Origin of the sequence: Mycobacterium sp. 852002-10029_SCH5224772 (genome assembly GCF_001667315.1) — a bacterium.
Taxonomy (GTDB): domain Bacteria; phylum Actinomycetota; class Actinomycetes; order Mycobacteriales; family Mycobacteriaceae; genus Mycobacterium.
The window spans coordinates 55044-169285 of the sequence record NZ_LZHT01000041.1; the positions used below are offsets into that span (position 1 = coordinate 55044).

Consider the following 114242-nt stretch of genomic DNA (forward strand, 5'->3'; position numbering starts at 1 on the left):
GCTGCCGGGCGGCCTGAATCAGCAGGCTGGCGAAGCCGTAGCGCCCGCCGGCGTCGTGGACCGACCGCGGTAACCGCACCACGGCGGATCGGACGCCACGCCCGGCCAGATCGACGACGGCCTGTCCGGTGCGGCCGCGCCCGGCCATCGGTCCCTCGGCGTTGAAGGGATCGTCTTCGGTGCTGGTGCGTCCGGCCACCGCGGGGGTGCCGCTCGCGAGCACCAGCGGCTTACCGGTGCCGGCCAGCGCTTCGCCGAGCGCGGCGACCGCGCGGGCTTCGTCGCCGATCGCGTCGACGATCACGCCTGCGTTACCGGTGAAGTCATGCGAGAACGCCAGGTAGACGACGCCGTCGGCGGCGCCGGCCGCCTCCCGCAGCACGTCGAGGTCGATGAGGCCGCCGCGCAACGGCTCGGCGCCGAGTGCGCTGATGGTGGCGGCCGCGGCCGCCGAGCGGGCCAGGCCCACGACGTGATGATCGGCGGCGAGCAGTTCGGCGACGACGGCCGAGCCGATTCCTCCACTGGCGCCGGTGACGAATACGCGCACGAGCAGCTCCTTCAGGTGATGCGACTATGGTCCCATCACCCTACGCCCGTGATGGGATAACGGTCGCATCACTAGGGTGGGGGCATGGCCCGGTGGGAACCCGACGCGCGCGAACGCTTGGTCGCCGCGGCTCTCGACCTGTTCAACGAACGGGGATACGACGAGACGACGGTCACGCAGATCGCCGAGCGCGCCGGGCTGACGAAGAGCACGTTCTTTCGGCACTTCCCGGACAAGCGTGACGTGCTGGCGGCCGGCCAGGACGCGATCGCGCAACTGCTGCGCGAGGGCATTGGCTCAGCGCCCGCCGACGCGACACCACTGGCCGCCGTGTGCGCGGGCCTGAAGTCGGCCGCGGCGGCGTTCACGTCGTTCAACCGGGACCTCGCCCCCAGGCTCAAAGCGGCGATCGCCGCCAGCACCGAACTCCAAGAGCGCAACGCGCTCAAACAGATTGGGCTGGCGCGCGCGATGGTCGAGGCGCTGGAGGCCCGCGGCGTGCCCGAGCCGACGGCAGTGTTGGCCGCCGAACTCGGTGCGCTGGCGTTCAAGACGGCCTATGCCCGCTGGGCCGAACCGGACGAAGACCGGGACCTGGGCTCCATGGCATGCGACGCGCTGCGCGAATTACATGCCGCCGCAGCCGATCTCGGCTAGCGGGGCAGACCGAGCAGGCGCTCGGCGGCGACGGTGAGCAGGATCTGCTCGGTGCCGCCGGCGATGGTGAGGCAGCGGGTGTTCAGGAAGTCGAAGACCGCCTGGTTGTGCACCAGGCCGCCGCCCTCGGCCACGTCCATCGTGTATTCGGCCAGCGCCTGCCGGTAGCGGACGCCGATCAGCTTGCGCACGCTGGACTGCGCCCCCGGGTCCTGACCGCCCACCGCGAGCTGGGCGATGCGCTGGTCCAGCAGCGCGCCGGTCTGCGCCAGGACGACCAGCCGCGCTAGCCGGTCCTGCTCGGCGACGTCGAGATCCCTTGCCGCCAAGAGCTTTAACAACTCCTCCATCGGGTTGCCCAGCGCCGTGCCGTTGGCCATCGCGACCCGCTCGTTGGCCAGGGTGGTGCGGGCCAGCCGCCAGCCGTCGTTCACCTCGCCGACGACCAGTTCGTCGGGAACGAACACGTTGTCCAGGAACACCTCGTTGAACAGCGAGTCGCCGGTGATCTCGCGCAGCGGGCGGATTTCGATGCCCGGTGAGCTCATTTCCACCAGAAAGTAGGCGATGCCTTTGTGTTTCGGCGCGTCCGGGTCGGTGCGGGCCAGGCATACGCCCCATTTCGCCTTGTGCGCCGCGGACGTCCACACCTTCTGCCCGGTCAGCAGCCAGCCGCCGTCGGTCCGCACCGCTTTGGTGCGCAGTGAGGCCAGGTCCGAGCCGGCGCCCGGCTCGGAAAACAGCTGGCACCACAGGAATTCGCCGCGCGTGGTGCCCGGCACGAAGCGTTCGACCTGCTCCGGGGTGCCGTGCTCGAGGATGGTCGGCGCCGCCCACCAACCGATCACCAGGTCGGGACGGGCCACGCCGGCCGCGGCCAGCTCCTGATCGATCAGCAGCTGCTCGGCCGGTCCCGCGCCGCGCCCGTAGGGCGCCGGCCAATGCGGCGCCTGCAGTCCCGCCTCGGCCAGCGCCGCCTGCCGCTTCTCCTCTGGCAGCTCCGCGATCTGCGCGGCGGCGGCGGCGATCTCGGGCCGCAGCGCCTCGACCTCGGTCAGGTCGATGCCCAGGCGGCGTCGCACACCGGCCTGAGTCAGCGCGGTGATGCGGCGCAACCAGGTCTCGGCCCCGCCGAGAAAGCGGCCGATGGCATGCGCCCGGCGCAGATACAGATGCGCGTCGTGCTCCCAGGTGCAGCCGATGCCGCCGAGCACCTGGATGCAGTCCTTGACGTTGGCCTTCACGGCGGTGATGCAGGTGCCCGCGGCCAGGGCCGCCGCGATGGAGAACTGGGATTCGTCGCCCTCGGCCGCGGCGCGCGCGGCGTCGGCGGCGGCCACCTCGGCCTGCTCGGCGCGGCAGAGCATCTCGGCGCAGATGTGCTTGATGGCCTGGAAGCTGCCGATCGGCTTGCCGAACTGCTCGCGGACCTTGGCGTAGTCGACGGCGGTCTCCAGCGCCCATCGGGTGATGCCGGCCGCCTCGGCCGCCAGCACGGTCGCGGCCAGTTCCTCGACGCGGTTTCGTGTTTCGGACACCACCGTCGCCGGGGCCGAAGCCAGCACCACCCGGGCCAACGGCCGGGAGAAGTCGGTCGCCTGCAGAGGTTCGATCTGCACGCCCTCACCGGCCGTGTCGATCAACAGCCACTTGCCGTCGGCCGCCGTCAACAGCACGCCACCGTCGGCGCCGCCCAGCGCGAACGGCAATGTGCCCGAGGCCGTCGAGGTCGCGCCGTCGTACCGGACGTCACCTTCGGTGGCCAGCCCGGCGAAGCGCTCGCCGGCGGCCAGGGCCTCCAGCAGTTCGGGGTCGGTGACGACGAGCGTCGCGAGCGCGGTGGTCGCGACCGGCCCGGGAATCAGGGCCTTGGCCGCTTCCTCGACCATCGCGCACAGGTCTTCGATGCTGCCGCCCGCCCCGCCCGATTCCTCCGGGATCGCGACGCCGAAAATCCCCAGTTCGGCCAGCCGGGAGAACACCGGTCGCCAGGCGTCGGGCTTGCCCTGCTCGACGTCGCGGATCGCCGCGGTGCCGCCCGGCCCGGACGTCGCATTGCGGGCCCAGTCGCGCACCAGGGTGCGCGCGGCAAACTGCTCGTCGGTGACGGTCGCTACCACCTGAGAGGACCTCCGCGTCCTTGAGTCGACGTGACAACGGGGCTGGCCGGCACCCGTGTCCTGATTGTCCGATCTTTCCGCAAGCGGGGACATCTCCACCATGAGTTGACGCGCAACCCGCTCGCCGGAGACTAGAACGTGTTCTAATAGTGCCAGTGATCGACCGTCAAGTCGAATGCCATTGCAGCAGCACATGCGCTTGTCCCCGGCGGTACGGAGGTGGGAAATTCACACGCAGAATGCGTATCGTTTGCAAACGAACCGCCCGGAACAGGAGCAAACCGTCACATGCCAGCCAGCGCCAACTCGAAGTCCAGTTCGAGCCGCGTTTCTGACTCCCAACCGCGCGAGGTCATAAACGTGGCGGTACTGGCGGAGTCCGAACTCGGCTCGGAGGCACAGCGGGAACGTCGCAAGCGCATCCTGGATGCGACCATGGCCATCGCGTCCAAGGGCGGCTACGAGGCGGTCCAGATGCGTGCGGTGGCGGATCGCGCCGATGTGGCGGTCGGGACGCTGTACCGGTACTTCCCGTCGAAGGTGCACCTGCTGGTGTCGGCGCTGGGCCGCGAGTTCGGCCGCATCGATGCCAAGACGGACCGCTCGGCGATGACCGGGGGCACACCCTTTCAGCGGCTGAACTTCATGGTGGGCAAGCTCAACCGCGCGATGCAACGCAATCCCCTGCTGACCGAGGCGATGACGCGCGCCTACGTGTTCGCCGACGCGTCGGCGGCCAGCGAGGTCGACCAGGTCGAGAAGCTCATCGACTCCATGTTCGCGCGCGCGATGGCCGACGGCGAACCGACCGAGGATCAGTACCACATCGCCCGGGTGATCTCCGATGTGTGGTTGTCGAACCTGCTCGCCTGGCTCACCCGCCGGGCCTCGGCCACCGACGTCAGCAAGCGGCTGGACCTGGCCGTGCGGTTGCTGATCGGCGACGCCGAAAAGACATAGCCCTCCCGGTAGCGACGCTCAGGCGGGCGGACCGGCGGTGCGGCCCCGAATCAGCTCGGTGTCCAGAAGTTCGACGACCGGCAGGCCCGGCGTGCCCGTCCGGGGTGGCTTCAACAAGAGCTCGCCCGCCCGGCGGCCCTTCTGCAGGCTCGGCTGCGACACCGTCGTCAGGCCGCGGTTGATGGCCTCGGGCACGCCGTCGAATCCGGTGACGGTCAGCTGACCGGGCACGTAAATGCCGTGTGCCCGTAGGTAATCCATGGCGGACAGCGCCAGGATGTCCGCGGTGCACATCAGCGCGGTGATCCGCGGATTGGTTTCCAGCGCCACCTTGGCGGCCGTGCCCCCCGATTCGGCCAAGTGCTCGTAGCTTTCCACCACGGTCAGCGAATCCGGATCGATGCCGGCGGCCGTCATCGCGTCCCACACGCCGATGATGCGCTCGCGTTGCACGTCGAAGGCGGGCGAGCGCAACCGGTCGGCGTCGACCAGCCCTTGGCGCCGGTCCCGCCCGAGCCGCATGGTCAACAGCCCGATCTCGCGATGCCCCAAGGCGAGCACGTAGTCGGCGAGTTCACGCATCGCCGCGCGGTCGTCGATCCCCACCCGCGAGACTCCGGTGAGCACCTTGGGCTGATCGACCACCACGACCGGCTGCCGCCGCTGCAACACCACCTGTAGATAGGGATCGTCATGGCACACCGAATACACCACGAAGCCGTCCACGCCGGCCGACAGCACCGCGTCCGTTCCCTCTTTGAGGGTGCGGATGGGCCCGACCGCCACCAGCAGCAGCCCCTGCCCCGCCTCCTCGCATGACTGCGCCACCCCGGTGACGAAATCCCGTGCGGCGGGGTCACTGAAGAAGTAGGTCAACGGTTCGGCCATCACCAGACCGACCGCGCCGGCCTTGCGGGTCCGCAACGATCGCGCCACCGGGTCAGGGCCGGCGTATCCCAGTCGCTTGGCCGTGGCGAGCACGCGTTCACGCAGGTCGGCGGAGAGCTGATCGGGGCGGTTGAACGCGTTCGAGATCGTCGTGCGCGAAACCTTGAGTTCGTCCGCCACCGACGCGAGGGTCGCACGCCGGCGCGGTGTGGGGCTCACGTTCGGAGACGCTACAGCGGATCGGCGAGGGCCAATGCGCTTCCGCCCGCGGCTTTGTAATGGAAACGATTTTCATTAGTATTGTGGATCGGCTTGCTTGCGGGCGGGAGGAACGGACGTGCGCACGGCACTGACGCATGGGCGAATGCTCGCCCGCGCGACGCGTTGGCTGGCGGCCGTCGTGGCGCTGGCCGGTTCGTCGGCGCTGTCCGGATGTGGCGTCAACCCGACACATCCGCACGCGTCCGCCGTCGTCGCGTCCACCGACGTGTGGGGCAGCGTGGCGCGTGCCGTCGCGGGAAGCCATGTGCCGGTCAAGTCGATCGTGAGCGGGTCGGAAACCGACCCGCACTCCTATGAGGCCAGCCCCTCGGACGCCGCCGCCATCGCCGACGCCGCCCTGGTCGTCTTCAACGGTGGCGGCTACGACGGTTGGGTGGACGCCGTGCTGGCCCGCCAGCCCGGCGCCAAGCCGGTCGATGCCTACTCGTTCCTCGAGAGCGACGGGCAACCACACAACGAGCACGTCTTCTACAACCTGGGCGTCGCCAAGGCGGTGGCCGCCACGATCGCCGACCGGCTCGCGACGATCGACCCGGGCAACGCCGCGGACTACCGGGCCAATGCCGCCGCGTTCGAACGCGACGCCGACGCGATCGCCGGCACCGAACACAGCGTCGCCGCCGGCTACCCGCACACCTCGGTCGTGGCGACCGAACCGGTCGCCTTCTACCTGCTGCAGGCGACGGGCCTGGTGAACCGGACCCCACCCGCCTTCGCCGCGGCCATCGAGAACGAGACCGACCCGGCGCCGGCCGATCTGGCGTCGGTCCTCGACCTGATCGACCGGCGTCAGGTGTCGGCCCTGATAATCAACCCGCAGACCTCCACCGTGGCGATCACCAGCCTGCGCGACGCCGCGCAGCGCGCGGGAGTTCCGGTCACCGAGGTGGCCGAGACCCTCCCCGACGGCACGGATTACCTGGGCTGGCAACGCACTACGGTCGACCACCTCTTGGCCGCGCTGCAGTCGAGCCGGCCCGTCCAGCCGTGAGGATCGAAACGGCACCGGCCCCCGACCGGCACGCGGACACCGTTTCGCTGCGCGGTGCCCGCCTGGCGTTCGGCGACCGGGTGTTGTGGGACCACCTGGACCTGTCGGTGTCGCGCGGCGAGTTCATCGCGGTGCTCGGCCCCAACGGCAGCGGCAAGACATCGCTGCTCAACGTGCTCCTCGGGCAGCTGTCTCTGAGCGCCGGGGTCGGGTTGGTCGAGGGAAAGCCGATCACCTCGGGCAGCGGGCGCATCGGCTATGTGCCGCAACACCGCCCGCTGGATCACGACGTGATGCTGCGCGGCCGGGACCTGGTTCGGCTGGGTATCGACGGGGCGCGCTGGGGCGCCGTCCCGCTGCGGTCCCGCGATCGGGCCCGACGCCGCGCGGCCGTCGCCCGCGCGCTGAACCAGGTCAACGCCGAACGCCTGGCGGATGTCCGGGTCGGCGTCATGTCGGGCGGCGAGCTGCAGCGGGTGCGCATCGCCCAGGCCCTGGTCAGCGACCCGGCGCTGCTGCTGTGCGACGAACCACTGCTGACGCTGGACCCGGCGAACGCCAAGCTGGTGTCGGCGCTGATCGAGCGGCGCCGCAGGGAGACGGGAACCACGGTCATCGTCGTCACCCACGAGATCAACCCGATCCTGCCGTACGTGGACCGGCTGCTGTATCTGGTCGACGGCCGATTCAGCATCGGCACCGTCGAGCAGGTGATGACCAGTCAGACGCTCTCGGCGCTGTACCGGTCCGACATCCAAGTGGTGAAGGTGAAGGACGGCTACGTGGTGGCCGGCGAGCGTGGCGGCGGGCACGGCTGATGGAGCATCGGCTCGCCGAGATGGGACACCACCTGTTCTCCTTCGACATCACCGCGCATCTGCTTGGCCACGACTTCGTGCAGCAGGCGCTGGTGGCGGCCGCGCTGCTCGGGCTGGTGGCCGGGCTGATCGGGCCGTTCATCGTGATGCGGCAGATGTCCTTCGCCGTGCACGGGTCCAGCGAATTGTCGTTGACCGGAGCCGCTTTCGCGCTGCTGGTCGGATTCGGGGTGGGCGTGGGCGCGCTGATCGGCAGCGCCCTGGCGGCGGCGCTGTTCGGCGTGCTCGGCCGGCGCTCCCGGGAACGCGATTCGGTGATCGGGGTGGTGCTGGCGTTCGGCTTGGGCCTGGCGGTGTTGTTCATCCACCTCTACCCGGGCCGGACGGCGACCAGTTTCGCCTTGCTGACCGGTCAGATCGTCGGCGTCGGCTACACGGGACTGACCATGCTTGCGCTGGTCTGCTTGCTCGTCATCGCCGTGCTGGCAATCTGTTATCGCCCACTGTTGTTCGCCTCCGTCGACCCCGACGTCGCCGCGGCCCGCGGCGTGCCCGTCCACGCGCTGGGCATCGTGTTCGCCGCGCTGGTGGGGGTGGTGGCCGCCCAGGCGGTGCAGATCGTGGGGGCTCTGCTGGTGATGTCGCTGCTGATCACGCCGGCGGCCGCGGCGGCTCGGGTGGTCACCTCGCCGGCGGCGGCCATGCTGACTTCGGTGGTCTTCGCCGAGGTGGCCGCGGTGGGCGGGATCGTGTTGTCGCTGGCGCCGGGCGTGCCGGTGTCGGTGTTCGTCGCGAGCATCTCGTTTCTGATCTACCTGGTCTGCTGGCTGGTGGGGCGCCGACGGGAGGCTTCCGCCTAGCCCGGTGACGATGCGCGCCGCGTCGCGGCGTGAGGAGGAAGCGGGCGATCCAACCTAGGCGGTCGGCGAGGCGCACCCATAAGCTGGGCGGGTGGCCGGTATCGACCTCAACGCCGACTTGGGCGAGGGCTTCGGTGTCTGGCGTCTCGGTGACGACGACGCCATGCTCGGAATCGTCACCAGCGCCAACGTGGCGTGCGGGTTCCATGCCGGAGACCCCGCCGGACTGTTGAGGGTGTGCAGGTCGGCCGCCCGGAGCGGGGTGCGCATCGGGGCGCAGGTGAGCTATCGCGATCTGGCCGGGTTCGGCAGGCGCTTCATCGACGTCGCCGCCGACGACCTGATCGCCGACGTGGTGTATCAGATCGGCGCGCTGCAGGCGATCGCGCACGCGGCCGGTTCTCTCGTGTCCTACGTCAAACCGCATGGGGCGCTGTACAACACGATCGTGACGAACGGCGAACAGGCCGCCGCGGTCGCCGAAGCGGTGCGGCTGGTCGACGCCGGCCTGCCGGTGCTGGGCATGGCCGGTTCGGCGTTTTTCGACGAGGCCGCCCGCCGCGGTCTACGCACGGTCCCCGAGGCTTTCGCCGATCGGGCCTACCGGCCGGACGGCCGGCTGGTCTCGCGCCGGGAGCCGGGTGCGGTGCTGCACGATCCGGCGGCGATCGCCGAGCGCGTCGCCACCATGGTGACCTCGGGGCAGGTCACCGCCATCGACGGCAGCCTGCTCGATGTGAGCGTGGAATCGGTTTGCGTGCATGGTGATTCGCCGGGTGCGGTGCAGATCGCCGCCAAGGTGCGCGACCGCCTCGCCGCGGCCGGCACCGACCTCCGGGCCTTTTGCTGATGCGCCTGAAACCCGGGCGCCCCGACATCGCCAGGTACGCGGACCGGTTCGACGTCCCCGCGGCCGGACCCGACGCGCTCTCGGTGACCTGGATGGGCGTGGCGACGCTGCTGATCGACGACGGCTCGTCGGCGTTGATGACCGACGGTTACTTCTCCCGGCCGAGCCTGGCCAGGATCGCGGCCGGCAAGGTGGCGCCGTCGCCGGCGCGCGTCGACGGATGCCTGGCCCGGGCCAAGGTGTCCCGGCTGGCGGCCGTCATCCCGGTGCACACCCACATCGACCACGTGCTGGACTCAGCACTGGTCGCCGACCGCACCGGCGCGCAGCTGGTCGGCGGGCAGTCCGCGGCCAACGTCGGGCGGGGCTACGGTCTGCCGCAGAATCGGATCGTCGTCGCGGTCGACGGTGATCCAATTCGGTTGGGCGCCTTCGAGATAACCTTGGTGGAGTCCCACCACTGCCCTCCTGACCGCTATCCCGGCGTGATCGGCGAGCCGCTGACCACCCCGGTGAAGGCGTCGGCGTACCGTTGCGGGGAGTCGTGGTCGACGCTGGTGCGCCACCAGCCCACCGGCCGGCGGCTGCTGATCCAGGGCAGCGCCGGTTTCGTCCAGGGCGCGCTGGCCGGCCACCGCGCCGATGCCGTCTACCTGTCCGTCGGGCAGCTGGGGTTGCAGCCACGGTCGTATCTGGTCGAGTATTGGAACGAGACCGTCCGCGCGGTGGGGGCTCGCCGGGTGATCCTGATTCACTGGGACGATTTCTTTCGTCCGCTGTCAAAGCCGTTGCGCGCCTTGCCTTATGCGGGAGACGATCTGGACTTTTCCATGCGCATCCTCGATGAGCTGGCCACCGGTGACGGTGTCGCGCTGCACCTGCCGACGGTGTGGCGGCGAGAAAATCCTTGGCAGTGAAGCGGTCCCGACTTTGGCACTGACCGTCGCGCTGTTGCTGCTCGCCGTCGTCCTGGGGTTCGCCGTTGCGCGCCCACGGGGCTGGCCGGAGGCGCTGGCGGCGGTTCCGGCCGGGCTCATCCTGATTGGGATCGGCGCGATCTCGTTTCATCAGGCGGCAAAGGAGATCGCCGATCTGTCCGTGGTGGTCGCCTTCCTGGGCGCGGTGCTGGTGCTGGCCAAGCTGTGCGACGACGAGGGCCTGTTCGAGGCCGCGGGGGCGGCGATCGCCCGGGGCCGCGTCGGGTCGGGTGCCCTGCTGCGGCGGGTGTTCGTCACCGCCTCGGTGATCACCGCCGTGCTGAGCCTGGACGCCGCGGTGGTGCTGCTGACGCCGGTGGTGCTCGCCGCCGTGCGGCGACAACGCACCCGGGTGCGGCCGTACGCCTACGCCACCGCCCATCTGGCCAACGGCGCCTCGCTGTTGCTGCCGGTGTCCAACCTGACCAACCTGCTTGCCTTCCACACGGCCCACATCTCGTTCACCAAGTTCACGCTGATGATGACGCTGCCATGGCTGGGCGCGGTGGCCACCCTGTACGCGATCTTTCGCTGGTTCTTCGCCAAGGACCTACGGGTGCAGCCGGACCCGGAGCAGCGTGGCGCGCCGCCGCGCCCGCCGGTGTTCGTGTTGGTGGTCGTCGCGCTGACGCTCGCCGGGTTCGCGGTCGCGCAGTCGGTGGGGGTGGCACCCGCCTGGGTGGCGTTGTGCGGTGCCGCGGTGCTGGCGGTGCGCAGCCTGCGCCGCGGGCACACCTCGGTGGCCGAGATCGCGCGCTCGGTCAACGTGGCGTTCCTGGTGTTCGTGCTGGCGCTGGGCGTCGTGGTGCAGGCGGTCATGCTCAACGGCATGGACCGGGCGATGTCGGCGGTGCTGCCGTCGGGCTCGGGCCTGCCCACCTTGCTGGCGATCGCCGCGATCGCGGCCGCGCTGGCCAACATCGTCAACAACCTGCCGGCCACGCTGGTGCTGCTGCCGCTGGTCGCGCCGGCCGGGCCGGTGGCGGTGCTGGCGGTGCTGATCGGGGTCAACATCGGCCCCAACCTGACCTACGTCGGGTCGCTGTCGAACCTGTTGTGGCGACGCGTGCTTCGACAGCACGACGTTGACGCCGGCGTCGGCGAATACACCCGCCTCGGGGTGTGCACCGTACCCACGTCGCTGGTGGTGGCGGTGCTCGCGCTGTGGGCGTCGGCGCGGCTGCTGGGCCTCTAGTAGGCGGAGCGTCGTTAGCCGACGGCCTCCCTGAACTCCACACCCCGCTGCAGCGCCTGCGCCGCTTGGGCGATGTCGACGACCGGATAGATCTGGTAGTCGAGGATGGTGGCGAATTGCCCTGTGGTTTCGACCAAGTCGGCCGGGTCATCGGTTTCCACGACCGCGAATCCGCCGCCGCCGTCGATGCGGCCAACGAACTGGTGATATGTGGTGCTCGGCGGCTGCGACCACTTGGTGAACGCGGCCAAACCACGTCGCAGCGATTCGTCGTTCTCCACCGCCGAACCGTTGAGACGATACGTCCAGGTCACTACATACTTCATCGCTACCTCCTGGTGACTTCGTTGGTGCCGATACGGGCGTGAATGGGCGCGGCGGCGACCACCGTGAACGGCGTTGCCAGCGGGAAGCTTTCGTCGAGGGACTCGATCTCGGCGGCGCGGACGACGGTGGCCAGCGCGAGTGTGGCCTCCAGCATCGCGAAGTGGTCGCCGACGCATGAGCGTGGCCCGCCGCCGAAGGGCAGGTACTGCCAACGACTTCGGCCCTTGGACCGCTCCGGAAGGAAGCGGTCCGGATCGAAACGCTCCGGTTCCTCCCACAGCGCGGGGTCGCGGTGCAGCGCATAAAAGCTCACCAGGGCCATGGTTTCGGCCTCGACCAGGTGGCCGTCCACCACGATGTCGCGGGTGGGCGCGCGCATCGTCCCCGCCGCGGGGGGACACAACCGCAGCGCCTCGTGCAACACCCGCACGGTCATGTCGAGCACGGGCACGTCGTCCGGGGTCAGCGCCCGCTCCCCCAGCGCGGCAATCTCCGCACGCGCCCGGTCCTGGATGTCGCGGTGGTGCCCCAGCGACCACAGCGCGTAGGTCAGCGTGGTCGAGGTGGTGTCGTGGCCCGCGAGCATGAACAGCACCAGCTCGTGACAGATCTCGTCGTCGGCCAGCGGATGACCCGTCTCCTCGTCGATCGCCTGGATGAGGGCGCGCACCAACGGGGCGTCGCGGTCGGGGTCGACGCGAACCGCGTCCAGGATTTCGGCCGCCAGCCGGTGCAGGGTGTCGTTGGCCCGGCGAGCGGCGCGCTGCCCGCCGGTGGGCAGCCAGCGCGGCGGATTGATCGGGCGCGCCGCGCGATCGGCGACCCATTCCAAGGAAGTCCGCAGGGCCCAGCCGATCTCGTCGGCACGCTCGTCGAGGTCCAGCCCGAGCACCGAGCGCCCCAGCGCGCGCAGGGTCAGCTTGCGGCACTCGGCGTCGAGGTCCACGACCGCGCCGTCACGCCAACCGTCGGCCACGGATTGCGCCGCCGCGGCCATGTGTCCCGCGTAGCGGGGCACATGGCGCTTTGTGAACATCGGCTGCAGTGTGCGCCGCCGCGGTAGCCAGCGCTCGTGCGGAAGGTCGAGCAGGTTGCCACCCATCAGCGCCCGCATCTCGACCATGGTGCGGGTGCGGCCCCGGTCGGCGACCTCGTCGGTGCGGCCCAACAGGTCACGAGCGCCTTGCGGGCTGGCGATCAGCACGAGGTTCGGTAACAGCCATTTGGGTCCGAGCACGATCCGGGTGACGGGTCCGCCGGCGTCCACCAGCGTCTGTAATCCGTCGATGTACGACCGGACCGCCCTGAGTTGCCGCCAATACGGCAGCGGATTCTTCGGCGCCAACGCGAGCGCGTCGGCTGAGGGTTGAACCAGCGTCTCGACCATGCCAACTCCTTGTGTCGTTGCAGGCACGGTATGACCGGTCGTCGTTGTCGCGCTTGCGTAGTCGGCTACTCGACTTGCGCGCGGGCGCAATGCGTCAGCTGGACGCGCCGGAGCCGGAACGGATGATCGAGGCCAATTCCTCGCGTGACTGGGCCCCCACCAGCTGGCAGGCCCGGTAGACGTGGCCCTCCACAGTGCGCACCGACATCACCAGCTTCTCGGCGATCTGGCGGTTGGACAGGCCGACGACGACGAGCTCGACGACATCGCGCTGGCGGCCGGAGAGCTTGAGACCTCCCCGGGTCCTCAGCGCAGGCGTGCACAAACCACCACATTTGTCGGCCAATTCCTTGGCCAGTGCCGCGGCATACAGTCCGCGCCGATGCTGCTGGCTCTCGTCGAACGCAACCGAGGCCTGCGCCGCAGCGTCGGCGGCCGCGGCCCGATCGCCGATCCGCCGATACGCTGACGACGCGGCCAGCAGGCCCTCGCCATCCCCGGCCAGCAGGCTCTCCGCATGCGACGCAACGGCGTCGGCCAGTGGCAGCGACAATGCCCGGGCGAGTTCTCGTGCCCGCGCCGCCCGCGACGCGTCGCCCCATTGGGCCGCGACCTGTATGCAGACCAGCTCGTGGGTGGGCTGGCTGCGGTCGTGGGCCAGTTGCGCGGCCTCATGCGCGCTCGTCACCGCCTCGCGCAAACGGCCGCTCGCCGCCATCGCCCACCCGCCGGCCAGCGAGAGGGCGGTGTGCATAAATAAGAAGTCGGGCGGCACACAGGACCGCGCCCCGGTGACAGCGTCGTTCGCCTCGGCGGGCTGTCCGAGCTTCGCGTGCGCCTCCGCCAGGGCGAAGTAGCTCGCTGCCCGCAAACCCGTTGTAACGGCATGCCTTTCCGCCCCGGCAAGCGCTTCGTGCACCAGCCGGGCCGCGTCGGCGACGGCCCCGCGAGCCAGGTCGGCATTCCCCAGCAGGAGGGCCAGGTTCGCATAGGCAAGGCCGGGAAGGTCGCGGGCCGAATCGGCCAATTGATTTGCCGTGTCGACGAATTCGTCGATACGACCAGTCAATTTGCAGGCGCGACCATATACCGCCCCGAACCAGAACCGCATGTGGGACGCCTGGAACGACGTCGTCGCGCGCCGCAGCGCCTGCTCGGCCACATCCGCAAGTTCGTCGACCTCCCCCAATGCCCCCATCGCCATGATCAAGGCAAGCGACGCCATCATCGCGTGAAAGCCGGGCAGGGCTTCGAACTCCAGTGCGGCCCTGGCCCTTTCGGCCGCAATTCCGCACCTCGCCGACACCGCGTCCAGGCAGGCCTGCACGGCCAGACGTTCCGCCGCCTGCGCCGGGGTCTCGCGAGTCTTGGAATTCGGATGAGCGAGGCCGTCCAGGATCACCGCCGCGGCTCGTGGCTTGCCGAGCATCCAGATCAGGTTGGCGGCCCGCACCGTCGCCCAGTGGTGGCCGTCGGGCAGGGCGGCATCCGCCATCTCGCACAGCGCCGTCTCGGCCTGCTCGCCGCGTCCGAGCAGCACGAGGTTCATTGCCCGCACCCCGGCCGCCCCGCGTGCACCGGCTTGCGTTGCCGCCGTGGCGAACCGGTCCGCAAGATCCAAGTCCAGCAGCGTCATGGCATGCCGCGCCGACTCCAGATACAGCTCGGGCTCGGGATCGAGGTCCGACTCGAGCCTCAGCAGCGCACGTCGCACGGTGGTCTGCATGTCGGCGTCGCCGTCTCTCTCCAGCCGTGTCGCCAACCTGCCCCGGATTCCCGACAAATACATCTCGCCCGCGTTCGCGCGGCGCAGCTCACCGAACAGTGGGTGCGCCAGCCTGGCCGTCAGGCCGCCACCGGTGCGTTCGACGCTCACCAGACCCATGCTCTCGGCGACCGACAGGTCACGGCGGCGCACCACATCGCACAGCACATCGACGGCCAACGGCTCACACTGCGACAGCGCGTCGACCACCAGTGCAACCCCCGGGCTGAGCCGGCCCATCTGGCGCACGACCGCGTCGGACAGGCTCGCCGAGACCGCGACGTCGCCGTCCAACATCCACACCCCGGCCGATTCCCGCACTCGCCCGGCCGCTCTCTGATCGCTCAGCAACTGCCGCAGGAACATGGTGTTTCCCCCGGTCAGCTTCCGGAACCGGGCCGCGCTGCGGGCATCGACCGGGCCGCCGAGCGTGCTTTCGATCAGTTCGCGCGTCGCCGCGGCTGAAAGCGGTTCAAGATCGAGCCGAGTAAGCAGCCCGTCCTTCCATAACGCCGTCACCGCGTCGGGCCCCTCGCCGCCGGTCCGCATCGTCACCACCAGCCGCACCCCGCCTGACTGCGCCAGCTGATGAACGACAAACGCGGACAACCCGTCCAGCAGATGAGCGTCATCAACGCCAAGCACTATGCGAGCCCGGCGCTGTTGCACGACGAACGACTCGATCACCCGCCGGACGTTGGCCAGCGGGTCCAACATGGCGCCACCCAACAGGCCGATGAAGGCCCCGAGGGGTAGCGCATGCGCCGACTCGGTGCCGACGATCCACTTCGTGTGCTCGCCCGACGCCTCGGCACGGCGCAGCACCTCGCGGGCGAGCCTCGTCTTGCCCACACCGGCGGCTCCGGCGATCACCACGCCGGAGTGGTTGCCAGAACCGCTCAGGGCGCGGCGAATGATTTCCAATTCGCTGTCACGCCCGGTCAGCGGGTCGCCGCTGATCACGCGGCGACTATAACGGCGTGAAGGCATCGCGCGGGCCGATTTATCGCCGTTTCGGTGCGTCGATGGACACCCGGCGCCTGCTTTGCTGAGGTCATTTGACGTTGATGCCGAGTACGCGCTGTTCAAACAGGTCCGCGCCGCGGGCCGTCCCGCCGGTGGCCCGGAAGCCGGCCACCACCCGCCGCGCACCATCGGTCATCGTCATCGCTTCTCGAACTTTGCTGCGCAACCGCGGCGGTGACAGTTTCTTTGCCGGCAGGCGGGTGCCGCACCGGGCCACCTCGACGCGGCGCGCGACCTCGAGTTGGTCGCGCCCGTAGGGCACCACGCAAACCGGAATGCCATGCGCGAGCGCCTTTTGAGTTGCCCCCATGCCGCCGTGCGTCACGGCACACACCGCCCGATCCAGCACCATGCCGTGCGGGATGAACTGCAGTACCGTCGCGTTGGGTGCTGCGGCGACCTCGTCCGGTCGCCCGGCCGGCAGCGTTGCAACGACGTGCACCGGCTCATCCTGCAGCGCGGTCACCGCCGTCCGGACGAGGTCGGTGTCGGCTTGTTTCTCGGATGAGGTTGTGACCAGCACGATCGGCTTGTCGATCGCTGCCAGCCAATCGGGGACGGTGTGCGGCCCCGGATCGACCACGCAGGGCCCGATCAGCTGTACCGCGTCACCCCAATCCGTTTGCGGGTACTGGAACGGCTTGCCGCTGGCGACCAGCACCAGCGGCGCGCCACGCAAAAACTGGTCCATCGACGCGACCGACCGCAAATCGAGGTCCGCACGAATCGTGTTGATCGGTGGCAGCATCACCTTCTCCAGCGCGCGCACCACTACGACGCGCACGGCGGCATCGCGCAACCGGCCCAACACGCCCGACAACGGTCTGAGACCCGGACCAAACGGTGGCACGCCGGGCGACCGCAGCGGCGGCGTGTACGGCACAAAGGTCGCCCAGGGGATCGCACCGGCCTCCGCCGCCGACAGCGCTCCCCAGCAGTTCACGTCGACGAGCAGTGCGTCCGGACGGATCCGCGTTATCGCGTCCCCGAGATCGGCCACCTCGTGCGCGGCGCGCCGGCTAAACGTCGCAACGCCGCTCTTGAGCGCGGCCCGGGGAGTGGCTTCCTTCCCGTCCTCGAGTTGGATCGCTTCGATGCGCGGATCGATCGCGTCGGTGCCGAATCCGAACTGCCGACCAATCTCCACACCGGCGGAAAGCGTCCGCACGTGAACGCTGTGCCCGCGGCTGGTCAGCTCCGACAGCAGCGCGCTCATCGGCAACAGGTGCCCCAGCGCGGGCGAGGTGTACGCCAGGATCGCGGCCATCGTCAGCCCCGCCGCGGCGCAAGGGATTCGTCGACCATTCGGTGCGCCTCGGGCAGCCGACCGCGGGCATCGAGCTTCGTGCAGAACGCGAGGTATGACTTTGCCAGTTCGGCGTAGACGTCCGAGTTGCCGTCCGCCCCGGCCAGCAGCGCGCGCGATTTCAGCCACCAGAGATCCGTAGCCGCGATGCCGGGTGGCCGCACCTGCCACCGCTCGACGATTCGGTGCGCTTCGGTGAGGTCGTCGATCGATCCCCGCTCGGTCAGCAACTCGACGAGCGCCTCGGCCGTACAGCCCACGAAGACTCGGCTGCCACCGTCGAAGTGTTGCCAGAAGGTGGGACGAAGCCTGTCGATCGCTTCGTCGATTCGCCCCTGGCGCGCGGCATCGATCGCCAGATCCGCGGCAATGCTCGTCATACCGATGTGATGGAGATTGTGCTCCTCGATCAGGACGCGGGCGCGGTCAAGCAGAGCGATCGCCTCGTCGCGCGACGTGTTCTCGGTGCGCAGCAGGACCGATCCATGGGCCCACAGCGTGGCGATGATACCGTTGACGTCGCCCAGAGATTCCGCGCACCGCAACGCATCCCGCGTCCCGTCGGCCAAGTCGGCCGCCCTGCACAGGCCCAACATCGCGACCGTTCCCGAGTAATGCGACATCGTCGCATAGTTGAGGGGGCCGAGCGTATGTGCTTGTTCAAGCCCCTCCCGGAAATCCCGCCGACCCGCATCGGAGCCGCCGAGGCACATGCCGATGATTCCGCGAAGGATCTGCGCCGCAACCGTTTCGTTCGCGGGCACATCGCCGGGCAGTGCGAGTATCGCGTCGGCAACCCGCAAGGCGGCGTCGAATTCGCAGTTGGCGAACCGGATGAAGGCTAACGAGTTGAGGATTATGGCCTTCGTCGCCGCGTCGCACACAATGTCGCTGACCATGCCTTCGAGCTCCGACGCCAGCGCCACGGCCTCGGGAACCCGAATGTCGTTGATACTGAACGACCAGATGCGTCCGGCGGTCGCGAGCGCGAGCGGTGCCAGGTCGCCGGATCGCGCCGTTAGGTCATGAAGCTCTTGGTACAGATCGTCGGTGCCGTCGGCGTCGCTCACGTAAAGCGAAGTAGAAATCAGCATGGCGCGCGGGGTGATTCGCATGGCGGTCACATCGTCGTGGTCGTCGGCCAACCCGTCAGCGATACGGCGTGCGCGCTCCCACTCCGCACGCGCCGCGCGGATACCGCGCGGCCGAAGCCATTCCGCCGCGCGCAGATGCCAGCGGTAGGCCTGGACGAGGTCGCCCCCCGCCTCCAGGTGTGCGGCAATCAATGCGGCGTTGTCGTCGGCGACGCCCGCGTCGCGCGCCTCGATCGCGGCGGCGAGCCGACGGTGGGCCCGCACGCGGACGGCGCTCAGCTGCGACTCATAGGCGACCGTGCGCACCAGCGGGTGGTGGAAGCAATACCGTTGTCGCGGAACGAATTCGATCTGATCGATCAACTCGGCCGACACCAGCTCGGCCAAGCGCGTGGACGAGCTTTCCGGCGACAGAGCGTGCAATGTTTCCACATCGAACTGGTTACCGATTACCGCCGCCGCGTTCAGGATCGACTTCGTGGGTGCAGGCAGCCTATCGATGCGGGCCGCAAGAACCGCTTGCACCGTGCCGGGAACGGCGATTTCGTTGATATCGCTCGTCAGGCGGTAGCCACCCCGACCGCCCGACAGCAACCCGCGGCCGGCGAGGTCGCGGACGATCTCCTCGGCGAAGAATGGATTGCCCGCCACCGCGGTGGCGATTCGCTCGTCCAGGGCCTCCAGCGAGTGGTCGCCCCCGAGGAGCTGGCGGACCAGGCGGACCGACGTCGATTCGGATAGCGGATGCAGCGTCATCGTGTGGCTCGATCGGCGGTGCAGCGCCCCGCGGAACTCCGGTCGATAGGTGATGACGAATATCGACCTCGTCCCGTCGAGTGCCTCCACGAAATCGGCAAGCACCTCGTCGCTGGGCTCGTCGATCCAATGCGCATCCTCGAGTGCGAACACGGTTCGATCCGAGCGTGCCCGAACAGCTAGCGTCATGATTTCGATCAGCCGGCGGCGCCTACCATCGGGGCTGACCTCGAGGGGAGGTGCCGTGGTGTCGGCGATGCCCATAGCCTCGAACAGGATCTGGGCGTCGACGGAGTGCGGCCCGAACAGCCCCGGGCATTGAGCGCTCGTGCGGTCGCGGGCCTCGCCGGCGCCGAGCCCCTCGACCTCGAACATGGCGCGCAGCAGGCGCGATAACGCCCGGAACGCAAGTGTGCTGGCATGGGCTTCGCAGCGGGCGACGACGATGCCGGCGCCTTGACCCTCGGCGACCGTGGTGAATTCCCGCAGCAGGCGACTCTTGCCCAGCCCCGGGGGCCCGACGATCCCGACCAGGCAGCCGGGATGGGTGTCGAACAGACTGCCTAACCGGCCCATCTCCTCGTCGCGGCCCAGCATCAGCCCATCTTGGCGGCCCAACACCATCCGCTCGGATTCCATGCCGAGGAGTTGGCGCGCGGGCACGGGCGCATCGGCGCCCTTGACGAGGACGTCTTCGACGGGTCCGAGGCGGGTAGCGTCCTCGACGAGGCGCGCCGTGGACAGCGAGCACATGACGCCGCCCGGAGGGGCGGCCGCCTCCATGCGTTGCGCCATTCCGACGGGATGGCCAACGGCGGTGTATCTTCCTTCACCCGAGCCGATTTCGCCGGCGATCACTGCGCCCGAGTTCAATCCGACGCGGATCTGCAAGGCGACGCCGTCACGCCGAAGCACCTCGGCGGCAAGCTCTTTGGTGACCGAGTGGATCTCCAGGGCTGAAATGCACGCCCGCAGCGCGTGATCCTCCAGGGCCACCGGGGCGCCAAACAGTGCCATCAAGCCGTCGCCGGTGAACTTGTCGACGGTTCCGTGGTAGCGCTGCACCACCGCCGCCGCACGGTTGAACATCTCGTTCATGATCTCTTGGAGCCGTTCCGCGTCCAGCGCGGCCGCGAGCTTCATCGAGCCGACGACATCGGCGAACAACACCGTTACTTGCTTGTGCTCGCCGCGGGCCGGTCGTGGGGTGACCGGAGAGCCGCAGACATCGCAGAACCGTGCTTTGGCGCGCAGATCGTTACCGCACGACCCACATCGGCCGTTGGCCTCGCTGACCGGGTTAACCATCCGCCGATCTCCCGCGCCGTCAGATTTCCTTCATGATCGCCCAAACCGCCGCGCGGCGGCAGTTAACCGCAAAACCCGATCCTGCAGGGGTGCGGGAAGCGTTTCGGTCGGCCGATGAGCGATCCGGGCGCACTCGTCGCGTCCCGCTGCTCGATCGGCCCGCCTGCCCCCGGTGGGTCGCGCGGGCGGACGCTTCTGGCCGAGGTGATCGACGTGTTCACACGCCATGCACATAACCTGGGGGATCGACCGCTCGTCGACGTGTATGTGGCACGGGAACCGTGCGGAGATCCCGATGAGGCGATGGCGCTGATGCGCGCCGCAGTAGACCACTTGGTCCGGGAGGGACAACTGCTGGCGTGCGGCACGCCAGCAACGGGCGTGCTCGTGGAGACACTGCTCGATCGCGGGCCTCAGGGCGACTTAGCCGAAGCCGAGGCCGCGATCGAGCGATTGGCGGCCGCGCCGGCCGATGAGGGTCTGGTAATCCGCGACATCTGAGCTGCTGCGGCTGCGCGCGCTGCTGGCCCGGGCACATGGCGATGCCGTGGCTTACGCCGACCTCAGGGACCACTGTGACATGGCGAAAATGTTTGGCTTCGAAGGACATACGAAGTGGGCTGAGGCGATGCCCTGACTAGCCCCGCCGGTATGCCGGCGGCAGCGGCAGGGACAGCTCGGCGAGCACGCCGCGCAGCAACGTCGGATAGTCGGTGATGATGCCGTCGACCCCGTACCCGATCTGCTCGCGCATCGCGTCGGCGTCGTTGACCGTCCACGTAATGACTTTGAGCCCCAACGCATGCGCGCGCTCGACGTACGGCTTGCCGGTCACCAGCCGGTAGTCCGGTGAGACGGCGTCGGCGCCCACCGCCAGCGCGCCGATCAGCGGATCACCGAGAGCGTGCTCGTCGTACAAGGCCACCAACGGAATCGACGGCTCGGCCACGCGCACCAGCGACAGCGTGCGCCAGTCGAAGCTCTGTATTTCCACGCGCTCGACCTTGCCCGCGGACCTGACCGCGGCCAGTATCACGTCGACGAACTCCTGCGGTTCGGCCGAGGCGCCGGGCCCGTCGGCCTCCACCTTGGTTTCGATGTTGTAGCGCACCGCATCGGCACGGTAGGAGTCGGCGAGCGCGAAGACCTCCGGCAACGTGGCGATCGTGTTGCCCTGCACCACTTCGGCGTGCGGGAAGTCGTCCAGCCGGCGCCCGCAGTCCAGGGTGCGGATCTGCGCCAGCGTGAGCTCGTGCACGAGTTTGCCGACGTAGGGATACTGCGGGTCACCGGCGAACGCCGGCGCTATGTCGGTGCATTTCTCGGCCCCGATCGTCGGATCGTGCCACACCAGCGGTTGCCGGTCTCTGGTCAGCACAATGTCGAATTCCAGTGTGCTGACGCCCAATTCGAGCGAGCGTGCGAAGGCCCGCAACGACTGTTCGGTGGCCTGCCCGCGCCCGCCGCGGTGGGCCTGCAGGTCGAAGCCGGGCGCCTGCGCTGGCGCGGCCGGTGCCAGCGCGATCAGCGCGGACATCATCAGCGAGCAGATGCGAAAGCCCCTGAACCCTCGGCGCGTCGGGTGCTTTTGTGTCTGCTCGCGGAAAGAAATCACCGCCTGCGCTGACGGGAGATTTCCGCGAGCACCACGCCGGCGGCCACCGACGCGTTCAGCGACTCGGCATTCTGAGCCATCGGAATGGACACCACCTCGTCGCAGTTCTGCCGCACCAACCGTGACAGCCCCTTGCCTTCCGAGCCGACGACGACCACCAGCGGGTCGGTGCCGTCCACGTCGTCGAGCGTCGTGTCCCCACCGGCGTCCAGCCCGATCACCCGCACACCACGGTTCGCCCAATCTGTCAGTGTCCTGGTGAGATTGGTGGCCCGGGCCACCGGGACTCGGGCGGCTGCCCCGGCGCTGGTGCGCCAGGCCACGGCCGTCACCGATGCCGACCGCCGCTGCGGGATCAGCACACCGTGGCCGCCGAACGCGGCGACCGAACGCACGATGGCCCCCAGGTTGCGGGGGTCGGAGATGTTGTCGAGCGCGACCAGCAGCGCGGGCGGCGAACCGATGGCCGCGGCGAGCAGGTCGTCGGGATGGGCGTAGTTGTACGGCGGCACCTGCAAGGCGATGCCCTGGTGCAGGTGGTTGCTGGTCATCCGGTCCAGGTCGGTGCGCGGTACCTCGAGGATCGAGATACCCAAATCCGCTGCGCGGGACACGGATTCGGTGAGCCGCTCGTCGGCTTCGCTGCCCAGCGCCACGTAGAGCGCGGTCGCGGGCACGCCGGCGCGCAGGCACTCCAGCACCGGGTTGCGGCCGAGCACCGTCTCGGTCTCGTCGGTGCGCTTGGCGGGGCGGCGGGCCTGGGACTGGGCGCGCTTGGCGGCGGGGTGGTTGGGACGCATGTGCGCGGGCGGCGTGGGCCCACGGCCCTCCAGCCCGCGGCGACGCTGGCCGCCCGAACCCACGGTGGGGCCCTTCTTGCTGCCCGACTTGCGGATTGCCCCACGGCGGCGCGAGTTGCCGGCCATTACGTGGCCCCTAGCTTTCTGGACCGGCCTGCAGCGACCACTGCGGCCCGTCGGCGGTATCGGTGACCTCGATGCCGGCGTGCTTGAGCCGATCCCGGATCTCGTCGGCCAGCGCCCAGTTGCGCTGCTCGCGCGCCTTCTGCCGACTCTCCAGCTCCGCGTGCACCAGCACGTCGACGGCGGCCAGCGCCGCCGACGTCTCGTCGCGGGACTCCCAGCGCTCGTCGAGGGGGTCGCAGCCCAAGATGCCCATCATCGCGCGGATCGCCCGGGCATGGCGCAGCGCGCCGTCGTGGTCGCCGGTGTCCAGGGCGCGGTTGCCTTCGGCGCGGGCCTGGTGCACCTCGGCGAGCGCGGCGGGCACCGCGAGGTCGTCGTCGAGGGCCTCGGCGAACTTCGGCGTCCATTCGCCGGGCTCAACGCCACCGACCCGTACCCGCACCCGGTGCAGGAATTCCTCAACGCCGACATAGGCTTTCACCGCGTCCTGCAGGGCGGTTTCGGAGAATTCCAGCATCGACCGGTAGTGGGCGCTGCCCAGGTAGTAGCGCAGCTCGGCGGGCCGCACCCGCTGCAGCATCGCCGGGATGGCCAGCACGTTGCCCAACGATTTGCTCATCTTCTCGCCGCCCATGGTCACCCAGCCGTTGTGCAGCCAGTAGCGGGCGAAGCCATCACCGGCGGCGCGGCTCTGGGCTATCTCGTTCTCGTGGTGCGGGAATACCAAATCCATTCCGCCGCAATGGATATCGAATTCTGTTCCCAGATAGGTGCGGGCCATCGCCGAGCATTCCAGGTGCCAGCCCGGCCGGCCTCGGCCCCACGGCGTGGGCCAGGACGGCTCGCCGGGCTTGGCGGCCTTCCACAGGGTGAAGTCGCGCTGGTCGCGTTTGCAGGTGGCCGCGCCTTCGCCCTGATGGACGTCGTCGATCTTGTGGCCGGACAGTTGCCCGTACTCCGGGTAGCTGAGCACGTCGAAGTAAACATCACCGCCGGCTGCATACGCGTGATCGGTGTCGACCAGGCGTTCCATCAACTCGATCATCTGAGTGATGTGACCGGTGGCCCGAGGCTCGGCCGACGGCGGCAGGACGTCCAGGGCGTCGTAGGCGGCGGAAAAGGCGCGTTCGTAGGTGGCCGCCCATTCCCACCACGGCCTGCCCGCCGCGGCGGCCTTGTTCAGGATCTTGTCGTCGATGTCGGTGACGTTGCGGATGAACGCGACGTCATTGCCCCGCGCGATTAGCCAGCGGCGCAGGATGTCGAAGGCCACCCCGCTGCGGACGTGGCCGATGTGCGGCAGACCCTGGACGGTGGCGCCACACAAATAGATGGAGACGTGGCCCTCGCGCAGCGGAACGAAATCACGCACAGCACCGGCTGCCGTGTCGTGTAGCCGCAAGCGGGCGCGATCGGTCACGACGTGCCAGCTTACCGGGTAGTTCCCCGGCGCCCGGCGCTGCGCGGGCTTACCCGGTGTGCAGTACCAGCGCGGTGGCGATGGCGGCCAGGCCTTCACCACGTCCGGTCAGCCCTAACCCGTCGGTCGTCGTCGCCGACACCGAGACCGGCGCCCCCAGCAATTCCGACAACACTCGCTGGGCCTCGGCGCGGCGTGGACCGACCCTCGGCCGGTTCCCGATGACCTGCACGGCGGCGTTGGAAACCCGGAAGCCCTCGCCCGACGTGAGACCGGCGACGTGGCGCAGCATGTCCGCGCCGCTGATGCCCTCGAAGCGTGGGTCGTCGACCCCGAACACTTCGCCCACGTCGCCGAGCCCCGCCGCCGACAGGACGGCGTCGCACAGCGCGTGCGCGCCCACGTCGCCGTCGGAGTGGCCGGCGCAGCCGTCGGCGTCGCCGAACAGCAGACCCAGCAGCCAGCAGGGCCGCCCGGGTTCGATCGGGTGCACGTCGACGCCCAGGCCCACCCTGGGAACGGGAAGCGGCCCGCTCACCGGCGCACGATCGCTTCGGCCAGCAGCAAATCGAGCTGCGTGGTGATTTTGAACGCCAGCGGGTCGCCGTCGACCACCTGAACCTGCCCGCCGACACGCTCGACCAGCGACGCGTCGTCGGTGAAACCGGGCGCATCGGCGCCGGCCCGATAGGCGCGCAGCAGCAGCTCGGTGGCGAACCCCTGCGGCGTCTGTACCGCCCGCAGCCCGGCCCGTTCCGGCGTCCCCAGGACCACCCCGTTGGCGTCCACGGCCTTGATGGTGTCATGCAGTTGCAACGCCGGCACGACGGCGTCGTGGCCGGCCCGCAGGGCATCCACCACACGGGCGATCAGCGCCGGCGGGGTCAACGCCCGCGCCGCGTCGTGCACGAGCACGAAGGTGGGCGCGGCGGTCGCGGGGAGAGCCGCCAGCGCCAGGTTCACGGATTGGGTGCGGTCGGGCCCGCCGGCCACCACGCTGGCCCGATCGGCGAGGACCCGCTCGGCCTCATCGATGCGCTCGACGGGGACGGCCACCACCACGTGATCGACCATGCCGGATTCCAGCAAACCGGCGACGGCGCGTTCCAGCAGGGTGCGGCCGGCGACCTCACAGAATGCCTTGGGGATTCCCGCAGCCAGCCGTTCCCCCGACCCTGCGGCCGGGACGACGGCGATGACGTTGCCCGAGGTGCCCGTCTCCGGGGCCACCGAAGCGTCAGAACCTTCAGGAAGCGGCGGCCAGGACCTCGTCGAGGATGGTTTCCGCCTTGGCGTCGTCGGTGCTCTCGGCCAATGCCAATTCACCGACCAGAATCTGGCGGGCCTTGGCCAGCATGCGCTTCTCGCCGGCCGACAGGCCACGCTCCTGGTCGCGACGCCACAGGTCGCGCACTACCTCGGCCACCTTGTTGACGTCACCGGAGGCAAGCTTTTCCAGATTGGCCTTGTAGCGACGCGACCAGTTCGTCGGTTCCTCGGTGTGCGGAGCGCGCAGCACCTGGAACACCTTGTCGAGACCTTCTTGCCCGACGACGTCGCGGACACCGACGTACTCGGCGTTGTCTGCGGGAACTCGAACGGTCAGGTCTCCCTGCGCCACCTTCAAGACGAGATATTCTTTTTGTTCCCCTTTGATCGTCCGGGTTTCGATCGCCTCGACTAACGCAGCACCGTGATGCGGGTAAACAACGGTGTCGCCGACCTTGAAGATCATCTGATTCGAGCCCCTTTCGTTACTTCATTCTAACACGGCCGCCTAACCACGCGCGCCGCAACGATGCAGGTCAGGGGCACAACACGCGCAGATTAGGGGTTGACATGGGGAGCAAGTCGTGCAATGGAGCACATTACCAACGCCCTCATTCGGCCTCGGCAGCGGCCCGAAAGGCCCTCGCGCCGCGCTCCTGCGCTGGTCCCGCGCCCCGCGCTACCGCGCGCAACGGCTTCCTACTACTGTGCATAGTTGCATTAGTCGAACCGGCCGAGCAGGAGGCTGTAGAGAGTGAACCGCTTCAAGATCCGCCTCGGCCTTCCCGCGTTCGCGACCCCGGTCGCCATCCGAGTCGCCATGGCCGGCGTGGTGGCCGTCGCGGCCGCCCTACTCAGCGGTTGCGGCGCCGGCCAGGTCTCGCAGATGGCGGTCCAGGAGCCGGCCATCAACGGCACCAAGGTCACGTTCAACCACGTGGCGCTGCGCGACATCCGCATCCAGGCCACGCAGACGGGTGACTTCATCCAGCCGGGCCGAGCGGTGGACCTGGTGCTGGTGGCCACCAACCAGTCGCCGAGCGCCCCCGACCGGCTGGTCGGCATCACCAGCGACATCGGCACCGTGGCGATCAGCGGCGACACCCGACTGCCCGCCGGCGGGATGCTGTTCATCGGCACGCCCGAGGGCCAGAAGGTGGCCCCGGGCCCGATCGATTCCAACACCGCGGCCAAGGCGACCGTCACGTTGGCCAAACCCATCTCGAACGGCCTCACCTACAACTTCACCTTCAACTTCGAGAAGGCCGGGCAGGCCACCGTGTTGGTCCCGATCTCGGCCGGCCTGACCCCGCCGCAGCAAAATCACGCGGGGTAACCGCCTGTCGTGACGGCGGGTTGTCGTAGCGGCTCGATACCGTCATCACGTGGCAACCGCGCGCTCGCAATACCGCTGCTCGGAATGCCGGCACGTCACCGCGAAGTGGGTCGGCCGCTGCCTCGAATGCGGCACCTGGGGCACGGTTGACGAGGTCCCGGTGCTCAGTGCCGTCGCCGGGCGCCGCGCGGGCCGGGCGGCGGCGTCGCCGGCCGTCCCGATCACTTCCATCGAGCCCAATGCCAGCCAGCACCGCTCGACGGGGGTAGCCGAACTCGATCGTGTGCTCGGCGGGGGAGTGGTGCCCGGTTCGGTCGCGCTGCTGGCGGGCGATCCGGGCGTGGGTAAGTCCACGCTGCTACTCGAGGTCGCGCACCGGTGGGCGGAGTCCGGCCGGCGCGCGCTGTACATCTCCGGCGAGGAGTCCGCCGGCCAGATCCGGTTGCGCGCGGACCGCATCGGCTGCGGTAGTGACGAGCTGTACCTGGCCGCCGAATCGGACCTGCACACGGTGCTCGAGCACATCGCCACGGTCAAGCCCGCGCTGGTGATCGTGGACTCGGTGCAGACCATGTCCACCACCGAGGCCGACGGCGTCGCCGGCGGCGTCACGCAGGTGCGCGCGGTGACGTCGGCGCTGACCGCCGCGGCCAAGACCAACGCGGTCGCGCTGATCCTGGTCGGGCACGTCACCAAGGACGGGGCCATCGCCGGCCCGCGTTCCCTCGAGCACCTGGTCGACGTGGTCCTGCACTTCGAGGGAGACCGCAACGGCTCGCTGCGAATGGTCCGCGGCATCAAGAACCGGTTTGGCGCCGCCGACGAGGTCGGGTGTTTCCTGTTGCACGACAACGGGATCGAAGGGGTCGTCGACCCGTCGAACCTGTTCCTGGATCAGCGCCCGGCGCCGGTCCCGGGCACCGCGATCACGGTGACGCTCGACGGGAAACGTCCGCTCATCGGCGAAGTGCAGGCGTTGCTGGCCTCCCCGTCGGGCGGCTCGCCACGCCGCGCCGTCAGCGGCATCGACCATTCGCGGGCCGCGATGATCACCGCCGTGCTGGAAAAGCACGCCAAGTTGCCCGTCGCCGCCAACGACATCTACCTGTCCACCGTGGGCGGCATGCGGCTGACCGACCCGTCCTCGGATCTGGCCGTCGCGGTCGCGCTGGCTTCCGCGTTCGCCGATCTTCCGCTGCCCACCACGGCGGTGATGATCGGCGAGGTGGGACTGGCCGGGGACCTGCGGCGGGTCAGTGGCATGGAGCGCCGGCTCAGCGAGGCCGCGCGGCAGGGGTTCACCATCGCGCTCATCCCGGATGGCGACGACCCCCGGCGCGAAATAGTCCCGCGCGGGATGCGCGCACTGCGAGCGCCCACCATCGTCGCGGCGCTCGAGCACATGATCGACATCGCCGGCCGCCGCGGCGGGCCCGCACGGCCGCAACGGCTGGACGCGTGACGCGATGGGCCGCAGAATGCACGCTGTGACCCGTCCGACCCTGCGTGAGACCGTCGCCCGCCTGGCGCCGGGCACCGGGCTGCGCGACGGCCTGGAACGCATCCTGCGCGGCCGTACCGGCGCGCTGATCGTGCTCGGCAACGACGAAAACGTCGAAGCCATCTGCGACGGCGGCTTCGCCCTGGACGTGCGTTACGCGCCGACCCGGCTGCGCGAGCTGGCAAAGATGGACGGCGCCGTGGTGCTGTCCACCGACGGCGGCCGCATCGTGCGGGCCAACGTGCAGCTGGTGCCGGACCCGTCGATCGCCACCGACGAGTCGGGAACCCGGCACCGCTCCGCGGAGCGGGCGGCGATCCAGACCGGCTACCCGGTGATCTCGGTGAGCCACTCGATGAACATCGTGACCGTGTACGTGGGCGGGGAGCGCCACGTGGTGGCGGATTCCGCGACCATCCTGTCGCGCGCCAATCAGGCCATCGCCACCCTGGAGCGGTACAAGATCAGGCTCGACGAGGTCAGCAGGCAACTGTCGCGAGCCGAGATCGAAGACTTCGTCACGCTGCGCGACGTCCTGACCGTGGTGCAGCGACTCGAGTTGGTCCGGCGGATCGGGCAGGTGATCGACAACGACGTGGTCGAACTCGGCACCGACGGCCGCCAGCTGCGGCTGCAGCTCGACGAGCTGCTGGGCGGCAACGACAACGCCCGGGAGTTGATGGTGCGGGATTATCACGCCAGCCCCGACCCGCTGTCCGAAGCGCAGCTGACCGCGACGCTCGACGAGCTGGACTCGCTCTCGGACACCGAGCTGTTGGATTTCACCGCTCTGGCAAAGGTTTTCGGGTATCCGATGACGACGGAGGCACAGGATTCGGCGGTTAGCCCGCGCGGCTACCGAGCGCTGGCCGGCATCCCCCGGCTGCAGTTCGCCCACGCCGATCTCCTGGTCCGCTCGTTCGGGACGCTGCAGAACGTGCTGGCGGCCAGCGCCAGCGACCTGCAGTCGGTCGACGGCATCGGCGCGATGTGGGCGCGCCACGTGCGGGAGGGGTTGTCGCAGCTGGCGGAGTCGACGATCACCGACTCCCTGAGCTGAGCGGAACCGGAAAAGCTCAGCCGGCCGGCGGGGCGGCCATTGGCGGCGCCTCGGGCTGCGGTACGGCCCCCGGCTGCCCCGGCCCGGGCACCGGCCCCGGCGGCGGTGGGGGCTGGTTCATGACGAACGGCACCGGCATCGAGCGCAGGTTGCCCAGCTGGACGACCAGGTTGTAGGTGCCCGGCCCGATCGCCGGCCGCGGCAGCGGGCAGTGCGGGGCCGAACCCATGCCCGTCCACGTCACCGCGGTGGTCACCTGCTCGCCCGGCGTGAAGGTCTTGATCAGGGTCTCGTTGGACGGCGCGCAGTCCAGGTTGGACCACAGCCGCTTGTTGTCCAGCGAGTAGACGTAGGCCGCCAGCACCGCGGCGCCGACGTCACGCTTGCACGCGACCAGCCCGATGTTGGTGACGACCATGGTGAACTTCGGCTGGTCACCGATGAAGTACTGGGGCGCGTTGGTCAGGCCCTTGACCGCCAGCGTCGAATCGGGGCAGTCATCACCCTCCTTCAGCACCGGCGGCGGCTGCACGGCGGCGGTGGGGGTGGGCGTCTCGGGGTTCTGGGCCTGCGCCGGCGGCGCCCCCGGTGCGGGGCTCTCGGGTCCCGACGGTGGCGGCGCCTGGGGCGCGGGCGCGCCCGGCTTGCTTTGCGCGGAGTTCGGCTTGCCGGTGCTGGCGGGCTTGGCTCCCGAGTTGTGCCCCATGAACGCGATGACGGTGGCGGCCACGATCCCGATCACGACGACCGCGATGCCCACGGCCAGGCCTCTGCGCCGCCAATAGATCTCGGTGGGCAGCGGGCCACGCGGTTCCAGATCGAGCACGTTTGCAGCGTAAGGCCAGGTCACGCCGATATGGCTGACCCGCCCCGGCGTGTCGCCGGGTTTAGCGGCCAACGGCCGTGTTAGGGGCGGCCGAAACGGCGCAACGCTAGTGGCCTATTCGGCGCTGTTCACCGATGTCGCCGACGTGGTGGCACAACGCCGCCCGCCCGTCGGCAAGGTGGTAGGTGGCCCCGGCTACCGCGACCGTGCCCGCGGCGACGCGCTCGGCGATCGTGGTCGACCGCGACACCAGCTGCGCCACAGTTTCGCGTACGTGCCGTTCCTCGAACTCGTCGACTCGGGTAAGGCCCTCCCGGCGGCCCATCAGAATCGACGGCGTCACGCGCTCCACCACATCACGCAGGAAACCGCCGGGTAACGTGCCCTCGTCGATCGCGGCCAGGGCCGCCTTGACGGCACCGCAGCTGTCGTGACCGAGCACGACGATGAGCGGCACGTCGAGAACCGCCACGGCGAACTCGATCGAGCCAAGGACCGCCGAATCGATGGCCTGTCCGGCGGTGCGCACCACGAACATGTCGCCCAGGCCCTGGTCGAAGATGAGCTCGGCAGCCACCCGGCTGTCCGCGCAGCCGAACACGACGGCGGTGGGCTTCTGCCCGGTTGCCAGGCTGGCCCGGTGCTCGACGCTCTGGCTCGGGTGTTGGGGCTGCCCGGCCACGAATCGCTCGTTACCCTCTTTGAGTGCTTTCCATGCGGTTACCGGACTGGTGTTGGGCATGCCAGAGATTGTGCCGCAAGCAGAGGTGACGGGCCTGACGGGCCCGGAATTCATATCAGTCACCAATCTTGTCGACTGGTACGAAACGTCGCGCAGGGACCTGCCCTGGCGAGAACCGGGCGTCAGCGCCTGGCAGATCCTGGTCAGCGAGTTTATGCTGCAGCAGACGCCGGTGGCCCGGGTGCTGCCGATCTGGACGGAGTGGGTGCGGCGCTGGCCGACCCCGTCGGCCACGGCCGCCGCCAGTGCCGCCGACGTCCTGCGCGCCTGGGGCAAGCTGGGCTATCCGAGGCGGGCCAAACGCCTACACGAGTGCGCCACGGTCATCGCCCGCGATCACCACGACGTCGTTCCCGATGACGTCGACACCCTGCTGACGCTGCCCGGTGTCGGCAGCTACACCGCGCGGGCCATCGCTTGCTTCGCCTATGGGCGGCGGGTTCCGGTGGTGGATACCAACGTGCGCCGGGTGGTGGCGCGCGTGGTGCACGGTATGGCTGACGCCGGGGCCCCGTCCGCGACCCGTGACCACGCCGACGTGTCGGCGCTGCTGCCGGACGACGAAACCGCGCCGCAATTCTCCGTCGCGCTGATGGAGTTGGGAGCGACGGTGTGCACCGCACGCGCACCGCGATGTGGGCTGTGTCCGCTCGGCCGGTGTGCCTGGCGCCACGCCGGCTACCCCGCCGCGCAGGGACCGCCGCGGCGCGTCCAGACCTATGCCGGTACCGACCGGCAGGTCCGTGGTCGCTTGCTGGATGTGTTGCGCGCCAAGGATTCCCCGGTCACCAGGGCGGAGCTTGATGTGGCGTGGCTGACCGATACCGCGCAGCGGGACCGGGCGCTGTATTCGCTGCTCGCCGACGGCCTGGTGACGCAGACGCGCGACGGCCGGTTCGCGTTGGCAGGCGAGGAGTAGCGCGTCAGGCCCGCGGATCCGGCGCGGCCAGGAAAGACTCCACCGCTTCGCGGTATTCCCCGGGCGCTTCGTCATGGATCAGGTGACCCGCTTGCGGGACAAGCAAATACGTTGCTGCTGTGGCACTTTCGGCCATCTGTTGCATCTGGCCCGGCGGTGTGACCGAGTTGCCGGCCTCGATGAGCAGCGCCGGGACCCGCACCGCCAGCCACTGCGTCCAGTAGTCCCGGGTGCCCCATTCCGCGGCGATCTCGATCCATCGCGAGGTGTGACCGTGCAGCCGCCAACCGGTTTCGGTGCGGTCGAACGCCTCCAGGAAATACTGCCCGGCGACGGGCCCGAACTCGGCGAATACCTGCTCGGCGGAATCGAATTCGACCGGAAGCGCGTGCAGCCACGGTTCCCACGGGCCGGTGGTGCGGCCGCGGAAGTCCGGCGCCATGTCCTCGAGCACCAGCGCGGAAACCAGTTCGGGGCGCTGCGCGGCCAGGCACCACGCGTGCAGGGCGCCCATCGAATGCCCGACGATCCTGACCCGCGCCCCCAACGCGCTCACCGCGTCGCCCAGGTCGGCCACGAACCGTTCCGTGCTGATCGGGTGCGGGTCGTCGACGTCGCGACCCCGGTGCCACGGTGCGTCGTAGCTGTAGACGGTGCCCAGGCGGGTCAGCCACGGTAGTTGGCGCGACCACGTGGTCCCGCGCCCCATCAGGCCGTGCACCAGCACCAACGGCTCGCCGCATCCCCCGTGAGGAGTCAACAAATCGCCGGGCATGCCACCATCTTGCGTGGACCGCCCTCGTTGAACCGTCCTGGGGGCGGAGTAGCCTAGCGGCATGCCGCCAGTGGTGAAGATCAACGCAATCGAAGTCCCCGCCGACGCCGGCCCCGAACTGGAGAAGCGGTTCGCCCACCGCGCGCATGCGGTGGAGGATCAGCCCGGGTTCCTCGGCTTCCAGTTGCTGCGTCCGGTCCAGGGCGAGGACCGCTACTTCGTGGTGACGCACTGGGAGTCCGATGAGGCGTTCCAGGCGTGGGCGAAGGGTCCCGCCATCGAGGCCCACGCCGGCCATCGGGCCAATCCGGTGGCGACCGGGGCGTCTCTGCTGGAATTCGAGGTTGTGCTGGACGTTGCCGCAAACAAGCAGGCTGGCTAGCGGGCGGCCGGCCTGGCGCCGCGCACTGGCGCTGAGCGCCGCCACCGCACTGATCGTGACATCGGCGCCCGGTTGCGCCCCCTCCCCCTCACCGCAGGCGAACGCGGCAAATCCGGGACGGCAGATCGACACCCGGACGCCACCCGGCATTCGGGCCCAGCAGACGTTGGACATGCTCAACTCGGATTGGCCCATCGGCCCGGTCGGGGTCGGCACGCTGGCCGCTCAGGACAAGGTCGAGTCGGTGGAAACCACCATGGAGGCGCTGTGGTGGGATCGCCCGTTCACCCTGGACGGTGTGGACATCGGCGCGAGCGTGGCGACGCTGCACCTGACGTCGTCCTACGGTGCCCGCCAAGACATCCGGATCCACACCGACGACGGCGGGTGGGTGGACCGGTTCGACCTGGACACCCAGGCCCCGACGGTCAAGTCATGGCACGACGTCGACGCGGTGTTGAGCAAGACCGGCGCGCGATACTCCTACCAGGTCGCCAAGGTCGAAGACGGCCACTGCAACCCGGTGGCGGGCACCAACACCCGCGAATCCCTGCCCCTGGCATCGATTTTCAAGCTGTACGTGTTGCACGCGCTGGCCGGCGCCATCAGAAACGGAACGGTGTCCTGGGACGACCAGCTGACCGTCACCGACAAGAGCCGGGCCGTCGGGTCGTCGGGTTTGGCGCTGCCCGCCGGTGCCCACGTCTCGGTTCGCAAGGCCGCCGAGAAGATGATCGCGACCAGCGACAACATGGCGACCGATTTGCTGATCGGCAAGATGGGCACGCACGCGATCTCCGAGGCGCTCGCCACGGCCGGCCATCACGATCCGGCCAGCATGACTCCCTTCCCCACCATGTACGAGCTGTTCTCCGTCGGCTGGGGCAGACCCGACCTGCGCGGCCAATGGGAACACGGATCCCCGCAAGTCCGGGCCCAGCTGCTCGAGCAAGCGAATTCCACGCCGTACGACCCGGATCCGATGCGTGCTCACTCGCCGGCGTCCTCGTACGGCGCGGAGTGGTACGGCAACGCCGAGGACATCTGCCGGGTCCATGCGGCGCTGCAGGCCGACGCGGTCGGTGCGGCCGCGCCGGTGCGAGAGATCCTGTCCGCAGTTGCCGGTATCCAGCTGGACCACAACGTGTGGCCCTACATCGGCGCGAAAGCCGGTGGCCTGCCGGGTGATTTGACGTTCAGCTGGTATGCCGTCGACAAGACGCGGCAGCCCTGGGTGGTCAGCTTTCAGCTGAACTGGCCGCGCGATCACGGGCCGACCGTGACCGGCTGGATGCTGCAGGTCGCCAAACAGGCCTTCGCCCTGATCGCGCCGGGATAGCCGGCAAGCCACGCTCGAGTTCACCTTGGGGACAGGTGACTTGGGGGTTCGATGGCGGATGCGCTATCAGGTTTTCGATAAAGCCGCATGGGTGAAGGGCCGGCGGGACGCGTCACAGACGCAGCGCCCACCGCCCGCCGCGGAAATGCATGACGACGCGGCCGGCCGGTGCGACGTCGACGCGCCAAAACGATGCCGGTGCGGCGTCCAGCGCCACCAAGGTCGCCGCCCGGACCACCGCAGGGTGCGTCACCGCCACGGTGGGTAATGTGTTGTCGGTCAACGACTTCAGCCATCCGGCCACCCGGTCGACGAGCTCGGCGATCGACTCGCCGCCGTGCGGCGCCCGGGTAGGATCGGTGAGCCAATCCTCGAGTTGTGCCGGAGGCACATCCCCGAGCGTCATGCCGCGCCACCGTCCGCAATCGAGGTCGGACAATCGCGGCTCGGTGATGGCTTGCAAGCCCAGCAACGTCGCCGTCTCCCGCGTGCGCTGTTCCGGTCCGGCGAAAAGCCGTCCCCCACCGGCGATTTCGTCGGCCACGGCGCCAACCTGTCGGCGGCCGATCGTGTTCAGCGGCTCGTCGGCGGGAAAGCGCCCGGCCGCCATCGCATCGGTCATCGCATGCGATATGAACGTCAGGCGGACGACCTCAGTCACGCCGCGATGCTCGAGGTGCGCTCACCCAGCAGCCGGGACGCCACCACCGAGAAGACCAGGCCGATGCCCGCCCACAGCACCAGCTGGGTTGCCAGCGATACCAACCTGAATTCGTAGAGGACATCGGCGGGAAAACCCGGATAGATGATGGCGCCCGCCGCGTCGTGCAGCGGTCCCGGCGTCTCGTCCACGCCCGGCAGCAGCACCGCCACCACGATGATCGCCACCAGATAGCCCCCGGCCGCCAGCAGCCTCGCGTTCCACCCGCCGAACCGGTCGGCGAGCCGGCGCGCCAGCCACACCGCGCCGATCGCCAGCACCACCGACGCCAGCACCATCACCAGATACCAGCCGGTGCGCGCGCCGATCGTGTCGGACTGGCCGACCGCCGGCGGGTTCGGCGGATACTTCAGAAACGGCACCACATACACCGCCCCGAACGCGCCGGCGGCCAGGAGCAACGAAAGCGCCTGCGGCCGCGCCTCATTCGTGCGCGCGTAGACGACGGTGAACAGCACCGCGAACAACGCACCCATGGCGAGGCCGAAGATCAGCACGCCGAATCCCAGTCCGGCGTTGGCCTGCACCGTCCGGGTGAACAGCTCGGCGCCGTGCTCGTGCACGCCGTGCGCGTTCTCGGCGTCGGTGCGGCCGTCCTCAAAAGCGATGGCGCGGCCGATGACGGGCTCGGCGCACAGGCGGGCGAAGACGAACGCCAACACCGCGCCGACGGCACCCGCCAGAAGACCGCCCACGATCAGGCGTTTCTCCACGAGACCGGGGCTTTCCCTGCTCAGTGGCAGGGGAAGCCGAGGAGATGGCGCGCGTCGTGCACGAACTCGTGCACATGCGAATCGCTGCCGAACAGCGACACCGCCCCCTGGTCGACGCCGACGAAGTACAGCGCCAACAACGCGAGAAAGGCGGTCGCCGCCAGCCAGAGCGCGGCGCTGGCCGCCGACAGATCAACCGGCCGGGTGCGGCCGCCGGTTAGCTGCGGGTGGGACACAATCGACTCCTTCTGGGGATAACGCGCCCCCGCTGGGGATGACGGGCCTCGGGTCTGACTTTCGACAGTGGCGCGACCGTTCTGGACTTTCACCAGATTCCGTGACACGTCAGGACAGCAGTCAGTGTAGGGCGCAGCAAAAACGGGCGGTAGTCCCTATCGAGACCGGTCCGCCCGTTTCCGCTGTTTCTGCTATTGCGCGTCCGGCGCCTGCGGCGCGGCGTGTGCCCCAGCCTTGGCCAGGTCCGGCTCGGCCGGCGGCTTGCGGGTACCGGTGAACGTGAACACCGCGTCCTCGCCGCCGCTTTCGCCGTCCCAGTTGTCCACGTCGACCGTGACGATCTGGCCCGGCCCGATCTCCTCGAAGAGGATCTTCTCGGAGAGCTGGTCCTCGATCTCGCGCTGGATGGTGCGCCGCAGCGGACGGGCACCCAGCACCGGGTCGAAGCCACGCTTGGCCAGCAATGCCTTGGCCTTGTCGGTCAGCTCCATCGCCATGTCCTTGCTCTTGAGCTGGTTGCCGACGCGCTGGATCATCAGGTCGACCATCTTGATGATCTCGTCGCGAGTCAGCTGGTGGAAGACGATGATGTCGTCGATGCGGTTGAGGAACTCCGGGCGGAAGTGCTTCTTCAGCTCGTCGTTGACCTTCTGCTTCATCCGCTCGTAGTTGTTCTCACCGCCACCCTGGGTGAAGCCCAGGCCGACCGGCTTGGAGATGTCGGACGTGCCGAGGTTCGAGGTGAAGATCAGCACGGTGTTCTTGAAGTCCACCGTGCGGCCCTGACCGTCGGTGAGCCGACCGTCCTCGAGGACCTGCAACAGGCTGTTGTAGATCTCCTGGTGCGCCTTCTCGATCTCGTCGAACAGCACCACGGAGAACGGCTTGCGGCGCACCTTCTCGGTGAGCTGGCCGCCCTCCTCGTAGCCGACGTATCCCGGTGGGGCACCGAACAACCGCGACGCGGTGAACCGGTCGTGGAACTCGCCCATGTCGATCTGGATGAGCGCGTCGTCGTCGCCGAACAAGAAGTTGGCCAGCGCCTTGGACAGCTCGGTCTTACCGACACCGGACGGGCCGGCGAAGATGAACGAACCCGAGGGCCGCTTGGGGTCTTTCAGCCCGGCGCGGGTGCGGCGGATCGCCTTGGAGACGGCCTTGACGGCGTCCTCCTGGCCGATGATCCGCTTGTGCAGCTCGTCCTCCATGCGCAGCAACCGGGTGGTCTCGGCCTCGGTGAGCTTGAACACCGGGATGCCGGTCCAGTTGCCCAGTACCTCGGCGATCTGCTCGTCGTCGACCTCGGCGACCACGTCGAGGTCGCCGGAGCGCCATTGCTTTTCGCGCTCGGCGCGCTGGGCCACCAGCTGCTTCTCCCGATCCCGCAGGCTGGCCGCCTTCTCGAAGTCCTGGGCATCGATCGCCGACTCCTTCTCCCGGCGCGCGTCGGCGATCTTCTCGTCGAACTCGCGCAGGTCTGGCGGCGCGGTCATGCGGCGGATCCGCATCCGGGCGCCCGCCTCGTCGATCAGGTCGATCGCCTTGTCCGGCAGGAATCGGTCGTTGATGTAGCGGTCGGCCAGGGTGGCCGCCGCGACCAGCGCCGGGTCGGTGATGGACACCCGGTGGTGCGCCTCGTAGCGGTCGCGCAGACCCTTGAGGATCTCGATGGTGTGCTCCACCGTCGGCTCCCCCACCTGCACCGGCTGGAAGCGACGCTCCAGGGCCGCGTCCTTCTCGATGTACTTGCGGTACTCGTCGAGCGTGGTGGCACCGATGGTCTGCAGCTCGCCGCGGGCCAGCTTGGGCTTCAGGATCGACGCGGCGTCGATCGCGCCCTCGGCGGCGCCGGCACCCACCAGGGTGTGCAGCTCGTCGATGAACAGGATGATGTCGCCGCGGGTGTTGATCTCCTTGAGCACCTTCTTCAGGCGTTCCTCGAAATCACCGCGGTAGCGCGAGCCGGCCACCAGCGAGCCGAGGTCCAGCGTGTAGAGCTGCTTGTCCTTCAGCGTCTCCGGGACCTCGCCGTGCACGATCGCCTGCGCCAGGCCCTCGACGACGGCGGTCTTGCCGACGCCGGGCTCGCCGATCAGCACCGGGTTGTTCTTGGTGCGCCGGCTCAGCACCTGCATCACCCGCTCGATTTCCTTCTCGCGGCCGATGACCGGGTCGAGCTTGCCTTCCATCGCGGCCGCCGTCAGGTTGCGGCCGAACTGGTCGAGCACCAACGACGTGGAGGGGCTGCCGGACTCGCCACCACGGCCACCGGTGCCCGCCTCCGCGGCCTCCTTGCCCTGGTAACCCGACAGCAGCTGGATCACCTGCTGGCGCACCCGGGTCAGCTCGGCACCCAGCTTCACCAACACCTGCGCCGCCACGCCCTCACCCTCACGGATCAGGCCCAGCAAAATGTGCTCGGTACCGATGTAGTTGTGGCCCAGCTGCAGCGCCTCACGCAGGCTCAGCTCGAGAACCTTCTTGGCGCGCGGGGTGAACGGAATGTGACCCGACGGCGCCTGCTGACCCTGACCGATGATCTCCTCGACCTGGCTGCGGACGCCCTCGAGCGAGATGCCCAGCGACTCCAGCGACTTCGCCGCGACGCCTTCGCCCTCGTGAATCAAACCCAGCAGGATGTGCTCGGTGCCGATGTAGTTGTGGTTGAGCATCCGGGCCTCTTCTTGCGCCAGGACGACGACCCGCCGTGCACGGTCGGTAAATCTTTCAAACATCGGGTTACCTGCTCTCCCTCACATCGGTACAAACCTGTCAGCGGCCCTTCTAGCAACCTTGCCGGTCCCCTGTGGCCGGAATCGCGTACCTGCCATCCACTGTAATGGTCGGCTTGCCGGCGGGCCTAACTTGTGCAGCCTCGTTCGCTGCGGACGTAACTTGGTCCCTTCGGCCCAAATCTCACCCGCGACCGCCCGCGCCGCTCCGCGCCGTATCCGGAGAAACGTTGCAAAGTCCCAATTCGTTTCCCGGGCCGCCCGACGATTATTTCGCGCCCAGCGAAATAACAAACCGGCGCCCGGGCTGGTAACCCGGGCGCCGGTTTGATGACTGTCAGGTTGCCGCGTGGAATGCGTCGATGACGTCGGCCGGGATGCGACCGCGCGTCGACACGTTGTGCCCGTTCCGGCGAGCCCATTCGCGGATTGCTGCGCTCTGCTCACGGTCGATGGCGCCGCGGCCGCGTCCGGAACCGGAACGCCCGCGCCGGCGACCGCCGACGCGGCGGCCGGCTTCCACCCACTGCTTCAGATCCCCGCGAAGTTTCGCGGCATTCTTGGACGAAAGATCAATCTCATAGGTCACCCCGTCAAGCCCGAATTCGACCGTTTCGTCGGCTGCGCCGGCACCGTCGAAATCATCGACCAAGGTGACGGTCACTTTTTTTGCCATTGGCTTACCCTCGCATTTCGTCCTGAGCAGTTGCTGAGCAGATTGGAACGACCTCCCCGGTCACCAATGTGCCATAACAACGCAGCATACTCAATCTGTACGGACGCTGCAGGGTTGCGTTTTCAACTACGAGTGTGGCCGAACAATGGGGAACAAAACTGTCTCCCGAATTGACAGTCCGGTCAAAGTCATCAACAACCGGTCGATACCCATTCCCGTTCCGGTACATGGCGGCATCCCATACTCGAGCGCGGCGAGAAAGTCTTCGTCGAGCGCCATGGCCTCGTCGTCACCGGCCGCCGCCGCGCGCGCCTGGGCGGCGAACCTCTCCCGCTGCACTACCGGATCGTTCAGTTCCGAGTACCCGGTGGCCAGTTCGACCCCGCGCACATACAGGTCCCACTTCTCGGTGACGCCCGCGATGCTGCGGTGCTGGCGCGTCAAAGGTGTTGTCTCGACGGGGAAATCCCGCACAAACACCGGCGCGACGAGCGCGTTGCCCACCGTGTGCTCCCACAGTTCCTCGACGATCTTTCCGTGTCCATAGCCCCGGTCGCCGGGAATCTCGACACCGAGCCGATCGGCGATGCCGAGCAGCTTTTCGACCGTCGCCTCCGGCGTGATCTCTTCACCGAGCGCCTGCGACAGCGACGGGTACATTTCTATAGAAGCCCATTCTCCGTCTATGTCGTAGACACTGCCGTCGGGCAGCGGTAGTTGTCTGGTTCCGATCGCCTCATCGGCGACCTCTTGAATAAGCTCGCGCGTCACTACTGCCGAATCGTCATACGTTCCGTACGCCTGGTAGGTCTCCAGCATCGAAAATTCCGGAGAATGGGTGGAATCCGCGCCTTCGTTTCGAAACACTCGATTTACTTCGAAAACCTTGTCGAAACCACCGACGACGCAGCGCTTGAGGAACAGTTCCGGTGCGATCCTCAGGTAGAGATCGATGTCCAGCGCATTGGAATGGGTGACGAAGGGCCGCGCGGCCGCCCCACCGGCCAGCGTCTGCAACATTGGGGTTTCGACTTCGAGAAAGCCGCGCCGTTCCAATGCGTTGCGGATGGCGCGGACGACCGCGATCCGCTGCCGGGCCACCGTGCGCGCCTGCGGGCGCACGATCAGGTCGACGTAGCGCTGCCGCACCCGCGCCTCTTCGCTCATCTCCTTGTGCGCGACGGGCAGCGGACGCAACGACTTGGATGCCATCCGCCACGAATCGGCGAGCACCGACAATTCGCCCCGCCGTGAGCTGATCACGTTGCCGTGCACGTAGACGATGTCGCCGAGGTCGACGTCGGTCTTCCACGCGTCCAGGGATTCCCTGCCCACCTTGTCGAGGCTGACCATCACTTGCAGGGCGGTGCCATCACCCTCCTGCAGCGTGGCGAAGCAGAGCTTTCCCGAGTTGCGGGCGAAGATCACCCGGCCGGCGACGCCGACCACGTCATCGGTCGCGGTGTCGACCGGCAGGTCGGGGTGGGCGGCGCGGACCTGCGCCAACGTGTGGGTGCGTTCGACGGCGACCGGGTAGGGGTCACGCCCCTCGGCGAGCAGCCGGGCGCGCTTGTCCCGGCGGATTCGGTACTGCTCGGGAATATCTGCTCCGGCGTCTGGGGCGTCACTCACGACCTGCCAGCTTAAATGAACTCTGGCGGCCCGTTTGACCGGCAGCCCGGGCGGGGAGCTCTAGCGGGCCGTCTTCAGGCGGCCGCGCTGGGCGTCGCGGTTGCGTTCGAAGACCAGCCGCAGGCCGTGCAGGGTCAGATGCTGTTCGTAATGGCTGACGGTCTGTAGCTCGGGCAGCAGCAGCGGCGCGGTGTGTCCGGTAGCCACGATCGCAACGTCGTCACCGGCGAAGCCGTCCACGTCCTCGCGAATGCGTCCCACCAGGCCGTCGACCAAACCGGCGAAGCCGAACACCGCCCCGGCCTGCATGCACTCGACGGTGTTCTTGCCGATCACCGAGCGGGGCCGAGTCAGCTCCACGCGGCGCAGCGCCGCCGAGCGGGCCGCGGCGGCATCGGAGGAAACCTGCAATCCGGGCGCGATCGCGCCGCCGAGGAATTCGCCCTTGGCCGAGACGACGTCAACGCAGATCGAGGATCCGAAGTCGATGACGATGGAGGGGCTCTGGAAGCGGTGAAAGGCCGCCAGGCAGTTGATGATTCGGTCGGCGCCAACTTCTTTGGGGTTGTCCACCAGCAGCGGGATGCCGGTGCGCACCCCGGGCTCGATCAGCACGTGGGCCACCGACGGCCAGTACTGGTCGAGCATGAGCCGCACCTCGTGCAGCACCGACGGCACGGTCGACAGCGCGGCGGCACCGGTGAGCCGCTCGGAGTCCTCGCCGATCAAACCGTCGATCGTCAGCGCCAATTCGTCCGCGGTGATTTCCGACTCAGTGCGAATCCGCCACTGCTGCACGACGTTTGCGTGGTCTTTGGAGCCCGATATCAGCCCGACGACGGTGTGGGTGTTACGGACGTCGATTGCCAGCAGCACGGCTACCGCGCAACGATCCGGGGATCCAACAGCTCGGCCGCATCCGACGGCACGAAGGCCGGGTCGTGGCCGAGGTCGATCGGCTTGTTGTCGGAGTCGACGAAGACGATCCGCGGCTGATAGGTCCGGGCCTCCGCCTCCTCCATGGTCCCGTACGCGATCAGGATCACCAGATCACCGGGGTGAACGAGATGCGCTGCGGCACCGTTGATTCCGATCACCCCGCTGCCGCGCTCGCCGGTGATGGCGTAGGTGACGAGCCGGGCACCGTTGTCGATGTCGACGATGGTCACCTGTTCGCCTTCGAGCAGGTCCGCGGCGTCCATCAGATCGGCGTCGATGGTCACCGAGCCCACGTAGTGCAGGTCGGCCTGCGTGACGGTGGCCCGGTGGATCTTCGACCTGAGCATCGTCCGTAGCATCAGTTCCTCCAAGGTGATTGGGCGTATTCCTGGTTACCGTCCGGCCCAGCGGTGCCGGCGGGTGTTTCGATCTGCATTTCGATGTTGTCCAGCAGCCTGGTGGTGCCCAGCCGCGCCGCGACCAGCAGCCGGGCGCAGCCGTGGGCGGGCGCCGGGCCGAGCCCGGCGTCGCGCAGCTCGAGGTAGTCGAGCGTGAGCGCGGGCACGGCGTCGAGCACCGCGCGCGCCGCGTCCAGCGCGGCCGCACCGCCGTGGTGCGCGGCGTGCGCAGCGGCGGTCAGCGCCGCCGAAAGCGTCACGGCCAGTTCACGTTGCGTGGCGTCCAGATAGCGGTTGCGCGACGACATCGCCAGGCCGTCGCCTTCCCGGACGGTCGGCACCCCGACGACCTGAACGTCGACATTGAGGTCCGCGACCATCTGACGGATCATCACCAGCTGCTGATAGTCCTTCTCGCCGAAGAAGATCCGGTCCGGGCGCACGATTTGCAGCAGCTTGCACACGACGGTGAGCACACCGGCGAAGTGGGTGGGCCGGTGGCGGCCCTCGAGCTCGGCGGCCAGCGGTCCGGGCTGCACCGTGGTGCGCAACCCGTCGGGATACATCGCCGTGGCCGTTGGGGCGAAGACGATTTCGACGCCTTCGGAGCGCAGCAGCGCAAGGTCGTCGTCCATGGTCCGGGGGTAGGCGTCGAGATCCTCGCCGGCCCCGAACTGCAGCGGGTTGACGAAGATCGAGACGACGACCACCGACCCGGGCACCCGCTTGGCCGCGCGCACCAGCGCCAGATGGCCGTCGTGCAGGGCGCCCATGGTGGGCACCAACATCACCCGGCGGCCGGTGTGGCGCAGAGCGCGGCTGACGTCGGTGACGTCGCGCGGCTTCGGGTACAGGTTGAGTTCGCCCGCCGTGAAGGCCGGTGGCTTGCTAGGTTTCATGCGGTCAGCACCTCGACGACGTCTTGGGGCGCGTGCGCGCGCTGAGCGGTTCGCAGGGCGTTCACCCGATACGCCTGCGCCAGTTCAGGTCCGACCCGGCCGAGAGCGGCCAGATGCCCGGCGACCGCCGCGGCGTCGCCCCGCGCGACCGGACCGGTGAGCGCGGCCTGGCCGCGTTGCAGCGTGTTCTCCAGCGCCGCCCGGGCCAGCGGCCCGACGATGCGTTCGGCGATGCCGCCAGGCTGGTCGTCGACGGACTGTTGACCGAGCAGCTCGCTGCCGCGCAGCGCGGCGCGCAGTGCCTCCACCGCGTCGGCGAGCACGGTCACGAGGTGGTTGCCGGCGTGGGCCAGCGCCGCGTGGTAGAGGACGCGGGCCTCCTCGGCGACGCAGAAGGGTTCTCCACCCATCTCCAAGACGAGCGATTGCCCGATCGCGTATCCGACCTCGTCGGCCGCCGTGATGCCGAAGCAGGTGTCCGGCAGCCTGCTGATGTCCTCGTCGGAACCAGTGAACGTCATCGCCGGGTGGATCGCCAGCGGGATGCAGCCCTGGTCGGCCAGCGGGCCGAGTACGCCCACCCCGTTCGCACCGGACGTGTGGACCACGATCGTTCCGGGCCGCACCGCCGACGTCGCGGCCAGCCCCGACACCAGGCCGGCGAGTTCGCTGTCGGGAACCGCGAGCAGCAACAGTTCGGCACCGGCGGCGACGTCCGGCGGCGTCGCGACCGGGGTGTCGGCCAGCCAGCGCTGGGCCCGCTGCCGCGACGCATGGGAGATGGCGCTGCACGCCACCACGACGTGGTCCGCGCGCTCCAGCGCGACACCGAGCGCGGTGCCCACCCGGCCGGCGGAGATGATTCCCACCTTGAGCCTGGCCGGGCGCAGACCGTCGAACTGCACCATCGCAGACGACCTCACTGATTTCTTGGTTCGTTCCGGTCCCACTGGGTGGGTACCGTTCGGTCACTGAGACTCTAGTCGATTACCAGGCGTTTCCCAATGTGAGGAAGCTCCCAGCTCAGCCCTCGCGGCGACGGCGCCGGCCACCCTCGGAGGGCTGTACCTGCAGGCGGGCCAGCAGATCGGCCACCGACTGGCCGCCCGTCGTGGTGGTTTCTCCAGCGCTGTCGGCGTCCTCTGGCTGCGGTTCACCGCCGTGCCGGGGCGCGTGCTCCGGCGCCGCCGGTGGTGCCACCCGCGGTGGCGGGGGCGCGCCGGCGGGCGGACCCTGGTGCACCGGGCGCGGGGGCGGCGCCGGGGCAGGCGGCTCGCTGCCCGGCGCGAAATTGCGCGCGCCGTAATCGCGGTACTCCGCCGAGTGGCGTGACCGCGCCCGTCGCCCGGACTCGGTGTAGGGCGGCGGGGGCACCGGCTCGACCGGCAGGCCATCCCAGGCTTCGTCGCGGGATTCATCGCGGGATTCGTCGCGGGATTCACCCCGGGATTCATCGAAGCCCGAATGCCGGGCGCGCCGCCCGCCCGCCGATTCCCCGGACGAGTCGGCGCCGGCCCAGTCGCTGCCGGGCGATCCGGGCGACAACCACTGCCCTTCGGCGGCCGTCGGCTGCCAGTCCTGGCGTTGCCGTTCCGGCTGGGGCCGGGGTTCGGGCTCCGGCGCGGTCGGGGGTTCGGGTTCAGGTCGCGGCGGTGGCGGCGGTTGGTGACGACGTTCGAACCGCGGTTCCGGCGGTGCGGCGTAGGCGGGCTCCGGCGTCGGATACACCGGTTCTGGGGCCGGTTCGTACTGGTAGCGGGTCCGCTCCCGCCGGGGTGGCGGCGGCTGCCGGGGCGGCAACAGGGGCTCTTCGGGCACGTCGATGATGGCCGTCTCGTCGGCGCGGCCGTGCGGGTTGTCCTCGGGCACCGACGTGACCCGATCGCTGGACACCCAATCGACGGGGTTATCGCGGCGACCCTCGCCGTTGCGATCCCACTCGCTGTACGCCCGCTCCGGCTGCGGCTCGGTCTCGACGGTCCCGAGGGCGGGGCGGTGCGCGAGGTCGGTGTCGAACAGGATTTCCAGGCTGGTCCGCAACGCGCCCAGTTCCGCGCGCAGCTCGGCCAGATCGTCGGCGGCCTGGGCGCGCAGTTCGGAGGCCAACTCGCGGCGCAGCTGGGACTCGACGGTCAGTTCGTATTCACGCCGGGCCGAAATCTCCCGGTCCAGCTGGAGGTCGTAGACCAGCTTGAGGTCGCGGACGCGGGCTTGGTCGGCATCGCTTTGGCGGCGATAGAGCACGGAAACGAAGGCGCCGGCGACTGCGGCCCACAGCGCCAGGATTACAGCGAGCTTGAGGAGTTCCACCCGATTGGTGAAAACCAATGCGGAACTGGCACCTATCGCGAGGACCAGCAACGCGGTCAAGAGCACCCACCCCGGCCTGCGGCCGCCGCGCCGGACCCGGGCGCCGCGGGACAGAACGGTCATGGCCTGACTGTACCTGTGCGAGGTCAATCCGCGTGTCGCCCGACTCCGGCGATTCTCACCTGGGTTGATCGGCGGATTGATTGCCCCTAGGTTTCGGCGCCCTCGCCGTGTTCGGTCGGGTCGTGCGGGGACTTGCAGCAATGTTGCAGCCACAGCGCGGCAACCACCAATGCCAGTGCGCTGATGGCCGCCACCACCGTTCCGGAGGTGTCCTCGGCGGCGGCCCGTAGCCAGGACCGGCGCGGCAGGAAATACACCAGCAGTCCGACCCACCAGCCCAGCATCAACGCCCCCACCCACGCCGAGGCCTTGGCGACCATCAGGCTGCGTGCCACCGCGAGCGGATGCAACCAGCCGGGGCCGGGTCCGATTTCGCCGTCGCTGATCTTGGCGCGCACGTAGCGCGCCCACAGCGCCTCGGCGATGGCCACCGCCAGCAGCGACAACCCGGTCCACACCGTGATCGGGGGAAACCACCGGTACAGGCCGTTGACCAGCAGGTAACCCACCACGGCAGCGCCGACCACCGCGGCCGTCAGGTCACGCTTACGGGTGGGTCCCATCAGGCGTTCGGCCCCCGGTCGGCCGGGGACGTGCCGTCCGGCCGAAGCGTCAGGCCGGTCAACCGCACACCCTCGCGGTCGGCCTCTTCCAGCTGGGCGAGCAGTCCCGCGACCGGTTGCGGCCCGCCGGCCAGCGTCAGTTGTGCGTCCGGGTCGACGGCCAGCCAGGGGATCAACACGAAGGCCCGCAAATGCGCCAGCGGGTGCGGCAGCGTCAGGTTGTTCTCCCGGGACGTCACCTCGGTTTGCCCGTAGCAGGCGATGAGGTCGACGTCGAGGGTGCGCGGGCCCCAGCGTTCGCCGCGGACCCGGCCCGCCGCCCGCTCGAACTCCTGCGCCCGGGCCAGCCAGCCCTGCCCGTCGCGGGCCGGGTCGTCGGCGATCAGCACCGCGTTGAGAAACGGTGCCTGATCCATCCGGCCCCACGGGTCGGTCTCGTACACCGGTGACACGGCGAGCACCGTGTCCCCCAGGCCGTCGACGACGGACTGCAACCGCGCAAGCCGGTCACCCAGGTTGGAGCCGACGGACAGCACCACTCTGGTCATGGGCGCCACTCCACATGCGTCATAGCGGCACCACCGAACCGCGGCCGCGCCGCGACCGCCGCACCACCGCCGAGACGTCCGCGAACTGCTGCGGGATCGGAGCTTGCGGCTTGTGCACCACCACCTCGACGGCGTGCACGCGCTCGTCGTCCATCACCTGATCGGCGATCTGGGCCCCGACGGTTTCGATCAGGTTGCGCGCGGGTCCTGCCACGACATCGGCCGCCAGTTGGGCCAGCGCGGCGTAGTCGTAGGTGTCGGCCAGATCGTCGGTGGCGGCGGCCGACGCCAGGTCGATCCACACCGTGACGTCGATAACGAAGTCCTGCCCGTTCGCGCGTTCGTGGTCGAAAACTCCGTGCTGTCCGCGAACCTTCAACCCGCGCAACTCGATTCGATCAGCCATCGTCTCCAGCCAGCCCAGTGTGCGTTCGGTCGTTCCACGCCGTCACGACCTTGAGCGCATCGACCGTCGCGCGCACGTCGTGCACCCGCACCCCCCACGCCCCGTGCAGCGCGGCCAGTGCGGAAATCACCGCGGTCGCCGTCTCACGCCCGTCGGGCGGCCGCGGGGAGCCGTCGGGCCCGGCCAACAACGTACCGAGGAACCGTTTGCGCGATGCGCCCAGGAGCACCGGGATCCCGGTGGCGACCAATTGCGGCAAGGCATGCAGCAGCGCCCAATTGTGTTGTCCCGTCTTGGCGAATCCCAGGCCGGGATCGATCATCAGCTGGGCGGGGTCGACACCGGCGGACACCGCGGCGTCGACGCTGGCAAGCAGCTCGGCGCGCACTTCGGCGACCACGTCGCGGTAGTTCGGGGCCGCGTGCGGACGCTCGCCCGAAACAGATCGCCAATGCATCAGCACCCAAGGCACTTTCGCCTCGGCCAGCAGCGGCGCCATGGCGGGATCGGCACGGCCGCCCGACACGTCGTTGACGATTCGCGCGCCGCTGCCCAGCGCCGCCCGCGCGACATCGGCGTGCATGGTGTCGATGCTCACCGTAACGCCTTGTGACGAAAGCTCTTTGACGACGGGAACGACCCGGGACGTCTCGACCCGGGAGTCGACGCGGGTGGCGCCGGGCCGGGTCGATTCCCCCCCGACGTCGACGATGCCGCCGCCGTCGGCGACCAGCGCCAGTCCCTGCGCCACGGCTTTGTCGGGGTCGAGGTAGCGGCCGCCGTCGGAGAACGAATCGTCAGTGACGTTCAGAACTCCCATTACCTGCACAGGCGCCGGGCTCACTTACGCAAGATGAGGTCGAGCGCTTCGGCTCGAGAAGCGGCGTTGGTTTTGAACAGACCTCGCACCGCCGAGGTCGTGGTGGTCGCTCCCGGTTTGCGAACACCACGCATCGCCATGCACAGGTGCTCGGCTTCGACCACGACGATCACCCCGCGCGGATTGAGCTTTTTCACCAGGGCGTCGGCGATCTGACTCGTGAGCCGTTCCTGCACCTGGGGCCGCTTGGCGTACAGGTCGACCAGCCGCGCGATCTTCGACAGGCCGGTGACCCGGCCGTCGTTGCCGGGGATGTAGCCGACGTGGGCCACCCCGTGGAACGACACCAGGTGGTGTTCGCAGGTGGAGTACAGCGGGATTTCCTTGACCAACACCAGCTCGTCGTGTTGCTCGTCGAACATGGTGTTCAACACGCTGTCGGGATCGGTGTAGAGCCCGGCGAACATCTCCTGATAGGCGCGGGCGACGCGGGCCGGGGTTTCGCGCAAGCCGTGCCGGTCCGGGTCTTCGCCGATCGCGTACAGCAACTCGCGGACCGCGGCCTCGGCACGTTCGTGGTCGAAGACCCGTATCTGGCGCATCGCAGTGTCCGGCAGTGCCATCGAATCCTCCGTTTGCTCAGCCGTGGGCCGGCGGATTGGACCGGCTTACGTCGTCATCCTGCCGGTCGGGCGAGCCACCCTCCGGGGCGGGCTGGCCCGGCGGGGGGTACGGCGGATACGGCGGGTACGGCGGCTGCGCCTGACCCGCCTGACCCGGCTGACCAGAGCGACCCGGATATCCCTGCTGGTTGCCCGCATGGCCCTGCCGTCCCGGATACGCCTGTGGCCCCGGGTAGCTGGGCGCCGGTTGCTGCCAATAGGGCTGCTGTCCAGGCTGTGCCGGCTGTGCCGGCGGATGCCAATAGTGCTGCTGCGGCTGCGGCGATTGCTGTGGCTGCGGCGATTGCTGCGGCTGCGGCGATTGCTGTGGTGGCCATCCCGGCGCTCGCCAACCGGCCGGCGCGCCGTAATCGGGCTGGGTGGGTTCGTGCGGCGCGCCCTGACGCTTACCGCTGCCCTGGCTCCCGTAAGAACCGTTGCCGCCATTGGCGTTTCGGTCAGCCTCCAGCCGTGCCGCTTCGCTGGCCCGCGCGATGGCCGCCTTGAAGGCCGGCTCGGGTGTGGGCGGCGGCCAGGGCTCGCCACGCTCGATGGCCAGCTCGCCGGGCGTCTTGATCGGCGGCTTGTCCGAGGGGATGCGGCCACCGAAATCGTCGAACATGGTGAGCCGCGGCCGCTTTTCGACGCCGGAGAAGATGCTCTCCAACTCGGCCCGGTGCAGGGTTTCCTTCTCCAGCAGCTCGCCCGCGAGGATGTCGAGGATGTCACGGTATTCGGTGAGGACTTCCCACGCCTCGGTGTGTGCGGCCTCGATCAGCTTGCGGATCTCGTCGTCGATGTCGCGGGCGACCTCGTGCGAATAGTCCGCTTGCGTTCCCATGGTGCGGCCCAGGAACGGGTCGCCGTGTTCCGAACCGTATTTGACCGCACCGAGTTTGGAGCTCATCCCGAACTCGGTGACCATGGCGCGCGCGATTTTGGTGGCCTGTTCGATGTCTGACACCGCGCCGGTCGTCGGCTCCCGGAAGACCAGTTCCTCGGCGGCGCGCCCGCCCATTGCGAACACCAATTGCGCGATCATCTCCGAGCGGGTCCGCAGTCCCTTGTCTTCCTCCGGCACCGCCACCGCGTGACCGCCGGTGCGGCCCCGCGCCAGGATCGTCACCTTGTAGATCGGCTCGATGTCGGGCATCGCCCAGGCCGCCAGCGTGTGGCCGCCTTCGTGATAGGCGGTGATCTTCTTTTCCTGCTCGCTGATGATGCGGCCCTTGCGGCGCGGGCCGCCGATCACCCGGTCCACCGCCTCTTCCAAAGCGGCGCTGGTGATGACGGTGCCGTTCTCCCGGGCGGTGAGCAGCGCTGCCTCGTTGATGACGTTGGCCAGGTCGGCGCCGGTCATGCCGACGGTCCGCTTGGCCAGCCCGGCGAGGTCGGCGTCCGGGCCGATCGGCTTGCCCTTGGAGTGCACCTCCAGCACCGCTTTGCGACCCGCCAGGTCCGGGTTGGACACCGGGATCTGCCGGTCGAAGCGGCCGGGCCGCAGCAGCGCCGGGTCCAGAATGTCCGGCCGGTTGGTGGCCGCGATCAGAATGACGCCGGCCCGCGGGTCGAACCCGTCCATTTCGACCAGCAACTGGTTCAGCGTTTGCTCACGCTCGTCGTGCCCGCCGCCCAGGCCCGCGCCACGCTGGCGGCCTACGGCGTCGATCTCGTCTACGAAGATGATGCACGGGTTGTTCTGCTTGGCCTGTTCGAACAGGTCGCGCACCCGGGACGCGCCGACGCCGACGAACATCTCGACGAAGTCGGAGCCGGAGATGGTGAAGAACGGGACGCCGGCCTCGCCGGCCACCGCGCGGGCAAGCAGGGTCTTACCGGTCCCGGGCGGACCGTAGAGCAGCACGCCTTTGGGGATCTTGGCGCCCAACGCTTGATAGCGACCGGGGTTCTGCAGGAAGTCCTTGATCTCGTAGAGCTCCTCGACCGCCTCGTCGACGCCGGCGACGTCGGCGAACGTGGTCTTGGGCATGTCCTTGGAGAGCTGTTTGGCGCGCGATTTGCCGAATCCGAAGCCCATCCGGGCGCCGCCCTGCATGCGGGAAAACATCACGAACAGCCCCACGAGCAGCAGCAGCGGCAGGACGTAGACCAGCAGCTCGCCCAGAATGCTGCCCTGGTTGACGACGGTGCTGACCTTCGCGTTCTTGGCGGTCAGCGCGTTGAAGAGGTCGACCGCATACCCGCTCGGATATTTGGTGATGACCTTGTCGGAGTTGTCCGTGTCGCCATTGCCCTTCTTCAGGGTCAGGCGCAGCTGCTGTTCGCGATCGTCGATTTGTGCGCTTTTGACGTTGTCGCCGTTGATTTGGGACATCGCCACGGAAGTGTCGACGGGCTTATAGCCGCGAGTGTCGTCGCTGAAGTAGAAGAACGACCAGCCGAGCAGCACCACGACAGCAATCACCGTGATGGTGCGAATAACGTTTTTCCGGTTCATCAATCATCGGCCTTGCCGGCCAGGTCCTCTCCCGATATACACGCAGCTGGAAAAGTCCAGGCTACCGCCTGTGGCGATCGCCAGTTCCGGCAGAGCCGGGGTGCAGCGGGTCGCCACCATCTGCCCTGTGGCGATCGCCAGTTCCGGCAGAGCCGGGGCGCAGCGGGTCGCCACTGTCCTGCCCTGTTAACGACAGCCGGTTCCCGACTCGCGACCATGCAGGTTGGTCGCTACTCGTAATAGCGCGCCTCGATCACGTTGCCGTCGGGATCAGGGAAATAGAATCCCTGCGGCGCCCAACCGCGCGCACCGAAGCTGTGATTCAACCGCGCGCTGGTATCCACGCCTTCGTCTTGCAGACGCCGGTCCAGCGCGTCGTACTCGGCCTTGGACAGTGCGAGGCAGACATGGTTGACCCGGTGGCCGGCGCTGCCTTCGACCCGGGTCAAAGCCTCGGTACCTGGAACGTTTTCAGGCGGCATCAAGTCGATGATCGAGTCCGCACAGATCCGCACGCTCGGGAAAGGCGCGTCTCCGGCCTCGAATTCGGCGAATCGGAGCGGCTGCAGGCCGACGACGCGCGTGTAGAAGTCCATCGAGTCCCGCGGATCTTTCGTCCAGAGCACGACGTGGTCCAACCGCATAATTCGAGTATTCCGCTGTCTCCGCCTTTTGATGGCCAACTCTTCTCAGTCCGCAACCGTTGTGCTTTGGTGAGACGGTGCCCCCAACCCAACGGTTAGTAGATACCAACGGTGTGCGGCTGCGGGTGACCGAAGCGGGCGACCGCGGCGCACCTGTGGTGATCTTGGCCCACGGCTTTCCCGAACTGGCCTATTCCTGGCGCCACCAGATAGACGTCCTCGCCCAGGCCGGCTATCACGTGCTGGCGCCCGATCAGCGCGGCTACGGCGGTTCGGATCGTCCGGATGCCGTCGAGGCGTACGACATTCACCAGTTGACGGGCGACCTGGTCGGCCTGCTCGACGACGTCGGTGCCGAGCGCGCGGTGTGGATCGGGCACGACTGGGGCGCGGCCGTGGTGTGGAATGCCCCGCTGCTACACCCAGACCGGGTCGCGGCGGTCGCCGCGCTCAGCGTGCCCGTGACGCCCCGTCCGCGCCTGGCGCCCACCCAGGCGTGGGGGAAAACGTTCGGCGAGAACTTCTTCTACATCCTGTACTTTCAAGAGCCCGGCGTCGCCGACGCCGAACTGAATGCCGATCCCGCGCGGGTGATGCGACGGATGATGGGCGGCCTACGGACATCGGGCGACAAGGCCGCGGGGCTGCGGATGGTGGCGCCGGGTCCGGAGGGATTCGTCGAACGCCTGCCCGAGCCCGACGGGCTGCCGGAGTGGATAAGCCAGGATGAGCTCGACCACTACGTCGCCGAGTTCTCGCGGACCGGCTTCACCGGCGGCCTGAACTGGTATCGCAATTTCGACCGCAACTGGGAGACCACCCCCGAGCTCGACGGCGTGAAGATCTCGGTGCCGTGTTTGTTCATCGGCGGGACGGCTGATCCCGTCTTGTCGTTCACCCGCGCCGACCGCGCTGCCGAGGCGATTTCCGGTCCGTACCAACAAGTGATGATCGACGGCGCCGGGCATTGGCTGCAGCAGGAGCGCCCCGACGAGGTGAATGCGGCCTTACTGAAATTCCTCAACGGATTGGAGCTTTGATGAGCGCGCCCCTGCGGTTCGGTGTCTTTATCACCCCGTTTCACCCTGTTGGCCAATCCCCAACGGTTGCACTGGAATACGACATGGAACGCGTCGTCGCGCTGGATCGGCTCGGGTTCGACGAAGCGTGGTTCGGAGAACACCACTCCGGCGGCTACGAGCTGATCGCCTGCCCGGAGGTGTTCATCGCCGCGGCGGCCGAGAGGACCAAACACATCCGGCTGGGTACGGGAGTGGTGTCGCTGCCCTATCACCATCCGCTGATGGTGGCCGACCGCTGGGTGCTGCTGGATCACCTGACCCGCGGACGGGTCATGTTCGGCACCGGGCCCGGCGCGTTGCCCTCCGATGCCTTCATGATGGGCATCGACCCCGTCGAGCAGCGACGGATGATGCAGGAATCCCTCGAGGCCATCCTGGCGCTGTTCCGCGCCGCGCCCACCGAACGAATCGACCGTCACTCCGATTGGTTCACGCTGCGCGACGCGCAGTTGCACATCCGGCCCTATACCTGGCCCTATCCCGAAATCTCCACGGCGGCAATGATTTCACCGTCGGGACCGCGGTTGGCCGGCGCGCTGGGCACCTCGCTGCTGTCACTGTCGATGTCGGTGCCCGGCGGCTACGCGGCACTGGAAACCACCTGGGACGTGGTCCGCGAACAGGCCGAAAAGGCCGGTCGGGACGAGCCGGATCGCGGCGACTGGCGCGTCCTGAGCATCATGCACGTCGCCGACAGCCGTGAGCAGGCCATCGACGATTGCACCTACGGGCTACAGGATTTCGCGAATTACTTCGGCGCCGCCGGGTTCGTCCCGCTGGCCAACAGCGTCGAAGGCTCGCAGACGCCGCACGAGTTCGTCGCGGACTATGCGGCCAAGGGCAATTGCTGCATCGGCACGCCCGAGGACGCCATCGCCCACATCGAAGACTTACTCGACCGCTCCGGCGGCTTCGGAACCCTGCTGATGCTCGGCCATGACTGGGCCTCCCCGGAGGCGACGCACCACTGCTATGACCTGATGGCACGCAAGGTGATTCCTCACTTCAAACGACAACTCGAGGCGTCCCGCGCATCCCACGACTGGGCCAAAGGCAAGCGTGACCAGTTGATCGGCCGGGCGGGTGAAGCCGTGGTCAAAGCCATCACCGAGCACGTGGACGAACAGAAAGACGCGGTGCACTGATGCGCGCCTCGGTGTTGCGCGACGGTCGTATGGTCTACCGCGACGACGTGCCCGACCCGATACCCGAAGCCGGGCAGGTACTCGTCGGCGTGCGCGCATGCGGAATCTGCGGCTCCGACCTACATTTCGCCGCCCACGGCGCCCAAGTGCTGGAAATGACCGATCGGGCGGCCGGCGGCGGAGGGGGCATGCACGTCGACCTCGACCACGACATCTTCATGGGCCACGAATTCAGCGCCGAGATACTCGAAGCCGGCCCCGACACCGAGACCCATCCACCGGGTACCCTGGTCACGTCACTGCCGGTGCTGTTGTCTGCCAAGGGCGTTGAGCCAATTGTGTACAGCAACAAGACAATCGGCGGCTACTCCGAACGGATGCTGTTGTCGGCGCCGCTGCTGCTGCCCATCCCCAACGGCCTGGACTTCAAACACGCGGCCCTGACCGAGCCCATGGCGGTGGGGCTGCACGCCGTCAATAAGTCCAGCATCGCACCCGGCGAGAGTGCCCTGGTGTTGGGCTGCGGCCCGATCGGGATCGCCATCGTCGCCGCCCTGCGGTCCAAGGGCATCGAAACCATTGTGGCATCGGACTTTTCACCGAAACGACGCCAGCTGGCCGTCGCGATGGGCGCTCACCAGACGCTGGATCCGGCACAGGGTTCGCCCTTCGACAGCGTCAAGCCCGCGGTGGTGTTCGAGGCCGTCGGGGTGCCGGGCATCATCGACGACGTGCTGCTCCGCGCGCGGCCGGGTACCCGCCTGGTGGTCGCCGGGGTGTGCATGCAACCCGACACCGTGCATCCCTTCTTCGCGATCGCCAAAGAGATCAACGTGCAGTTCGTGCTCGCCTACACCCCCGACGAGTTCGGCGACTCGCTGCGCGCGCTGGCCGAAGGCGGCATCGATGGCAGCCCGCTGATCACCGGCGAGGTGGGGCTGGACGCGGTCTGCGCGGCCTTCGACGACCTGGCCGACCCCGAGCGGCACTGCAAGGTTCTCGTCACGCCCTGAAAGCTGTCAGAGGGTGCGCCTACAATCGCACGTATGTTCGAAGTACCGTTCGGATCCCACCGCGCTGGTCGCGGTGATCGAGTCCACCCATCGGGAGGAATCGATGCTCGTGGCGCGCCGCCTGGCGGCGGTGGCGGCCTTGCTTCGGCATCGCGTGGCCACTGCTGAGCACGCCGAACAGGAGTACGCGGAAATCGACGGCTTCGAGCAGACCGCCGCCGAGGTCGCCGCGGCGATGAACCTCTCACCCATGGGTGCCAGTTTTTTGGTGTCCCACGCCGAAGCGCTGGACACCCGGGTGCCCAAGATCGCGGCCCTGCTGGCCGACGGGAGAACCGACTGGCGCACCGTGCGCCTGATCATCACCCGCACCGACCTGATCACCAACGAGGAACTGATCGCCAAGATCGACCAGTCGCTCGCCGCGCGCATCGGCAACTGACACGGTTGGTCGAGGCAGCGCATCGTCAACGCGGTCGACGCCGCCGTACGGTCCACCGATCCCGACGCCGCCCGCGAGCGCCGCCTCGAAGCCGAAACCGAGCGCCACATCGCGATCACCGCCACAGACAACGGGATGGCCGAGATCAATGGCTCCGTCGCCGCGACGGCCGCGGTGGCCTTCGACCGCCGACTCTCCCAACTTGCCACGCAGGTGTGCCCCGCCGACCCGCGCACCATGGACCAGCGCCGCGCCGACGCGTTGGCCGCGCTGGCCGAAAACCGCGGGTTGGCCTGCGCCTGTGGGCAATCCGAGTGCCCGATGCGGGTGGACGACGATAAGCGTGATCGAACCGAACCGGTGCGCAGGTGATCATCAACGTGATGGCCAGCGAGCAGACCGTCTACGCCGATGGCGCCGGGCCCGGTTACCTGGAGGGCTATGGCGTCATCGACGCCGAACAGGTGCGTCAGTTGGCCGCCGCCGCATCGCTGCTCGTCGCCAACCCGGTGACCAGTCCGGTCGAGGCGCTGCGTTACCAACCGTCGGCGGCGCTGGAGCGGGCCGTCCGGTGCCGCGATCTCACCTGCCGCTTCCCCGGCTGCAGTCGGCCGGCGATGGTGTGCGATCTCGACCACACCGTTCCGTTCAACCACCACTATCCGGCGGCGGGCGGACGGACCGTAGCGGAGAACCTCAAATGCCTGTGCCGCCAACACCATCGGCTGAAGACCTTCGGTGGATGGCGCGACGAGCAATTGGTCGACGGCACCGTGATCTGGACTTCGCCGACGGGAACAGGTATCGGACTTCCCCCGCGGGTGCCGATCTGTTTCCCCAGCCGCGCGGTCCGGCATGTGCGGCGCCGGCGCGAAAACGACGAAGCCGCTCCCGACAACGAAGCGGGCGAATCGCACAGGCGCGCAAACACAATCGTGAGCAGCGGCCGATCAACGCCGCCCGGCGTCAGCTGGAACAGGACCGCAAAGACGAAATCGCTGCGCGCAAGTTCCGAAACCACATGCGCGACATGCTTTTCCTGTTCAAGGGAACGCCGAGCACCAGCCCGTACTGCACCTGGGTGAACGATCCCAGAGAACCGGAGGAATTGCCGCCGGATTGGGTGCCCGACGAACCCGCCCTGCAGCCATTGCCCGACGATCCACCCTTTTGACGGGCCCTGAAGACGGCCGGCACCCTGCTCGAATCACCCTCCCGCCGGGGTTGGGCGATGACCGTGGGTTTGAAACCGTGTCGGGTGGTGACGAAGTGGGCTGCGACGCTGCGTCCCGCCCGACCGGCGGGCCAGCGGCTAGGGTGCCAGGCATGCCGGTCGCAACGAACGCCTCGAGTTTTGTCCGCCGCTCGATCGCGGTAGCGGCGGCCTGCCTGACCGTCGCCGCGGCGTCGGCGTGCGACGAGCACAGCCCGTCACAGCCCGGGGCAAACCCCCGGCAGGTAACGGTTTTGGGGACCGGGCAAGTTCAAGGCGTCCCGGACACCCTGACCGCCGACGTCGGCATCGAATTCACCGCCCCCGACGTCACCACCGCGATGAACCAGACCAACGACCGCCAACAGGCGGTCATCAACGCGCTGCTCGCCGCGGGCGTCGACCACAAGGACATCAGCACCACCGAGGTCACCCTGGCGCCGCAATACAACAATCCCGGACCCAGCGGCACGCCCGACATCACCGGATACCGGGCCACCAACGCCGTCACCGTCAAGATCCACCCGCCCGATGCGGCGTCGCGGCTGCTGGCCCTCATCGTCGGGACGGGCGGTGACGCCACCCGAATCAGATCGGTCCGCTATTCCATCGCCGACGATTCACAGCTGGTCAAGGACGCCCGCGCGCGGGCGTTCAACGATGCCAAGAGCCGCGCCGAGCAATACGCCCAGCTGTCCGGGCTTCGGCTGGGGCGGGTGCTGTCCATCTCGGAGGCCACCGGCAACCCACCGCCGGTCGGCGCACCGAGGGCCATGCCGTCCATGGTCCCGCTGGAACCCGGCCAGCAGACCGTCAACTTCTCGGTCACCGCGGTGTGGCAACTGGACTGAGCCCAGCAAGCTATTGCTGGTAGACCCTGGGGTCCAGGGTGCCGATATAGGACAGGTCGCGGTAGCGCTCGTCGTAATCGAGGCCGTAACCCACGACGAAGTCATTGGGGATGTCGAAGCCCACATAGGCGATGTCGACCTGGGCGCCCTTGGCGTCGGGCTTGCGCAGCAGCGTGCACACCCGCAGCGACCGCGGATGCCGCGTGGTGAGATTGCGCAGCAGCCAGGACAGGGTCAGACCCGAGTCGACGACATCCTCGACGATCAGCACATCGCGGCCCTGAATATCGCGGTCCAGGTCCTTGAGAATTCGCACCACACCCGACGAGGACGTCGAAGTCCCATAGGAACTGACGGCCATGAATTCGAACTGGGTCGGCACCGGGATCGCGCGGGCCAGATCGGTGACAAAGATCACAGCGCCCTTGAGCACGGTGATCAACAGCAGGTCCTGACCCGTCTCGCTGGCGGCGTCGCGGTAGTTCTGCCCGATCTCGTGGCCGAGTTCGGCGATTCGCGCCTGAATTTGCTCCGCCGTCAGCAGGACAGACTTGATATCCCCGGGGTAGAGCTCCGCGGGCTGAGCGGGGGTGATCGCCGAGGAGATCTGGGCCACGACCACAGAGTGCCACGCCGGCGGGCGGATAACCAACGGCGGCCCCGATATTGCGGTCAGTGGACCGGTTTGCCGACCGGCTCGCGCCACAGCGTCAAGACGCCGTCGCGACGGCCCGCGAACAACCGCTCATCGGGCAGGGACGAGCCCACCGCCACCCCGCCCTGGCCGCGCCAGGCGGTGACGAGGGCGTCGACCCCCCGAATCTGCTTGTCGGTCAGTCCCGTTGCGCCACCGGCCAGCAGCCAGGCCCGGATCACGCGGCGCCGGACGGGGGCGTCCAGAGTCGCCAGCGCCGCGACCCGCAGCCCCGAGCCCGCCTTGGCCCCGGGCAGCGCGCGGGCGGCCAGCGTGTCGATCAATTCGCCGTCCTCCCGCAACGCGGTCGCGGTGCGGGCCAGCGACTCGGCGACACCCCCGCCGAGCACGTCTTCGAGCAGCGGCAACACCTCGGTACGCAGCCGGGCCCGGGTGAAGCGGCGGTCGCTGTTGTGCGGATCCTGCCACGCGGTCAGGCCCAGCTCCCGGCATGCGTCGTGCGTCACGGCCCGTCGGACCTGCAACAACGGCCGGCACCAGGGCGGATCGTAGGGGCGCATCCCGGAGATCGAGCGCACTCCCGATCCCCGGCCCAGCCCCAGCAGCACCGTCTCGGCCTGGTCGTCGAGCGTGTGGCCCAGCAGCACCGGACCGTCCTGGTAGGCGGCCAGGGCCGCGTAGCGGGCAGCACGCGCCGCCGCTTCGGGACCGCCTTGGGTGCCCACCTGCACCCGAATCACTTGTGCCCCAACACATCCCAGGGAGACAGCGTGTGCACGGGCGGTTTCGGCGACGGCGGCCGAGCCGGGTTGCAGGCCGTGGTCCACTACCACGGCGGTGGTGGGTCGCAGCCGGGCGGCCACCGCGGTGAGCGCCAACGAGTCCGGGCCACCGGAAAGCGCCACGCACCATTGGTCGACGGTGGCCAGGTGCGCCTTGATGAACGCCTCGACCGCCGCGCGCAGCGCGCCTACAGCACCCGGTCGATCCATTGCTGGGGTTCTTCGATCTCGACGGGCAGCGGCAACGTCTCGGGACCCGTCCAGATGGCGTTGAATCGCGCCATTCCCACCTGACCCACGACGTGGTCGACGAACGCTTTGCCGCGGGTGTATTGGCTGAGCTTGGCGTCGAGGCCCAGCAATGCCCGCAGCAGGCGCTGCAGGGGCGGTTGCTTGCGGTGGCGACGCTCGTCGAAGCGGCGGCGGATGGTGGCCACCGACGGCACCGCCATCGGGCCGACGGCATCCATGACGTGGTCGGCGTGGCCCTCCAACAGCGTGCCCAGCACCAGCAGCTGATCCAGGGCGTGGCGCTGGGGCTCGGACTGCACCGCCCGCACCAGACCGAGAATGCCCTGCGAGTTGGCGTCGGCTTCGGACTCCCCGCGATTGCGGGCGTAGTCGGCGAGCCGGCTCATCACCTGCCCCAGGTCGTCACCGGCGTCGCGGGTCAGCACGCCGAGCGCCTGCGACATGTAGTCGGGCAGCCACGGGTTGGCGGTGAACTGCACCCGATGGGTGACCTCGTGCAGGCACACCCACAGCCGGAAATCCGACGGCTCGATTCGAAGCTGCCGCTCGACGGCGATGACGTTCGGGTACACCAGCAGCAGGCTCCCCTCTTTGGTGGCCTCTTGGCCGCTGGCGAACGGGTCGTACTGGCCGAGAATGCCCGACGAGACGTAGGCCAGGACGGCGCCGGTCTGCGCGCCGGTGAGCCGGCCCGTGAGAAACCCGCGCGGCTTCTCGGCGCCGTTCATCATCACCCGCATCGACTCGGCCGCCGCGGCGATCCACTCCGGGCGGTCGACGATGCGGGCGGCGGGCACGGCGCCATCGGCGACCAGGCCGGTGACGTCACGCACCAGGGGTTCGGCACTGGCGGCCGCGCCCACGAGTTCGTCGGTCACCTGACGCCGGGTGTAGTCGCTGGACGGCGGGCCCGGCCGGGCCAACCGCCGGCCCACCGTGGCCGCGAATTGCCAGTCGACCGCGGTGCCCAGCGTCAACTCCGGTGCCGGCGTCATGAGCACCCGCAGAACCAGAGCCGAGTCGCCAACGCGTCCATCACGTTGCGGCCGGTCGGGCCCGCCTCGTTGGAGATGAACGCGAAGGTGAGCACTCGGCCGCTGCGATCGGTGAGCACCCCGGCCAACGCGTTGATGTCGGTCAGCGAGCCCGTCTTGGCCCGCAACCAGCCGGCGGGGCCCTGGCTGGTCGAGGCGTCGATGAACCGGTCGCCCAGCGTCCCGCTGCCGGCGGCGATCGGAAGCAGATCCAGCAGCGCCCGCAGCGCCGGCTGGTCAGGCCCGGCGGCGGCCTGCAGTACCCCGTCGAGCGTCTTGGCCGTCAGCCGGTCGTCGACCGAAAGCCCGCTGGAATCCAACAACGCCGCACCTGCGGTGTCGACGTGGGCGGTGCTCAACCGGTTGGTCACCGCGTCGGCCGCGCCGGCGAAGCTGCGCGGCCGGTTGATTGCGGCCGCCACCTCGCGGGCGATGCATTCGGCCATCACGTTGTCGGAGTGGTCCATCATCTCGGACAGGCGCTGGACCAACGGCGCCGACTGCACGACGGCCAGTTGCCGCGCTCCAGACGGCGCCGTCGTCACCGTCACCGCGCCGGGATCGAGGTTCAGCGCCTTGGCCAGCTCGCGGCCGGCATCCAGCGCCGGCGTCCGGGACCGTCGGGAGTTGACCGTGGTCGGCTGGATGCGTCCGGCGTCGATCATCACCGACTCGATCGGCGCGATATCGCCGTTGTCGACGTCGGCGGGATCCCAGCCCTGCGCCATCGTCGGCCCGCTGAACGCCGAGGTGTCCACCTGAACCGCGGTCGGGGTCACGCCGCTGCGGCGGATCTGTTCGACGAGGTCGCTGATGCGGGCCGCGCCCCGGTACCAGGTGTCCTGCCCGGGCGGCGCCGCGGACAGCACCGGATCGCCGGCGCCCACCAGCACGACGGGACCCTGGGCGTTCTGACTGCCGGCCACCACCCGCGTGCTGATCCGGGCCTGGCGGTCCAACGTCAGCAGGGCGGCGGCCGCCGTCAGCACCTTGTTGGTCGACGCCGGCACCAGCGGCATATCGTCGGCGACCTGCCACAGCTCTTTTCCGGTGAGGGCGTCCGTGATCCGGCCACCCAGCCTGCCCAGGTTGGGGTCGCCCGCCACGGGCGCCAGCGCAGCGCTCACGCCGGGCCCACTGGGTAACTCGGCGGAGTCGCTCACCGGGACCATGCCGGGCTTGACCGTGGGCGCGTGCGGAGGCGGGATCGGGGCGCGCGCGCTGCCCGCGCCGTGCCCGGTCGTGGTGAAAAACGTTGCCGCCACCACCACAGCAGCGACGAACGCCAGCACGCCCAACCCGATGAGCACTGGGGTGGATTTTTGCCAGCGAGTACGGGCCATCACTCTCCTGACTGTCTCCCAGCCATTCTGCCGAATCGGCGGCGATGGGCTCGACTAGGGTGTAGCAGGGCAAAATTGGCCTGCCCGATGCAGACACCCAGACAAGGAGCCGACGCGGTGGAATTCGACGTAACCATCGAGATCCTCAAGGGCCAGCGCAACAAATACGAGGTCGATCACGAGACCGGACGGTTGCGTCTGGACCGCTACCTGTACACCGCGATGGGCTACCCGACCGACTACGGCTTCATCGAGGACACCCTCGGCGAGGACGGCGACCCGCTGGACGCGATGGTGCTGTTGCCGCAGTCGGTGTTTCCCGGGGTGATCGTGGAGGCCCGTCCGGTGGGCATGTTCCGGATGACGGACGAAAAGGGCGGCGACGACAAGGTTTTGTGCGTGCCGGCCGGCGACCACCGCTGGGACCACATCCAAGACATCGGCGACGTGCCGGAGTTCGAGCTGGAAGTGATCAAGCACTTCTTCGTGCACTACAAGGACCTGGAGCCGGGCAAGTTCGTCAAGGCGGCGGACTGGGTTGGCCGCGCGGAGGCCGAGGCCGAGATTCAGCGCTCGGTGGAGCGCTTCAAGACGGAGGGGCACTAGCCCGATGGCGCCTTGCGCCGGTTGCGCAGCAGGCTCCAGCCCAGCGCCGCTCCGATGACGATCACCCCGACCGAGGCGGTGACCGCCTCGGGGGCCTGCCAACCCGGGTCGATGGATGCCAGCATGATCACGGCCAGCGCGCCGATCGCCCAGTGCGCGCCGTGTTCCAGGTACACGTAGCGGTCCAGCGTTTCCTGTTTGACCAGATAGATAGTGATGGACCGCACGAACATCGAGCCGATCAATCCGAGGCCCAGCGCGATGACGATCGGGTCCGACGTGATCGCGAAGGCGCCGGTGACGCCGTCGAACGAGAACGCGGCATCGAGAACCTCGAGATAGAGGAACAGGGTGAAACCCGCCCTGCCGACCGCCTCGCCGGCCGTTATGTCCTCGGCGCCGGCCGGCCGAACCGCGCGACTCAAACCGTTGACCACCAGGTACATCACCAGCCCCAGCACCCCGAAGGTCAGCACCGTGGAACGCTCGTCGGCCGAATGCGTCAACCGCGAGCCGACGAGCACCAGCGTGGCGCCGGCGACCACGACCGGCACCTGGCCGAGCCGTCCGATGCGGGCGAAGGGGACCTCAATCCACTTGAGCCACTTGGTATCTCGGTCATGGAAGAGGAAATCCAGGAACAGCATCAACAGGAACATTCCGCCGAATGCCGCGATCTGCGGATGGGCGGACAGGATCATCTTTTCGTAGCTCGGCGAGCCGTCGGGAAATTCCAGCGCGCCGTGCGGCGGCGGATGCAGCGCGAGTTCCAGAGCGCGAACGGGCGCGATCCCGGCGCTCGCCCACACGATGAGCAACGGGAACAACAGGCGCATACCGAAGACCGCGATGAGGATCCCGACGGTCAGAAACATCTGCTGCCAAAATCGGCTCATCCGCTTCAGGATCGTGGCGTTGATGATGGCGTTGTCGAACGACAGCGACACCTCGAGGACGGCCAACACCAGCAGCAGGAAAAGGTCTTTGACGCCGCCGTGGGCGTACCCGAGCGCAAGGGCCACCGCGGTGAGCAACAGCGAGATGCCGAAGATGCGGTAGGCGGCCATGGGTCCTTTCCGACAGCCGCTCACATTAGCGAACCTGATCGCCGCGCCGGGCGGTCGGTTCGGGCCCTTACTATTTTCAAGTTGTGGCGATACATCGGCGCGGTCCGCTGAAGGCGCTGCCCCGATGACCGAGCTCAGCGCCTCACAGGGGCCGGTGGCGCGCGGCAGCATGGCCCGCGTCGGCACCGCCACCGCCGTGACCGCCCTGTGCGGCTACGGGGTGATCTATCTGGCGGCCCGCGACCTGGAGCCGAGTGGCTTCTCGGTGTTCGGGGTGTTTTGGGGCGCCTTCGGGCTGGTCAGCGGCGCCGCTTTCGGCCTGCTCCAAGAAACGACCCGCGAGATTCGCGGGATGCCCTACCTCGATGTCGCCCCGGCCAAACGCACCCACCCGCTGCGGGTCGCCATGCTGATCGGCGTGGCCGCGGCAGTCGTGATCGCGGGGACCGCGCCGTTGTGGAGCGCACGGGTTTTCGTCGAAGCGCGCTGGCTGTCGGTGGCGCTGCTCAGCGTGGGGCTGGCCGGCTTCTGTGTGCACACCACCCTGCTGGGCATGCTGGCCGGCATCAATCAGTGGACCCAATACGGGGCGCTGATGGTGACCGACGCGGTCATCCGGGTCGCGATCGCCGCGGCCGCCGTCGTGCTCGGCTGGCATCTGACCGGCTTCCTGTGGGCGACGGTCGCCGGGGCGATTGCCTGGCTGATCTTGCTGGTGGCCTCGCCCGTCACCCGGGCCACCGCCCGCCTGCTCACCCCGGGCGGCACCGCGACCTTCCTGCGGGGCGCCGCGCATTCGATCACCGCGGCCGGGGCCAGCGCCATCCTGGTGATGGGATTTCCGGTGCTGCTCAAGCTGACCAGCGCCGAGCTCGGCGCCGAGGGCGGGGTGATCATCCTGGCCGTCACGCTGACCCGCGCGCCACTGCTGGTGCCGCTGACGGCCATGCAGGGCAACCTGATTGCGCACTTTGTCGACGAGCGCAGCGCCCGGGTTCGTGCGCTGATCGCCCCGGCCGGGATCGTCGCGGCGGTCGGCGCAATCGGGGTGGTGGCCGCGGGCGCGGTGGGCCCCTGGCTGCTACGCATCGCCTTCGGGCCGCAGTACCAGGCCAGCAGCGCCCTGCTGGCGTGGCTTACCGCGGCCGCGGTGGCGATCGCCATGCTGACGCTGACCGGCGCCGCCGCGGTGGCCGCCGCGCTGCACCGCGCCTACTCGCTGGGTTGGGTCGGCGCCACCGTCGCGTCGGGGTTGCTGCTGTTGCTGCCGCTGTCCCTGCAGACCAGGACCGTGGTCGGGTTGCTGTGCGGGCCGTTGGTGGGAATCGGCGTCCATCTGGTGGCGCTGTCGCGCGCCGGACGCGCAACGAGCTGATCTGGCCTGCACCAGCGTGTACCTTGTGGGCTTAGATGGGTACGGAAACACAATATTCGGGCGTCTGGGTCGTCATTCCCGCCTTCAACGAAGCGGCTGTCATCGCCGAGGTGATAGCCGATGTGCGCTCGGTATTCGATCACGTCGTCTGCGTGGACGACGGCAGCGCCGACGGCACCGGTGAGATCGCCAGGCGGGCGGGCGCCCACCTGGTCCGGCATCCGATCAACCTCGGGCAGGGTGCGGCCATCCAGACCGGCGTCGAGTATGCCCGCAAGCAGCCCGGGGCCGAGGTTTTCGCCACGTTCGACGCCGACGGCCAGCATCGCGTCAAAGACCTGGCCGCGATGGTCGACCGGCTGCGGGCCGGGGACGTCGACGTCGTCATCGGGACCCGGTTCGGCACCCAGCAGGTTGCCCGCCCGCCGTTGGTGAAACGGATCGTGCTGCAGACCGCCGCGCGGTTGAGCCGGCGCGGACGCCGGCTTGGCCTGACCGACACCAACAATGGGCTGCGGGTGTTCAACAAGAAGGTCGCCGACGCACTCGACATCACGATGAGCGGCATGAGCCACGCCAACGAGTTCGTCATGCTGATCGACGAAAACCATTGGCGCGTCGCCGAAGAACCGATCGAGGTGCTCTACACCGACTACTCGAGGTCGAAGGGGCAGCCCCTGCTCAACGGCGTCAACATCATTTTCGACGGTTTCCTGCGAGGGAGGACACCATGAACTGGATCCAGGTGCTGCTGATCGGATCGATCGTCGCACTGTTGGTCTATCTGCTGCGGTCGCGCCGCAACGCGCGGTCGCGGGCCTGGGTCAAGGTCGGCTATGTGGTGTTCGTGCTGGCCGGCATCTACGCGGTGCTGCGGCCCGACGACACCACCGTCGTGGCGCAGTGGTTCGGGGTGCGCCGCGGCACCGACCTGATGTTGTACGCGCTGATCATGGCGTTCTGCTTCACCACGCTCAGCACATACATGCGGTTCAAGGACTTGGAGTTGCGCTACGCGCGACTCGCCCGGGCGATCGCGATGGATTCCGCGCAGGCACCCGAAGCCGGCTAACCGGCGTGCGACCGCCGGAAGTAATCCACCGTGCGGCGCACGCCTTCGGCCAGCTCGACCTTCGGTCGCCAACCCAAAACCTGTGCGGCTGAACCGATGTCGAGGCAGGAACGCTTGAGGTCACCGAGGCGCGGCGGCGCGAATTCCGGGTCATCGGGCCCCCCGACAGCCGCGGCCACCGCCGAATGCAATTGCCGGTCCGAGGTTTCGACCCCGGTGCCGATGTTGAAGCGCTGCCCGCCGCCGGCGTCCGCGGACGCCCTGACGAAGGCGTCCACCACGTCGTCGACGAAAACGTAGTCGCGGGTGTTGCTGCCGTCGCCGAAAACCTTGGTGGGCTTACCCGATAGCAGCGCCTGCGCGAAGATCGCGACCACGCCGGCTTCACCGTGCGGGTCCTGGCGGGGCCCGTAGACGTTGGCCGGCGCGATGTGCGAGCAGTCCAGGCCGTACAGGTGGCGGAAGGTGTTCAGGTAGATCTCGCCGGCCACCTTCCCGGCGGCATAGGGCGAAGCAGGATCGGTGGGGGCGTCCTCATTGGTCGGGTACTGCGGCGGGATCCCGTAGATGGAGCCGCCCGAGGAGGTGTGCACGACCTTGCGTACCTGCGCGCGGCGCGCGGCCTCGGCCAGGCGCACCGTGCCGATGACGTTGACCGAGGCGTCGAACTGCGGGTCCGCCACCGAGTACCGCACGTCGATCTGGGCCGCCAGGTGGAACACCACCTCGGGGCGGTGCTCGTCGAGGATGGCCTCCAGATCGGCGGTCACGATGTCGGCCTCGACGAAGACGTGTGCCGGGTTGTCGGCCAGGTGCTCGAGGTTGCTCGCACGGCCGGACGCGAAGTTGTCCAGCCCCACCACCGTGTGGCCGTCGGCCAACAGACGGTCGACTAGCGTCGAGCCGATGAATCCGGCTGCCCCGGTAACCAGTGCACGCACCGGCCCACCATACATAGCGGCGGCGGCCGCCGCGCTCATCGCGGTGCAGCTGGCGGTCCGCGCGGCGCTAGCCTTCGGCGGCTACTTCTATTGGGACGACCTGATTCTGATCGGCAAGGCCGGCACGCACAATCTGCTCGCGCCGTCGTATCTGTTCCACGATCACGACGGGCACGTCATGCCGGGGGCATTTCTGCTCGCGGGCACCATCATCCGGCTGGCGCCGCTGGACTGGACCTGGCCGGCGATCAGCCTGGTGGTGCTGCAACTGCTGGCGTCGCTGGCGTTGTTGCGCGCGCTGCACGTCATCCTCGGCTGGCGGCCGGTGCTGCTGATCCCGTTGACGTTCGCGTTGTTCACTCCGCTGGCCGTGCCGGGATTCGCGTGGTGGGCGGCGGCGCTGAACTCGCTGCCGATGCTGGCGGCGCTGGCCTGGGTGTGCGGCGACGCCGTCCTGCTGGTGCGCACCGGCAATCGGCGCTACGCGGTGACCGGGGTGTTGGTCTACTTCGGCGGGCTGCTGTTCTTCGAGAAGTCGGCGGTGATCCCGTTCGTCGCGTTCGCGGTGGCCGCGCTGCTGTGCCACGTGCGCGGCGATGGGGGCTTGGGGTCGGCGCTGGTAACGGCGTGGCGGGCCGGGCTGCGGTTGTGGGTCGCGGCGCTGGCGCTCACCGCCGCGTGGGTGGCGCTCTATCTGGCGGTGGTCAATCAGCAGCGGTGGAGTTCCGACCTGTCGATGACGGGGCGGCTGCTGGCGCGATCCATCACGCACGGCATCGTGCCGGGGCTGGCCGGTGGGCCATGGCACTGGGACCGGTGGGCGCCGGCCTCGCCGTGGGCCACACCCCCGCCGTCGGTGATGGCGCTGGGCTGGCTGGTGCTGGCGGGCGCGCTGGCGGTGTCACTGGTGCGCAAACGGCGCATCGGGCCGGTGTGGCTGGCCGCCGCCGGCTACGCCGTGGCCTGCCAGGTGCCGATCTATCTGATGCGCTCGTCGAAGCAGACCGCGCTGGAACTCGCGCAGACGCTGCGCTATTTCCCGGATCTCGTCGTCGTGCTGGCGCTGCTGGCCGCCGTCGCGCTTAGTGCCCCGAACCGGCAGAACGGGCCACGCCGGCTCGACGCGTCGCCCCAGCGCGCCGCGGTGACCGCGGGTTTGGCGGTGTTGTTCGCGGCCAGCAGCCTCTACTCGACGGCCACGTTTTTGACCAGCTGGCGCGACAACCCGGCCCAGCCCTATCTGCGCAACGCCGAGGCTTCGCTGGCGGCCGCCCACGCGGCCTCGGACGCACCGTTGCTGGATCAGGAGGTCGATCCGCTGGTGCTGCAGCGGGTGGCCGCACCGGAGAACCTGGCCAGCCACATGTTCGCCCTGCTGCGGGATAGGCCCGAATTCGCGCCCGCGACAACGCAATTGCGCATGCTGGACAGTACCGGTCATCTGATCAAGGCGCGGGTGACCTGGGTTCGCACCATCGCGCCGGGGCCGATGCCGCAGTGCGGCTATTTCGCGCAACCGGACAAACCGGCGCGCCTGGTGCTCGACGGGCCGCTGCTGCCCGCCGACTGGACCGTCGAACTGAACTACCTGGCCAACAGCGACGGGTCGATGACGCTGTCGATGACGCAGGGGCCCGAGGTCAAGGTGCCGGTGCATCCGGGACTCAACCGGGTGTTCGCGCGCCTGCCGGGCGCCGGGGATGCGATCACCGTGCGAGCCAACACCGCCGCGCTGGCGTTGTGCATCGCGTCGGGTCCGGTGGGTCTCCTGGCGCCGGCCTAGCCAGCGGCGCCGAGCTCGGCCAAGGTCTGGGATCGGGCGGTAACCGCTGTGACGGACGCGACGGCGCCGTCGGCGACGTGAGCGATTCCGGCGACGTGCAGCACGGCGGGCTTGCCGACGAATTGTTCGGCGGCGGCGCCCAATCCGCCTCGATAGTGGCCGCGGATGGTGACATGGAACGGAACGTCATCGCCGGCGGAGAAGAGATCGTTGACCACGACGTTGCGCGGATCGAGTACAGGCCGGTAGGCGGCGCCGGTGCGCTCGTCGTCGATCTCGTGCACCCCGGCGTCGGCGAGGTCTCCCTTTTCCAGCCAGGTGCGCACCGTCGCTTCGGCATCGGGATTCCCCGGCACCGCCTCGGTGGTCGTCCAGGGGTCGATGTGCGGGGGGATCAGCGGATGAGGACGACCGGTGGCGATCTGTGTCTGCATCGCGAAATAGTCCTGCTCGACGTAGTTTTCGGTTAGCCGGGTGCCGTTCCACTTGTACAGGCCGATGCCGCGCCAGCAGGTGAGCGCCCGCGACGGCCCAGCCGGCATGGCGGCGTGTTCGCTGAAGTGCATGCACAGGCGATCGCCGTTGAGCACGAACCCGTGAACGGCGATGCCCAGGCCGGGGGCCGCGTCGAAGATCTGGCGAACGGCTTTGGCGTAGGTGGTCGAACGCAGCAGGGCCATGCCGCTGATGTGCACGACGTAGTCGGGCTCCATGATCTGCGGGCAGATCGATTGGTCGTGTGAGTTGGTGTAGTCGATGCAGTACTCACGCATCAGTGCGACGAAGGGATGCATGTCACTCATCCGCGTCGAGACGCGTTGGTATGCAAAGGGATTCGGGGATACTCTCGGCGCCGATGGCCCGGTCGATGGACTCGTGCAGGTAATAGATGCGCCGCTCGTGGTAGCCGAGCCGCAGCGACTCGAGGGTTCCGGCATTGAGCGACCGCTGCTGGCCGGGCAAGACGTCGAGATCTTCGAACAGCACCTGGGACAGGGCCGCGATGACGGCGTCGTGGGTCTGCCGGTTCGCGTCGGGGTCCAGCGATGAGCACCAGTGGACACAGTAGGTCGACGTGGCTGGGCCGGTCGGCCAGTTGGTGATCAAGAAGACGAATCCCGTTCCGTTGAACACGATGCTCAGGTTCGGGAAGACGTGGTAGGAGAACGTTCCCCGCAACGGCAGGTCGCCCAGGCCGGGGAACACGCATGGGAACGGGGACAGCGCCGCGCCGTCGATGCCGTCGCGATAGGAGACAAGCATCCGGGAATGGCCGTTTCCCAACAGCTGGATGCCGGTCGCCGACTGTTGCAGCGCGCGGGCCGCCGAATCCCGGTGCACGTAATTGACGTGGTAGGTCTCGAGATTGGCGTCGACCGGCAGCTTCCAGTTCACCGGCACGTCGCGCACCGTGCGATCGGCCAGGTGCAGGCGGCCGTCGAGCTCGCCGAAATCGCTGAGGTCCTCAGCGACCGGGCCGAGAAACGCGGACAAGGGCTGCGCGTTCGCATCGAGGTTGACGAAGACGAGCGGACCCCACGACTCGCACCGGAGGGCACCCAGGCCATGGCACTCGCGGTCCAGGCCGGCGAAGTTCGCCGGCTCGGGGTAGCTGACCAGCTTTCCCTCCAGCGAATACGTCCAGGCGTGGAAGGGACACGTGAGCCGGCGGCCGACGTTTCCCTGTCGCTCGTCGACGAGCGCCGCCCCCCGATGCCGGCAGGTGTTGTAGAAGGCGCGAATCAGGTTGTCCCGCCCGCGAATCAGGATGATCGGCTTGTCGAGCTGATCGACCAGGAGGAAGTCGCCTGGGTGGCGCAGCTGGTCGGCGTGCGCGACGAACAACCAGGAGCGGGAGAAGACCGCCGCGGCTTCGAGTTTGGCGAAGTCCGCATCGACATAGCGCCCGGCGGGCACGGGTGGCAGCGCCCGAAACTCGGCCGGATATTCCCGCGCGTGCCGCTTGACCCCGTCGATCACCTGCGGACTCATCACCATGACGTCTCCTCGCTGCGCGGCCCGGCGTCCACTATATGAACATTTACTCATTTAACCAAGACACAGCGGTGTCCGTCCAGCACAATGGCCGCATGCCGAACAAGCAGAATGCGCCGGCGCGTCGCCCGCGGGGCCGCCCGCCCAACTCGGACGGACAACTCACCGCTCTGCGACTGCTCGACGCGGCGGCCGAGGTCTGCGTCGAACGGGGCTTCGAAGGCAGCACGCTGCCGCTGATCGCGGACCGGGCCGGTGTCTCTCCGACCGCCGTCTACAACCACTTTCCCAACCGCGAGGAGCTGCTCTACGCAGCCGCGGTGCGGGCCCTCGACCAGATCACCGCGGCCGCACTACGAGCGGGTCGCGGCGCGCCAACCCTGCAAGCCATCGCCATGGCCTATCTCCGCCCGGAGATGACGCAGCACCGGCGCCTGATCGCCGAGTTGCATCAGGCCAGCCGGCGCGATGACCGGTTGGCGTCGTTGCTGGCTCAGTGGCACCGTGACTACGGTGATCGCTTCGTCGGCGCCCTGTCGGGGACCGACCCGAACCCGCGAGCCACGACAAAGGTCGTGTTCCTGCTACTGCTCGGGCTTTGTCATTTCGACGACGTGTCGGCGATCAGGGCGTCACGCGGCGCGGTGACGGAGCGAGTCGAGCGCATGATCGAGGTGCTGGCGCCGGACCCGGTACCCCTCATTGATGTGGAGCCGCCTGGGGGAATCGAACCCCCGACCTATTCATTACGAGTGAATCGCTCTACCGACTGAGCTAAGGCGGCATACCCGCACGCTGGGCGGCACGAGTCTACGGCAGGCGCGCGGGCAGACCCAACTCAGTCGCGCAGTTCCTGGCCAATCGTGGCGACCATCGCGTCGACGGCGAACTTGGGCTTGACGTTGATCGCCAGCGCCTCCCGGCATTCGAGGACCGCCTCGATGCAGCGCAGCAGCCGACCGGGCGGGGCATGGGCAGCCAGCGCCGCGACCTTCTCGGCCATATCCGGATGGTTGGCCCGCACCGCCCCGGCGTTCGCGGAGGCCATCAGCGCATCCCGGAAATAGGTCGCCAGGTCGATCAGCGCCCGGTCCAGCGCGTCGCGCGAGGCCCGGGTCTGGCGCGACTTCTGCCGCCGCTCAAGGTCTTTGATCACCCCTGCCGCACCGCGCATCGCCCCCGCGGTGCCCTTGCCGGTGCCGCCGGCCCCAAGCGCCGTGCGCAGCTCTTCGGTCTCGGCTTCGGCGCGGTCCGCGGTCAGCACCACCGCCTCGGCTTCGGCCGCGGCCACCAACTCTTCGGCGGCGGCGTAGGCCCGCGAGGGGGTCGCGGCGTCGCGCACCAGTCCCAGCGCCCGCTCCCGGCGCGCCCGGGCCTCCGGGTCGGTGGCCAGCCGGCGCGCCCGGCCGACGTGGCCGCCGCTGACCGACGCCGCCCAGTCCGCGGTTTCCGGACTCAGGCCGTCGCTGTCCACCAGCACGTGCGCGATCGCCTCGGTCGACGGCGTCACCAGCGCCACGTGCCGGCACCGCGACCGCAACGTGATGGCGATGTCCTCGGGGTCCACCGACGGCGCGCACAGCAGGAACACCGTCGAGGGCGGCGGTTCCTCGACGACCTTCAGTAGCGCGTTGGCGGCGCCCTCGGTCAGCCGATCCGCGTCCTCGATCACCACGATCTGCCGGTGGCCGGTGGCCGGGCGCCGCGACGCGATCTGCACGATGGCGCGCATCTCGTCGACGCCGATGGACAGGCCTTCGGGAATCACCCGGCGCACGTCGGCGTGGGTGCCGGCCATGGTCGTCGTGCACGCATGGCAGCGCCCGCAGCCCGGGCCCCCGTCGTCGACGGGGGCGGTGCATTGCAGCGCCGCGGCGAAGCACAGCGCCGCCACCGAGCGCCCCGACCCCGGCGGACCCGTGATCAGCCAGGCATGTGTCATAGTCCCGGCGCCCGCTTCGCTGTGGGCTGGGTCACCGCGGGAGGCTGTGGCGGCGGCAAGCAGCTCAGCCGTCACCGCGTCTTGGCCTACCAGCCGCGCAAACACCCCGGACATCATCGGTAACAGTAGACAGCGAGGCCGACAGACACCGATCGGCTGCCGTACCGCGACCATTCCGTGATCTTCGGGGTCGTCGCCGGCCCTCGGGCGACGTGCCGAGATCGATATTAAGTTTCCGGGAGGTCACCGCCGCCCGATACGGTGGGTTGGTGACAACGGCGGCGGCACTACCGGGGCGGATCAGCGCATTCGTCCGCTGGGTGGTGCGCACCCCGTGGCCGCTGTTCGTGCTGAGCATGCTGCAGGCCGACATCATCGGCGCCCTCTTCGTGCTCGGCTTCCTGCGCTATGCACTGCCGCCCGAGGACCGGATCCAGTTGCAGGATCTTCCGGTGCTGAACCTGGCGGTTTTCGCGACCGCTTTGGTGGTCCTGTTCCTCGCCTACTCCGTAGTGAACCTGCGGCTGCTGATGCCGGTATTCCGGTGGCAGCGCCGCGACAACATGCTCGCCGAGGTCGACCCGGCCGCCACCGAACTGGCCCGCAGCCGCGCGTTGCGCATGCCCTTCTACCGCACGGTCGCCAGCATGGTGGTCTGGGGCATCGGCAGCGTGGTGTTCATCATCGCCAGCTGGTCGGTGGCCCGATTCGCCGCACCCGTGGTGGCCGTCGCGACGGCCCTGGGGGCAGCCGCGACCGCGATCATCGGCTATCTGCAGGCCGAGCGGGTGCTGCGGCCGGTGGCGGTGGCCGCCCTGCGCAGCGGGGTGCCCGAGAACGTCAAGGCGCCCGGCGTCATCCTGCGGCAGATGCTGACCTGGATGCTGTCCACCGCCGTGCCGGTGCTGGCGATCGTGCTGGCGGTGGTCGCCGACAAAACCTCCCTGCTGCACGCCACACCGGAGAAGCTGTTCACCCCGATCCTGTTGCTGGCGATGGCGGCGCTGGGTGTCGGGCTGATCAGCACGCTGCTGGCGGCCATGTCGATCGCCGATCCGCTACGCCAGCTGCGCTGGGCTTTGAGCGAGGTGCAGCGCGGAAACTACAACGCGCACATGCAGATCTACGACGCCAGCGAGCTGGGCCTGCTGCAGGCGGGCTTCAACGACATGGTGCGCGACCTGTCCGAGCGGCAGCGGCTGCGCGACCTGTTCGGCCGCTACGTCGGTGAGGACGTGGCCCGCCGGGCGCTCGAGCGCGGCACCGAGCTGGGCGGCCAGGAGCGCGACGTCGCGGTGTTGTTTGTGGACCTGGTCGGCTCCACCCAGCTGGCCTCGACCCGGCCGCCCGCCGAGGTTGTCCACCTGCTCAACGAGTTCTTCCGAGTGGTCGTGGACACGGTCGGCCGGCACGGCGGCTTCGTCAACAAATTCCAGGGTGACGCCGCGCTGGCCATCTTCGGCGCACCGATCGAGCACCCCGACTCCCCCGGCGGAGCGCTGGCCGCCGCCCGGGAATTGCACGACGAACTCTTGCCGGTTATCGGTTCCGCCGACTTCGGCATCGGGGTGTCGTCCGGCCGGGCCATCGCCGGCCACATCGGCGCGCAGGCCCGCTTCGAATACACGGTGATCGGCGACCCGGTCAACGAGGCCGCCCGGCTGACCGAGCTGGCCAAACTCGAGCCCGGTCACGTGCTCGCGTCGGCGATCGCGGTCAGCGGCGCGCTGGACGCCGAGGCCCTGCGCTGGGACGTCGGCGAGGTGGTCGAGCTGCGCGGCCGCATTGCGCCCACCCAGCTGGCCCGGCCGGTGAAGCTGGCCGCCCCGGAAGAGGTTGCGCCGCAAGAGGTTTCCAGCGACGCACACAGCTAACTGCGCTTGGCGGTCTTCTTGGCCGCCGCCTTCTTGGCCGGGGACTTGCGGGTGGCCTTCTTGGCGGGACGCTTCGCCGGACCACGGGCCCGGCGGTCGGCCAGCAGTTCGGCGGCGCGCTCGTCGGTGATCGACAACACGTCGTCGCCCTTGCGCAGGCTCGCGTTCGTCTCGCCGTCGGTGACATACGGACCGAACCGACCGTCCTTGATCACCATCGGCTTGCCCGTCGCCGGATCGGCGCCCAGCTCACGCAGCGGCGGTGCCGCGGCGCCCTGGCGCCCACGGCGTTTCGGCTCGGCGTAGATCTTCAGCGCTTCCTCGAGGGTGATGTCGAACATCTGCTCCTCGGTGGCCAGTGAGCGAGAATCGGTGCCGCGCTTCAGGTATGGGCCGTAGCGACCGTTTTGCGCGGTGATCTCCTCGCCGGAGTCGGGGTCGACACCGACCACCCGCGGCAGCGAGAGCAGCCGCAGCGCATCCTCGAGCGTGACCGTCTGCAAATCCATGGTGCGCAGCAGCGAACCGGTGCGGGGTTTAGGACCGGTGGGCTTCTTGCCCTTCTTCGCGGGTGAGGCGCTGCCGTCGTCGTCCCCGGGCGGCGGCTCCGGCAGGACCTCGGAAACGTATGGGCCGTACCGGCCGTCCTTGGCGACGATCTCGTGACCCGTCGCCGGGTCCACCCCCAGCACGCGCCCCTCCTGCGGTGTGGCGAACAGCTGCTCGGCCAGCTCGAGGGTCAATTCGTCGGGGGTCAGCGAGTCGTTGAGGTTGGCCCGCTGCGGTGTGCGCTCGCCGTCGTCACCGGTCACCATGCGCTCCAGGTACGGCCCGTTCTTGCCCACCCGGACGTAGACGGGACGCCCCTGCTCGTCGTCAAAGAGCCTGATGGAGTTGACTTCTCGAGCGTCGATGCCTTCCAGGTTGACGCCGACGAGCTTCTTCAGGCCGCCGGACCGGGCGACCGAATCGGCCACCCCATGCTCGCCGCCGAAGTAGAAGTTGTTGAGCCAGTCGGTGCGCCGCTCCTGACCCGAGGCGATCGCGTCGAGCTCGTCCTCCATCGCGGCGGTGAAGTCGTAGTCGACCAGGCGGCCGAAATGCTGTTCCAGCAAACCGGTTACGGCGAACGCGACCCAGGAGGGCACCAGGGCGCTGCCCTTCTTGTGCACGTAGCCGCGGTCCTGGATGGTCTTGATGATCGACGAATACGTCGACGGCCGGCCGATGCCCAGCTCCTCGAGCGCCTTGACCAACGACGCTTCGGTGTAGCGCGCCGGCGGGTTGGTGGCGTGGCCGTCAGGCGTGAGTTCGATGGCGTCCAGCCGCTGGCCCTGGGTGAGCTGCGGCAGCCGGCTCTCCGCGTCGTCGGCCTCACCGCCGGCCAACTCGTCCACCGTCTCCACGTAGGCCTTCAGGAAGCCCGCGAACGTGATGGTGCGGCCGCTGGCGGAGAACACCACTTCTCTGTTTCCGGAGCGGCCGCCGATCCGCAGGCTCAGCGTGGTGCCGCGCGCATCGGCCATCTGCGAGGCCACCGTGCGTTGCCAGATCAGCTCGTAGAGCCGGAATTCGTCACCGTCGAGCTCACGGCGCACCGCGTCCGGGGTGGCGAACGTCTCGCCGGCGGGCCGGATCGCCTCGTGCGCCTCCTGGGCGTTCTTCACCTTGCGGGTGTACTGACGCGGGGACGGCGAGACGTATTCCTCGCCGTAGAGCTGACGCGCCTGGTTGCGCGCGGCGTTGATCGCCGACTGAGACAGCGTCGTCGAGTCGGTACGCATATAGGTGATGTAGCCGTTTTCGTAGAGCCGCTGGGCGATGCTCATGGTGCGCTCCGACGAGAAGCGCAGCTTGCGGCCGGCTTCCTGCTGCAGCGTCGACGTCATGAACGGCGCGTACGGCCGCCGCGTGTAAGGCTTTTCCTCCACCGAGGCGACGGACAGCTGGGCGCCGCGCAGCCCGGCGGCCAATTCGGTCGCACTCGCCTCGTCGAGAATGGTTACCTCGTCGGCCTTGCGCAGCTGCCCCAGCGAGTCGAAGTCACGGCCGGTGGCAACCCGCAGGCCGTCGACGTTCGTCAAGCGGGCGGTAAAGGTGGGCGGCGACGACTGCGGGTCGGACACGCTGGCATCCAGCCTGGCCAAGATGTCCCAGTAGGACGCGCTGCGGAACGCCATACGGTCGCGCTCGCGCTGCACGATGATCCGGGTAGCCACCGACTGGACCCGGCCCGCCGACAGCTTGGGCGCGACCTTCTTCCACAGCACCGGGCTGACCTCGTAGCCGTAGAGGCGGTCCAGGATGCGGCGGGTCTCCTGCGCGTCGACCAGGTCGATGTCGAGGTCGCGCGGGTGTTCGGCGGCCTCCAGGATCGCCGGCTCGGTGATCTCGTGGAACACCATCCGCTTGACCGGAATGTTGGGCTTGAGGGTTTCCAGCAGATGCCAGGCGATGGCTTCACCCTCGCGGTCACCATCCGTGGCGAGATAGAGCTCGTCGACGTCTTTGAGCAAGCCCTTGAGCTCGCTGACGGTGCTCTTCTTCTCCGGGCTGATGATGTAGAGCGGTTCGAAGTCCGCGTCGACGTTGACGCCGAGCCGCGCCCACGGCTCGGACTTGAATTTCGCGGGCACGTCGGCCGCGGCCCGGGGCAGGTCGCGGATATGACCGCGCGACGACTCGACGATGTAGCTGGAGCCCAGGTAGCCGGCCAGTTTGCGCGCCTTGGTAGGCGACTCGACAATCACAAGTCGCCGGCGGGTGCCATTGCCTCCGCCGGCGCTGTCCTTCGTTTTCGGGTCAGCCAACTGCCCTTACGCTCCGTCCCTGATTGGTCCCCCCTGCGAGACCACCTGCAGGAAGAATGACAGGTCGGCTTCGAAAATTCCGGTGAAATTCAGGTGCGCGACCGTTCCTTCGCCCTGCGGCACCTGACAATTTCGCACCCTGGGGCGGGCCTGCGCAAACCGACGCTCGGGAACGCGCCGCAAATTCGCCCGTTATCCGTCGGCTACACCCGCGGCCATCGGGACAGTGCCTCGGCGCCGTCGGGCGGCTCCCCCACGTTCTCTACCAGGCGCGATAGCCTGCGGCGACCGCTGATCCGCAGCGCCGGCCGACCGCCGCGGGTGCCGATCAGGGTGGGCGCGATCCCGACGCGCATCAGGGCCGACGCCAGCGGCGAGTGGGTGTCGGGCGCGTGCGGGTCCAGCGCCAGCAGGTAATGCTCGCCCTCCGGGTTGCCGGCTGCCAGCGTCCACGCCCGCAGCTCGCGCGGCCCGGGCAGCCAGCGCGGCGGCACGGTCTTGACCGCGCCGCGCGTCCATTCAGCGGCCAGAGTGCTCAACGAGGGATCCACCGCCGTCCGCACCAGCGGGGTGTCTTCGTCGGTCCGGCCGATCTGGGCCACCAGCCCCGCCTCGCGGATCATGTCCGCCAGCGCCGCGGCGCGCCAGGACGCGTCCACGACCACCGACAGCCGCGCACCCTGCGCCTCCGGACCCCCGACGGTGACGATTTGTCCGGACGCCGCCAGCACCCCGGAAAGATCGGCGACCGTGGGCGGCACCGATTCCGCTGTGAAGAAGGAAAGCTGGCTCACGCCATCCGACAGTAGGCCCTCGCGCCCATCCGCGTCTTGAGGCAACCGGCGCGGCGGCGGCCCGCACCGGCGTGGCGCAAAAGCCGATAGAAACCGATAAAAAGAGGAAACCCCCCGGCTGGGCCCGCTGGGCGGGGCTGCACGGGGGGTATCCGTTTCAGGTCTGCTCTTCTCTACAGGGAGCGGACTCCGGTGGCCTGGGGGCCCTTAGGGCTGTGGCCGATTTCGAACTCGACCTTCTGGTTTTCTTCGAGGGTGCGGAAGCCCGAACCCTGGATCTCCGTGTAGTGGACAAACACATCCGCGGAACCGTCTTCGGGGGCAATGAACCCAAAGCCCTTCTCCGCATTGAACCACTTCACAGTTCCCTGTGGCATCTCTCGATCTTTCCTTTTCTTCTGGGTGCGGGGCATCGCCTTTCGATGCCCCGGGCCTGGTACGACCGCCATACCTCGCTGAGTCGCCGGAACTTCACCCGACCGATTAACCTCGCAGGAACCGCGGCCGCAACGTCGATCCTGCGAAAGTTTGACACGAACACAGAAGCTGCGACCGCAAATAGTCAACCATGTTCGTCGCGTCGGCGACAGACTTGTGTGTTTGCCCGATTCGAAGAGCGATTCCATGAGCGATGCCAAGCGGGGTGAGATGGCGAGTTTCGGCAGTGACTTGCTTGCCGCCGCGCTCGCCGGAACCGCGACGGACGAGCACCCGCTGCGCCACGTCGCCGAACTGCCGCCGCGCAGCGGCCGGCCGCATGATTGGCCGGCGTGGGCCGAGCCCGACGTCGTCAAGGCGTTCGCCGACCGCGGGATCAACTCACCGTGGTCGCATCAGTCCGCGGCCGCGGACCTCGCCTACGCGGGCCGCCATGTGGTGGTGAGCACCGGCACCGCGTCGGGCAAGTCGCTGGCCTACCAACTTCCCGTCCTCAACGCGCTGGCGACCGATCCGCGGGCCCGGGTGCTCTACCTGTCGCCGACCAAGGCGCTGGGGCATGACCAGCTGCGGGCCGCGCACGCGCTGACCGCGGCGATTCCGCGGTGCCATGACGTCGCACCCACCGCCTACGACGGCGACAGCCCCGCCGAGGTTCGACGCTTCGCGCGGGAGCGCTCTCGCTGGTTGTTCTCCAACCCCGACATGATCCATTTGTCGATCCTGCGCAACCATGCCCGCTGGGCTGTCCTGTTGCGTGGTCTGCGATTCGTAGTCGTCGACGAATGTCATTACTACCGTGGAGTGTTCGGCTCAAATGTGGCGATGGTGCTGCGCCGCTTGTTGCGGTTGTGCGCCCGCTATTCGAGTGCGCCGACGGTGATCTTCGCCAGCGCGACAACCGATTCCCCGGGCGCGACGGCCGCCGAGCTCATCGGGCTTCCGGTTCAGGAGGTCACCAAAGACGGTTCACCGCAAGGGGCGCGGACCGTGGCGCTGTGGGAGCCCGCGCTGCGGGCCGACCTGGTTGGCGAGAACGACGCCCCGGTGCGCCGCTCGGCGGGCGCGGAGGCGGCGCGCGTCATGGCCGACCTGATCGCCGAGGGAGCCCAGACCCTGACCTTCGTACGGTCGCGCCGCGCAGCGGAATTGACCGCGCTGGGCGCGCAGGCGAGGTTGGACGACATCGCTCCGGAGCTTTCCGGGACGGTGGCCTCGTATCGGGCCGGGTACCTCGCCGAGGACCGCACCGCGCTGGAGCGTGCTCTGGCCGAGGGCCGGCTTCGAGGCCTGGCCACTACCAATGCGCTGGAGCTGGGCGTGGACATCGCCGGGTTGGACGCGGTGGTGCTCGCCGGTTTTCCCGGCACGGTCGCGTCGTTCTGGCAGCAGGCCGGCCGGTCCGGGCGGCGTGGCCAGGGGGCGCTGGTGGTGCTGATCGCGCGTGACGATCCGCTGGACACGTATCTGGTGCACCACCCCGCCGCGCTGCTGGACAAGCCGGTCGAGCGGGTCGTCATCGACCCGGGCAACCCGTACATTCTGGGTCCGCAATTGCTCTGCGCGGCAACCGAACTTCCGCTGGACGAGGCCGAGGTGCGCGAATTCGGCGCCACCGACGTAGCGGACGGCTTGGTCGATGACGGGCTGCTGCGGAGACGGAGTGGAAAGTACTTCCCGGTGCCTGGGCTGGAACCGCATGCCGCGGTGGACATCCGGGGCTCGACGGGCGGGCAGATCGTCATCGTGGAGGCCGACACCGGGCGGTTGCTGGGTAGTGTCGGCGTGGGCCAGGCGCCGGTTTCGGTGCACCCGGGGGCGGTGTATCTGCATCAAGGCGACAGTTACGTGGTGGACTCCCTGGACACCGAGGAGGGCATCGCCTTCGTCCACGCCGAGGATCCCGGTTATGCGACGTTCGCGCGGGAGATCACCGACATCGCCGTCACGGGCGCCGGTGAGCGGTTGGCCTTCGGCCCAGTCACGCTGGGGCTGGTTCCGGTGCGGGTCACGCACCGGGTGGTGGGGTATCTGCGCCGCCGGCTCTCGGGGGAGGTGATCGACTTCATCGAATTGGACATGGGAGAACACACGCTGGCCACCACGGCGGTGATGTACACCATCACCGAGGATGCGTTGCTGTGCAAGGGTATTGACGGCACGCGGATTCCGGGATCGTTGCATGCGGCCGAACATGCGGCCATCGGGCTGCTGCCGTTGGTCGCCAGCTGCGACCGCGGCGACATCGGCGGCATGTCCACCGCGGTGGGACCCGGACCCGACGGGCTGCCCAGTGTCTTCGTCTACGACGGGTATCCGGGCGGCGCGGGATTCGCCGAACGGGGCTTTCGTCAGGCCCGCACCTGGCTCGCCGCGACTGCCGCCGCCATCGAGGCATGCGAATGCCCCCGGGGGTGCCCGTCCTGTGTGCAGTCCCCCAAGTGCGGCAACGGCAACGACCCGCTCGACAAGGCGGGCGCGGTTCTGGTGCTGCGGCTGGTCCTCGCGGAACTGGCGCGAGAGTCACGCTGAGCCCACCCGACGGGGCCGGCGAGATCGTCCGTCGGTTCACCCGCTCCCACACCCGGATCCCGTCGCCGTAAAATCAGCCGCATGGCCCACGACTGGTTGCTCGTGGAGACGCTCGGGGGTGATCCCACCGTTGTGGCGCAGGGCCGCCAACTCAAAAATCTCGTCCCGATCACCACGTTCTTGCGCCGCAGCCCCTATCTCGCCGCGGTCCGCACGGCGATCGCCGAGTCGGTGCAGACCGGCCAGGCCCTGACCAGCATCACGCCCAAGCGTGATCGCATCATTCGCACCGAACCGGTGGTGATGTCCGACGGTCTCATCCACGGCGTGCACGTGTGGACCGGCCCCTCCGACATCGACCCGCCCGAGCGCCCGATTCCGGGGCCGCTGAAGTGGGACCTGACCCTGGGGGTGGCGACCGACACCCGCGAATCGCTGATCAACAGCGGCAAGAATCCCGAAGTCGAAGTCACCTTCGGCAGGGCCTTCGCCGAAGACCTTCCCTCCCGCGAACTCAACCCGAACGAAACCAAAGTGCTGGCCATGGCGGTCAAGGCCAAGCCCGACCAAACATTGTGCAGCACCTGGGATCTCACCGACTGGCATGGAAACGCCATCCGGATAGGCTTCGTTGCGCGCACGATTCTGGAGCCGGGCCCCGACGGCCGTGAGCACTTGGTGGCGCGGGCGATCAATTGGCAATCCGAACTGAAGGGTCCTGCGGTGTCGACCGATGATCTGGCGCAGCGGATCCTCAGCGGCCTCGCGCAAGCCGGAGTTCACCGCGCGCTGATCGACCTCAACAACTGGACCCTGTTGAAATGGCTCGACGAGCCCTGCCCCTTTTACGACTGGCGAAGCAGTGAGACGGGAAAGCCGCGGGTCCATCCCGACGATCATGACGTGATGTCCACCATGACAACGGAATTCGGTGGGGGCGCCACCAGCCGGGTGTTGCGCCTGCCCGGGCACGACGGGGATTGGGTGCCGATGCATGTCACCATCAACCGGGTAGAGCTGGAGCCCGATACGTACGCCGGGCTGGTGTCCCTGCGCTTGCCCACCGATGACGAACTTGCCGCCGCGGGACTGCCGCAGACGCCCTAGTCATCCACGCCGTTCGTCGGCCCCGCCCGCGCGGTTGCCCTCGCCGTACCGGCGACCACGACCGCCACCCGCGCCGTGATGACGACATCGAGACCGTCGACCACACAGCCGATGTCGTCGACCCGCATCTCGCGGGCGACGGCAACCGCCCTGACGCAGGCCGCGCCGGATCCGGACGTCAGGTCGGCCGCCGCGGCCAGGGCGGACAGGTCGGCTGCCGCCTGTGCGCGGTGACGGGCCACCACCGCCGAACCGAGATAGGCGGCGACGCCGGTTGCCCATAGCAACACCACGACCATCCAGGCCGCCACCAGTGTGGCCGAGCCCCGATCATCGTGACGGCTCCGCTGCGGCGACCGCTTTGGCGGCAATATCCAAGGCGGGCAAGAACTTCGAATGCGCGGCAACCGTGGCCACCAAAAATTTCCCGTCGCGATGCAGATCGACCCGCGCCCCGCTGGGCGCGAGCCGCACGGCGGCGGCCACGGCGGAGCGTTCGTCGCCGCGGGCGGCCAGCCGGGCGGCCTCGCGGGCGGCGTCGATGCAGCGCACCTGCATCGAAACCGCGCTGACACCGGCCAGGCACACCACCAGCACCACCACGAGCGAGGCGATGCCCAGCGCCGCCTCAACGGTGCTCGCGCCGGCACTGCCGGCTACACCTTGGTGTTGAGGGCGCGACCGATGATGTTGGTCAGCGCCGACACGATGGAGTCGCCGGTGACCACCGCGTACAGCACCGCGCCGAAGGCCGCCGCGGCGATGGTGCCGATGGCGTACTCGACCGTCGACATGCCCGACTCGTCGGCCGCCAGGACGGCCACGCGCTCGGCGAATTGGCGAAACACGTTGATCATCAAGGGTTTCCTTTCGTTTCACAGCAGGCCCGACCGCAGCACATCACCGGCTAAACCGGCCACCACGGGGACGATGCCCAGGCAGACGAACGCCGGCAAGAAGCACAGGCCGAGCGGCCCGGCGATCAGCACCCCGGCCCGCTCGGCGGCGGCGGTGGCCGCGTGCGCGGCGTCGTGGCGGGACTGGTCGGCCAACTCGGCGACACCGCCGGCCAGCGCCGCACCCGAGGACGCCGAACGGCGCGCCAACCGCAGCAGTGCGTCGATCTGCGTGTCGCCCGGGTCCGCGGACTGATCCGACGGAATCGACCATGCCACAGCGGGATCGGCGCCGAGCGCCAGCAGGTCGGCGGCGCGGCGCAGGACGCGGGCCAGCTGCGGCGGCGCGGACGGTGCGGCGGCCGCCGCGGCGGTCGACACCGCCATGCCCGCCCCCAGGCACACGGCCAGCACGTCGAGACAGGACGCGACCGCCAGCGGATCCGGGCCATCCGGTCGCCCGGGCGCCGGCCGCACCCGACCCCCGCGCACCGGCATCCCGGCACGTCGTCGCGTCAGTGACGGACCGGGACCGATTAATAGTGCCACGGCCAGCAGCGTCGCCACGAGACTCATGGTGCCTCCCGGTTCACGGCGCCACCCGATCGGCGATGCGGTCCGACCACAACAGCCCGCCGCATGTCAGTGTCGCGCCGATGAGCAAGAGCCATCCGCCCGCCTGCCCGCCCAGCAAGAACGCCAGCGGCCGGGCTCCGATCAGTTGACCCAACAGCACGCCCAGCACCGGTAGAGCGGCCAGTATCGCCGCGGTTGCGCGCGCGCCGGCCAGGCTCGATAAAACGCGCGCCGAGAACCGTTGCCGCTCAGCGATATCGCGTTGGGCGGCGCGCATCAGGGTGGCTATCCCCAACCCATTGTCAGTGGCCAGCTGCCAGCACAGCGCGAGCCGTTCCCAATGCGCGGGCAGCGCCGAGGAGCAGGATGCGGCGGCCAGGCCCGCCGCAACATCGGCCCCGAGCCGGGCCCGCGCCGCCACCGAGCGCAGCGACACCGCGACCGCGCCGGCGGTCTCGTCGGCGGCGACGCCGAAAGCGCGCACCGGATGCGAGCCGGCCCGCAGTTCACCGACCAGCACATCCAGCGCGGTCTCCAGCGCGTGCCCCTCACGGCCGGCCCGCCGGATGCGGCGGCGGCGACGATAACGCAGGCTCGCGGTCGCGGCCACGACCGTGACGCAAAGAATGGTGGTGAGCGGCAGCAAGACCACGGCGGCGCCGCCGAGACCTGCTGCGACCCAACCCGCCCCGCGAAGCCCGTTCGCCGGGAGCCGCCGCCCCGGTGGCGCCACCGGGCAGAGCCGCCGGCGGGGTGAGGGCCGACCGGCGACCAGCGCGAGCGACAACAGCAGCGCGTCGATCTGCGGGCCGTTCACGCCGGCGTCCGGCTTTGCAAGACGCGCCGCAGCTGCGGGGCGTCGTCGGTCATCCCTCGATCCGCGTGCCACGCCGTGACCGCCCGGACCTCTCCTCGAACCGGTTGCAGCACAGCGATTTCACTGAGTCGTCGCTGACCGGTACGGTCGCGCTCGACATGCAGCAGCACCCGGACGGCCGCGGCGAGTTGGCTGTGCAGCGCGGCACGGTCGAGACCGCCGAGCGCGCCCAGTGCCTCCAGGCGGGCGGGTACCTCGCCGGGGCTGTTGGCGTGCACGGTGCCCGCGCCGCCGTCGTGCCCGGTGTTCAGCGCCGCCAGCAGGTCCACCACTTCAGCGCCCCTCACCTCGCCGACCACGATGCGGTCGGGCCGCATCCGAAGCGCCTGCCGGACCAGTTGGCGCACCGGGACTTCGCCGACGCCTTCGACGTTGGCGCACCGCGCGACGAGTTTCACCAGATGGGGGTGCCGCGGGGCCAATTCGGCAGCATCCTCGACGCAGACGATCCGTTCGGCGTGCGGCACGGCGCCCAGCATCGCGGCGAGCAACGTCGTCTTGCCCGCACCGGTTCCACCGCTCACCAGGAACGCCAGCCGCGCAGCGATGATCTCGGCGACCAGCGCAGCGGCCGCGGGCTCGATCGCACCCGCGGCGGTCAGGGCCGCCAAATCCTGGCTGGCGGGCCGCAGCACCCGCAGCGACAAACAGGTGCCCGCGGCGGCCACCGGCGGCAGCACCGCGTGTAGCCGCACCGCAAATCCCCGGGCTCCGATTCCGGTCAGCTCGCCATCCACCCAGGGTTGCGCGTCATCGAGCCGCCGACCGGCGGCCAGCGCCAGCCGCTGCGCCAACCGCCGCACTGCGGCCTCGTCGGGGAAGCGAATCCCGGTGCGCCGCAGACCGTTCCCGTCGTCGACCCATACCGCGTCCGGTGCGGTGACCAAGACGTCGGTCGTACCGTCCGCGCAGAGCAGCGGTTCGAGGATACCGGCGCCGGTGAGTTCGGTCTGCAGCACACGGAGATTGGCCAGCACCTCGGTGTCGCCGAGCATCCCGCCGGACTCGGCCCGGATCGCGGCGGCCACCGCGGAAGGCCCCAGCGGCCCGGCTTCGGTGGCCAGTCGCTCGCGGACACGCTCGATCAGTGAACCGCTCACGCGGCCCGCCCGTTTCGCCCCGGCCGTGCACCGGCGGGAGGCAGCACGCCCAGCACCTCGCGGGCCGCCACGGCGAGCGCAGACCGCCGCCCCATTCGCAGGCCGCCCCGCTCGACCTGCTCGCCCAGTTGCGGCTGCGCTTTGATCGCCGCCAGCAACGGCAGGCCGGCGATCTCGGCGATCTCGGCCGCGCGCAGTCCGCCCGGCGACGGACCCCGCACCACCAGGCCCACGTTGGGATTGATGGAGGCCAGGACCGGAGCCATCGCGCCGGTCGCGGCGCACGCGCGCACATCACAGCGGCTGACGACGACGACAAGGTCGGCGGCGCTCAGGGCGGCCTGGGTCGCATCGGTGAAGCGGCGGGGCAGGTCGCAGATCACGCTGACCGCCCCCCGGCGGCCGGCGTCGATGACGGCGTGCACCGGCCCGGCACCCACCTCGTAGCCGCGCCGAGTCCCGGACAGGACGCTGACTCCGCGGTGTCGTGGCAACGCATCGCGCACCGCCGGCCAGGCGAGCCGTCCACCCTGCAGCGCAAGATCCGGCCAGCGCAACCCCGGCGCGTTCTCACCGCCGAGCAACAATTCGATGCCGCCACCCCACGGGTCGAGATCCACCAGCAGCGCATCGGTGGCGGCCTGAGCCAGGGCGACCGCGAGCAAAGAGGCGCCGGCGCCGCCGCAGCCTCCGATGACGGCGACCGCGTGGCCGCGCGACCCGTCGTCGCGTGCCGACTCGGTGGCTTCGGCGAGTTCACCAACCAGATCGCCCGCTTGCCCGGGCAGTCGCAGCACATGCTTTGCGCCGACGCTGACGGCGGCCGCCCACGTCGTCGTCTCGGGCTCGGCCACCGTCAGCACGGTCACGTGGTCGCGGCGTGGCAGCGCCCAGCGCCCGCAGCGCGCGGCCGCCCGCGCGTCCAGCACGACGGCCGCGGCCGCCGCCCAGGTCTTACGGCTCACCGGCGACGCGTCGGCGGCATGCACCACGCGTACCCCGGCGGCGGCCGCCACCCGATCCACCTCGGCGCGCAGTTCGGGCTCGGCCAGCATCGCCAACACCCCTGCGGAACCCGCCGCGCGACGGGGGTCGTCCGATCCGTAAGTGCCAGCCATCCGTCCACTGTGCGGGGCCCCAACCTTGGCACACCAGTCCCAAATGCGGATTTGGGGATAGAGACGCGAGTGTGCACAAACCGCGTGCGGCGGCGTTGCGCCAGCGACGACGGACGAACTCCCCGCAACGCGTCAAGGGCCGGTCCGAGCGCTCGAAACCGCGGGGAACCGGCCCAAAAAGACCCGAGAAAAGGGACGACCCCCGCCAGGGGGGGAGGAGGCGAGGGTCGTCGTGCATCAGCCCCGGGGGGTCGGGCTGATGCACCCTCGGCTCAAGGCCGAGTAATGCTTACTATACACATGACAGTCCGCAATAATGCAATAGATCATTTACTGAAAAATGACCTTGAGCCGCGAAAACACTGCTCCACCGGCCTCCCGCATGGCCCTGAGCGGCCATTTCCGGTGCGGGATCGCGGCGCGACGGCACCGTCGACCTATGCTGGGTCCGTGACCGTCTTCGACCCGGCTGGGGAGCAGTCAGCCGCGGGGCAATCAGCGGCAAGCACCACTTCCCACGCCCGCACGGCAGCCTTCTTCGATCTGGACAAGACGATCATTGCCAAGTCCAGCACGCTGGCTTTCAGCAAACCGTTTTTTGCGCAGGGGCTGCTCAATCGCCGCGCCGTTCTCAAGTCCAGCTACGCCCAGTTCATCTATTTGCTCTCCGGTGCCGATCATGACCAGATGGATCGGATGCGTGCCCACATGACCAACATGTGCACCGGCTGGGACGTGGAGCAGGTCAAGTCGATCGTCAACGAGACGCTGCACGACATCGTGACCCCACTGGTGTTCGCCGAAGCCGCCGACCTGATCGCGGCCCACAAATTGTGCGGGCGTGACGTCGTGGTCGTGTCGGCCTCCGGCGAGGAAATCGTCGCGCCCATCGCACGGGCCCTGGGTGCCACCCACGCGATGGCGACCCGGATGGTCGTCGAGGACGGCCGGTACACCGGCGAGATCGCGTTCTACTGCTACGGCGAGGGCAAGGTCCAAGCGATCCGCGAGCTGGCCACCCGCGAGGGCTACCCGCTGGAACACTGCTACGCGTACTCCGACTCGATCACCGACCTGCCGATGCTCGAGTCGGTCGGCAACCCCAGCGTGGTCAATCCCGACCGCGGACTGCGTAGGGAAGCCCTCGAACGCGGGTGGCCCGTGATGTCGTTCTCCCGCCCGGTGTCCTTGCGGGATCGCATCACGGCGCCGTCCGGTGCGGCGATCGCCACCACCGCCGCGGTAGGCATCAGCGCGTTGGCGGCCGGGGCGGTCACCTACTCGTTGTTGCGCCGCTACGCGTTCTAGACCAGATCCTCGGGGCGGCCGGGCAGCAAACACGTTGGCCGCACAATCCAATACGGCTTGGCAGACTTCGCAAAATTGGGCCTTGCTGTGCTAAGGGTCTAGTAGTACAAAGGAACCACGGAAGCCCGGTGAGGCCTAGGTCGATCCGGAAGAGAAGGTTCGATCTCCTGATCCGGGCGCCCAGCACGGTGCCCGGCACCCACGCGGAGTCATAGCCGCGAAAATGGCAGAAGTGTTGCGGGCCTGCGTAATTGCGAAAAGCGGAAGTGTCGACGGCCCTTTGGGTGGGGCTGCAACCAGAAGCGTCGCGAGATCGCCGAGGCCAACCCACGCAGCCCAGAAATGCACGCTTGGTAACCGAGTCCCGTGCTAGCGGGCGGCGGACCGATCATTCGGGACGTCGCCCGCTCTGCATTTTTCAGACCGAGCGTCCGGTGCCGATTTCCCGGCGGGTCGGGTATCGCTTCAGCTACCGATTCGACATCGAGTCGGCGATCGCCAAAGCCTCTTTCGCACCGGCTTGCATCGCTCGGCAACACAGCACCAGCCACGCCCCCACGCCCTCACGCGTGCCGTCGGCGAAACCCTGCGCCGCGTCGCGATAGGCCGCGGGTTGACGCATCCAGCTGACCTCGGGCACGCCCAACCCATGCGGGTCCAGCCCACTGGCGATGGTCACCAGCCTCGACACCGCGCGCGCAACCACGCCGTCAGAACTGCCGAATGGCTTCAGCGTCAACAACTCGCCGTGCGCGACCGCCGCGATCACCGGGGCAGGCGCCTGGGTGCGGCCGGTCACCAAGTCCGCCAAGGACTCCAGCCGCGGGCCCACGCCGGCATCGGCGCGGGGGCGACCCAACCGCTCGGCCTCGGCTTGGTCGGCCGCGGCCAGCATGTGCAGACGGGCCAACGCCTGCAGCGGCGCTCGTCGCCAGCTGCCGACGAGCGGGCCTTCGCCGCCCTCGAGCGCCTGCGCCACCCGAAGCGCCCCGGCGAACACCGGATCGCTCACCCTTCCGGCGTCGGCGAGGTCCTCCAGCCGGATGGGGCCACCGTCGAGGACCGACGACGCGCGGGCAGCCCGCAGCGCGGCCTCGGCTGCGGTCACGGGCCAGCCGCGCAAATTGGCCCGGTGGCGATGGGCGCGACCGAGCGCCTCGCGGGCGCGGTCACTGGCCTCGGCGACGCCGGGCAGTTCCATCAGGGGGGCCAGCGGATCAGTCGTCACAGCTAGACAACCTATCTTCGTCGGATTCCGGTGCGTGCGGGATGGCGTCCAACAGCTGCCGGGTGTAATCGTGCTCGGGACGGGTGAACAGCTCCTCGGTGGGCGCGTGCTCCACCACACGGCCCGCGCGCATGACCAAGACGTCGTCGGCAATCTGCCGGATCACCGCGAGATCGTGGCCGATGAACAAGTAAGCCAGGCCCAGTTCGGCCTGCAGGTCGGCCAGCAGGTCCAGTATCTGCGCCTGAACCAGGACGTCGAGCGCCGACACCGCCTCGTCGCAGACCAGCACCTCGGGCCGCAACGCCAGTGCTCGGGCGATCGCCACCCGTTGCCGTTGGCCGCCGGACAGTTCGCGGGGCAGCCGGTCGAGCACCGTCGACGGCAACGCGACCTGGTCGACGAGCTCATGCACCGTGTGTGCGCGCTGCCTGCGGTCACCGACGCGGTGAATCCGCAGCGGTTCCTCGATGGCACGAAACACCGAGTACATGGGATCCAGGCTGCTGTAAGGGTTTTGGAACACCGGCTGCACCCGGCGGCGAAAAGCCAACTGAGTGGCCCTGGGCATCGCGTCGTCGATTCGGGTGCCGTCGAAAACGACCGTGCCCGCGGTGGGTGGTAACAGACCGAGCACCATCCGCGCCACGGTCGACTTCCCCGACCCCGACTCCCCGGCGATCGCCAGCGTGCACGCGCGCCTGAGCCGAAACGACACCGCGTCGACGGCACGAAATTCGCTGCGCCGCCACGGCGCCCCCCTGGTCTCCCGGTAGACCTTGGTCAGCCCGGAGGCGACGAGGATATCGTCGGCGCCCTCGGTCTGTTCGGCGCGCCCCGCGATCCGCGGGCGCGCCCGCGCACCGCCTCGGACCGCCGGCGCCGCGGCCACCAGCCGCCTGGTGTACTCGTGTTGCGGGCTGCGCAGGATCGACCGCGCCGCACCGGATTCCACGACGACTCCCCGATGGACGACGACGACGGATTCGGCCCGCTCGGCGGCCAGCGCCAGATCGTGCGTGATCAGCAGCAGCGCGGTGCCGAGTTCGGCGGTGAGCCGCTGCAGATGGTCGAGCACCTGCCGCTGCACCGTGACGTCCAGCGCGGACGTCGGCTCGTCGGCGATCAACAGCCGAGGCCGGCCCGCCAGCCCGATCGCGATCAGGGCACGTTGACACATGCCGCCGGACAGCTGATGCGGATAGCGGCCGGCTTGTTTCGCCGGGTCCGGCATCCCCGCCGCGGCGAGCAGCTCCACCGCACGCTGCCGGGTCCGGCGGTCGGAGGTGTTGGCCCGCAACGCTTCCCGGATCTGAAAGCCGACCTTCCACACCGGATTAAGGTTGGTCATCGGGTCCTGCGGAATGTAGCCGATCTCGCGGCCCCGGATCGAGCGCATCGCCCGGCGGTCGGCGGCCGAGATGTCGACACCGTCGAACACGACGCGCCCGCCGGTGATTCGCCCACCGGGCGGAAGGAGCCCGAGGATCGCGGCGGCGGTGGTGGATTTCCCCGAACCCGATTCGCCCACGACCGCGACGGTCTGGCCGGGCCGCACGGACAGGTCCAAGCCGCACACCGCGGCGTGATCGCCGAAACTGACTTCCAGGGCGTCCGCCGACAGCAGGGGCGAGGCGGATGCGCTCATGCCCGCCACGCCCTGGACGCCGGATCCAGCGCGTCGCGAAGCGCGTCGCCCATCATCATGAAGGCCAGCACGGTCATCGCCAGTGCGCCCGCGGGATAGAACAGGATGGGTGAGCCCGCCCGCAGCCGCGTCTGGGCGAGATTGATATCACCACCCCACGACACTACCGACGTCGGCAATCCGACGCCGAGATAGGACAGCGTGGCTTCGGTGACGATGAAAAGGCCGAGGGCAATGGTGGCCACCGCGATGACCGGTCCCAGGGCGTTGGGTAGCGCGTGCCGGATCAGGATTTGAAACCTGCTCATCCCCAACGCTTTAGCGGCGAGAACGTAGTCGCTCCCGCGTACCGCGAGCACCGCGCCACGTGCGATCCTGGCTACCTGTGGCCACCCGAACAACGCGAGGATCGCGATGACCGTCCACACCGTGCGATGGTGCAGGACCTGCATGAGGACGATGGCGGCGAGCAGCAACGGCAGCCCGAAGAACACGTCGGTGACGCGGGACACCACCGCGTCGATCCAGCCGCCGTAGAAGCCGGCGACCGCGCCCAGCGCACCGCCCACGACGAACACGATCACCGCGGCCCCCAGCCCAACCGTGACCGAGGCCCGCGCACCATACACCGTGCGGGCGTACACGTCGTGGCCCTGCAAGTCGGTGCCGAACCAGTGCGCGCGCGACGCGGGCAGCAGGCTCTGCCCGGGATCAGCGTAGGTCGGGTCCACCGCGGTGAACAGCGCCGGAAACATCGCGACGGCAACGATGAACGCGATCAACACGGCCGCGCCGATGAACTTGGGACGTCGGTGCAACCGTCGCCACGTGTCGCGCCAGAATCCGCCCCGCGCGGTGATCCGCTCAGCCATAACGGATCCGGGGGTCCAGCGCGGCGTACAGCAGGTCCACCAGCAGATTGGTGATCAGGTAGATCAGCACCAGCACGGTCACGATCGAGACCACGGTGGGAGCCTCTTGGCGGGTGACGGCTTGGTACAGCACGCCGCCGATACCGTGGATGTTGAAGATGCCTTCGGTCACGATGGCCCCGCCCATCAGCGCGCCCAGATCCGCTCCCAGGAACGTCACCACCGGGATCAGCGAGTTGCGCAGGATGTGCACCGTCACCACGCGGGGCCGTGATAGTCCCTTGGCGGTGGCGGTGCGGACGTAGTCGGCGTGCGCGTTGGCGGCCACCGCGGATCGGGTCAACCGCACCACATAGGCGAAAGACACCGAACCCAGCACGATTCCGGGTAACAGCAGGCGTGCGAAGCTGGCTCTCTGCCCCACCGTCACCGGGGCGATGCCCAGCCGGACCCCGAACACGAACTGCGCCAGGAACCCCAGCACGAAGATGGGGATCGCGATGATGACCAGACCGGTGATCAACACGGTGGAGTCGAACAGGCCGCCCGCGCGCAGGCCCGCGATCACCCCGAATCCGATTCCCAGCACCGCCTCGACGCCCAGAGCGATCAACGACAGCCGCAGCGTGACCGGAAACGCGTGTGCGAGAACGTCGCTGACCGGGAGCCCGGAATAGGCGCGGCCCAGGTCGCCGTGCAGAACTCCGCCGAGGTAGCGCAGGTACTGCACGATGAACGGGTCGTCGAGGTGGTAGCGGGCACGCAGCGCTGCGGAGACGGCCGGCGTCAGCGGGCGATCACCGGCGATCGCGGCCAGCGGGTCCCCGGGCAACAGGAACACCATGCCGTAGATCAGCAACGTGGCACCGAGAAATACGGGAACCATGACGGCGATCCGGCGCGCGATGTACCAACCCATGTCAAGCCTTGACGATGTTCTCGTAGTCGGGCAGCCCGTTCCAGGTGACTGTGACGTTGCTGACCTCGGGTGACCATCCGACCACGCTGATGTAGTTCCACAGCGGGACAACGGGCATGTCGTGGAAGAGGATTCGCTGGGCGTCGTTGGCCAGCTCGGTGGCCCGCGGCAGATCTGGTGCGGCTTCGGCGGTCGCCAACGCGGCGTCGAACACCTGACTGGAGTAGCCGACGTCGTTGGATCCCGCGCCGGTGGCGAACAGCGGGGCGAGGAATTCGATCATCGACGGGTAGTCGCCTTGCCATCCGGCGCGAAACGCGGTGGCGATACTGCGGTTGGTGATCTGCGTGCGAAAGCCCGCGAAGGTGGGCTGCGGCGCCCCGGCCGCGTCGATACCCAGCACGTTCTTGATGCTGTTGGCCACGGCGTCCACCCAGTCCTGGTGTCCCGCGTCGGCGTTGTAGGCGATCGCGTAGCGCCCGCTCCACGCCGAGATCGCATCGGCCTGCGCCCAGAGTTGGCGCGCCCGGCCGGGATTGAAGTCCAGCGCGTCACTGCCGGCGATGTTCGGATCGAAACCCGGGAGCGACCGCGCGGTGAAATCGCGTGCGGTACTGCGGGTGTCGGCGAAGATCTGCCGGGAGATCTGGGACCGGTTAATGGCGGCTGACAGCGCCAGGCGGCGCAGCCGGCCTTCCTCACCGCCGAAATGCGGGAGCCGCAACGGGGTGTCGAGGCTCTGGTTTATCGCGGCCGGACCGCTGGTGACCTTGTCGCCTAGGTCGCGCTGGTAGACCGGTAACGCGCTGGGCGGGATGGTGTCCAGCACGTCGAGGTTGCCCGACAGCAGGTCGGCGTAGGCGGTGTCGAGGTTGGCGTAGAACTCGAACCTCAGCCCCTTGTTGTGTGGCTTGCGGTTACCGCGGTAAGAGGGGTTGGGCCGCAAGTCGATTCGGACGTTGTGCTCCCACGCCGGCCCGTCCGGGCCCTCGGCGAGTTGGTACGGTCCGTTGCCGATCGGATGTTGCCCGAACGCGCCCATGTCCCGAAAGGCGGCGACCGGCAGCGGATAGAAGGCGCTATGTCCCAACCGCAACCTGAAGTCGATGGTCGGCGCCTTCAGCCGAACGGTGAACTCCAAGTCGTTGACCACCCGCAGCCCCGACATGGTGGTGGTCGTGGGCTTGCCGTCACCGGTGAGGCCGGCGACCGCATCGAAGCCGTCAATCGGGCTGAAGAAGCTTTGCTGCAGTTGAGCATTCGTGCTCAACGCCCCATAGTTCCATGCGTCGACGAACGAATGGGCCGTCACCGGTGAGCCGTCGGTGAACGTCCAGCCGGGTTTGAGGATGACGCGGTAGTTGACGTTGTCGGTGGTCTCGATCGACTGGGCGACCTCGGGCGACGGGTGGCCGGCGGCATCGTAGGACATCAGCCCGGCGAAGAGCCGGTCGAGGATCCGCCCGCCTTGGCTGTCGTTGGTGCCGGTCGGGATCAGTGGGTTCGGTGGTTCCCCGCCGTTGACCACCACCAGATCCGGGCTCAGCACCCCGCCGCCGCAACCCGCCAGCGAAGCGGCCGTGAGCAGTGCGACGGCAAGCGGCGCCAGCAAGGCCGACGGGGTTCGCATCCGACGCATGACACCCGACCCTAGGGGCCTGCGCCCGCGCCGGCGATGCGGGACCGGCGGTGAAGTGCCGTGGCCGGCTTCAGCGACCTAGAATCCTCGGGTGGTCGTCGCGTACCTGGCCCTCCACGGCTCCCCCGCCGTGCTGGCCGGCTGCTGTTCTTGCTCGGGGTTCCCGCGACGGGGTTGACCCTTCTGATCATCGGACTTGGGCGGCGCTCGCGCGCCCGTCGGCAGGCTCCGCCGCTCCCGCCGCCCTATCCGGGCTACCCGCCACGGCCGGCGCCGGGGAAGTCGGGCACCGCGCTGATCACCGTCGGCGCGGTGCTGCTCACGCTCAGCGGCCTGGGCATTCTCGGGAACATCGCGCGGGTTGCGTCGCAGCACGACCGGGGGGGATCGCACACCATCGGTCAGGGATTTCCGTCCGGCTCGGTCGCAGTGCCCAAGATCGGCCAGTGCTTCTCGGAGTTCGAGGTGCGGATGGGTTCGTTCAAGTCACCTTCTGACTGCGCCAATCCCGTGGCGACCTGCCCGGACGACAAGCGCGATGGCTCTGTCTATTCACGCCTGGCCAACAACGCCCACACTTTGTGTTTCATTGCCAACCTCAGCCAAGGGCAGTGTTACCTGCGGACAGATCCCACGACGACAGCCACCTGGACGCCGGGCGACTGTGACAACCCGCGCTTAGCCACGCTCAAGGTCTTCAAGCGCATCGACGGCAGGATAGACGAAACCCAGTGCCCTGCAGGGACGAAGGCCAATTCCTACCCCGTCCCGGCGCGCGTCTACTGCCTGGCCAGGGCCGACTGACTCGCTCAGACGGCGGTGACGGGGTGCACCTGCAATTCGCAGGCCTCAATGGTGGCCGACACCGTCACCACGTTGGTGGTGCCGGGCGGATTGACGAGCAGGTCCGTGTAGCTGGGGCACGGCTTCCCCTCGGCGTCGACGGCGATGCCCTCGACGATCGCCTGCCCCTGGGTCGAGATGGACAGGACGACGGCGGGCGGGACGTCGACGCCATCCGGCAGGCCGCCCATGTATCCGCGCAGAGTGGGCCGCGCATGCACCAATGGGCCGCCGGCGCCCGAGTCGACGCCGGCGTATCCGGCGATGGTGCAGGGCTCCGCGCCGCCGGCGAGGTTGAAGATCAGGGTCACCGCGCGGTGCCCCACCGCGGCCTCCACGGGGGAGGCGGTCACGGCGATCTGGTCCGACCAGCACGGCGTCGGCGCGTCGACGGAATCGGCCGGCATGGCCGATGCGGGCCACCCCAGCACGGTGGCGGCGACGTAACTCGTTGCGGCCGCGGCAAAGCTGGGGGCTAGTCGGCGGATGCTCCGCCCATGACCCGGCACACGGTGATTATCCGCCATGACGGCACCCTTTGACCCCGGATTCGAGTGCACAACTACCCGCTCGTCGTCGCCGGGCCGGCTCGATGGCCCGACTCCTCACTCGCGCCGTTTCGGCGCTCGTCGTCGCCGGGCTAGGCTCGCAATCGGCCAATGGGCGCGACGCCCGCCACCCGAACGGCGCAGTCTCGACACAGGAGAGAAGCCAGTGACCGCCACCAACTCTGCGGGCCCCTCGTCGTATCTGCCGTCGCCGCAATTCGCCGGGCAGGCCAACGCGGGCGAAGAGCTGTACCGCGAAGCCGAGCGGGATCGGCTGGGCTTTTGGGCCAAGCAGGCCAATCGGCTGTCCTGGGCGACGCCGTTCACCGAGGTCCTGGATTGGTCGCAGGCGCCGTTCGCCAAGTGGTTCGCCGACGGCAAGCTCAATGTGGCCTACAACTGCGTGGATCGCCACGTCCAGGCCGGCCACGGGGATCGGGTGGCCATCCACTGGGAGGGCGAACCGGTCGGCGATCACCGCAGCCTGACCTACTCCGAGTTGCAGGCCGAGGTGTGCAAGGCGGCCAACGCGCTGACCGATCTAGGCCTGGTGGCCGGTGATCGGGTCGCGATCTACCTGCCGCTGATTCCCGAGGCGGTGATCGCGATGCTGGCCTGTGCACGCCTGGGCCTCATGCACAGCGTCGTGTTCGCCGGCTTCACCGCCAAAGCGCTGCAGGCGCGCATCGCCGACGCAGAAGCCAAGCTGCTGATCACCAGCGACGGCCAGTTCCGCCGCGGCAAGCCGGCGCCGCTTAAAGACGCCGCCGACGAGGCGGTCTCGGATCCGGACAGCCCCATCGAGCACGTTGTGGTGGTGCGGCGCACGGGAATTGACGTGTCCTGGCACGACGACCGCGATCTATGGTGGGACGATGTCGTCGGCGCCGCGTCGGCCGAACACACCCCGGAGTCGTTCGACGCCGAGCAGCCGTTGTTCCTGCTGTACACCTCGGGAACCACCGGCAAGCCCAAGGGAATCGTGCACACCAGCGGCGGCTATCTGACGCACGCCTCCTACACCCACTACTACGTCTTCGACATCAAGGCCGACAGCGACGTGTTCTGGTGCACGGCCGACATCGGCTGGGTCACCGGACACACCTACGCCGTCTACGCTCCGCTGTCCAACGGCGTCACCGAGGTTCTCTACGAGGGCACGCCCGACACCCCAACGCAGCACCGGCATTTCGAGATCATCGAAAAGTACGGCGTGACAATCTATTACACCGCACCCACGCTGATCCGCACGTTCATGAAGTGGGGCCGCGAGGTTCCCGACGCACACGACCTGTCGAGCCTGCGACTGCTGGGTTCGGTCGGCGAACCGATCAACCCCGAGGCGTGGCGCTGGTACCGGAAGGTGATCGGCGCCGACCAACTTCCGATCGTCGACACCTGGTGGCAGACCGAGACCGGCGCCACGATGATCTCCCCGCTGCCCGGAGTCGCTGCGGCCAAACCGGGTTCGGCGATGACGGCGCTGCCAGGGGTCTCGGCGAAGATCGTCGACGACCACGGCGACGAGCTGCCGCCCGGCGACGACAAGGGCGAACACGCCACCGGCTACCTGGTGTTGGACCAGCCGTGGCCGTCGATGCTGCGCGGCATCTGGGGAGACCCGCAACGTTACGTGGAGACCTACTGGTCGCGGTTCGCCGAGCACGGCTGGTATTTCGCCGGTGACAGCGCCTATTACGACGCCGACGGCGACATCTGGGTGGTGGGCCGCATCGACGACGTGATGAACGTGTCGGGGCATCGGCTCTCCACCGCGGAGGTGGAGTCGGCGTTGGTCGGCCACATCGCGGTGGCCGAGGCGGCGGTCGTCGGCGCGACCGACGAGACCACCGGTCAAGCCATCTGCGCGTTCGTCGTCTTGTGTGCGGATTTCGAAGTGCACGACGGGATCGTCGACGACCTGCGCGTGGAGGTGGCACGGGAGATCTCCCCCATCGCCCGTCCGCGTGAGGTGCACGTGGTGCCCGAGCTACCCAAGACCCGCAGCGGCAAAATCATGCGCAGGCTGCTGCGTGACATCGCCGAAAACCGCGAATTGGGCGACACCTCAACGCTGCTCGACCCCGGCGTGTTCGACGCCATCACGGCAGCGAAGTAGGCGGCGCCGGTCAGGCAGGCAGCGGGCTGAACCCCGCGCCGGGGCGGTGCTTGGCGTTGATGTCGGCCAGGACGGCATTGAACGACACCACCACCGCCGGGGTGTGCAACGGGATGTACTTGACGACGCAGGTCGGCAGGTTGTCGCTGAACGCCCCGTGGATCATCCCGACCAACTCATTGTTGACGGTCACCGGCGCGCCGGAGTCACCCGGTTGGCCACACACCTGCATCACGATGGTGCCCGGATCCTGACCCGCCCCCCAGGTGACGCCGCACGAATTGCCGGTTGTGCGGCCCTGTTTGCAGGCGATCTCGCCGAACGCCGGGTCCGGACCGATGCCGCTGATCAAAAAGCCGTTGAAGTTGGCCACCGGGGTCACCTTGGCCGGATCGAACTTGATCACCGCGTAGTCGAGGTTGTCGTTACCGGCGACCATGGTGCCCAATATGCCCGCGTTTTCCGCGCCCTCGGCGGCGACCTGCGCGCCCGGGCCCCCGCAATGCGCGGAGGTGAAACCGATGAGCTCGCCCGCGGCATCGCCGCCGATGGTGGTCAGGGTGCACATCGTGTCGCCGTTGATGACGATGCCGGCGCCGCCACCCAACGGGACCCTGACGTCGGCGGCGGCGGCGTGGCCGGGCGAACCCAGCACGGCCACGAGCAGGGCAACCATCGCCACCAAGAAGCACCGGTGCGCCCTACGCACAGCCTCACTCCCATCGGTCTGCCGGACTTCGCGACCGGCTCCGCTGAGTGTAATCGGCCGGGAAGCCTCGCTCGCTCCCGCAGCGAGCCCCGCCGACCGCCTTCTGGCCGAACCGAACTGGCCGCCGGACGGTCGCGATGTTCGACTAGCCTCGTCTGGCTTCGTCTATCCGGGCGCCACGTGGCAACATAAACCGCGACGACAGCGCGGTTGGCGACGACGAAAGAGGACGGTCTGTGAGCAAAGCCGATGGCAAGAACGGTGTGCCCAGCACGCTGACCACGATTCCGTTGACCGACCCGCACGCCAAGCCCGCCGAGTCGTCGATCGGCGACCTGATCAAGGACGCGACCGCTCAGGTTTCCACGCTGGTGCGCGCCGAAGTCGAACTGGCCCGCGCCGAAATTACCCGGGACCTCAAAAAGGGCCTCACCGGCAGCGTTTTCTTCATCGCCGCGCTGGTGGTGCTGTTTTACTCGACCTTCTTTTTCTTCTTCTTCGTGGCCGAACTGCTCGACACCTGGCTCTGGCGCTGGGTGGCGTACCTGATCGTCTTCGGGGTCATGGCGGTAGTCGGCGCCGCGCTGGCCCTGCTGGGCTTCCTCAAGGTGCGCCGGATCCGAGGGCCGCGCCAGACGATCGAATCGGTCAAGGAGACCCGCACGGCGCTGACGCCGGGGCATGACAAGGCCGCCGGTGACACCAAGCAACTCACCCAGCCCCACGGCAAGCACGCGAAGCCCGCAACCGGCGCTGCCGGCGATCCCTCGGGGTGGTAGATGGCGCCGCCGGATCCGTCGGTAACCCGCATCGACGGGCCGTGGCGCCATCTGGATGTGCACGCCAACGGCATCCGCTTTCACGTCGTCGAGGCGCTTCCTGCCCGCGCCGCCGGCGGCCTGCCTCCGACGGCGCGGCCATTGGTGATGCTGCTGCATGGATTCGGTTCGTTTTGGTGGTCCTGGCGTCATCAGCTGCGCGGGCTGACCGGTGCGCGCGTGGTCGCGGTCGACCTGCGCGGCTACGGCGGCAGCGACAAGCCGCCCCGCGGCTACGACGGCTGGACGCTGGCCGGGGACGCGGCCGGACTCATCCGGGCGCTCGGGCACCCCTCGGCGACGTTGGTCGGCCACGCCGACGGCGGGTTGGCCTGCTGGGCCACCGCGCTGCTGCATTCGCGGTTGGTCTCGGCCATCGCGCTGATCAGCTCCCCACACCCCGCGGCGTTGCGGCGATCCACGTTGACGCGACGCGACCAGGGTTATGCGCTGTTGCAGACGTTGCTGCAATACCAAGTGCCGGTGTGGCCCGAGCGCCTGTTGACCCGCGACAACGCAGCCGAGATCGAACGGCTGGTCCGCAACCGTAGCTGCGCCAAATGGCTTGCATCCGAAGACTTTTCCGAAACCATCGGCCATCTGCGGACGGCGATTCAGATCCCGGGCGCCGCGCACTGCGCCCTGGAGTACCAGCGCTGGGCGGCGCGCAGCCAGCTGCGCGACGAAGGCCGGCGGTTCATGAAGTCGATGTGCCAGCAGCTCAGTGTGCCGCTGTTGCACCTACGCGGCGAGGCGGATCCCTACGTGCTGGCCGACCCGGTCGATCGGACGCAACGTTACGCCCCGCAGGGGCGCTACGTATCCATCGCTGGCGCAGGGCATTTCGGCCACGAAGAGGCCCCGGAGGAAGTCAACAGGCACCTGACGAGATTCCTCGAGCTGGTGCACGGGTCCCGGGCGATGCTCAACTGACGCAGGATCCGGTGCCCACCAGGCTCGTGTCACCGATTTTGGCGAGCTGACCGGCCACCTCGTCGGCGGTGAGCACGAAGCCGGTGTCGGGGTCGTCGACGTCGTCGCCGAACACCACGCCGAGCACGTGCCCGTCGAGGTCGATCAACGGTCCACCCGAATTGCCTTGCTCCACACCGGCTCTGATGGTGTAGACGTCGCGGGTGACCGGCGCCGGATCCCGGTAGATGTCGGGTCCGCTCAACTTGATCAGCTCCCGGATCCTGGCCGGGGTCGCGGTGAAGTTGCCACCGCCCGGATAACCGAGCACGACGACACTGGCACCGGTTTTCGCCTCGGTCTGGGCGAAAGGCAACGGCGGCGGCGGCAAGTTGGGGACCGCCAGGATCGCGATGTCGACCGACGGATCGTAGGACACCACGGTGGCGTCGAAGGGATTGCCGCTGGCGTAGATCTGCACGCTGTTGGAGCCGGCCACCACGTGCGCATTGGTCATCACCCGGTCGGGGGCGATCACGAATCCACTGCCCTCCAACACTTTCTGGCAGCTGGGGGCCAGGCTGCGCACCTTGACCACGCTGGGGGCGGTGGCCTGCACCACCGGGTTGCTGGCCAGCTCGGGATCGGGTGATTCGACCGGGATCACCGGGGTGCGGCTGAACGGCTCCAACACGTCGGGCAGGCCCGACGTGTTCAGCAGCGCGGAAAGCCGCTTGGGCACCGTCTTGAGCCAGGGCGGCGCTACGTCGTTGACCTGAGCCAGCACTCGCGAACCCCGGACCGCGGCGGCCAGCTCAGGCTGGTCCTTCGACTGGGTCAGCGGGGTCGCCAGCAACCACGCGGCGGTCAACACCACGACGAGCTGGACTCCCACCCCGATGACGGAGTCGAGAGTCCGGATGGAGCGGCTGCGGATCGCGCCCCGGACGGCGCGGCCCAACACCACGCCGGCGACCTCGCCGATGACGACGAGCGCGAGGATCAAAAACAGTGCCGCAAACAATTTGGCGCGCGGCGCGGCGATGTGGCTGACAAGGTGGGGCGCCAACAGCACCCCGGCGATCGCGCCGAGCAGCACCCCCACAAACGACAGCAGCGAGCCCAACGCGCCCGACCGCCAGCCCGAGACCGCCGCGATGAAGGCGACCGCCAGCACGGCGATATCCAGCCACTGCGACGGGGTCATCGAATTCATGTTCATCGGAGGGGCTCGCCCCGTTCACCGACCAGCGCCATCGCCTCGTCCAGCTCCCGCTCGTCGGCGGTGTCCCATGGCTGCGCCCAGCCGGCGACGTCGAGCAACGCGGAGATCACCTGGCCAGTGAATCCCCAGACCAGCATCTCGTTCAGCAGAAACGCCGGACCGGCCCACCGGCGGCCGAGGTCGCCGCGGTACACCATCAACCGGTTCTCCGGATTGATGAAGGCGCGCACCGGAACTCGCGCCACGATCGCCGTTTCGGCCTCGTTGACGACGGTCACCGAGCCGGGATCCGGCGAGTACGCCAGGACCGGGACAACGTGAAACTGCGAGGGGGCGATGAACATCCGCTCCATGGTGGCCAGGGGATGAAGCCTGCCGACGTCGATTCCCGTCTCCTCGTGGGCCTCGCGCAGGGCGGTGGCCACCGGGCCGTCATCGGTGGGGTCGGCGGCGCCGCCGGGGAACGCCGCCTGGCCTGCGTGGTGGCGCAACGTCGACGCCCGCACGGTGACCAACAGGTCGGCGTCGTCGGGGAGACCGCCCCCGGGCGGGCCGGATTGCGGGCCGGAGAAGAGCACCAGGACAGCGGCTTCGCGGCTGGCTCCGCGCAGGGCGGTGACCGCCGACGCGGCCTTGGTGGTGATCATCGCCAGCACGTCGGCGGGCAGCCGGCGCCGGGCCGCATCCGGGATGTCGTCGACGTTGTCGACGAGCGGACGCAGCCAGGACGGGCAGGCGTCAGGCGTCAGCGGAACGGTCCCGCGCGCGGGGGCGGGGTCCTCATTCCGCAGGGGCGAGCCCCCAGCACTCACGGCCCCTCCAGTCGGTTCAATTTTTCCGCTTATCCCCTGTCGGTTCCGACCGCGGCCGCGATCTCGTCGGCGGTGGTGAAAGCCCGCGGCAGCGTCTGCGCAACGCTACCGTCCGGCCGCAGAACCACCGTCGCGGGCATCACATTTACCACCCGCAGCGCCGCCGCGACCCGGCGACGACCGTCCTGCAGGGTCGGCAGCCGAACACCGAGCTCGGCCAGCCGCAGCAGGGCGGCGGCCTCGTTCTCGTCTTGATGCACCGTCACCACCGTCACGTCGGAACCGACCCGTCGTTGATACTCGGCCATCGCGGGCAGTTCGGCGGCGCACGGCGCGCACCAATATGCCCACAGGTTGAGGACCACCCGGCGCCCGGCCACCGCACGCGCGACATCGACAATCGAACCGTCGGCGGCGCACTCCGCCGTCACGCCGCGCAGCGCCTCGGGGCCGGGGGCGCTTCCATCGCCGGGACACCGCGGCAGTCCGGCCCGTTGCCGCGGACCCGCCAGCGCGGCGGGGGTATCGGCGTCGCGGTGGTCCCGGGCGGCCGCTGTCTGATCGCCCTGATCGGTCGAGCCCGTCGTGGCGGAGTGGTCGCGCAGCTGGGCCACCAGTGCCGCGATCAGCACCACCACTACCGCCAGAATCGCGATGTGCCAGCGAGCCTTCCGGGTCAGCGTCGGCATTACGGTCCCTGTGCGAGTCGGCTCCGGGGCGGGTTTACAGCCCGGCCAACGCGAGCAGGTGCTCGGTCTCCGGACCCCGCACCAGGGGCGCGGCCAACAGCGCTTCGGTGGGACCCAGGCCGAAGGAGGGGCAATCCTTGGCGATCAGGCAGACACCGCATGCGGGTTTGCGTGCATGGCACACCCGGCGGCCGTGGAAGATCACCCGATGGCTCAACACGGTCCACTCACTGCGCTCGATGAGCTCGCCGACGGCGTGCTCGATTTTGACGGGGTCCTTGTCCGCGGTCCAGCGCCACCGGTGCACGAGCCGGGCGAAATGGGTGTCGACGGTGATGCCGGGGACCCCGAAGGCGTTTCCCAGGATCACGTTGGCGGTCTTGCGACCCACGCCGGGCAGCGTGACCAGCTCGCCGATGGTGGAGGGCACCTCGCCGTCGAAGCGTTCGACCAGGGCCTGTCCGAGGCCGATCAACGAGGACGCCTTATTGCGGAAGAAGCCGGTGGGGCGGATCAGGTTTTCCAGCTCGTCCCGGTCGGCTTGGGCGTAATCCAGCGCCGACCGATACCGCTTGAACAGCGCCGGCGTCGTCAGATTGACCCGCTTGTCGGTGCTCTGCGCGGACAGGATGGTGGCGACCGTCAGCTCCAGCGGCGTGGTGAAGTCCAGCTCGCAGTGCGCGTCCGGAAACGCCTGCGCCAGCGCACGATTCATCCGACGCGCCCGCCGCACCAGGCCGACTCGGGATTCCTGCGACCAGCGCCGGGCGTCGACGCCGCCGGGCTGGGCCGGCGTTGATTTCGAGCGCCCGGACGACTTTGCCACTGTCACCTACGACAGAGTACTGATTTCGTGATCTCACCGAGACCTCGTGTTGATGCAAGGCCATGTTTACTCTTCGTGTGTCATGGTTGCTGGTCGCCGGTGTTCCGGCGCTGCTGATGCTGGCGGCGCTCGGTCTGGGGCGGCTCGAATCCGAACTCACCCGCGACCCGATCGCGGTGGCCGATATCGACGAGTTCCTCGAACGGGCGGGCGGCGTCGACATGCGCACCCTGGCCTCCGAGGGCATGCCGGAGGCGCTCGAATACCTGCACCGACGCGAATCCCTGCAGCTACCCGGCCCCGCGTTGACGGGGCGCAACGACGGACCACGCCACGCCGCGCCGTCATTCGCCGTCAGCTACGTCGACCGGGATGAGTTGACGCTACCGACGCGGATCCACGGCCATTCGCACGTCAATCCGCAATTTAGGGCACCTCGACACGCCAATCGTGTGTAGCGTTGGCACGTTAGACACAATGGCGTTCCTCTAGACTCGTCACGCGAGCAAGGGATCAGCCTGCCCGTATCACATTAATTTTCTGGGAAAGTTGAAGAGGCAACGTGGACGAGATCCTGGCAAGGGCAGGAATCTTCCAAGGGGTTGAGCCCGGCGCGGTCACGGCACTGACCAAGCAGCTGCAACCCGTCGACTTCCCCCGCGGACACACAGTCTTCGCTGAGGGGGAACCGGGGGATCGGCTCTACATCATCGTCGCGGGGAAAGTGAAGATCGGTCGCCGCTCGCCCGATGGACGTGAGAACCTGCTGACGATCATGGGCCCGTCGGACATGTTCGGCGAACTGTCGATCTTCGACCCGGGTCCGCGGACTTCCAGCGCCACCACCATCACCGAGGTGCGTGCGGTGTCGATGGACCGAGATGCGCTGCGGGCGTGGATCGCCGACCGCCCCGAGATCGCCGAGCAGTTGTTGCGGGTCTTGGCCCGACGGCTGCGCCGCACCAACAACAACCTGGCCGACCTCATCTTCACCGACGTGCCCGGCCGCGTGGCCAAGCAGTTGCTGCAGCTCGCTCAGCGTTTCGGCACCCAGGAAGGTGGGGCCATGCGGGTCACCCACGACCTGACGCAGGAAGAGATCGCGCAGCTGGTGGGGGCTTCCCGGGAGACGGTGAACAAGGCGCTGGCCGACTTCGCCCACCGCGGCTGGATCCGCCTCGAGGGCAAGAGCGTGCTGATCTCCGACTCCGAACGGCTCGCGCGCCGAGCGAGGTAAGCGCGCGTAGCGCGGGCGCGACGCCAGCGAGTAAATCGGGGGCGCTGCCACTCCAGTCAGATGGACACCGTCGGGCACCCATGAGGCGACCTCACAACGTGCCAGCGCCGGCGCTAGCGCATTGCAGACGCACTATCCGCTCTCGCAGCGGACTCATGGGGCGGGAGTGAACCAAGCGAGCACAGCTACGCCGACGGCGCCGCGCGCAGGTGATCCAGCTGCACCTGCACCGACCATTCGGCGGCGTCCCACAGCTTCTCGTCGACGTCGACGTAGACGTGCTCGACGATCTGGCGCGCGCCAGCATCCTCGCCGAGTTCCCGCAGCGCGGATCGCACCTGCTCCAGGCGCTCATGCCGGTGCGCAATGTATCCCCGCGCGACGGCATCCAGGTCCGGCAGGTCCGGCCCGTGCCCGGGCAGCACCACGCGATGGCCCAGCCCGCGCAACCGGTGCAGCGATTCCAGGTAGTCGGTCAGATTGCCGTCTTCGGAGTCCATGACGGTGGTGCCGCGGCCCAGGACCGTATCGGCGGTCAGCACGGCGTCGTCGAGCACGAACGACAGCGAATCGGCGGTGTGGCCGGGGGTGGCCATCACTTTGATCGTGAGGCCGGCCGCATCGATCACCTCGCCGTCGACCAGCTCGCCGCCCAGACCGCGCAGAAAGCCACTGCCCGCCGACCGGACCGTCGCGCCGGTGCGCTCGACCAGCTTGTCGATGCCGTCGGTGTGATCGCCGTGCCGGTGGCTGATCAGCACCAAACCAATGCGGCCCAGCGCGGCGATCCGCGCGATGTGCTCGTCGTCGTCGGGCCCGGGATCCACGATGACCAGCTCATCGCTCCGCGGGCCGCGCAGCACCCAGGTGTTGGTGCCCTCGAGCGTCATCAGGCCGGGGTTGTCGGCCAACAGGACCGAGACCGTGTCGGTGACCGCCCGCAACCTGCCGTACGCGGGATGGGTCAGCGACTCGGCAACCTCGGTCACGGCCGTCAGCCGACCTCGACGATCAGCTCCACTTCCACCGGCGCGTCCAGTGGCAGCTCGGAGACGCCGACCGCCGACCGCGCATGCGCGCCCCGGTCGCCGAACACCGCGGCGAGCAGATCGGAGGCCCCGTTGATGACGCTTGGCTGGCCGTTGAACCCGGGAGCGGACGCGACGAACCCGACGACCTTCACCACCCGGGTCACCGAGTCGATGCCCTCCAGTGAGTCGACCGCCGCCAGCGCGTTGAGCGCGCAGATCCGCGCCAGTGCCTTGCCCTCCTCCGGGGTGACCTCGGCGCCGAGTTTGCCAGTACCCGCCAGCTTTCCGGCCTGCATCGGCAGCTGGCCCGCGGTGTAGACCAGGCTGCCGGTGCGCACCGCCGGTACATAGGAGGCCAGTGGCGCGACCACCTCCGGTAGCGCGAGACCGAGCTCGGAGAGTCGGGCCTTCCAGGAGGGCTGGGCACTCATCGGATCGTGCCCCGTTACTTGGGGCGTTTCAGGTAGGCGACGTGCTGCTCGCCGGTCGGCCCGTTCAGCACGGACACCAGCTCCCAGCCGTCGGCGCCCCACTGGTCGAGGATTTGTTTGGTGGCGTGCGTCAGCAACGGGACGGTGACGTACTCCCATGCGGTCGGTTGGCTCATGCGGCGAGCTTATCGGTCGGAGGTGAACCGCTCCGGCCAACCCGGCCGGGCTAGCATGCGAAGGTGGCAACCACATCAAGCGGCGGCAGCGCCGTCGGCTGGCCGGCACGCTTGACGAAGGCCCGCCTACATTTCGTGACCGGCAAAGGCGGTACCGGCAAGTCGACGATCGCGGCGGCTCTCGCGCTGGCGCTGGCAGCCGGGGGCCGCAAAGTCCTGCTCGTGGAAGTCGAGGGCCGCCAAGGGATTGCGCAACTCTTCGACGTCCCGCCCCTGCCGTATCAGGAGGTGAAGATCGCGACCGCCGAACGCGGGGGTCAGGTCAACGCCCTGGCGATCGACATCGAGGCCGCGTTCCTGGAATACCTCGACATGTTCTACAACCTGGGCATCGCGGGCCGGGCGATGCGCCGCATCGGTGCGATCGAGTTCGCGACGACCATCGCGCCCGGCCTGCGCGACGTGCTGCTCACCGGGAAGATCAAAGAGACGGTGATACGCGTCGACAAGAACCGGCTTCCGGTTTATGACGCGATCGTCGTCGACGCCCCTCCGACGGGACGGATCGCGCGCTTTCTGGATGTCACCAAGGCCGTGTCGGACCTGGCCAAGGGCGGCCCGGTGCACTCGCAGGCCGACGGCGTGGTCAAGCTGCTGCACTCCGAGCAGACCGCCATCCACCTGGTCACCCTGCTCGAGGCGCTGCCCGTCCAAGAGACGCTGGAAGCCATCGAGGAGCTCGCCGACATGCAACTGCCGATCGGCAGCGTGATCGTGAACCGCAACATTCCCTCTTACCTGCAGCCGGCGGATCTGGCGAAGGCCGCCGAGGGGGACGTCGACGCGGACTCGGTGCGGGCCGGCCTGGAAAAGGCTGGAATCACGTTGAACGACCACGATTTCGCCGGGCTGCTTACCGAGACCATCGAGCACGCGACAGTGATCGCCACGCGTTCCGAAATCGCGCAACAGCTCGATGCGTTGAAGGTGGCGCGGCTGGAACTCCCCGCGATTTCCGACGGCGTCGACCTCGGTAGCCTTTACGAACTGTCGGAATCGCTTGCGCAGCAGGGAGTTCGATGAGCACCACACCGAAACAGCTTGATATGGCCGCTATCCTGGCCGACACATCCAACCGGGTGGTGGTGTGCTGCGGTGCGGGTGGCGTGGGCAAGACCACTACCGCCGCCGCGATCGCGCTGCGCGCCGCCGAATACGGCCGCAACGTCTGCGTCTTGACGATCGATCCGGCCAAACGGCTGGCTCAGGCGCTGGGTGTCAATGACCTCGGCAACACGCCGCAACGAGTCCCGCTGGCGGCTGAGGTTTCCGGCGAGTTGCACGCGATGATGCTCGACATGCGTCGCACCTTCGACGAAATGGTGGTTCAGTACTCCGGACCCGGTCGCGCACAAGCGATTCTGGACAACCAGTTCTATCAGACGGTCGCCAGTTCGCTTGCCGGCACGCAGGAGTACATGGCGATGGAGAAGCTGGGTCAGCTACTGGCCGAGGACCGCTGGGACCTGGTGGTCGTCGACACCCCACCGTCGCGCAATGCGCTGGACTTCCTGGACGCACCGAAGCGGCTGGGCAGCTTCATGGACAGCCGCTTGTGGCGGCTGCTGCTGGCGCCCGGCCGCGGCATCGGCCGGTTGGTCACCGGCGCAATGGGTTTGGCTATGAAGGCGCTGTCCACGATCCTGGGCTCGCAGATGCTCGGCGACGCCGCGGCGTTCGTGCAATCACTGGACGCCACATTCGGTGGCTTCCGGGAAAAGGCCGACCGCACCTACGCGCTGCTGAAAAGGCGTGGCACGCAATTCGTTGTGGTGTCAGCCGCCGAGCCCGACGCGCTGCGCGAGGCGTCCTTCTTCGTCGACCGGCTGTCGCAAGAAGGGATGCCGCTCGCCGGGCTGGTCTTGAACCGCACGCACCCGACGCTGTGCTCCCTGCCGGCCGAGCGGGCGATCGACGGCACCGAAATGCTGGAGCACGAGAGGGATTCCGAGGCCGCGTCGCTGGCCGCAGTCGTGTTGCGAATTCATGCCGAACGCGCGCTAACCGCCAAGCGGGAAGTCAGATTGCTGTCCCGGTTCACCGGAGCCAATCCGCACGTGCCGGTCGTCGGTGTCCCGTCGCTGCCGTTTGACGTTTCGGATTTGGAAGCGCTGCGGGCCCTCGCCGACCAGATAACTTCGGCGGGATGAGCCCCTAGCCCTTAGCTATCGGCGCTGGGTCAGCCGGCGGTGCGGCTTCTGCTCTTGTCGAAGAAGTCCGCCCAGGACACCACCTCGGGGTGCTGCTTGAGCAGCGCGCGGCGTTGCCGCTCCGTCATGCCGCCCCAAACCCCGAACTCGACCTTGTTGTCCAGCGCGTCTGCGGCGCACTCCTGCATCACCGGGCAGTGTCGGCAGATCACTGCCGCCTTGCGCTGGGCCGCGCCGCGGACAAACAGTTCGTCGGGATCGGTCGTGCGGCACAGAGCCCTCGAGACCCAAGCGATCCGTTCTTCAGCATCAACGCTGCGGAGTACCCCTTGTGCGGCTGCAATGTTCGTCCTACGCGCCGCCGACCGTATTGGTGACACGAACTGTTCCCTTCCCTACCGGCCGCCCGTCACGGCCGCCCTCCGGGGTGCAGATCCCGCCTTGCGATCTACGCCTCATATGTACTTCGGTGTTACCTGAATCTCACCGTGTGTCTAAGTTAGGTGGTCAGGTGCCAATTGCGCAACAGTCCGATAACGCTTTTTTTGGGACGAGCGTGCCGTCTCGTACAGAATGTGGGGGGACGAAGTGATCTTGCACACTGTGTTACCCGTCTGACCTGTGACGCAATCGCAAATTCTCGATCGCCGGCCGCGGGGCACGGGCGGCTGAAATTTTGGGTGAAGTTGCAGCGTGGCGGCGTGACTAGGGGCCGCTACTGTAGTACCCATGTCAGACCGCCCCCCGGCAGCGCTCACGATTCTCAAGCTCGCGGGGCTCTGTTTGTTGGCCAGCGTCGTCGCCACGGCGCTCCTGTTTCCCGTCGCCGGTGGCATAGGTCTGGTGTCGAATCGGGCCTCAGAAGTGGTCGCCAACGGCTCGGCGCAGCTGCTCGAGGGCGAGGTGCCCGCGGTGACGACGATGGTCGACACCAAGGGCAACACCATCGCGTGGCTGTACTCGCAGCGCCGGTTCGAGGTGCCCAGCGACAAGATCGCCAACACGATGAAGCTGGCAATCGTCTCCATTGAGGACAAGCGGTTCGCCGACCACAACGGGGTGGACTGGAAGGGCACGCTGACCGGGCTGGCGGGCTATGCGCGCGGTGATGTGGACACGCGCGGCGGTTCGACCATCGAGCAGCAGTACATCAAGAATTACCAATTGCTGGTCACCGCGAAGACCGACGCGGAGAAGCGCGCGGCGGTAGAGACCACCCCGGCACGCAAGCTGCGCGAGATCCGGATGGCGCTGACGCTGGACAAGACGTTCACCAAGCCCGAGATCCTGACCCGGTACCTGAACCTGGTCTCGTTCGGCAACAACTCGTTCGGCGTGCAGGATGCCGCCCAGACCTACTTCGGCATCAACGCCGCCGACTTGAACTGGCAGCAGGCGGCGCTGCTGGCGGGCATGGTGCAGTCGACCAGCGCGCTCAACCCGTACACCAACCCCGAGGGTGCTCTGGCGCGGCGAAACCTGGTGCTGGACACCATGATCGAGAACATCCCGCAGGAGGCCGACGCACTACAAGCCGCCAAGGCCACCCCGTTGGGGATCCTGCCGCAGCCCAATGAGCTGCCGCGCGGCTGCATCGCGGCGGGCGATCGGGCGTTCTTCTGCGACTACGTCCAGGAGTACCTCTCCCGGGCCGGGATCAGTAAGGAACAGGTGGCCCGGGGCGGTTACCTGATCAAGACCACGCTGGACCCGGATGTGCAGCTCCCGGTCAAGTCCGCCATCGACAAGTTCGCCAGCCCCACGCTGCCGGGCATCTCGAGCGTGATGAGCGTGATCCAGCCCGGCAAGACGTCGCACAAGGTGATGGCGATGGCCAGCAACCGCACCTACGGGCTGGACGTCGACGCCGGTCAAACCATGCGCCCGCAACCCTTTTCGCTGGTCGGCGACGGCGCCGGATCCGTCTTCAAGATCTTCACCACGGCCGCGGCCCTGGACATGGGGATGGGCATCAACGCCACCCTCGAGGTGCCGGGGCGCTTCCAGGCGAAGGGCATGGGCAGCGGCGGGGCCAAGGGCTGCCCGAAGGACAACTGGTGCGTGATCAACGCCGGCAACTACCGCGGGTCGATGAATGTGACCGACGCGCTTGCCACTTCGCCCAACACCGCGTTCGCGAAGCTGATCCAGCAGGTCGGCGTGACGCGCACGGTGGACATGGCGATCAAGCTCGGGCTGCGGTCCTATGCCGACCCCGGCACCGCGCGCGACTACAACCCCGACAGCAACGAAAGCCTGGCCGACTTCGTCAAACGGCAGAACATCGGCTCGTTCACCCTGGGCCCGATCGAGGTGAACGCGCTGGAGCTGTCCAACGTGGCGGCCACACTCTCCTCGGGCGGCACCTGGTGCCCGCCGAACCCGATCGACAAGCTGGTGGACCGCAAGGGCAACGAAGTCGCCGTGACCACCGAGACCTGCGACCAGGTGGTCCCCGAGGGGCTGGCCAACACCCTGGCCAACGCGATGAGCAAGGACGCCTTGGGCGGTGGCACGGCGGCCGGTTCGGCCGGCGCGGCGGGCTGGGACCTGCCGATGTCCGGTAAGACGGGCACCACCGAAGCCCACCGCTCCTCGGGCTTCGTCGGCTTCACCAACCACTACGCAGCGGCCAACTACATCTACGACGATTCCACCAACCCAACGGATTTGTGTTCATCTCCGCTGCGGCACTGCGGCGAAGGCGACCTGTACGGCGGTAACGAACCGGCGCGCACGTGGTTCACCGCGATGAAGCCGATCGCCACCAATTTCGGGCCGGTGCAATTGCCGCCCACCGACCCTCGATACGTCGACGGAGCACCCGGGTCGCGGGTGCCGAGCGTGGCGGGCCTGGACATCGATGCGGCACGCCAGCGCATCAAGGAGGCGGGCTTCCAGGTCGCCGACCAAAACAACTTCGTCAACAGCAGCGCAAAGCAGGGTGAGGTGGTCGGCACGACACCGAGCGGCGCAACGATTCCGGGCTCGATCATCACCATTCAGGTCAGCAACGGCATCCCGCCCGCCCCGCCTCCGCCCCCGGAAGGCGCGCCCGTGCCGATCGGCTCGCAGGTAGTCGAGATTCCGGGGCTGCCCCCGATCACCATTCCCCTGATGGCGCCACCGCCGCCGGCGCCCGGGCAGCCGCCGCCCCCATAGGCGTGATTGCCGCACTCCTCCGCACCCCGCTTCGCGGGCCGCATCGTCGTACGGCTGGGCTTGATTGCCGCACTCCTCCGCACCCCACTTCGCGGGCCGCATCGTCGTACGGCTGGCCGCCGTGACGCAAGAGATACGCTGCGGGTCCGCGACCGGCAGTAGGCTGCCACCATGGCTGATGCACGTCCGATCGCCCCGCTCCTCACCGGTCCGCTGCGCCGACCGCATCGTCGCGGGGCCTTGCCCGTCCTGATAGGTGCCGGTGCCGCGGCGCTCGGTTCGAGTGTCGCCGGCCTCGGCTATGCCGCGATCATCGAGCGCAACGCCTTCGTCCTGCGCGAGATCACGATGCCCGTGTTGAGTCCGGGCTCCACACCGCTGCGCGTGCTGCATATCAGTGATCTCCACATGACACCCGGCCAGCGCCGCAAACAGGCGTGGCTGCGGGAGCTCGCCGGCTGGGAACCCGACCTGGTGGTCAACACCGGAGACAACCTGGCCCACCCCAAGGCCGTCCCGGCGGTCATCCAGGCCCTCGGGGACCTGCTGTCACGACCCGGTGTCTTCGTGTTCGGCAGCAACGACTACTTCGGGCCGCGCCTGAAGAACCCGCTGAACTACGTGACCAACCCGTCGCACCGGGTCCGTGGCGAGCCGCTGCCCTGGCAGGACCTGCGCGCGGTGTTCACCGAGCGCGGCTGGCTCGACCTGACCCACACTCGGCGCGAGTTCGAGGTGGCGGGACTGCACATCGCCGCCGCGGGCGTGGACGACCCGCACCTCGACCGGGACCGCTACGACACCGTCGCGGGCCCGGCCAGTCCGGCGGCGAACCTGCGGCTGGGGCTGACCCATTCCCCGGAGCCCAGGGTGTTGGACCGTTTCGCCGCCGACGGCTATCAGCTGGTGATGGCCGGACACACCCACGGCGGGCAGGTGTGCCTGCCGTTCTACGGCGCTCTGGTGACCAACTGCGGCCTGGACCGCTCCCGCGCGAAGGGGCCGTCGCGGTGGGGCGCGCGCATGCAGTTGCACGTCTCCGCGGGAATGGGCACCTCGCCGTTCGCGCCGGTGCGGTTCTGCTGCCGGCCGGAGGCCACCATGCTGACGTTGATCGCCGCCCCGATGGGCGACCGCGACGCGGTCAGTGATCTGAGCCGTTCGCAGCCAACAGCTTCGGTGCGTTGACAGACCGGACCCGTATCGCGGTCCGCAGCCGCTCACGTGACTGAAAGTGACCATGCGCACCGCGGTTTGGCCAGCCGATAGGCCGGTGCGATAGGCTGTCGGAGCTTCAAGCGGGGTGTGGCGCAGCTTGGTAGCGCGCTTCGTTCGGGACGAAGAGGCCGTGGGTTCGAATCCCGCCACCCCGACTCAGAACTGGCTGATAAAGCTGGTTTTTCGACGGCGCCAGGGCCATCTGGCCCGGCGTGCCGGCCTCAGCCCAACTGATCGGCCGGTATCGGCTCGGGCAGAGTGTTCTGTTTCGTCGTCATGTCCCGGCACTCCCCGTAGATGCTGATCGATCCACCTGACTTCTGGACCGGTGAGTACGGATCAAATACCGCCGTCACCCCTTGCTTGCTCACGGCGGAGCCGTGCGTGTGGAAATCCCCCGGACCTCCCCAGCCGTGTTGTTTGAGCCTCCCGACCATCTGCTGAATCTCGGCTCGGGATGCTTCCAGGGTTGGCGCGTGGTCGTATTTGAGTTCCACTCGTCCCCGAAAAGGCGCCACAGCTTGGTCATTACAGGAATCTCGCGTGAAGTTCGCGGCTACGCCCTTCAGACCCAGGGTGGTAACGATTTCCCGTGCCGCGTTGACCACCTGCGCCCTGGACTGGTCGGGAGTCATTGGATTAGGCACCCCTTCGCTCACATTCCTTACGGCGCTGCATGATTGGAGCGCGAGGACAAGCACCCCCGCAGCGATGTAGATAACCACCGAACGCCACACGGCGATGCCGATCCTCTCGAAGGTGATCGTCGAAAGTTTCAATGGTAATGACCTCCGGTCGGGCGCCGAAGCGACTCTGGATCGAATTCATCAGGTAGCCAGTAAGTGCCGCGGTGCTGTGCGGTCATGCCGTCGTGGGCCAACGCGTCACCGTGGCCAGATGCTATGTCACCGATGCTGAACAACGATTCATTACCGGGAGTGAAATAGGAACTGTGATCCTTCAGCGGGAACGTGAGGCCTGGGGCTTCGGCCTTGAACCGCGTCGAACCGTACCCTTCGACGGCGGGGTCGTCACCGAGCCCGATGGTGACTCCCGTTCCCGGCAGATGCCCCTGGATGCCGCCCAAGTGCGTAATCGGGTCGGTTGACGCGGCGCCCACGTACACGTGTCCCCCTTCGGGGAGGTTGAAGCTGCCGGCGCTGTGGGCGAGGTCGGTTCCCGGGCAGCCGACGAGCACGATGTCGTTGGCGTGCATCCCCGAACCGGCGGCGGCGTCGG

108 protein-coding genes, 2 tRNA genes and 3 pseudogenes (2 of these 113 cut by a window edge) are annotated in these 114242 nt (G+C 68.6%); 41 read left to right on the forward strand and 72 right to left on the reverse strand.

The window, feature by feature from the left end; all coding sequences use genetic code 11:
* A protein-coding gene (locus A5775_RS08695) for an SDR family oxidoreductase (protein ID WP_067250742.1) crosses the window boundary here: on the reverse strand, nucleotides 1-550 show its 5' portion. It extends 341 nt beyond the left edge of the window; only the first 550 of its 891 coding nucleotides appear in the window; the start codon lies at nucleotides 548-550; its stop codon lies off the left edge, out of view.
* Between the two features lie 84 nt (nucleotides 551-634).
* On the opposite strand from A5775_RS08695, the gene A5775_RS08700 reads away from it, so the two are divergent.
* Complete coding sequence (locus A5775_RS08700) at nucleotides 635-1207, forward strand: TetR/AcrR family transcriptional regulator (protein ID WP_067250745.1); 573 nt, start codon at nucleotides 635-637, stop codon at nucleotides 1205-1207.
* On the opposite strand, the gene A5775_RS08705 is transcribed toward A5775_RS08700, so the two are convergent.
* Complete coding sequence (locus A5775_RS08705) at nucleotides 1204-3327, reverse strand: acyl-CoA dehydrogenase (RefSeq protein WP_067250749.1); 2124 nt, start codon at nucleotides 3325-3327, stop codon at nucleotides 1204-1206. The genes A5775_RS08700 and A5775_RS08705 overlap by 4 nt on opposite strands.
* A gap of 360 nt (nucleotides 3328-3687) precedes the next feature.
* Between A5775_RS08705 and kstR the strand changes: the two genes are divergently transcribed.
* Nucleotides 3688-4287 carry a cholesterol catabolism transcriptional regulator KstR gene (kstR, locus tag A5775_RS08710; protein ID WP_067250752.1) on the forward strand — a complete coding sequence of 200 codons (600 nt, stop codon included), beginning with the start codon at nucleotides 3688-3690 and terminating at the stop codon, nucleotides 4285-4287.
* Nucleotides 4288-4305: 18 nt separating this feature from the next.
* On the opposite strand, the gene A5775_RS08715 is transcribed toward kstR, so the two are convergent.
* Entirely contained in the window at nucleotides 4306-5394 is a 1089-nt protein-coding gene (locus A5775_RS08715; RefSeq protein ID WP_067250755.1) for a LacI family DNA-binding transcriptional regulator, read from the reverse strand.
* A gap of 118 nt (nucleotides 5395-5512) precedes the next feature.
* On the opposite strand from A5775_RS08715, the gene A5775_RS08720 reads away from it, so the two are divergent.
* From A5775_RS08720 to A5775_RS08745, 6 genes are all read left to right on the forward strand, one after another.
* Nucleotides 5513-6448 (forward strand): metal ABC transporter solute-binding protein, Zn/Mn family, encoded by a 936-nt coding sequence (locus tag A5775_RS08720; protein WP_369827807.1) that lies wholly within the window; start codon nucleotides 5513-5515, stop codon nucleotides 6446-6448.
* Nucleotides 6445-7266, forward strand: a complete 822-nt coding sequence (locus tag A5775_RS08725; protein WP_067250762.1) for a metal ABC transporter ATP-binding protein — start codon at nucleotides 6445-6447, stop codon at nucleotides 7264-7266. Before A5775_RS08720 ends, A5775_RS08725 begins: the two co-directional genes overlap by 4 nt.
* Nucleotides 7266-8126 (forward strand): metal ABC transporter permease, encoded by an 861-nt coding sequence (locus tag A5775_RS08730; protein WP_067250765.1) that lies wholly within the window; start codon nucleotides 7266-7268, stop codon nucleotides 8124-8126. Before A5775_RS08725 ends, A5775_RS08730 begins: the two co-directional genes overlap by 1 nt.
* A 91-nt stretch (nucleotides 8127-8217) precedes the next feature.
* A complete protein-coding gene (locus tag A5775_RS08735; RefSeq protein ID WP_067250768.1) occupies nucleotides 8218-8976 on the forward strand; it encodes a LamB/YcsF family protein in 759 nt (252 codons plus the stop codon).
* Nucleotides 8976-9893, forward strand: coding sequence for an MBL fold metallo-hydrolase (locus tag A5775_RS08740; protein ID WP_067250772.1), 918 nt, complete (start codon nucleotides 8976-8978; stop codon nucleotides 9891-9893). Before A5775_RS08735 ends, A5775_RS08740 begins: the two co-directional genes overlap by 1 nt.
* Nucleotides 9894-9906: 13 nt before the next feature.
* Nucleotides 9907-11148 carry an SLC13 family permease gene (locus tag A5775_RS08745; RefSeq protein ID WP_067250776.1) on the forward strand — a complete coding sequence of 414 codons (1242 nt, stop codon included), beginning with the start codon at nucleotides 9907-9909 and terminating at the stop codon, nucleotides 11146-11148.
* Between the two features lie 14 nt (nucleotides 11149-11162).
* Here the strand turns inward: A5775_RS08745 and A5775_RS08750 are convergent, their stop codons facing one another.
* The 5 genes from A5775_RS08750 to A5775_RS08770 all read right to left on the reverse strand — a co-directional run bounded on the left by A5775_RS08750 (nucleotide 11163) and on the right by A5775_RS08770 (nucleotide 20117).
* Entirely contained in the window at nucleotides 11163-11474 is a 312-nt protein-coding gene (locus A5775_RS08750) for a DUF3303 domain-containing protein (RefSeq protein WP_067250779.1), read from the reverse strand.
* A 2-nt stretch (nucleotides 11475-11476) separates the two neighbouring features.
* Nucleotides 11477-12862, reverse strand: a complete 1386-nt coding sequence (locus A5775_RS08755) for a cytochrome P450 (RefSeq protein WP_067250782.1) — start codon at nucleotides 12860-12862, stop codon at nucleotides 11477-11479.
* Nucleotides 12863-12956: 94 nt separating this feature from the next.
* Nucleotides 12957-15590: an AAA family ATPase gene (locus tag A5775_RS08760; RefSeq protein WP_067250785.1), complete on the reverse strand. Its 2634-nt coding sequence runs from the start codon at nucleotides 15588-15590 to the stop codon at nucleotides 12957-12959.
* Between the two features lie 91 nt (nucleotides 15591-15681).
* Nucleotides 15682-16920, reverse strand: coding sequence for a glycosyltransferase (locus A5775_RS08765; RefSeq protein WP_067250789.1), 1239 nt, complete (start codon nucleotides 16918-16920; stop codon nucleotides 15682-15684).
* 2 nt (nucleotides 16921-16922) lie between these two features.
* Entirely contained in the window at nucleotides 16923-20117 is a 3195-nt protein-coding gene (locus A5775_RS08770) for an adenylate/guanylate cyclase domain-containing protein (RefSeq protein WP_067250792.1), read from the reverse strand.
* 114 nt (nucleotides 20118-20231) lie between these two features.
* On the opposite strand from A5775_RS08770, the gene A5775_RS08775 reads away from it, so the two are divergent.
* The gene (locus tag A5775_RS08775; RefSeq protein WP_067250796.1) at nucleotides 20232-20618 is read left to right on the forward strand and encodes a hypothetical protein; all 387 of its coding nucleotides are present in this window, start codon (nucleotides 20232-20234) and stop codon (nucleotides 20616-20618) included.
* A 136-nt stretch (nucleotides 20619-20754) separates the two neighbouring features.
* Here the strand turns inward: A5775_RS08775 and A5775_RS08780 are convergent, their stop codons facing one another.
* From A5775_RS08780 to carD, 6 genes are all read right to left on the reverse strand, one after another.
* The gene (locus A5775_RS08780; protein ID WP_156660626.1) at nucleotides 20755-21657 is read right to left on the reverse strand and encodes a glycerophosphodiester phosphodiesterase; all 903 of its coding nucleotides are present in this window, start codon (nucleotides 21655-21657) and stop codon (nucleotides 20755-20757) included.
* A gap of 71 nt (nucleotides 21658-21728) precedes the next feature.
* Nucleotides 21729-22658 (reverse strand): 23S rRNA (guanosine(2251)-2'-O)-methyltransferase RlmB, encoded by a 930-nt coding sequence (gene rlmB, locus A5775_RS08785; protein ID WP_067250799.1) that lies wholly within the window; start codon nucleotides 22656-22658, stop codon nucleotides 21729-21731.
* 10 nt (nucleotides 22659-22668) lie between these two features.
* Nucleotides 22669-24078 carry a cysteine--tRNA ligase gene (gene cysS / locus A5775_RS08790; protein ID WP_067250802.1) on the reverse strand — a complete coding sequence of 470 codons (1410 nt, stop codon included), beginning with the start codon at nucleotides 24076-24078 and terminating at the stop codon, nucleotides 22669-22671.
* Nucleotides 24079-24127: 49 nt separating this feature from the next.
* Entirely contained in the window at nucleotides 24128-24616 is a 489-nt protein-coding gene (ispF, locus tag A5775_RS08795; protein ID WP_067250804.1) for a 2-C-methyl-D-erythritol 2,4-cyclodiphosphate synthase, read from the reverse strand.
* Nucleotides 24613-25308: a 2-C-methyl-D-erythritol 4-phosphate cytidylyltransferase gene (ispD, locus tag A5775_RS08800; RefSeq protein ID WP_067250808.1), complete on the reverse strand. Its 696-nt coding sequence runs from the start codon at nucleotides 25306-25308 to the stop codon at nucleotides 24613-24615. Before ispD ends, ispF begins: the two co-directional genes overlap by 4 nt.
* Nucleotides 25309-25324: 16 nt before the next feature.
* The gene (gene carD / locus A5775_RS08805) at nucleotides 25325-25813 is read right to left on the reverse strand and encodes an RNA polymerase-binding transcription factor CarD (protein ID WP_007166539.1); all 489 of its coding nucleotides are present in this window, start codon (nucleotides 25811-25813) and stop codon (nucleotides 25325-25327) included.
* A 288-nt stretch (nucleotides 25814-26101) separates the two neighbouring features.
* Between carD and A5775_RS08810 the strand changes: the two genes are divergently transcribed.
* The 3 genes from A5775_RS08810 to disA are packed head-to-tail and all read left to right on the forward strand — an operon-like array spanning nucleotide 26102 to nucleotide 29244.
* Complete coding sequence (locus A5775_RS08810; RefSeq protein WP_067250811.1) at nucleotides 26102-26683, forward strand: hypothetical protein; 582 nt, start codon at nucleotides 26102-26104, stop codon at nucleotides 26681-26683.
* Nucleotides 26684-26732: 49 nt separating this feature from the next.
* Nucleotides 26733-28145 (forward strand): DNA repair protein RadA, encoded by a 1413-nt coding sequence (gene radA, locus A5775_RS08815; RefSeq protein WP_067250814.1) that lies wholly within the window; start codon nucleotides 26733-26735, stop codon nucleotides 28143-28145.
* 16 nt (nucleotides 28146-28161) lie between these two features.
* On the forward strand, nucleotides 28162-29244 hold the full coding sequence (gene disA, locus A5775_RS08820; protein ID WP_156660627.1) for a DNA integrity scanning diadenylate cyclase DisA: 1083 nt from the start codon (nucleotides 28162-28164) through the stop codon (nucleotides 29242-29244).
* A gap of 16 nt (nucleotides 29245-29260) precedes the next feature.
* On the opposite strand, the gene A5775_RS08825 is transcribed toward disA, so the two are convergent.
* Nucleotides 29261-30070 (reverse strand): hypothetical protein, encoded by an 810-nt coding sequence (locus tag A5775_RS08825; RefSeq protein WP_156660628.1) that lies wholly within the window; start codon nucleotides 30068-30070, stop codon nucleotides 29261-29263.
* 106 nt (nucleotides 30071-30176) lie between these two features.
* Nucleotides 30177-30812 carry a carbonic anhydrase gene (locus A5775_RS08830; RefSeq protein WP_067250821.1) on the reverse strand — a complete coding sequence of 212 codons (636 nt, stop codon included), beginning with the start codon at nucleotides 30810-30812 and terminating at the stop codon, nucleotides 30177-30179.
* Here A5775_RS08830 and A5775_RS08835 point away from each other — a divergent pair.
* On the forward strand, nucleotides 30811-31731 hold the full coding sequence (locus A5775_RS08835; protein ID WP_067250825.1) for an A/G-specific adenine glycosylase: 921 nt from the start codon (nucleotides 30811-30813) through the stop codon (nucleotides 31729-31731). The two genes, A5775_RS08830 and A5775_RS08835, sit on opposite strands and share 2 nt — an antisense overlap.
* Nucleotides 31732-31735: 4 nt before the next feature.
* On the opposite strand, the gene A5775_RS08840 is transcribed toward A5775_RS08835, so the two are convergent.
* Nucleotides 31736-32506: an alpha/beta fold hydrolase gene (locus tag A5775_RS08840; protein ID WP_067250828.1), complete on the reverse strand. Its 771-nt coding sequence runs from the start codon at nucleotides 32504-32506 to the stop codon at nucleotides 31736-31738.
* A 61-nt stretch (nucleotides 32507-32567) separates the two neighbouring features.
* Here A5775_RS08840 and mhuD point away from each other — a divergent pair, with 61 nt between their 5' ends.
* Both mhuD and A5775_RS08850 read left to right on the forward strand, forming a co-directional pair.
* Nucleotides 32568-32888 (forward strand): mycobilin-forming heme oxygenase MhuD, encoded by a 321-nt coding sequence (gene mhuD, locus A5775_RS08845; protein WP_067250831.1) that lies wholly within the window; start codon nucleotides 32568-32570, stop codon nucleotides 32886-32888.
* Nucleotides 32863-34227 (forward strand): serine hydrolase, encoded by a 1365-nt coding sequence (locus tag A5775_RS08850; RefSeq protein ID WP_067250834.1) that lies wholly within the window; start codon nucleotides 32863-32865, stop codon nucleotides 34225-34227. The genes mhuD and A5775_RS08850 overlap by 26 nt, the downstream gene beginning before the upstream one ends.
* Nucleotides 34228-34339: 112 nt before the next feature.
* On the opposite strand, the gene A5775_RS08855 is transcribed toward A5775_RS08850, so the two are convergent.
* From A5775_RS08855 to A5775_RS08940, 18 genes are all read right to left on the reverse strand, one after another.
* On the reverse strand, nucleotides 34340-34888 hold the full coding sequence (locus tag A5775_RS08855) for a histidine phosphatase family protein (protein WP_067250837.1): 549 nt from the start codon (nucleotides 34886-34888) through the stop codon (nucleotides 34340-34342).
* Nucleotides 34885-35661 (reverse strand): CbtA family protein, encoded by a 777-nt coding sequence (locus A5775_RS08860; protein ID WP_067250841.1) that lies wholly within the window; start codon nucleotides 35659-35661, stop codon nucleotides 34885-34887. The genes A5775_RS08855 and A5775_RS08860 overlap by 4 nt, the downstream gene beginning before the upstream one ends.
* A gap of 20 nt (nucleotides 35662-35681) precedes the next feature.
* Nucleotides 35682-35897, reverse strand: coding sequence for a CbtB-domain containing protein (locus A5775_RS08865; RefSeq protein ID WP_067250844.1), 216 nt, complete (start codon nucleotides 35895-35897; stop codon nucleotides 35682-35684).
* 192 nt (nucleotides 35898-36089) lie between these two features.
* The gene (gene clpC1, locus A5775_RS08870; protein ID WP_067250847.1) at nucleotides 36090-38633 is read right to left on the reverse strand and encodes an ATP-dependent protease ATP-binding subunit ClpC; all 2544 of its coding nucleotides are present in this window, start codon (nucleotides 38631-38633) and stop codon (nucleotides 36090-36092) included.
* A 334-nt stretch (nucleotides 38634-38967) separates the two neighbouring features.
* Nucleotides 38968-39306, reverse strand: coding sequence for a histone-like nucleoid-structuring protein Lsr2 (lsr2, locus tag A5775_RS08875; protein ID WP_008263502.1), 339 nt, complete (start codon nucleotides 39304-39306; stop codon nucleotides 38968-38970).
* 126 nt (nucleotides 39307-39432) lie between these two features.
* Nucleotides 39433-40938, reverse strand: coding sequence for a lysine--tRNA ligase (gene lysS, locus A5775_RS08880; protein WP_067250850.1), 1506 nt, complete (start codon nucleotides 40936-40938; stop codon nucleotides 39433-39435).
* Between the two features lie 60 nt (nucleotides 40939-40998).
* Nucleotides 40999-41814 (reverse strand): type III pantothenate kinase, encoded by an 816-nt coding sequence (locus A5775_RS08885; RefSeq protein ID WP_067250853.1) that lies wholly within the window; start codon nucleotides 41812-41814, stop codon nucleotides 40999-41001.
* A gap of 2 nt (nucleotides 41815-41816) precedes the next feature.
* Nucleotides 41817-42236 (reverse strand): aspartate 1-decarboxylase, encoded by a 420-nt coding sequence (gene panD / locus A5775_RS08890; protein ID WP_067250856.1) that lies wholly within the window; start codon nucleotides 42234-42236, stop codon nucleotides 41817-41819.
* The gene (gene panC / locus A5775_RS08895) at nucleotides 42236-43174 is read right to left on the reverse strand and encodes a pantoate--beta-alanine ligase (RefSeq protein WP_067250859.1); all 939 of its coding nucleotides are present in this window, start codon (nucleotides 43172-43174) and stop codon (nucleotides 42236-42238) included. The genes panD and panC overlap by 1 nt, the downstream gene beginning before the upstream one ends.
* Nucleotides 43171-44082, reverse strand: a complete 912-nt coding sequence (locus A5775_RS08900; RefSeq protein WP_067250863.1) for a Rossmann-like and DUF2520 domain-containing protein — start codon at nucleotides 44080-44082, stop codon at nucleotides 43171-43173. The genes panC and A5775_RS08900 overlap by 4 nt, the downstream gene beginning before the upstream one ends.
* A 115-nt stretch (nucleotides 44083-44197) precedes the next feature.
* Entirely contained in the window at nucleotides 44198-45607 is a 1410-nt protein-coding gene (locus tag A5775_RS08905) for a DUF6779 domain-containing protein (RefSeq protein ID WP_067250867.1), read from the reverse strand.
* An 86-nt stretch (nucleotides 45608-45693) separates the two neighbouring features.
* Nucleotides 45694-46170 carry a DUF3180 domain-containing protein gene (locus A5775_RS08910; protein WP_067250870.1) on the reverse strand — a complete coding sequence of 159 codons (477 nt, stop codon included), beginning with the start codon at nucleotides 46168-46170 and terminating at the stop codon, nucleotides 45694-45696.
* Nucleotides 46170-46718 carry a 2-amino-4-hydroxy-6-hydroxymethyldihydropteridine diphosphokinase gene (folK, locus tag A5775_RS08915; RefSeq protein WP_067250874.1) on the reverse strand — a complete coding sequence of 183 codons (549 nt, stop codon included), beginning with the start codon at nucleotides 46716-46718 and terminating at the stop codon, nucleotides 46170-46172. Before folK ends, A5775_RS08910 begins: the two co-directional genes overlap by 1 nt.
* 19 nt (nucleotides 46719-46737) lie before the next feature.
* Nucleotides 46738-47124, reverse strand: a complete 387-nt coding sequence (folB, locus tag A5775_RS08920; RefSeq protein WP_067250877.1) for a dihydroneopterin aldolase — start codon at nucleotides 47122-47124, stop codon at nucleotides 46738-46740.
* Nucleotides 47117-47968 carry a dihydropteroate synthase gene (gene folP, locus A5775_RS08925; RefSeq protein ID WP_156660629.1) on the reverse strand — a complete coding sequence of 284 codons (852 nt, stop codon included), beginning with the start codon at nucleotides 47966-47968 and terminating at the stop codon, nucleotides 47117-47119. The genes folB and folP overlap by 8 nt, the downstream gene beginning before the upstream one ends.
* Nucleotides 47965-48567, reverse strand: coding sequence for a GTP cyclohydrolase I FolE (folE, locus tag A5775_RS08930; protein ID WP_067250883.1), 603 nt, complete (start codon nucleotides 48565-48567; stop codon nucleotides 47965-47967). Before folE ends, folP begins: the two co-directional genes overlap by 4 nt.
* Nucleotides 48568-48583: 16 nt before the next feature.
* A complete protein-coding gene (gene ftsH / locus A5775_RS08935) occupies nucleotides 48584-51064 on the reverse strand; it encodes an ATP-dependent zinc metalloprotease FtsH (protein ID WP_067250886.1) in 2481 nt (826 codons plus the stop codon).
* 230 nt (nucleotides 51065-51294) lie between these two features.
* Nucleotides 51295-51708: a VOC family protein gene (locus A5775_RS08940; protein WP_067250889.1), complete on the reverse strand. Its 414-nt coding sequence runs from the start codon at nucleotides 51706-51708 to the stop codon at nucleotides 51295-51297.
* A 77-nt stretch (nucleotides 51709-51785) separates the two neighbouring features.
* Between A5775_RS08940 and A5775_RS08945 the strand changes: the two genes are divergently transcribed.
* The 5 genes and pseudogenes from A5775_RS08945 to A5775_RS08965 all read left to right on the forward strand — a co-directional run bounded on the left by A5775_RS08945 (nucleotide 51786) and on the right by A5775_RS08965 (nucleotide 57454).
* The gene (locus A5775_RS08945) at nucleotides 51786-52748 is read left to right on the forward strand and encodes an alpha/beta fold hydrolase (RefSeq protein WP_197512445.1); all 963 of its coding nucleotides are present in this window, start codon (nucleotides 51786-51788) and stop codon (nucleotides 52746-52748) included.
* Nucleotides 52748-53935, forward strand: a complete 1188-nt coding sequence (locus tag A5775_RS08950; protein WP_067250895.1) for an LLM class flavin-dependent oxidoreductase — start codon at nucleotides 52748-52750, stop codon at nucleotides 53933-53935. The genes A5775_RS08945 and A5775_RS08950 overlap by 1 nt, the downstream gene beginning before the upstream one ends.
* On the forward strand, nucleotides 53935-54948 hold the full coding sequence (locus A5775_RS08955) for a zinc-binding dehydrogenase (protein WP_067250898.1): 1014 nt from the start codon (nucleotides 53935-53937) through the stop codon (nucleotides 54946-54948). Before A5775_RS08950 ends, A5775_RS08955 begins: the two co-directional genes overlap by 1 nt.
* Nucleotides 54949-54981: 33 nt before the next feature.
* Nucleotides 54982-56564: pseudogene (locus A5775_RS08960) on the forward strand (DUF222 domain-containing protein).
* Nucleotides 56565-56716: 152 nt separating this feature from the next.
* Complete coding sequence (locus A5775_RS08965; protein WP_067250901.1) at nucleotides 56717-57454, forward strand: SIMPL domain-containing protein; 738 nt, start codon at nucleotides 56717-56719, stop codon at nucleotides 57452-57454.
* Between the two features lie 10 nt (nucleotides 57455-57464).
* Here A5775_RS08965 and hpt read toward each other — a convergent pair whose 3' ends face one another.
* Genes hpt through dacB form a run of 4 tightly spaced genes read right to left on the reverse strand, consistent with a single transcriptional unit; the run spans nucleotide 57465 to nucleotide 61520 of the window.
* Complete coding sequence (hpt, locus tag A5775_RS08970) at nucleotides 57465-58076, reverse strand: hypoxanthine phosphoribosyltransferase (RefSeq protein ID WP_067250905.1); 612 nt, start codon at nucleotides 58074-58076, stop codon at nucleotides 57465-57467.
* Between the two features lie 50 nt (nucleotides 58077-58126).
* Nucleotides 58127-59101: a tRNA lysidine(34) synthetase TilS gene (tilS, locus tag A5775_RS08975; RefSeq protein WP_067250908.1), complete on the reverse strand. Its 975-nt coding sequence runs from the start codon at nucleotides 59099-59101 to the stop codon at nucleotides 58127-58129.
* Nucleotides 59080-60138, reverse strand: coding sequence for a zinc-dependent metalloprotease (locus tag A5775_RS08980; RefSeq protein ID WP_067250910.1), 1059 nt, complete (start codon nucleotides 60136-60138; stop codon nucleotides 59080-59082). Before A5775_RS08980 ends, tilS begins: the two co-directional genes overlap by 22 nt.
* Nucleotides 60135-61520, reverse strand: a complete 1386-nt coding sequence (dacB, locus tag A5775_RS08985) for a D-alanyl-D-alanine carboxypeptidase/D-alanyl-D-alanine-endopeptidase (RefSeq protein WP_067250914.1) — start codon at nucleotides 61518-61520, stop codon at nucleotides 60135-60137. Before dacB ends, A5775_RS08980 begins: the two co-directional genes overlap by 4 nt.
* 117 nt (nucleotides 61521-61637) lie before the next feature.
* Between dacB and A5775_RS08990 the strand changes: the two genes are divergently transcribed.
* Nucleotides 61638-62126, forward strand: a complete 489-nt coding sequence (locus A5775_RS08990) for an inorganic diphosphatase (RefSeq protein ID WP_067250917.1) — start codon at nucleotides 61638-61640, stop codon at nucleotides 62124-62126.
* Here the strand turns inward: A5775_RS08990 and A5775_RS08995 are convergent.
* Nucleotides 62123-63193, reverse strand: a complete 1071-nt coding sequence (locus A5775_RS08995) for a DUF475 domain-containing protein (protein WP_067250921.1) — start codon at nucleotides 63191-63193, stop codon at nucleotides 62123-62125. The genes A5775_RS08990 and A5775_RS08995 overlap by 4 nt on opposite strands.
* A gap of 124 nt (nucleotides 63194-63317) precedes the next feature.
* Here A5775_RS08995 and A5775_RS09000 point away from each other — a divergent pair, with 124 nt between their 5' ends.
* The 3 genes from A5775_RS09000 to A5775_RS09010 are packed head-to-tail and all read left to right on the forward strand — an operon-like array spanning nucleotide 63318 to nucleotide 65640.
* Complete coding sequence (locus tag A5775_RS09000; protein ID WP_067250924.1) at nucleotides 63318-64568, forward strand: hypothetical protein; 1251 nt, start codon at nucleotides 63318-63320, stop codon at nucleotides 64566-64568.
* A gap of 35 nt (nucleotides 64569-64603) precedes the next feature.
* Entirely contained in the window at nucleotides 64604-65302 is a 699-nt protein-coding gene (locus tag A5775_RS09005) for a glycosyltransferase family 2 protein (RefSeq protein ID WP_067250926.1), read from the forward strand.
* Nucleotides 65299-65640 (forward strand): DUF2304 domain-containing protein, encoded by a 342-nt coding sequence (locus A5775_RS09010; protein WP_064940286.1) that lies wholly within the window; start codon nucleotides 65299-65301, stop codon nucleotides 65638-65640. The genes A5775_RS09005 and A5775_RS09010 overlap by 4 nt, the downstream gene beginning before the upstream one ends.
* Here A5775_RS09010 and A5775_RS09015 read toward each other — a convergent pair.
* Nucleotides 65637-66581 carry an NAD-dependent epimerase/dehydratase family protein gene (locus A5775_RS09015; protein WP_067251378.1) on the reverse strand — a complete coding sequence of 315 codons (945 nt, stop codon included), beginning with the start codon at nucleotides 66579-66581 and terminating at the stop codon, nucleotides 65637-65639. The two genes, A5775_RS09010 and A5775_RS09015, sit on opposite strands and share 4 nt — an antisense overlap.
* On the opposite strand from A5775_RS09015, the gene A5775_RS09020 reads away from it, so the two are divergent.
* On the forward strand, nucleotides 66547-68364 hold the full coding sequence (locus tag A5775_RS09020; RefSeq protein ID WP_231995134.1) for a hypothetical protein: 1818 nt from the start codon (nucleotides 66547-66549) through the stop codon (nucleotides 68362-68364). The genes A5775_RS09015 and A5775_RS09020 overlap by 35 nt on opposite strands.
* On the opposite strand, the gene A5775_RS09025 is transcribed toward A5775_RS09020, so the two are convergent.
* Nucleotides 68361-69158, reverse strand: a complete 798-nt coding sequence (locus A5775_RS09025; protein WP_067250930.1) for a hypothetical protein — start codon at nucleotides 69156-69158, stop codon at nucleotides 68361-68363. The genes A5775_RS09020 and A5775_RS09025 overlap by 4 nt on opposite strands.
* Before the next feature lies 1 nt (nucleotide 69159).
* A complete protein-coding gene (locus A5775_RS09030) occupies nucleotides 69160-70362 on the reverse strand; it encodes an aromatic ring-hydroxylating dioxygenase subunit alpha (protein WP_067250933.1) in 1203 nt (400 codons plus the stop codon).
* A 92-nt stretch (nucleotides 70363-70454) separates the two neighbouring features.
* Here A5775_RS09030 and A5775_RS26215 point away from each other — a divergent pair.
* A pseudogene (locus A5775_RS26215) lies at nucleotides 70455-70661 on the forward strand (TetR/AcrR family transcriptional regulator); the annotation flags it as partial.
* Between the two features lie 406 nt (nucleotides 70662-71067).
* Here the strand turns inward: A5775_RS26215 and A5775_RS09035 are convergent.
* Both A5775_RS09035 and A5775_RS09040 read right to left on the reverse strand, forming a co-directional pair.
* A tRNA-Thr gene (locus A5775_RS09035) sits at nucleotides 71068-71143 on the reverse strand.
* A gap of 54 nt (nucleotides 71144-71197) precedes the next feature.
* On the reverse strand, nucleotides 71198-72415 hold the full coding sequence (locus tag A5775_RS09040) for a DNA polymerase III subunit delta' (protein ID WP_156660630.1): 1218 nt from the start codon (nucleotides 72413-72415) through the stop codon (nucleotides 71198-71200).
* 98 nt (nucleotides 72416-72513) lie between these two features.
* Between A5775_RS09040 and A5775_RS09045 the strand changes: the two genes are divergently transcribed.
* Nucleotides 72514-74175, forward strand: a complete 1662-nt coding sequence (locus A5775_RS09045) for an adenylate/guanylate cyclase domain-containing protein (protein ID WP_156660631.1) — start codon at nucleotides 72514-72516, stop codon at nucleotides 74173-74175.
* Here the strand turns inward: A5775_RS09045 and topA are convergent.
* The 3 genes from topA to cspA form a co-directional block, all read right to left on the reverse strand.
* The gene (gene topA / locus A5775_RS09050; RefSeq protein ID WP_067250939.1) at nucleotides 74172-76985 is read right to left on the reverse strand and encodes a type I DNA topoisomerase; all 2814 of its coding nucleotides are present in this window, start codon (nucleotides 76983-76985) and stop codon (nucleotides 74172-74174) included. The genes A5775_RS09045 and topA overlap by 4 nt on opposite strands.
* 203 nt (nucleotides 76986-77188) lie before the next feature.
* Nucleotides 77189-77779 carry a hypothetical protein gene (locus A5775_RS09055; protein ID WP_067250941.1) on the reverse strand — a complete coding sequence of 197 codons (591 nt, stop codon included), beginning with the start codon at nucleotides 77777-77779 and terminating at the stop codon, nucleotides 77189-77191.
* 173 nt (nucleotides 77780-77952) lie between these two features.
* Nucleotides 77953-78156: a cold shock protein CspA gene (gene cspA / locus A5775_RS09060; RefSeq protein ID WP_007772268.1), complete on the reverse strand. Its 204-nt coding sequence runs from the start codon at nucleotides 78154-78156 to the stop codon at nucleotides 77953-77955.
* 271 nt (nucleotides 78157-78427) lie between these two features.
* Here cspA and A5775_RS09065 point away from each other — a divergent pair, with 271 nt between their 5' ends.
* Together A5775_RS09065 and A5775_RS09070 are read left to right on the forward strand one after the other, a co-directional pair.
* Nucleotides 78428-80749, forward strand: a complete 2322-nt coding sequence (locus tag A5775_RS09065) for a DEAD/DEAH box helicase (protein ID WP_067251380.1) — start codon at nucleotides 78428-78430, stop codon at nucleotides 80747-80749.
* Between the two features lie 81 nt (nucleotides 80750-80830).
* A complete protein-coding gene (locus tag A5775_RS09070; RefSeq protein WP_067250943.1) occupies nucleotides 80831-81856 on the forward strand; it encodes a PAS domain-containing protein in 1026 nt (341 codons plus the stop codon).
* On the opposite strand, the gene A5775_RS09075 is transcribed toward A5775_RS09070, so the two are convergent.
* Genes A5775_RS09075 through ssd form a run of 7 tightly spaced genes read right to left on the reverse strand, consistent with a single transcriptional unit; the run spans nucleotide 81853 to nucleotide 86360 of the window.
* Nucleotides 81853-82167: an Rv3654c family TadE-like protein gene (locus A5775_RS09075; RefSeq protein WP_369827808.1), complete on the reverse strand. Its 315-nt coding sequence runs from the start codon at nucleotides 82165-82167 to the stop codon at nucleotides 81853-81855. The genes A5775_RS09070 and A5775_RS09075 overlap by 4 nt on opposite strands.
* Nucleotides 82168-82186: 19 nt before the next feature.
* Nucleotides 82187-82477 (reverse strand): TadE family type IV pilus minor pilin, encoded by a 291-nt coding sequence (locus tag A5775_RS09080; RefSeq protein WP_197512467.1) that lies wholly within the window; start codon nucleotides 82475-82477, stop codon nucleotides 82187-82189.
* A gap of 35 nt (nucleotides 82478-82512) precedes the next feature.
* A complete protein-coding gene (locus A5775_RS09085; RefSeq protein WP_067250945.1) occupies nucleotides 82513-82713 on the reverse strand; it encodes a DUF4244 domain-containing protein in 201 nt (66 codons plus the stop codon).
* A gap of 18 nt (nucleotides 82714-82731) precedes the next feature.
* Complete coding sequence (locus tag A5775_RS09090; RefSeq protein ID WP_067250947.1) at nucleotides 82732-83328, reverse strand: type II secretion system F family protein; 597 nt, start codon at nucleotides 83326-83328, stop codon at nucleotides 82732-82734.
* Nucleotides 83329-83341: 13 nt separating this feature from the next.
* Nucleotides 83342-84145 carry a type II secretion system F family protein gene (locus tag A5775_RS09095; RefSeq protein WP_067250949.1) on the reverse strand — a complete coding sequence of 268 codons (804 nt, stop codon included), beginning with the start codon at nucleotides 84143-84145 and terminating at the stop codon, nucleotides 83342-83344.
* The gene (locus A5775_RS09100; protein ID WP_067250951.1) at nucleotides 84142-85305 is read right to left on the reverse strand and encodes a TadA family conjugal transfer-associated ATPase; all 1164 of its coding nucleotides are present in this window, start codon (nucleotides 85303-85305) and stop codon (nucleotides 84142-84144) included. Before A5775_RS09100 ends, A5775_RS09095 begins: the two co-directional genes overlap by 4 nt.
* Entirely contained in the window at nucleotides 85302-86360 is a 1059-nt protein-coding gene (gene ssd / locus A5775_RS09105) for a septum site-determining protein Ssd (RefSeq protein WP_067251386.1), read from the reverse strand. Before ssd ends, A5775_RS09100 begins: the two co-directional genes overlap by 4 nt.
* 513 nt (nucleotides 86361-86873) lie before the next feature.
* Between ssd and A5775_RS09110 the strand changes: the two genes are divergently transcribed.
* A complete protein-coding gene (locus A5775_RS09110; RefSeq protein WP_067250953.1) occupies nucleotides 86874-87731 on the forward strand; it encodes an HAD-IB family hydrolase in 858 nt (285 codons plus the stop codon).
* A gap of 469 nt (nucleotides 87732-88200) precedes the next feature.
* Here A5775_RS09110 and A5775_RS09115 read toward each other — a convergent pair whose 3' ends face one another.
* From A5775_RS09115 to A5775_RS09135, 5 genes and pseudogenes are all read right to left on the reverse strand, one after another.
* Nucleotides 88201-88959: an oxidoreductase gene (locus A5775_RS09115; RefSeq protein WP_067250955.1), complete on the reverse strand. Its 759-nt coding sequence runs from the start codon at nucleotides 88957-88959 to the stop codon at nucleotides 88201-88203.
* Between the two features lie 3 nt (nucleotides 88960-88962).
* Nucleotides 88963-90607, reverse strand: a pseudogene (locus tag A5775_RS09120) (dipeptide ABC transporter ATP-binding protein); the annotation flags it as partial.
* The gene (locus A5775_RS09125) at nucleotides 90604-91479 is read right to left on the reverse strand and encodes an ABC transporter permease (protein ID WP_067250962.1); all 876 of its coding nucleotides are present in this window, start codon (nucleotides 91477-91479) and stop codon (nucleotides 90604-90606) included. The gene A5775_RS09125 and the pseudogene A5775_RS09120, both read right to left, overlap by 4 nt.
* Nucleotides 91472-92398: an ABC transporter permease gene (locus tag A5775_RS09130; RefSeq protein WP_067250964.1), complete on the reverse strand. Its 927-nt coding sequence runs from the start codon at nucleotides 92396-92398 to the stop codon at nucleotides 91472-91474. The genes A5775_RS09125 and A5775_RS09130 overlap by 8 nt, the downstream gene beginning before the upstream one ends.
* A 1-nt stretch (nucleotide 92399) precedes the next feature.
* The gene (locus A5775_RS09135) at nucleotides 92400-94028 is read right to left on the reverse strand and encodes an ABC transporter substrate-binding protein (RefSeq protein WP_197512469.1); all 1629 of its coding nucleotides are present in this window, start codon (nucleotides 94026-94028) and stop codon (nucleotides 92400-92402) included.
* A gap of 183 nt (nucleotides 94029-94211) precedes the next feature.
* On the opposite strand from A5775_RS09135, the gene A5775_RS09140 reads away from it, so the two are divergent.
* Complete coding sequence (locus tag A5775_RS09140) at nucleotides 94212-94841, forward strand: hypothetical protein (RefSeq protein ID WP_231995135.1); 630 nt, start codon at nucleotides 94212-94214, stop codon at nucleotides 94839-94841.
* Nucleotides 94842-94846: 5 nt separating this feature from the next.
* Here A5775_RS09140 and A5775_RS09145 read toward each other — a convergent pair whose 3' ends face one another.
* Complete coding sequence (locus A5775_RS09145) at nucleotides 94847-95389, reverse strand: DUF4232 domain-containing protein (RefSeq protein ID WP_197512471.1); 543 nt, start codon at nucleotides 95387-95389, stop codon at nucleotides 94847-94849.
* A gap of 205 nt (nucleotides 95390-95594) precedes the next feature.
* Here A5775_RS09145 and acs point away from each other — a divergent pair, with 205 nt between their 5' ends.
* Complete coding sequence (gene acs / locus A5775_RS09150; protein ID WP_067250968.1) at nucleotides 95595-97547, forward strand: acetate--CoA ligase; 1953 nt, start codon at nucleotides 95595-95597, stop codon at nucleotides 97545-97547.
* A 10-nt stretch (nucleotides 97548-97557) separates the two neighbouring features.
* On the opposite strand, the gene A5775_RS09155 is transcribed toward acs, so the two are convergent.
* The gene (locus A5775_RS09155) at nucleotides 97558-98256 is read right to left on the reverse strand and encodes a serine protease (RefSeq protein WP_156660633.1); all 699 of its coding nucleotides are present in this window, start codon (nucleotides 98254-98256) and stop codon (nucleotides 97558-97560) included.
* Nucleotides 98257-98492: 236 nt separating this feature from the next.
* On the opposite strand from A5775_RS09155, the gene A5775_RS09160 reads away from it, so the two are divergent.
* A complete protein-coding gene (locus tag A5775_RS09160; protein WP_067250972.1) occupies nucleotides 98493-99035 on the forward strand; it encodes a phage holin family protein in 543 nt (180 codons plus the stop codon).
* Nucleotides 99036-100007, forward strand: a complete 972-nt coding sequence (locus tag A5775_RS09165; RefSeq protein WP_067250974.1) for an alpha/beta fold hydrolase — start codon at nucleotides 99036-99038, stop codon at nucleotides 100005-100007. It begins immediately after the preceding gene.
* Here A5775_RS09165 and marP read toward each other — a convergent pair.
* Genes marP through nth form a run of 4 tightly spaced genes read right to left on the reverse strand, consistent with a single transcriptional unit; the run spans nucleotide 100000 to nucleotide 103427 of the window.
* Entirely contained in the window at nucleotides 100000-101193 is a 1194-nt protein-coding gene (marP, locus tag A5775_RS09170; RefSeq protein ID WP_156660634.1) for an acid resistance serine protease MarP, read from the reverse strand. The genes A5775_RS09165 and marP overlap by 8 nt on opposite strands.
* An 11-nt stretch (nucleotides 101194-101204) precedes the next feature.
* Nucleotides 101205-102023, reverse strand: coding sequence for a CoA pyrophosphatase (locus A5775_RS09175; protein ID WP_067250978.1), 819 nt, complete (start codon nucleotides 102021-102023; stop codon nucleotides 101205-101207).
* A gap of 29 nt (nucleotides 102024-102052) precedes the next feature.
* Nucleotides 102053-102712, reverse strand: a complete 660-nt coding sequence (locus A5775_RS09180) for a TlpA disulfide reductase family protein (protein WP_067250980.1) — start codon at nucleotides 102710-102712, stop codon at nucleotides 102053-102055.
* A 34-nt stretch (nucleotides 102713-102746) separates the two neighbouring features.
* Complete coding sequence (nth, locus tag A5775_RS09185) at nucleotides 102747-103427, reverse strand: endonuclease III (protein WP_067250990.1); 681 nt, start codon at nucleotides 103425-103427, stop codon at nucleotides 102747-102749.
* A gap of 188 nt (nucleotides 103428-103615) precedes the next feature.
* Here nth and A5775_RS09190 point away from each other — a divergent pair, with 188 nt between their 5' ends.
* Complete coding sequence (locus A5775_RS09190; RefSeq protein ID WP_067250993.1) at nucleotides 103616-103996, forward strand: hypothetical protein; 381 nt, start codon at nucleotides 103616-103618, stop codon at nucleotides 103994-103996.
* A 104-nt stretch (nucleotides 103997-104100) separates the two neighbouring features.
* Nucleotides 104101-104775, forward strand: a complete 675-nt coding sequence (gene crp, locus A5775_RS09195) for a cAMP-activated global transcriptional regulator CRP (RefSeq protein ID WP_007772229.1) — start codon at nucleotides 104101-104103, stop codon at nucleotides 104773-104775.
* Between the two features lie 185 nt (nucleotides 104776-104960).
* Here crp and A5775_RS09200 read toward each other — a convergent pair whose 3' ends face one another.
* From A5775_RS09200 to A5775_RS25335, 3 genes are read right to left on the reverse strand one after another with little or no spacing between them, the layout of a single operon-like run.
* Entirely contained in the window at nucleotides 104961-105764 is an 804-nt protein-coding gene (locus tag A5775_RS09200) for an MBL fold metallo-hydrolase (RefSeq protein WP_067250996.1), read from the reverse strand.
* A gap of 5 nt (nucleotides 105765-105769) precedes the next feature.
* Nucleotides 105770-106237 (reverse strand): RidA family protein, encoded by a 468-nt coding sequence (locus A5775_RS09205; protein ID WP_067250999.1) that lies wholly within the window; start codon nucleotides 106235-106237, stop codon nucleotides 105770-105772.
* Nucleotides 106238-106251: 14 nt separating this feature from the next.
* Nucleotides 106252-106413, reverse strand: a complete 162-nt coding sequence (locus A5775_RS25335; protein WP_008263345.1) for a DUF4177 domain-containing protein — start codon at nucleotides 106411-106413, stop codon at nucleotides 106252-106254.
* A 63-nt stretch (nucleotides 106414-106476) separates the two neighbouring features.
* On the opposite strand from A5775_RS25335, the gene A5775_RS09210 reads away from it, so the two are divergent.
* Together A5775_RS09210 and A5775_RS09215 are read left to right on the forward strand one after the other, a co-directional pair.
* Nucleotides 106477-107496, forward strand: coding sequence for an ArsA-related P-loop ATPase (locus A5775_RS09210; RefSeq protein ID WP_067251002.1), 1020 nt, complete (start codon nucleotides 106477-106479; stop codon nucleotides 107494-107496).
* On the forward strand, nucleotides 107493-108623 hold the full coding sequence (locus tag A5775_RS09215) for an ArsA family ATPase (RefSeq protein WP_067251004.1): 1131 nt from the start codon (nucleotides 107493-107495) through the stop codon (nucleotides 108621-108623). Before A5775_RS09210 ends, A5775_RS09215 begins: the two co-directional genes overlap by 4 nt.
* Before the next feature lie 29 nt (nucleotides 108624-108652).
* On the opposite strand, the gene A5775_RS09220 is transcribed toward A5775_RS09215, so the two are convergent.
* A complete protein-coding gene (locus tag A5775_RS09220; protein WP_067251006.1) occupies nucleotides 108653-109003 on the reverse strand; it encodes a WhiB family transcriptional regulator in 351 nt (116 codons plus the stop codon).
* Between the two features lie 349 nt (nucleotides 109004-109352).
* Between A5775_RS09220 and ponA2 the strand changes: the two genes are divergently transcribed.
* The 3 genes from ponA2 to A5775_RS09235 all read left to right on the forward strand — a co-directional run bounded on the left by ponA2 (nucleotide 109353) and on the right by A5775_RS09235 (nucleotide 113158).
* On the forward strand, nucleotides 109353-111785 hold the full coding sequence (ponA2, locus tag A5775_RS09225; protein ID WP_067251009.1) for a transglycosylase/D,D-transpeptidase PonA2: 2433 nt from the start codon (nucleotides 109353-109355) through the stop codon (nucleotides 111783-111785).
* A gap of 171 nt (nucleotides 111786-111956) precedes the next feature.
* Nucleotides 111957-112973 carry a metallophosphoesterase gene (locus A5775_RS09230; RefSeq protein ID WP_067251011.1) on the forward strand — a complete coding sequence of 339 codons (1017 nt, stop codon included), beginning with the start codon at nucleotides 111957-111959 and terminating at the stop codon, nucleotides 112971-112973.
* A gap of 111 nt (nucleotides 112974-113084) precedes the next feature.
* A tRNA-Pro gene (locus tag A5775_RS09235) sits at nucleotides 113085-113158 on the forward strand.
* A 66-nt stretch (nucleotides 113159-113224) separates the two neighbouring features.
* Here A5775_RS09235 and A5775_RS09240 read toward each other — a convergent pair.
* The gene (locus A5775_RS09240) at nucleotides 113225-113782 is read right to left on the reverse strand and encodes a hypothetical protein (protein ID WP_082952934.1); all 558 of its coding nucleotides are present in this window, start codon (nucleotides 113780-113782) and stop codon (nucleotides 113225-113227) included.
* Nucleotides 113779-114242, reverse strand: partial view of an alpha/beta hydrolase gene (locus tag A5775_RS09245; RefSeq protein ID WP_067251013.1) — the end only. The gene runs 1372 nt beyond the window's last position; only the last 464 of its 1836 coding nucleotides appear in the window; the start codon falls outside the window, past its right edge; the stop codon is at nucleotides 113779-113781. Before A5775_RS09245 ends, A5775_RS09240 begins: the two co-directional genes overlap by 4 nt.

What these genes read in the sequence shown, in the direction of transcription:
- A5775_RS09125 (WP_067250962.1), bottom strand. Translation starts at nt 91,479, where the DNA reads ATGGCTGAGCGGATCACCGCGCGGGGCGGATTCTGGCGCGACACGTGG.
- nth (WP_067250990.1), bottom strand. Translation starts at nt 103,427, where the DNA reads ATGAATCGTGCGCTGGCGCAGGCGTTTCCGGACGCGCACTGCGAGCTG.
- A5775_RS09065 (WP_067251380.1), top strand. Translation starts at nt 78,428, where the DNA reads ATGGCGAGTTTCGGCAGTGACTTGCTTGCCGCCGCGCTCGCCGGAACC.
- mhuD (WP_067250831.1), top strand. Translation starts at nt 32,568, where the DNA reads ATGCCGCCAGTGGTGAAGATCAACGCAATCGAAGTCCCCGCCGACGCC.
- A5775_RS08950 (WP_067250895.1), top strand. Translation starts at nt 52,748, where the DNA reads ATGAGCGCGCCCCTGCGGTTCGGTGTCTTTATCACCCCGTTTCACCCT.
- A5775_RS08730 (WP_067250765.1), top strand. Translation starts at nt 7,266, where the DNA reads ATGGAGCATCGGCTCGCCGAGATGGGACACCACCTGTTCTCCTTCGAC.
- tilS (WP_067250908.1), bottom strand. Translation starts at nt 59,101, where the DNA reads ATGGATCGACCGGGTGCTGTAGGCGCGCTGCGCGCGGCGGTCGAGGCG.
- disA (WP_156660627.1), top strand. Translation starts at nt 28,162, where the DNA reads ATGCACGCTGTGACCCGTCCGACCCTGCGTGAGACCGTCGCCCGCCTG.
- A5775_RS08835 (WP_067250825.1), top strand. Translation starts at nt 30,811, where the DNA reads ATGCCAGAGATTGTGCCGCAAGCAGAGGTGACGGGCCTGACGGGCCCG.
- cspA (WP_007772268.1), bottom strand. Translation starts at nt 78,156, where the DNA reads ATGCCACAGGGAACTGTGAAGTGGTTCAATGCGGAGAAGGGCTTTGGG.
- ftsH (WP_067250886.1), bottom strand. Translation starts at nt 51,064, where the DNA reads ATGAACCGGAAAAACGTTATTCGCACCATCACGGTGATTGCTGTCGTG.
- folB (WP_067250877.1), bottom strand. Translation starts at nt 47,124, where the DNA reads ATGGCTGATCGAATCGAGTTGCGCGGGTTGAAGGTTCGCGGACAGCAC.
- A5775_RS08780 (WP_156660626.1), bottom strand. Translation starts at nt 21,657, where the DNA reads ATGATGTCCGCGCTGATCGCGCTGGCACCGGCCGCGCCAGCGCAGGCG.
- dacB (WP_067250914.1), bottom strand. Translation starts at nt 61,520, where the DNA reads ATGGCCCGTACTCGCTGGCAAAAATCCACCCCAGTGCTCATCGGGTTG.
- A5775_RS08755 (WP_067250782.1), bottom strand. Translation starts at nt 12,862, where the DNA reads ATGGTCGAGACGCTGGTTCAACCCTCAGCCGACGCGCTCGCGTTGGCG.
- folE (WP_067250883.1), bottom strand. Translation starts at nt 48,567, where the DNA reads ATGGCACTGCCGGACACTGCGATGCGCCAGATACGGGTCTTCGACCAC.
- A5775_RS08940 (WP_067250889.1), bottom strand. Translation starts at nt 51,708, where the DNA reads ATGCGGTTGGACCACGTCGTGCTCTGGACGAAAGATCCGCGGGACTCG.
- panD (WP_067250856.1), bottom strand. Translation starts at nt 42,236, where the DNA reads ATGCTACGGACGATGCTCAGGTCGAAGATCCACCGGGCCACCGTCACG.
- A5775_RS09000 (WP_067250924.1), top strand. Translation starts at nt 63,318, where the DNA reads ATGACCGAGCTCAGCGCCTCACAGGGGCCGGTGGCGCGCGGCAGCATG.
- A5775_RS25335 (WP_008263345.1), bottom strand. Translation starts at nt 106,413, where the DNA reads ATGAGCCAACCGACCGCATGGGAGTACGTCACCGTCCCGTTGCTGACG.
- ponA2 (WP_067251009.1), top strand. Translation starts at nt 109,353, where the DNA reads ATGTCAGACCGCCCCCCGGCAGCGCTCACGATTCTCAAGCTCGCGGGG.
- A5775_RS08770 (WP_067250792.1), bottom strand. Translation starts at nt 20,117, where the DNA reads ATGGTTAACCCGGTCAGCGAGGCCAACGGCCGATGTGGGTCGTGCGGT.
- A5775_RS08900 (WP_067250863.1), bottom strand. Translation starts at nt 44,082, where the DNA reads ATGGTGCAGTTCGACGGTCTGCGCCCGGCCAGGCTCAAGGTGGGAATC.
- A5775_RS08980 (WP_067250910.1), bottom strand. Translation starts at nt 60,138, where the DNA reads ATGACGCCGGCACCGGAGTTGACGCTGGGCACCGCGGTCGACTGGCAA.
- rlmB (WP_067250799.1), bottom strand. Translation starts at nt 22,658, where the DNA reads ATGGCCGGCAACTCGCGCCGCCGTGGGGCAATCCGCAAGTCGGGCAGC.
- A5775_RS09020 (WP_231995134.1), top strand. Translation starts at nt 66,547, where the DNA reads ATGAATCCGGCTGCCCCGGTAACCAGTGCACGCACCGGCCCACCATAC.
- panC (WP_067250859.1), bottom strand. Translation starts at nt 43,174, where the DNA reads ATGAAACCTAGCAAGCCACCGGCCTTCACGGCGGGCGAACTCAACCTG.
- A5775_RS09230 (WP_067251011.1), top strand. Translation starts at nt 111,957, where the DNA reads ATGGCTGATGCACGTCCGATCGCCCCGCTCCTCACCGGTCCGCTGCGC.
- A5775_RS08775 (WP_067250796.1), top strand. Translation starts at nt 20,232, where the DNA reads ATGAGCGATCCGGGCGCACTCGTCGCGTCCCGCTGCTCGATCGGCCCG.
- A5775_RS09135 (WP_197512469.1), bottom strand. Translation starts at nt 94,028, where the DNA reads ATGCGAACCCCGTCGGCCTTGCTGGCGCCGCTTGCCGTCGCACTGCTC.
- carD (WP_007166539.1), bottom strand. Translation starts at nt 25,813, where the DNA reads ATGATCTTCAAGGTCGGCGACACCGTTGTTTACCCGCATCACGGTGCT.
- A5775_RS09070 (WP_067250943.1), top strand. Translation starts at nt 80,831, where the DNA reads ATGGCCCACGACTGGTTGCTCGTGGAGACGCTCGGGGGTGATCCCACC.
- A5775_RS09030 (WP_067250933.1), bottom strand. Translation starts at nt 70,362, where the DNA reads ATGGTGATGAGTCCGCAGGTGATCGACGGGGTCAAGCGGCACGCGCGG.
- A5775_RS09040 (WP_156660630.1), bottom strand. Translation starts at nt 72,415, where the DNA reads ATGTCCGGGGTGTTTGCGCGGCTGGTAGGCCAAGACGCGGTGACGGCT.
- A5775_RS09205 (WP_067250999.1), bottom strand. Translation starts at nt 106,237, where the DNA reads ATGAGTGCCCAGCCCTCCTGGAAGGCCCGACTCTCCGAGCTCGGTCTC.
- A5775_RS08840 (WP_067250828.1), bottom strand. Translation starts at nt 32,506, where the DNA reads ATGCCCGGCGATTTGTTGACTCCTCACGGGGGATGCGGCGAGCCGTTG.
- folK (WP_067250874.1), bottom strand. Translation starts at nt 46,718, where the DNA reads ATGACCAGAGTGGTGCTGTCCGTCGGCTCCAACCTGGGTGACCGGCTT.
- A5775_RS08965 (WP_067250901.1), top strand. Translation starts at nt 56,717, where the DNA reads ATGCCGGTCGCAACGAACGCCTCGAGTTTTGTCCGCCGCTCGATCGCG.
- A5775_RS08830 (WP_067250821.1), bottom strand. Translation starts at nt 30,812, where the DNA reads ATGCCCAACACCAGTCCGGTAACCGCATGGAAAGCACTCAAAGAGGGT.
- A5775_RS09130 (WP_067250964.1), bottom strand. Translation starts at nt 92,398, where the DNA reads ATGGGTTGGTACATCGCGCGCCGGATCGCCGTCATGGTTCCCGTATTT.
- A5775_RS08905 (WP_067250867.1), bottom strand. Translation starts at nt 45,607, where the DNA reads ATGACCGTTCTGTCCCGCGGCGCCCGGGTCCGGCGCGGCGGCCGCAGG.
- A5775_RS09025 (WP_067250930.1), bottom strand. Translation starts at nt 69,158, where the DNA reads ATGCATCCCTTCGTCGCACTGATGCGTGAGTACTGCATCGACTACACC.
- A5775_RS09085 (WP_067250945.1), bottom strand. Translation starts at nt 82,713, where the DNA reads ATGATCAACGTGTTTCGCCAATTCGCCGAGCGCGTGGCCGTCCTGGCG.
- A5775_RS09005 (WP_067250926.1), top strand. Translation starts at nt 64,604, where the DNA reads ATGGGTACGGAAACACAATATTCGGGCGTCTGGGTCGTCATTCCCGCC.
- ssd (WP_067251386.1), bottom strand. Translation starts at nt 86,360, where the DNA reads ATGCTGGCCGAGCCCGAACTGCGCGCCGAGGTGGATCGGGTGGCGGCC.
- A5775_RS08750 (WP_067250779.1), bottom strand. Translation starts at nt 11,474, where the DNA reads ATGAAGTATGTAGTGACCTGGACGTATCGTCTCAACGGTTCGGCGGTG.
- A5775_RS09165 (WP_067250974.1), top strand. Translation starts at nt 99,036, where the DNA reads ATGGCGCCGCCGGATCCGTCGGTAACCCGCATCGACGGGCCGTGGCGC.
- A5775_RS08700 (WP_067250745.1), top strand. Translation starts at nt 635, where the DNA reads ATGGCCCGGTGGGAACCCGACGCGCGCGAACGCTTGGTCGCCGCGGCT.
- A5775_RS09090 (WP_067250947.1), bottom strand. Translation starts at nt 83,328, where the DNA reads ATGAGTCTCGTGGCGACGCTGCTGGCCGTGGCACTATTAATCGGTCCC.
- A5775_RS09180 (WP_067250980.1), bottom strand. Translation starts at nt 102,712, where the DNA reads ATGCCGACGCTGACCCGGAAGGCTCGCTGGCACATCGCGATTCTGGCG.
- marP (WP_156660634.1), bottom strand. Translation starts at nt 101,193, where the DNA reads ATGACCCCGTCGCAGTGGCTGGATATCGCCGTGCTGGCGGTCGCCTTC.
- A5775_RS08740 (WP_067250772.1), top strand. Translation starts at nt 8,976, where the DNA reads ATGCGCCTGAAACCCGGGCGCCCCGACATCGCCAGGTACGCGGACCGG.
- clpC1 (WP_067250847.1), bottom strand. Translation starts at nt 38,633, where the DNA reads ATGTTTGAAAGATTTACCGACCGTGCACGGCGGGTCGTCGTCCTGGCG.
- A5775_RS08995 (WP_067250921.1), bottom strand. Translation starts at nt 63,193, where the DNA reads ATGGCCGCCTACCGCATCTTCGGCATCTCGCTGTTGCTCACCGCGGTG.
- A5775_RS08955 (WP_067250898.1), top strand. Translation starts at nt 53,935, where the DNA reads ATGCGCGCCTCGGTGTTGCGCGACGGTCGTATGGTCTACCGCGACGAC.
- A5775_RS09215 (WP_067251004.1), top strand. Translation starts at nt 107,493, where the DNA reads ATGAGCACCACACCGAAACAGCTTGATATGGCCGCTATCCTGGCCGAC.
- lsr2 (WP_008263502.1), bottom strand. Translation starts at nt 39,306, where the DNA reads ATGGCAAAAAAAGTGACCGTCACCTTGGTCGATGATTTCGACGGTGCC.
- A5775_RS08910 (WP_067250870.1), bottom strand. Translation starts at nt 46,170, where the DNA reads ATGGGACCCACCCGTAAGCGTGACCTGACGGCCGCGGTGGTCGGCGCT.
- A5775_RS09010 (WP_064940286.1), top strand. Translation starts at nt 65,299, where the DNA reads ATGAACTGGATCCAGGTGCTGCTGATCGGATCGATCGTCGCACTGTTG.
- A5775_RS08765 (WP_067250789.1), bottom strand. Translation starts at nt 16,920, where the DNA reads ATGGCCGCGATCCTGGCGTACACCTCGCCCGCGCTGGGGCACCTGTTG.